The sequence below is a fragment of the Pseudomonas sp. FIP_A4 genome (assembly GCF_036701605.1).
GTDB classification, from domain to species: Bacteria; Pseudomonadota; Gammaproteobacteria; order Pseudomonadales; family Pseudomonadaceae; genus Stutzerimonas; species Stutzerimonas phenolilytica.
The window spans coordinates 446559-556154 of record NZ_JAYDXP010000121.1; the positions used below are offsets into that span (position 1 = coordinate 446559).

Sequence of the window (109596 nt, forward strand, 5' to 3'; positions counted from 1 at the left end):
AACTGCCAGCCATCCGGCTGATGTCCGCCATGCTTGCGCACCAGTCGATAGAGCCAGCGCTCGATGCCTCCTGTCAGCCGAAAGTAGGCCGGGTCGATGGTCAGCACGAGCGCGCGGTCCAGTACACCGGCATAGAACCAGTCCGGCAGGACAAGCTCGATCCCCAATGGCTTGCCGTCGTGCGCGGCAAGCTCCTTCCACTCGTTTATCCATGAGAAACGGTGCAGACGACGCCCCGTCGTCTCGCGTATCGAGGTGGCGACGCTTGTGGTCTGTAGTCGATCCAGCGCTGCCTTCAGGCGTACGTAGTCGCGCTGCGATGTGCCGCGGCCGATGAAGCGCAGGATCTCGTAGGGCGTGGCCCGGATCAGGCGGGACGTCCTGATGCCCGCATCGCGCGCTTCTACCAGCTGGCTTGCCGCCCAGATCAGCACATCGGCATCCCATATCGTCGCAATGCCATGCTCGAGCGTGCCCTCGACGCGCACCGTCACGGTCGACGAGCGAAAGTCGATGGGCGCCGTGCGGCGCGATTTGCCGAGCGAGAAGAATGGGTTCGCCATCAGGTCCTGGGCATCGCGCGGCGCCATGTCCCCGGGCAGGGCACGAAAAGGGGACAGTGGCCTGTCCCGGGCAGGCGGCTCGGGTAGGGCGTGCATCTTCGGCAATCGTCTCAACGGCCATGGCGCGTCGCTCCCTGGTGGCGCTGCAGATAGTCGGGATCGAACGTGGTTTCGAAGCTGCGGGCATCGGCCCATGCCTGCAGGTCCGTCAGCGCGTACATGACGCGACGACCAAACTTGCGAAACCGCGGCCCCCCGCCAATTACGCGTTGCTTTTCGAGTGTGCGCGGTGACAGGCGCAGGAACACGGCAGCCTCGGTATTGGTGAGGTATGACGGCGTGTCGGACGCCAATGTGTGCGACGGGCAGGGCGGATTTGCCGTACGGCGAGCGTGTGGCAGCGGGTCCGCTGTCGTGAGACGATGCGAAAGTGGCATGAGAGGGGCTCCCGTTTGATGGAGGCCTACCCTGTGCCGGTTAGGGGGTGCCGATCATGCCGGCTTGGGTCTTAAGCAAAGCGACTGAGCCACAAGAAACCTATTTCGGCGCGCTCGGTCAGGTTGCTGCGTTCGCAGGGTAAAACCAATCCGTTGCGGTTCGTGTGGATGGCCTGGGCGCCGCGTCGATGCGCCTTGCCGGCGTTTGGAACCCAGCGCGCCTATGGCAAGTTCAGTAAAAGCGCAAATCCGCCAAGACGTATTTGTCCAAACCCGCAACTGCGCTCAAACGTATTACGTGTATGTGGGTAAATACGTTTTTACTTTTTCGTCTGAATATAAGTGCTCGTCGCGTGTAACGTTCGACGCTGCGGGTTACTTCATTGTGTCCGGCCGAGCCCGATCTTCCATGCCCGACGCCGGGCCTATTCTGTTTGTGGTTTTCTAAAGAGGAATACGATGAGCAAGATCGCAGAATACAAGCGCCTTGAATCCCAACTTGCAGAACAACTTGCCGCCCTGGACAAGCTCAAGGCCGACAGTCAGTTGAAGCAGGAAATCGAGTTTGAAAATAGGCTCAAGGCGCTTCTAAAGGAATACGGGTTCAGCCTGCAGACGGTGCTGGATATCCTGGATCCACAACCGGCGGGCGCCATTCAGACGCGTAGCCGCCGTGCTCGCACGGTCAAGGTCTATACCAATCCGCATACGGGGGAGGTGGTGGAGACGAAGGGCGGCAACCACAGGGTGCTCAATGCCTGGAAGGCCGAATATGGCGCCCAGACTGTAAATGCCTGGTGCGCCTGACGTTCAGCAATCCTTCAGCTCGCCATCAACTGTTCCAGGCGCAGTCCAACCCGCTTGGCCTGCGCCGACAAGCCGGCAATCAACTCGATCAACCGGTCGAGTGCGATGAGGTCCGCCGCCGGCAGCCGGTCCTTCATGCCCAGCAGCTTGACCGTGGCTTCGTCACGACGCTGCCGTGACGAGTGCTCCACGTTGATCAACTCGCTGATCATCGTCTGGACCAGCACGGCCTCGTGACCACGGAAACGGCTTTCCAGAAGTTCGTCGAGCTTTCCCATGATGCGCATCAGGTGCCTCACCACCTCGACGGCTCGAAGCAGATGAATCCGTATTTCATCCTGAAGCGCCGCAGGGATAGCGAGGGTCGTCAATGAAATGAGGCGGGCAATCTCGCTGGCGTGTTGCGCCAGGTCGCATTGGGCGTGCAACAGGCTGAGGATGTCGCTGCGCGGGATCGGCATGAACAGCGAGTTCGGTAGATGCAGGCAGATGTCGCGCGCGACCCGCTCGCTTTCCTGGTTCAATTCGCGCACGTGCAACTCCGTGCTGGTTACGGTTGCCCAGTCTTCATCCAGTGCGCTACGCAGCACTGGCACGAGCAGTTGCACTGCTTGGTGAACCTGCGAGAACTGGTTGCGCAACTGCTTGAACGGGGAGCGGGCTATCAGCCCGCACAGCACGTTGTCTGGCACGCCGGCCTCCGCAATGAAACCTCATTGCCCAATTGAAGGCTGCGCAGTATTGCAATCGGATGACACAAGCCGGGTAGCAGATCGATAGATCCTGCGAGACCAATCGCCGTGCCCGGTGTGGCTTTATGCGCTAGTAGACGATGAACACGTGTACCTGCTCGAATCCCGTTTCGATGACCAGTACCTCGCCGCCGTATTCCAGGTCGCGTGCCATTGCGCTGTAGTCGATGTATCCGGCCAGGCTGTCGGGAATTGAGGTGGTCTGCTCTGTCAGCTCCTGCGCATAGTCGGCCAGCGACGCGTAGCAACCGCAGTAGGCTTCATCGGCTGCCTTGCGTGCCTGGTCCAGGTCGTTGAAGTGGGCAAGCAGGGCCGCGCCCATGTCGGGATGCTCTTCGATAAAGCAGGCAATCTGGCGCACCCTCTCCAGGCGCTCGTACTCACCGACTCGGTAGCTCCCGAAACCCTCGAAGTCGTGGATCGCGTATTCCTCGGCGCCTTCGACCGGCGAGGTCGCTAGCATGGCGTCGACCTGTTCCTGGATGCCGTCCATGTCCTGAGTGGCATCGACCCAGGCGCCATGGAGATGGCCTGCGTTATAGGCAGCCAGGTCGGCGACATAGATCCGGATGTCTGTGCTCATCGCGTTCGCTCCTCAATCTGGAAGGGGTTCTGCGCGTTTCGTTGCGCATGAACCCCTGCCGACTAGGGCGACTAAGGCGGTCGTGAAAAAATCAGGAAAAATCGCGGAGGCTCCGCCCAGCGCAGCGGCCGGGTGGAAACCGTCTATTTTTCTTGATTTTGAGGGGGCAAGAACCCCTGCCTTTGGCTTTGGATCGAGCGTGGCTGTGGCCTGTTTTCGCCGGTACATCGGAATGTGACCGGCTCCTTAAAGCGCCGATCGCATGCTTTGGAATTGCGGCGAATGCGCTAATGTCCAACCCCATCCTATCGAGCATGATCCCCCCGCAAGGAGCGCAAATGGGCAGGCTGGTGCTGACACGACGTGTGGACGAACAGTTACGGCTGACACTCAAGCCGGGCGCATCGATCGAGGATCTGGCGATCGCGCTTGAACAGGTTGGCATCTGGATTACCGTGATGGAGACCGACACCGGCAGGGCACGCCTGGCGATCGAGGCGCCGGAGCAGTTGCTGGTGCTTCGAGATGAACTGATTCCCTGCCATGAGTCGTTCATAAAACTCACGGCCGGCTTCGAACCGGCGTAGGCGCGGCATGCACCGCGCGGCTCAGTTGGCTGTCGTGGTTGGTGGCCTACTGTCTGGCTTCGCCTGGGCCGACTCATTGGCGTCGTTCGGTCTGCGCACGACGGATGAAAGCGGCTGCCATCTTACCGACGGGCGCGGCTTCGAGGCGCCAACGATCGTCCTGATGGCCGGCGCCTACGACAAACTGTCCGAGGAATCGGCACTCGCGCTCAAGGTTATCGATACGGCCATAGCGTCCGGTTGCGACATCGATGAGCCGGATGAGCTCGGCATGTCGCCGCTAAACGCCGCGATCCTCTACAACGAGCCCATCCTGGTTGAGCGCTTCCTGCAAGCCGGTGCCGATCCTCACAGGCCGATCTCCAGTCCCAGGCGGGCGCTCGATGGCTTGGACTCATTTGGATTCCTGCGGTTGCTGCAAACCAAGGCTCCAGGACAGGGCAGGCAGGAGATTGGCATGCTGCTGGACGCCCAGAGCAAGCACAGGTAAGGCCTTTATTGGTCGCTGCGCCTGTTGAGAGAGTAATCACGGGCACCGTGGACCGCGGTACGTTCTGCCCTGAGGCGACTGCCATGATGGGACCGAACCAAGCAGTGGAACTTCATTTTTCAGGCCATGCCGGGCGGCAGGTCGAGCGGCGCGCGTCTTAAAAAACGGTTGACAAGAACAATTATGCACATGACCGACGGTTCCATCGGGACTCGCCCGGCTTAGCGCTGCGACCCTTTGGCGCATTTATTAAGTGACTGATTTTAAACGGATATCTGGAGGTGAACAAAATCTCGCCGATCTGTTTCCAGTCCGCGCCAGGCGGGCGTTTGCGGCAACGATCCAAAATGTGTTCACAGTGTTATCCACAGCTTCTGTGGATAACGAACCAAACCCTAACAACAACGCGGCTTTGGGATACTTAGCTTGCCTGCCGTATCAGCATACGCCCGGATTGTTACCGTCATGTGGTTACGTCCCACGCCCATTTCGCGCCGAGCCAGGCGGTGGCGGTCACCCTCTTTTTCCGGTCTTGAACTCTCGAGTTCCGGGGCATCGGGCAAGGTCCACGGTGCCAACGTACCGGTTGCCGTGTCCCATGACGCAGGCGACGCGCTGGTTGCGGGCTTGCTCCCAGGGCTTGGGCGGGTAGGTCCTGCTCCATGCCGTGAAGAGCTGGCGGTCCTGCTTTGAAAGCCGCAGCTCGTAGCGCTCGGCCATGTAGAAATAGGTGCGCGCGATCATGCCGCGCACCTGCTGGCGCGGCATGGCCTTGCGCGCCTTGAAGTCGACGACCATGGGGCAAGCGCCATACTGCCCCGGCTTCTGCGGCAGCCAGGCAAAGCTGTAGTTGCTCCTGTCGCCGTTGAGTTCGCCGATGCTGGGCACCAGGTTGTGCAGGTCGGCCTCGGCGCGACGATAGATCTCATCGTTCCTGGAACAATTGCTGCGCCCGCCCTTTTGCCAGCACCGACGCTGGTGACCGATCACCCAGGCCGGCACGATGTGCTCCCATTCGATGCGCGCAGCCCGCAGGGCGTTCTTGCGGGGCACGTAGCCGCAGCTCTTCAGATCCACCTTGTTCCCCGAAAAGCGACAGCCACAATAGAACTCAGGATTGCCGGCATAGAGTGTCCAGGCAACCTTCTTGGCCTCGGCAAAGGTGCGGGGCGCCGCAGCCCAGGCGTTGGTAGCCAGCGCCAACGTGAGCAGCAACGAAAGGATAGCTAAGCGAGCCATTGTTCCATCCATGGCGAGCGAGTGGTGTATGAATATACAGTTGTTCTGCTTGTTCGCCAAATGAACCGGTTTCCCGTTCAGTAGCCCGGGAGGTCCTTATCGACAGCGGTGGCACGCTTCGCTGCGGTCGTCGCTCGGCGCCGGGCTTTTGGACCGTTCGTCGGACCAAAACCGGGACGGTGCTGCGATGCCTGCAGTCGCAGCCCTTCGGGCCGATAGCAAGGCAATGCCGTTGCCCGCGAGGTTTTCCCCGATGTTGTCCCGACTGTCCATCCAGCTCAGGCTGACTGCGCTTGCAGGTTTGTGCCTGCTGGCCATCGTCACGTTGTTGATCGGTGCCTCGCTGTATCAGTCGGCTAAGAGCGCGGTGGTGGTTCGGGACAAGAGCGCAAGCATGCTCGAAGCCTCTGCCAAGCTTCGCATGCAGGCGCTCGCGCAAGCCGAATCGCAGCGCATACGCACCGATTTCATGGAAAGCTATGCCTATGCCGTGGGGCTGTCGGAGCAGGTCACGCTCCTGCGCGACCAGTTCCAGCGTGGCGACCTGTCTGCCCAGACACTACGGGTTACGCTCGCATCGAGGCTAGGCGAGGCGCTGAAGGCACGCCCCCAATTGCTGGGCCTTTATATGACATTCGAGCCCGATCGACTTGATGGCCAGGACGCACGGTTCGTCGATGACTACGCTGCCGGTAGCAACGAGAAAGGCCGCTTCTCGCTCTACTGGTCGCAGATCGCCAAGGGGCAGTTCCAGTCCGAGCCAACTACCGAACAGGAGCTGGCCGATACGACGCCAGGCCCAAGTGGCGCGGCCTACAACAGCTGGTACACCTGTCCGCTGACGGCTTCGACCCCATGCTTGCTTGATCCCTACCTCGACGATGTGGATGGGCGCGCCGTGCTGATGACCAGCATTGCCGTACCGGTTCACGAGGGCGATAAGGTCATCGGCGTCATTGGCATCGATATCAGCCTCGCTTCGCTGCAGGGCGTGGTCGAGGCCGCCAACCGCGAGCTCTACGATGGGCTGGGTGACGTCGCAATCATCAGTCCGGCCGGACTGGTGGCCGGACATAGCCGGCAGGCCGCCTGGCTGGGCAAACCGCTGGCACAGGCCTATGCAAGCCAGGCCAGTGGTATCGATCGCCTCCTGAAGGGCGGCGAGGCTTCTGCACTGGATGACGGCGAGCTCGTAGGCGTGGTTGCGCCTATCGTGCCCATTCCCGAGGTACGTCCCTGGTCGATCGTCATTCGGGCACCTCGGCAGGTGGTGCTGGCCGGTGCACTCGAACTCGAGCACGCGCTGGACGAGTTACGTACGAACGATAGCGTTTTTTCGATCCTCGCCGGCCTGGCTGCCATAGCCGCTGGGCTGGTACTGGTCAGCCTGATGGCCCGTGGCATCACGCGACCGATCCTCAGGGTGGCTGCAAGGCTGGAAGATATCGCCAGCGGCGAGGGTGACCTGACCCGGCGCCTGGAGTATGCGCGGCGTGATGAACTGGGCCGTCTGGTAAGCGGCTTCAACCACTTCCTGGACAAGCTTCAGCCGGTCGTCGCCGAGGTCAAGCGCTCGGTCCAGGATGCGCGCGGTACCGCCGATCGGTCGGCGGACATTGCCACGAACACCAGTCAGGGCATGCAGGCGCAGCTCAGCGAGGTTGAGCAGGTGGCGACCGCATCCAACGAGATGAGCGCAACCGCACAGGGCGTAGCCCAGAACGCGGCCGAGGCGGCCGAGGCTGCACGATCGGCCGACCAGGCCTCCCAGGACGGCCTGGACGTGATCGAACAGACGACCCGTCGCATCGAGCGGCTAGCCGGCGACATGAGCGCGGCCATGCAACAGGTCGAAGCACTGGCCCGCAGCAGCCAGCAGATCGGCCTGGTGCTGGAGACCATTCGTGCCATAGCCGAGCAGACCAACCTGCTCGCGCTTAACGCGGCGATAGAAGCTGCCCGCGCGGGTGAGAATGGCCGAGGGTTTGCCGTGGTAGCCGATGAGGTCCGTCATTTGGCTCGGCGTACCCAGGAATCGATCGAAGACATTCGTTCCGTAATCGACGGGCTGCAACACGGCACCGAGGACGTGGTCCGCGCCATGCGCGATGGGCATGCTCAGGCCCAGGAAAACGTGGCTCACGTTGCCCAGGCCGAGCAGGCGCTGCAGCGCATCGGACTGTCGGTGTCAGTGATTACATCCATGACTATGCAGATCGCCAGTGCGGCCGAGGAGCAGAGCGCAGTGGCCGAGGAGATCAATCGCAACGTGCAGGGCATCCGCGAGGTAACCGAGTCGCTCACGGCGCAGGCTGACGAATCCGCACGAGTGAGCCAGTCGCTCAACGAACTGGCCAATCACCAGCAGCGTTTGATGGATCAGTTCCGCGTCTAGATGCCAGCCTCGATCAGGTTCGGGGCTGTGAAGCACGGGCGGCGGTTGATAGGAACTACCGATCCGCCAGCGCGAGGTTGGCGCCCAGGCCAGCGAACGATGCTGCAAATCCGCGGCGCAACCAGGCCTGGACCCGCTCCGATTCAATGACCGCCTTTCGAAACGCATGGGCCAGCAACCCATAGCCGACGAAGATGACGAAGGTCATCAGCATGAAGGTCGCGCTTAACCCGAGTAGTTGCGCGAGTTCGTCGCCGGCGGCCGGTCGAATGAACTGTGGCAGGAACGCCAGGAAGAAGATCGTCAGCTTCGGATTGAGGAGATTGACCAGCAGCGCCTTTGCAACCAGGCCTCCGGCGCTCAGCGGTGCGCCGTTGCCGTCCATCGCCAGGTCGGATCGATCACGCCAGGTGATGTAGGCCAGGTAGAAGAGGTAGGCGACGCCTGCGTATCGCAGAGCTTCGAAGACTAGCGCACTGGAATGAAGGATCGCCGCGATGCCGAAGATGGTTGCCAGCAGGTGAGGGACGATTCCCAGGGTGCATGCCAGGGCGGCCATGACGCCCGCGCGACGGCCGTGTACCAACGCCGTTGAAACGGTATAGATCACGCCGGCACCGGGTATCAGCACGACGACCAGGCAGGTAACGAGGTAGTCGAGACTGGGCATGCGAACTCCTTGGGCGTGTGGATGTTAGGCGGTCCAGCATAGAACATCGTTCGACACCGCACGAAACCGGCGTTGTCCGTAGCCGGTGCAAGGTCGCGCGCGAGATGGAGGCGAGCGTGGCGTTGCGTTAGGATTAGCGTGAATGGCGCCCCGAAGGTAGGGGCAGGGAAGACCAATGAGGAGAGGCATGGATGGCGTGTTCCGCCACTGGTGAAGCTCGGGTTGCCGTGCTTGTCGATTGCGACAACGTAACGCCCGAGATCCTCGAACATGCATTGCGTGTGGTTGCCCAATTCGGACGCGTCGTGTTGCGCCGCGGCTACGGCAATCACGGCACCCTTGCCAATCGCTGGCAGGAGGCACTGGTGCGCCTGGCCTTCACGCCGTGCCTTCAATACCAGTACGCCGCCGGCAAGAATACGGCCGACATTGCCCTTGCGCTCGACGCGCTGGAGGCGTTGTTCGATGAGCGCGCGGACACCTTCTGCTTGGTAACGAGCGACTCGGACTTTGCTTACCTCTGTCGCAAGCTTCGTGAGCGGGGCGCAACGGTCTGCATCGTCGGTGAGGCCAAGACCCCGGATGCGTTGAGAAACGCCAGCGACGAGTTCTTCGAGTGGGTTCGACCCGCGCCAGAGCCGGAGCCGGCGTGCGGATCACCTGAACACTCGCCCAAGACGGCTGCCTGCCCAACGAAAACCGAATCCAAGCCCGAACCGCCCAGACCGCCGGTTAAGCGGCGTCCCCGCTTCGTGGTCGACGCCGTCGCCCTCATGGTGGCCGGCACGAACGAGGGCAAGGTTTCTCTGAGCGCACTGGGCCAGTACCTCAAGCGCATGGATCCTTCGTTCTCACCTAGCGCGTATGGCCATTCCGGGTTGCTGAACATGGTCAAGACCTATGACCTGTTGCAAGCGATCGAGGAGGGAGGTGGCCCCTGGAGCGTGGGCCTGGCCAAGGAGCCGGGAGCGGACGATTCGGCTGCATTGCACTAAACGATGCGTCTACCTCGAGAAAGGGGTCGCTAAGCATGTACGGCATTACCGCCATTACGCATTACAACGGCGCGAGGGCGTGGCGCGTCACGCTTTATCGCGCCGGCGCCAAGCAGGTCGAGAAAGAGTTTCCCTTTCTCAAGCATGGCGGAGAGCAACAGGCCCTGGCCAAGGCCCAGGCGTTTCGGGACGAACAACTGCTGCGCCATCCACCGCAGCTCAGTCGCGAGGTGAGGCAGCGGCTGCGCCAGACCAACACGAGTGGCCATGCCGGTGTATCGCGCTACCGGATCGGCAAGCATTGGTACTGGGTCGCCCAGACCAAACGGCGCGATGGCAAGCCCCTTAAGAAGTCGTTTCGAATCGATCGCTACGGCGACGATCAGGCCAAGGCATTGGCGATAGAGGAGCGCAAGCGGCAGTTGCTCCTGATCGATCACGTCGTCCTGCGCAGTGCCGAGGCCCAGAACCAGTATGCTCGGCTGCTCACGGATGAGCGTCTCGACACCGACGACCTTGGCAAGTGCCCGCAGTCCCCAACCTGAAACTTTGAATCCGGTCGTATTTCTCGGACGTTTTCTCGCCAAACGTGAATTGGTTCGGCGCTGCGCAAGAATTCGCCAGTGCTTTGCCGATAGCCTCCGCGCCTGGAACGAATGCCGGGCTGGCGCTTCGCCGCCCGACGCAAGGAAGCAGAGGAAACAGGATGTTCTCATCGGCCAACCAGAAACAGTTCGCGCTCAAGATTCTCGGCATCAGCCATGACTTCCAAGTCCTGTCGTTCAAGGGGCGCGAAGGCATCAACAGCCCCTACGCATTCGATATCGAGCTGATCAGCGATCGTCCGGACTTCGACTACCCTGCGCTGCGCGACGTGCCCGCATTCCTGGAGATCGACTCGGACGGGACGGGGTTCCACGGGCTGCTCTATAGCGCGGCTCAGGGCGAATCCGGCAAGCGCATGACCCGGTATCGGGTCACACTCGTACCGCAACTGCAGTACCTGGCGCACCGCCACAACCAGCGCATCTTCCAGCACCAGAACGTACCGGACATCATTGCCGCGGTGTTCAAGGATCACGGCATTCTCTCGGATCAGTACCGATTTAACCTCTCGGTCGCATATGAGCCGCGCGAGTACTGCGTCCAGTACGACGAGAGCGATCTGCACTTCGTGAATCGCCTGTGCGAGGAAGAGGGGATCCATTACCACTTCGAGCACGCAGCGACCGAGCATGTGCTGGTGTTTGGCGACGACCAGACGAGCTTCGCCCGACTGCCCGATGCGTCCTACCAGCAGGACAGCGGGATGGTGGCCGACCACCGCGTGGTCCGCGCGTTCTCGGCCCAGTCCAACACCCGCACCTCGCGCGTCACGCGGCGAGACTACAACTTCGAAACGCCTCGCCTGCTGCTGGAGGCCGCCCACAAGGGCGACGCATCGCGCGATCTGGAGGATTACGACTATCCCGGTCGCTTTGTCGACCGCGCCCGTGGCAAGCACCTGAGTCACCGCGCCGTCGAGCGTCACCGCGCCGACCACCATGTGGCCGAGGGCCGGAGCGATATCACCAGCCTGGTCAGCGGCCACTTCATGCCCCTCACCGAACATCCTCGGGGCGACTGGAACGACCTCTGGCTGCTGACCGAGCTGGTTCATGAGGGCAGGCAGCCCCAGGTCCTGGAGGAGTCCATAACCTCGGCCGACGAGGGCGATCCCGATTTCCAGCAGGGCTACCGCAACTTTTTCGTCGCAACGCCCTGGAGCGTGAATTATCGCCCCGCGCTGCGCCATCCGAAGCGCGTTATCAGCGGCAGCCAGACCGCGGTCGTGACCGGTCCGCATGGCGAGGAGATCCACTGCGATCAGTACGGTCGGGTTCGTGTCCAGTTCCATTGGGATCGGGAGGGGCAGGGCGATGACAAGACCAGTTGCTGGTTGCGTGTGTCGAGCAACTGGGCCGGTGGGCGCTATGGCGGGATCGCCATTCCGCGGGTGGGCATGGAGGTGCTGGTCAGCTTCCTCGAAGGTGACCCGGACCAGCCCCTGGTCACCGGCTGTCTGTACCACGCGGTCAACGAGGTGCCGTATGAACTGCCGGCCCACAAGACGCGCACGGTGTTCAAGACGCTGAGTTCTCCAGGCGGTGGCGGCTATAACGAACTGCGCATCGAGGACCGCAAGGGCGAGGAGCAGATCTACATCCATGCCCAGCGTGACTGGGATGAAAACATCGAGCACGACCAGCACGTCCGCGTCGGGAATGAGCGGCACGATATGGTCGAAGCCAACAGCTACACGGAGCTGCGCAAGGAAGAGCACCGTACGACCTTCCTGGATCGCAGGGTCGAGCTCAAGGCCGACGACCACCTGACGGTGGCCAAGGCCCAGCACATCAGGATCGGTACCGGGCAGTACGTCAGCGTTGGCAAGGAGTTTCATCTCTCGACGGGACAGAAGGTCGTGATCGACGCCGGCGCGGAGCTGACGATCCAGGCAGGCGGCAGCTTCATCAAGCTCGATCCGGGCGGCGTCACCATTGTCGGCCCCCAGGTCAAGATCAACTCGGGCGGCGCCCCGGGGCGGGGGCCAGGTGCCCAGCCCGTCCGGCCGGACAACAGCGAGGCGGTCGACCCTGGCATCGGCCCCGGCACGACCGTCGATTTCTATCGCACCCAGTCGCTGGCCGGCCACCTGCTCGTCGAAAAGAACTGCAGCCTGTGCGCGCAGGGCACCTGCGAGGTACATCACTATGCGTGACGTCGCGCCGATCCGCTCGATCCCCATGCCGTTCGATGAGTCCGGGGCGCTTGCCGGCGCTCGTCGGTTCGCCATCCTCGACGGCGCGTTCGACGAGGATCTGGCCATGCAGGTCTACGTCAAGGCCAACGATGGCCTGCCGACGTGGCACCCATTGGTCATCGACACACCCTACGCCGACCTCTACAAGGCCAGCCCGTGCCTCGTCCTGTGCGAAGACCATCCGGCGCTGATCGACTATGCGTCGGCCATGCTGGGCCAGCTGGACGCCGGCTGTGTGCTGTGGCTGGAGGAGGGCGACCATCCCGACCAGGCGGCTGCGCACTGCCGCAGCCTGCTCAGCGCACGTGACGAGCGCAACCAGCAACGCATGTTTCGCTTCTATGAGCCGCGCTGGCTCGAGCCGCTGTTCTCGGTCATATCGCAAGATGAGGCGCACGATTTCCTGGGACCATTCTCGGCCATTGCCTGGCGCAACGAGCGCGGCTGGCGCCAAGTTTCCCGCGCGGGTACCTGGAGCGGCGAGATCAAGGAGCACGGCTGGTTCTGGCTCGACGGCGAGCGCCAGGCCCAACTCGGCCAGGCGCGCTTGCCGTTGATCGCCGCCCGGCTCGCAAGCGACTACCAGCCGTATCACCCCGCTGCCACCGAGGAGCGCGTGCTCGAGGCCCTGCTGAAGGCGAGCACGTGGGGATACGACGACCTGGCTTCCCAGGAACGATGGCTGAGACTGGAGCTTCAGGCGCCGGCCGGCACGCTTTCCTCGGACCGCGCCCAACAGATTCTTACCCGCTCGGACCTGGCCAAGGGCGAGAAGCTCGACGCGCTCGAGCGCACGATTGCATAAGGAACATGCACCATGACCACCACTAGCTACCTCGTCCGCGCGGGCGACACGCTCGGCTCGATTGCCAAGGCCCACGGCACGAGCCCGGCCGACATCCAGGCTACCAACCCCATCATCCAGGACCGGGATAAAATCCAGGCCGGGTGGAAGCTGAACATACCGGGCACGACGTCGACCACCGGCTCAGCAGTACCGCCGAGCCCCGCGAAGAACTCTCAACCGCAGTCCCAGGCGGCGGCCCGACCGACGCTGCCTCCGACCCAACACAGCGGTGACAGCAGCAGCGCAGCCGTCAAGGGTGCACCACCTTGCGCCGACGAACTTGTGGACGTGGTGCATTTCACCGCCGATACCGATCGCCTATTCGTCCTGACCGAGGTGCAGGCTCAGGAGCTCAAGACCGAAGTTGATCTGGTGCAGAAACTCATGGACGAGTTTCACGGTATCGTCAGTGCGGCCACCGCCGCCCCCTGTATGAAGACCGCTGCGCAGCCGGCTGCGGCGTGCAACTGCACCGCGTGCAAAAAGGCCGACTGGGCAAAGAAGGCCTGCGAGGTGGGACTGCTCCGACCGAATGACCGACCCAAGGCGGTGACGGCCGAGCCGGTTACGACCGAGGCCGACATCCAGGGAAGGATCGGTGAACTGCAGCAGGCCCGTGACTTCTTCCAGACCTACGACAGCTTCGTGGCGGCGCGCAGCGGCCACCTGCACAACGTGGTTGAGGGCAACTGGCGCAAACTGTGCGAGAAGAAGGTCGCCCAGCTGAACGCCGAGATCGCAGCGCTTCAGGGGCAGCTCAAGGCGCCGGGGCCGCAAAACGGCGAGACCTTCGCCGGGGGTGGCAAACCCGATCCCAATAGCCCCTATACGAACAAGCGCACTTTCGAGGCCGGCGCCGGCAAGCAGGTCAGCCACCATATTCAGGAAGTCATCATCCTCAGCCGTCCCGACCGCCGTTACTACGTGCGCGCGCAGTTCAAAACCCGGGTCGAGCGGATCTGGGCCTACAAGGCGAGCGCCCGCATCCTGCGCGAGAAGCCCTTCAGTCCGGCGATGGTCAAGGACCTGTTCGACGACATCAGAAAGGCCATCGGCGAGGGCGCCAAGGCCGGCCCACTGGGCAAGGTCGAAGCCAAACTGTGGACCATAAAGACAAAGGAAGACCATCCACTCAACGCGCTGCGTTGCGAACTGTACAAATTCGAATCGACCCAGGCCGACGATGACCGCTACGCCCTGTCGGCCGAGGCCCAGGCACTTCGCTTTGCCGCCAGCGCCAGCGCTGGCATCAAGAGCTTCAACCCGGCCAAGGGAGAGATCGACGTCGGCGTCAAATGCGAGGCGGCCTTTGCGCTGGCCGAGGGCAAGGTCACCACGACGACCTTCTTTCCCAACCGCGCCGGCAGCACCCTGCAAATCAGCTACCGCAATGCGGTCGGCAAGCCGGTGCGGCACTCGTTCGGCAGCTTCCGCCTGAATGGTAGTCTGGAGCTGTCATGCTTCGCCGGTGCCAAAGGCGGCCTCGAGGCGGGCGTCAAGTCAGGGAAAGGTGCTGTCGAAGGGCCGTCAGGTGCGCTGGTGTTGCTTGGCACGCCCTCGATCGATGCCAGCAAGGCTGGTGGACGGGTCGGCCTGAAAGCGGAAGCCTTTGCTGGGGCCGAGGCCGGTGGCGCGCTCAGCGGCGCCGTCGAATGGCTGCCGCCGGCCGACTACGGCAAGGGCTCGGGCAACCCCGGTGCTCTCACAAGCGGCAGCTCCGGATGGAACGCACTGGCGCAGGTTAAGGCTGAGGGAAATGTGGCCTTCGGAATTGGCGCTGAAGCGGATTTTGGCATCAGCATGACGAACAACGAGTTCGCCATTCATTGTAAAGCCAACTTGGTTTTCGGTCCCGGTGCCGGTGGTGGCTTTGGGACAGTAGTCGACCTTGAGAAATCTTGGGAGCTGATTGTGCTTGTCTGTGAAACGCTAAGTTCAGTCGATTACCGGTATCTCTTCAGTATCGATGAAGAAGCGTTCAGGTCTATCAGCCAGATACTGTACAAAGCCGCGCTTTCGCCCGGAAAAACTGTCGAAGAGTTACTCGGAAACACCGCGAGCGGGTTGAACCGTTGGTGGCTGACCAGGCAGGGGGGGATCGAAGAAGCTGCTCAGTTAACGAAAAACATTCTTCAGAATAGGTCTGTCAACCTCGGTGGGCAGATCGTTCCGATAGAAAAACTACCTCCCGAGACGCTCGGGCCCATCTTGTGGGTATTGACCGAGACCTACATCGGTGTGTCCAACCCGGCACAAGAAAAGGCGATCGTCGAAGTGCTTTCCCGCGTACGACGTTGGCGACACCTCATCGAGACGCTTGAGCACATGTCTAAATCGGCCATCAAGGTCAAAGCTACAGACAGCCTCAACCGTATCAACAGCTTCTTGGTCGATAAGCAGCAAGACGACTTTAGTCGCTACCTCGATGGGTTGGCGCTACATGGGGCCCCAACGACACCGCCCGCGCGGTATGCATGGGACGTTCGCGATTCGGTGATCTACAGTCAGGAGAAAGCTACGCTGCTGGCTTCAGCTTCTCGCCATGCCAGCACCAGACAGGCTTGAGCTTTAGGTGGGGGCGTCGCCCCACCTTTCGATACCATCACTTATAGCGGTTCTGGTTTCTGTACTGCGCAACGAAAACTGTCGGCTAGAGAATGCGTGCCAGGCTCTAGAAGCAGCTTCCTGCGAAGAACTGTATTCCCAGATATCCATGGGGTCTCGGACATGTTAGTTCCTCGGGCTACCTTAATGCTTCCAGACGATGGCCCTTGCGGATCTTTCTCTGGTGAGGCGCTGTAGTAGGTTTCCGAATACCAGTCGTTAACAGTCTCGTTCGCCCCCCCGGCCATCATGAAGAGGCCTAGAGGGTTCGGTGGGAACGCATCGACACGCACGGTCAGGGTTTGGTGTTGTTCGTCATAAGGATAGTTCTTCCCGAGCTTCAAGCTTCCGTCATTCGTGGGATACAAAACTTTTTCCCCCCCGCTTCGCGCTGCGTACTCCCACTGGGCTTCTGTCGGCAAGTCAACTGGGTAACTGCTGAGTTTCCCAAGCCACTGGCAGTAGTCTTTCGCTTCCTGCCAGCGCTCGAGCGGTGCTGCGTTCTTGGGGTCAAATAGGTATGCCAGATCACTCCGGCCACGCAGTTCACTGAGGACAATTGGCTGGCCGACCAGTGATCGATATAGATTGAAGTCTCCCATGGTCGTTTTTTTGGCTGCAAGGTGATAGCTCGACAACTCCACCTCGTGAGGAGGAGCATCACCCTTCAACGTGATGTTGCAGAGGTTGTCTTCCGGTGCTCCGCACGGCCATGTGCAGACCTCGGCGGGGTCGAAATCGCATTTCCAGCCGAAATCGCCCATTTCAAAGCTGCCACCCTTGATATAGACCATTTCGTCGAGCGAGCGGACCACCACGCGAAGCACTTCGTCCCGCTTGTCACGAGACAGGTTGGGATACTGCGCTTCGATGCGCGAGGCGATCTCGGCGACCTTGTCAGGCGAGAGCTTTTGACTTTCGGGTAGGTTGGCAGAACTGCAGGCCGCTGCCGCAGTGCAGCCGACAAGTAAGGCAAGGGTTCGGATTGAGCTCATGGTTCGTCCTTGAATCGAGGCATCGGAAGCGCCGTAGTCTACCAAGGGGGCGGTAGCGGAAGGGCCAGCATGCCTCGAAGTTGGAAGGGGCTCACACCTCGATCCAGATGCCAGCGAGCTGACGGGTTTATGCAGCGCCCACGGCTTCTATCGCGCGACCGTGACGTCGCTTCTCCCGCGCACAGACTGACGATGCCAAGAACGGTGGGCCCGCGTGAGTGCAGGATGGCGGACAACCACATGCCGAATCATTTTGTTCAAAATCCTGTCGCGACCGCCGAGCAAAATCTCACTGAGAGCCGTCCTGCTTGTCAGTGAGCTCTTGGGCAGGGGCTAACGATTTGCCTAATCTCCGTTCCACAACGATGGGTAGGGCCCTCCTGCGGCGTAGCCGTAGTCTTTCTTTCCCATCTCGTGGGTAATAGTCGCGCCTCGCCTATCAGGTAGGGCTGGTCGTTGGCTACTTCTGGACGGTGAAACCGGCGAAGCGCTTGTTGAAGCCGGCGATGCGGCCTTCGGTCGTGGTCTTGCGCTGCTTGCCGGTGTAGATCGGGTGCGAGGCGCTGGACACGTCGAGCGCAATGTACGGATAGGTCTTGCCGTCGGTGTGCCGATGGGTACGCGTCGTCTCGGCGGTCGAGCCAATCAGGAAATAGACGTCAGCGGCCGTGTCATGGAACAGCACGGGGCGGTAGTCGGGGTGGATGCCGGGCTTCATGTTGGGTTTCTCGAAATGACAATGTAAAGATGTTATATCATAACAATAAAAATGAGCAATGAACCGATGCAAGGCACCGATGTGGCGCACGCGGGCTATCCTCAAGCGCCTGCGGTTGATCGAGCAGGGCCAACTACCGGTGATCCCACAGGGGCGAGAGGGGCATGCCATGCAACCCGATGAACTGAAAGCCCTGTTTGACCAGCAGGCCAAGGGCTACGACCAGCAATGGTCGGGCATGGCCCCGATTCGGGACGCGCTCCACATGCTGCTCGGGTCGCTGTTTGCTGGTTTGCAGGCCGACGCCAGGATGCTGTGCGTGGGTGTCGGCACCGGTGCGGAACTGGGGTACCTGGCGGCGAGATTCCCTGGCTGGCAATTCACGGCGGTGGACCCGTCGGGTGCGATGCTCGAAAAGTGCCGTGAGCGGGCTGTGCAGGGCGGTTTCCTCTCGCGATGCACCTTCCATGAAGGCTACCTCGACACGTTGCCCTTGCAGCCAGCGCACGACGCGGCGACCTGTTTCCTGGTCTCCCAGTTCCTGCTCGAGCGCCAGGCGCGCGTGGATTTCTTCTGCGAGATCGCGCGAAGGCTCGAAGCCGGAGGATTGCTGGCAACGGCCGATCTTGCCTCGGACGTGCAATCACCGGCATACGAGACGCTGCTGCGCACCTGGATGACGCTGATGTCCTCGGCCGGCGTGCAACCGGAGATGCTGGCGCGTGCGCGGGAGGCCTATGCCAGGGACGTGGCGATCCTGTCGACAGAACAGGTCGGGCGCATCATCGAGCAAGCCGGATTCGAAACGCCCGTGCAGTTCTTCCAGGTCGGCTTGATGCACGGCTGGGTCTCGACGGTCAGGAGAGATGAATAAGCCTTGCAGGCCCCTCGCCGTTGCGCAACGGATGGATTCCTTGCGCTGGCGGAGCCAGCCGGTACGACGCACCTAGATGAATCACCCATGCCCTGGCTGCTCGTCAGTCAGCCACCGGCGCGGGCCGGTGCCGCCGGCTGCGGCCGCGTCGTTTGGATTCGCCAGCTTGCAGCGCTGTAGCGAGAGGCAACCGCAGCCGATGCAGTGATCCAGGTCCATGTCGAGTCGCTGCAATTCCATGATGCGCTGGGCGACCTGTTGTTTCCATCCGCGAGACAGGGCTTGCCAATCCTTGTCCGTCGGCAGCTTGCCGGTGGGCAGCCGCGCCAGCTGCTCGCCGATCTCCTGGAGCGAGTAGCCGATCTTTTGGGCGAAGATGATGAACGCCACCCGGCGTAGGGTCGAGCGTGGAAAGTAGCGGCGACTGGTTCCCTGGCGGGACGAGCTGATCAAGCCGAGCGATTCGTAGTAGCGCAGCGCCGATGCCGCAACGCCGCTACGCTTGGCGATCTCGCCGATGGGTAGCAGAGGATCCTTCTTGATTGTCTTTCCTGCCATTGGTAGCTCCCTTGAGTCGGACGCGATGAAGCTCGCTTCTGCTTCCGTCATGCGATGGCATTGGCGTTGCGCCGATGACAAGCCATCAGGACTCGTCTATCCAAGCAGGAGCGGGTGTAACGAAGCCACGAGCAGTAACGCCATCGATATGTTGAAGGCGCGCAGGTGGCGCGCATCGGTCAGCCAGCGCCGTAGCGTCGTGCCGAAGGTCACCCAGACCACCACGCTAGGCGCGTTGACGATCGCGAACAGCAGCGACAGCACCACGACCGCCTGCATGCCGCCACCGGCAGGCAGGTAGGCCGTGATGGCCCCGATGGCCATGATCCAGGCCTTCGGATTGACCCATTGGAAGCCCGCGGCTTTCCAGAATCCGAACGGACGCCCGGGCGCCGAGGCGTCCTCCATTGGGAGTGCCGTCGCGATCTGCCAGGCCAGATACAACAGGTAGACCGCGCCAACGATCCGCAGCAGGTCATATAGGGCAGGGTAGGTCTGGAACAAGCGCCCCAGCCCCGCGCCCACCCCCATGACCATCACCGCGAAGCCGATGCTGATGCCCAGGACATGCGGCAGGCTGCGGACAAAGCCGTGGTTCAAGCCCGAGGCCAGCAGCATGGTGTTGTTCGGCCCCGGGGTAATGGACGTCACGAAGGCATAGGTGATGAAGGCAAGCAGGGTTTCTGACGGCATGGTTCCCTCCGGAGTGGCCAGAGCCGGCAGTCTCGGTCTTCGCATGACCGTGATCCATGCACAGCGACCATCGAATCGCCCCGAACAGTGGCGCTGCGTGGGCAGTGCCTGCGATCTCAAGCGGCGCACAGCTGCTCGCGGCGCGTGATGAGGGTGTCATGGGGGCAGGCATCATGGCTGTCGCCGACACTCGGGGCCGTGCCAGGTCATGTGGATATGGGCTTGCGCATCGCGCGTCCTGACGAACCCGAGGCGCTCGTAGAAACGCCTGGCCATCACGTTCGTCCTGAACACGCTGAGCTCGATGGGCACGCCCCGCGCGGCCGCTTTCGCCTGGAGTTCCTCCACGAGCCAAGTCCCGATCCCCAGGCGTTGAAACGCCGGAAGCAGCGCGATGTTGCGCACGTGCATCCGCGCGGCCTGATCCTCGAACTGCAGGTAGCCGGCTATGCCCGAGTCGATCTCCACGACCCAGGTACAAGCGGTGGCCATATCATGGAGGAAATTGGCTCGCTGCCATCGTTCGTCCCAACCCCAGATCCGTGCAATGTGCGCCAGGAACGCGGTCCGGTGGATCTCGAACAAGGCCCGGTGATCCCGAGATGTGGCTCGCCGGAGGCCAAGGCGGTTCATGCGCCCGGGTGGCAGTGATGAGAATCCGGTATCCCGCGGGGTGTCCCTGAATTGGCACATCTGGTTGGGTCCTGGTTAGCGACAGGTAAGGGGCGAGGCAACTGTGTTGCCAGGCTCGACGCGAGGGACTCTAGGACTTCAAGTCAAGTTGAGGTCAAGGGAGGCGGGAAAGAGGATGGGAGATTGCAGCTTGGTGAAGGCATACACCGAGGCACAACCAGAGGCAGCACGTGCCTGGTGGGCGCTGCTAGCCTGGCATATCTGACAGCTATCTTTTGGAGGCGAGCCCCTTAGGCTTGTTGACGAGGCATTTCGCCTCGTTATCGAAAGTGAGGGGTATCGTTATGTTCAAGTTACTTCGCAAGCGCACTTCCGATCGCGATATTGGCGATCGCGCGGTCGTCATCACTAACGCCAAAGGCAAGATCAACGGCGTGCCGGGTGGCGCGATCGTCGAGGGTAGCTACGGCGTCTGGTCCCGTTGATGGACCCTGGGTGGCGGCTCTGCCGTCACCTAGTGCGTAGCCGCGTGATGACCATGATCTTCCAGGCCAACCAGGCATCGGGTTTACCGACACCAACCTGGATCGTGCCAGGCCTTCAAGCAGAGTTCCTTGGCAATACCTCGAGCCTTAGGAACGCCGGCCCGAATGTCTTCTATGTGCACGTCACATCCTCCGGCTTCAGCATCTGGACATCCCTGACAAGCCTGCTGCAGTCGAAGAAACCGGCCCTCAACCCTGATTTCCTGCGCCATCACTTGCGCTTCGGTGAGACCGCAACACACTCGACAGCATGGCGCGACATCTACCAACTGATCCCGGGGGCGATCCTGTCGCTTGGCGCTGGAGTCTGCTCCTGGCGTTTCGAGCCGTGGGCGAGGGAAGAGCGTGACAGCGAAACGGCCGGTCATCCCGGCACGCTCTTGGAGAATGTGCTCAGTGCTTCGCCAGGCGCCGTGGTTCTCGAACTGTCCGGTGGCGTTGACTCCACCGCCATCGCCTACTCCCTATCGGGCAGATCCGATGTGGAGGCCATCACCTGGGCCGATCCTGACGCCCCAGATGCCAGCGACGTCGGACATGCAAGGCGTATCGCCGGCAAGCTTGGTTTCGAGCACCGCGTTGCACCTGTTTCGCCGGAAGCGCTCTTCGTGATTCCCGAACAATTCGAACCGGACAGGCCCAGCGTGTCGCTTTTCATGATGGCCGAGCGCGACCGGTTCGTACGGGACGTGATAGGGAATCGCGCGGATGTCGTCGTGGTTAACGGCCATGGGGGAGATCACATCTTCCTCGATCCGCCGAGTCCGATCCCCATGCTGGACCTCCTGGCGTGCGGTCGTTTTCGCGAGGCCCTGCACTACTACCGGGCACTGGTCGAATTCCATGGCGCAGGAGTGCTTGCCCCCTTGCGCTATCGCCACGTAGGAAGAGGCATCGGGCGCGCATCGTTGAGCCTCGGCCCGGGAAAGCGCCTGCACAGGCGGTTGATCCGGCAGGCCTGCTACGAGAATGCGATCTGGAGCAGGCTCGGTACGCCGTACAAGGTCATCCATCCATTCACCTGTCCCTCGATGTTGAACTACGCGCTGTCGATCAAGCCGCATGAGTATGTCGGGAAGGGTACATCCCGGCTGCCGTTCCGAATGGCAATGAATGACTACCACGGTACCGAGGATCACAGCCGTGTTAGCAAAGGTCACCTCACCGGCGTCTTCCAAAAAGCCATCGGCCTGAAGCAGGGCATTCTGGCGGCCGTTCTGGAACAGGGCGTCGGAGCAAAATTCAGCATGTATCGTGTCGACGAGATGCAGCGCGCACTGAAAGCGGCAGCGTTCGGTTCGACCGATATCCATCCGCGTCTTATGAATGCCCTATCGCTGGAGCTATTTATCCAGCACTGGTCTCGTCTGTCTGGAATGCCTCGATGGCAGCTCGATACCTGAGCTTCGCCCCCTGGATACTCCACGTGGTGGCTGATGAAGAGCTGGTGCTGCTCGATGCCCGCTCGAACCGCTTCCTGCTTTTCGGGCGAGACACAACCGGGGAAATCGTTGCCGCCGTCGAAGGGCAACCGAAGAGCCCGCTGGTCGAAGCGCTACTGGCCGAAGGAGCGTTGCAGAGCGCTCCATCGATGATCAGTCTCAATAGAAGCCGCGCGGCCGGACTCGATGATTTCACTTGGAGCGAGTCGGTCCGCTACAAGACCCTCTACCATGCCTCTTGTCCGTCGACTCGCGAAGTGCTTGCTGCTGGCCTGAGCCTGGCGAAGGCATGCCTTCTGCTCAAGTGCGTTTCGCTTTGCCGGCTACTGCGGAGGGACCATTCAAGTCTTGCCAGCAGTGCACCAGCCAAGTCGATAGTCGACCTGGAGATCACCGCGCTACTTCGAGCAACGCGCTGGCTTCCATGCAAGATCGCCTGCCTCGAGTTTTCTCTCGCGCTACGTGAACGCCTTGCCCATCACGGCGTCAATGGAACCGTCGAGATTGGCGTGCAGAAGTACAGCTTCATGGCGCATGCCTGGCTGGAAGTAAACGGTCAGCCCCTAGGTGAGCCGGAACATGTCGCCCGATCTCTCCACCGCCTGCGGGGTACCCAATGACGCAAGCGCTGCAGCAATACCGCCGAGCCCTAACCCTGGCCCGTACCTACTACCCGAAGGCCTTTACCTACTTCGCGATCGCCTCTGCGATCCTGCTGGCGTTGGCGCTACTGAACGCCACCGTTCCGGTCCTGCTTCGCGAGGCAACCAACCGGCTTGCCGCGGGCGATGCCATGAGCATTATTCTGGTCACGGCGGCAGCCTATGCACTGTGCTGGACCGGTGCGCAGGTGCTGGAGTGGACCAAGAACATCCTCTCGGCCGCGGTGCTGGTGCGCTGCGATGCAGCGTTCTACCGCGCGTTCTTCGATCACCTGCTCAAGGTGCCACAGGCCGAGCTGCGCAAGCTCGACCAGGGCGTGCTGGTCGCCGATGCACAGCGTTCCAAGGGTGCCTTCAGTGCGCTGACCAGCACGCTGTTCTGGATCGTGCTGCCGACACTGATCGAGCTGCTGTTCGTATTCGCTGTGCTCGCCACGTTGATCAGCGTCGCCTTCGCGGCGTTCTTCATCATGGCCATCGTCGCGCTGGTTGGGCTTTCGGTGCTGCTGTCACGCAAGGCCAAGGGCATCCACCAGCGCATCATGGAATCGAACAATCAGGTGATGTCGCATTTCACCGAGCGGATGCGCCTGGTCGAGGAGATCAAGCTCAACAATGCCCAGCCGCTGGAGCAGCAGCGCTTCGGCTCGAAGGTGGGCGGCTTCATCGACAGCGTGACCGTGGGCAACCTGCGCATCGGCCTGCTCATGCTGCTGCAGGTCACGCTCGTTGGTGCGTTGCTCCTGGCCTCGACGCTCTATGTCGTCGGCGAGGTCGCGAAGGGCACGTACACCGTCGGTGACTTCATCATGATCAACGGCTACGTCATGCAGCTGACGATGCGCCTGGCACTACTGGCCAGCGTACTGATCGAGCTACGTAACCACCTGGTCCTGCTGGACAGGGGCTTTCATTACCTGGACCTGGAAACCGAGCCTCGGGGCCACACGATCCCCAACACCGACGCGGAGGTCATATTCGAGCTCGCGGGCGTGACCTACCGGGCGGAGGGTCGGACGATCCTCGACAGCGTCGACCTGCAGATCCACCAGGGCCATACCTACGCAATCACTGGCCCCTCGGGTGCCGGCAAGACGACGCTGCTGCGCCTGCTGGTGGGGCTGATCCAGCCGGAGGAGGGCACGGTCAGGGCGTTCGGCATGGACACGATCACCCTGGACCGAACCGCATTGCTCGACGCCGTCTCGGTCGTTACCCAACATCCGCTGCTCATCGCCGGCACCGTGGCCGACAACGTCCGCTACGGCGCGAAGGGAAACCTGAGCGACGACCGGCTCGACAGCCTGCTCGGCCTGCTCGGACTCGACGCCCATGCCAGCGACACCCCGACCACGGACAGACACGTGGGGTTCGATGCCGCTGCCGTGTCGGGCGGCGAGAAGCAGCGCATCGCAATCGCCCGGGCGTTGGCGCGGGGAACACCGACGATCCTCCTGGACGAGCCCACCTCCGCCCTTGATGTCGAGAGCGAGGAGCGCACCATCGATGTGCTCAAGGCCAACGCCCGGACACTGGTGATGATTACCCATCGCCCATCGGTCATCGCCAAGGCCGACTACGTCATCCGCCTCGCCGGAGACGGGACGGTGCGCATGAATTCGGTGTGCTCAGGTTAAATGCGCATACCTTCACCCGAAGAGGCTACCCAGGGGGGCGCGGTCGCCAATCACCGGGCTAACCGCGATGAAGTGCTGGTGTGCAGTCGGCGTGTGTATACGCTTGTGGCTCGGCGCAATTCCCGGCCCGCCTACACCTTTAGCTGGGTAGCTTCAGGTGTAGCAAAGGGAAGGGGCGGCCCTCGCCATCCAGCTGCGAACGTCCGGTTTGTACAAATCCGTAGTGCAGGTAAAACCCAACCGCTTCGGGGTTTTGCTCATTCACGTCAACGCTAATCCGATCGCGCGAACGGCGGGTGTGATCCAGCAGCGCACGACCAATGCCTTTTCCGCGCAGATCTGGCTCGATGAAGAGCATCTCCGCGTGGTTTTCAGCGATCCCGATAAAGCCGATCGGGCAATCCTCGGTATCTACCGCAACCCATAGTTCTACAGCGGGAAGGTAGATATCGCGGAGCCGGGGATACAACTCCTCGATATCGGACTCTTGCAGGAAATGGTGAGTGGCGCGAACGGAGCGCAGCCAGAGGTTTAGCAATTGCGGGTGATCGTCATGGGTAGCCTGACGAATGATCATAAAATCATCCTTAACACTTGATCGCAGAATGAGGCGCGCTACTGGGTAGCGACCGTATAAGTGCCGGCAGCTTGTATGACCGCTTCGCGAGTTAACGCCTGGGCGGTTCACGGCAGAGGAAGCCGGAAAGGAAGGGAGCAAGGACAATACTGAGGGCTTATCGCGGCGTCAAAAACCTGTTGATCGAATGGTCGACGCATAAGCGACGGATAGTCCTCGGGCTGGTGAGGAACTGGCATCGCGACGCCGCCGGACAGTTACGGCACCCGCGCAGACAAGAGAGGTCCCGACGATCCTCCTGGACGAGCCCAGCTCGGCCCTGGATGCCGAGAGCGAGGTGTCGATTGCGCAGGCGCCCATACGACTACCTGGTGTGATCGCCCGGCCGGCGCCACAAATGCCATGGCGGCGGCCATATCCAGGGGCGCCGGGCTGGCGAACGTTTGTACCGTACAGGCCCGAGACCATCTCGTTAAGCAAGACGGAGACCTGCAATGACCAGCAAGAACACGATCTGCCTGTGGTACGACGGTACCGCGCTCGAGGCGGCTACCTTCTATGCCGAGACCTTTCCGGACAGTGCCGTGGGCGCCGTGCATCGTGCACCAGGCGACTACCCTTCGGGCAAGCAGGGCGATGTCCTCACGGTCGAGTTCACGGTGATGGGGATTCCCTGCCTCGGGCTAAACGGGGGGCCGGCCTTCAAGCATTCCGAGGCGTTCTCGTTCCAGGTTGCCACCGACGACCAGGCCGAGACGGACCGCTTGTGGAGCGCGATAGTCGAGAACGGCGGCCAGGAAAGCGAATGCGGCTGGTGCAAGGACAAGTGGGGCCTGTCATGGCAAATCACGCCACGCGTTCTGACGGCCGCCTATACCAGCCCTGATCGGGCAGCGGCCAAGCGTGCGTTCGACGCGATGATGGGCATGCGCAAGATCGACATCGCTAAGATCGAAGCGGCATTGAGGGGCTAAACGGGCCTTCAATCCAGCAAGAGGCCGAAGCCAAACCGGCACTCTAGGCACCTGATGCCCCGAGGCAGTAGCGAGCTGACGCTTCAGTGCCCCGCGTGGTCTCCAATAAACTTGCTCAAAAACTGCCGCGTGCGTTCGTGCTGCGGTGCACTGAGCAGCTGCCTGGCGTCACCCTGTTCGACGATCACGCCGTCGTCGATGAAGATCGCCCTGTCGGCCACGTCGCGGGCAAAGCTCATCTCGTGGGTGACGATGACCATCGTGCGCTTCTCTTCGGCTAGGCCGCGAATGGTGGCGAGCACCTCGCCGACCAATTCCGGATCCAGCGCCGAGGTCGGCTCGTCAAACAGGATCACGTCCGGCTGCATGGCCAGCGCGCGGGCAATCGCCACGCGCTGTTGCTGGCCGCCGGAGAGGCGCCTGGGATACGCATCTTCCTTGCCCTCCAGGCCGACCTTGGCCAGCAGTGCCCGGCCGCGTTCGATGGCCTCGCGGCGTGGCTCCTTCTTCACCTGCACCGGGCCCTCGATGACGTTCTCGAGGGCGGTTCGATGTGGGAACAGGTTGAAGTTCTGGAACACGAAACCGACGTGCTGGCGTAGCTCGCGGATCAGCCCCTGCTGCGCCTTGAGCGGCCGGTCGGCGTCGATGTGGATCTCGCCCACGCTGATCTGTCCACCGCTGGGTTGCTCCAGCAGGTTGAGGCAGCGCAGCAGCGTGGTCTTGCCCGAACCGCTGGGGCCGATGATCGCCAGCACCTCGCCGGGGGCGATGTCCAGGTCGATGCCCTTGAGCACCGCCTGGCCGTTGAAGGATTTTCTCAGATTGCGCACGGTGATCATCAGGCGTCCTGCTCGTGGCGGTTGACCCGATGTTCCAGGCGCCCCTGGAAGTACGCCAGCACGCTGGCCAGCAACCAGTAGATCAGCGCAGCGGCCAGGTACATGGTGAAGATCTCGAAGGTGCGCGCGGTGATCAGCTGCGCCTGGCGAAACAGCTCCGGCACCTGGATGGTGGCAGCCAGGGCGGTGTCCTTGACCAGCGAGATGAAGCTGTTGCCCAGCGGGGGCAGGGCGGTGCGTGCGGCCTGCGGCAGGATCGCCCGGTACAGGGTCTGCGCACGGCCCATGCCGATGCTGGCTGCCGCCTCCCACTGGCCACGGTCGATGGAGGCGATGGCTGCGCGCAGGATCTCGGCGGTGTAGGCCGCCATGTTCAGCGAGAAACCGATCAGCGCTGCCGGCAGCGGGTCGAGCTGGATGCCTAGTTGCGGCAGGCCGTAATAGATCATGAACAGCTGCACCAGCAGCGGCGTGCCGCGGAAGAACGAGACATAGACCCGCGCCAGCCACTGCAACGGCCAGAACGCATACAGCCGCAACAGCGCCAGTCCAAAGCCCAGCAGCAGGCCAAAGAACATCCCACCCAGGCTCAGCACCACGGTCCACCACGCGCCCTTGAGCAGGAAGGGCAGGGAGTCCAGGACCAGCTGCAGGCTGCCCTCGATCATTGCGTGACGTCAGCCCCGAACCACTTCTCCGATAGCTCCTTGAGCGTGCCGTCGGCGCGCAGCTTGGCTATGGCTTCGTTAATGGCGGCTAGGAGCTGTGGGTTGCCCTTGCGCAGGGCAACGCCGGACTCCTGGCGGGAGAAGGCTTCACCGGCCACCGCCAGGCGATCGCCGGTTTTCTCGACCATCTCGAAGGCGGCCAGACGGTCGACCAGGATCACGTCGATGCGGCCGACGGCGAGGTCCTGAAACTTGGTCGGGTCGTCGTCGTAGGTGCGGATATCGGCCTGTGGCACGTTCTCCTTCAGCCACTGTTCGTAGTTGGTACCCAGACCCACACCGACCTTCTTGCCGGCGAGGTCGGCCGGACGCTTGATGCTGTCGGCTTCGGCCTTGCGGGTGAGCGCCTGGATGCCGGAGATCGTGTAGGGCGTGGAGAAGTCGTACTTCTGCTTGCGCTCCTCGGAGATGGTCACCTGGTTGATCACCACGTCCAGGCGCTTGGATTCCAGGGCGGCGAGAATGCCGTCCCACTTGGTCGGCTGGAACTCGGCCTTGACCCCCAGCTCCTTTGCCAGCGCATTGGCGAAGTCCACCTCGAAGCCGGTCAACTCACCGCTCTCGTCCTGGTAGTTGAAGGGCGGGTACGTGCCTTCCAGGCCAACCTTTAGGTTGCCGTTGGACTTGATTTCATCCAATAGATCGGCCGCGAACACGGGCGTGAACAGCGGCGAGCCGAGCAGCATGGTCAGGCTGCCGAGCAGCAGATGGCGACGCAGGATGGCAAACGTCATGGCAGGCCTCCGGGGAATGGGCAGGACACAACTCTAACGGCGGAGATTTATTCGATAAAATAATCAGAAGGCATCAGAGCCGAAGCTCAGGGAATAAGCCTTTTCGCATCCAGTGTCCATGGATAATAGGCAAACAATGCAGGGGCACCACCGGTGTGCAGGAACAGCAGCGGACCCTGGCCGGGGAAGGCGCCCCGGGCAATGCCGTCGAGCAGGCCGTCGAAGGCCTTGCCGGTGTACACCGGATCGAGCAGCACGCCTTCCTGTTCGGCCAGCAGGCGGATGGCGGCCAGGGTGTTGGCATTCGGTTCACCGTAGCGCGGCCCGAAATACTGGTCCCACAGCTCGACCTGCAACCCCGTCGGCACCTCGACGCCGAGCAGATCGGCGGTGCGTTGCAGCAGCCCCTCGACCTTTGGTCGCTGTGTCGCCTCTGGCCGCGATACGGTGACCCCGACCACTCGGCTGCCGGGGCGGGTATGCGCCATCGCCAGCGCCAGGCCGCTGTGCGTCCCGGCGCTGCCGGACGCGAGAACCACGGCCGCAAAGTCCTCGCCGGTGCCGTGCATCTGCTCGGCCAGCTCCAGCCCGGCGCGCACGTAGCCCAAGGCACCGAGCGCATTGGAGCCACCGATGGGCACCACGTAGGGCTTAAGCCCGGCGCTGCGCAGGTGCTCCGCGGCTGCCTGAAGCAACTCATCGGCGTTATCCAGGTTGCCGACCCATTCGGTCTGGCAGCCGAACAGGTCGAGCAACAGGCGGTTACCGTTGCCCAGGTAATTAGCTTCGTCGGTGCCCAGCGGATTCTCCAGCAGGGCCAGGCAGCCAAGGCCCAGCCTGGCTGCGAGCGCCGCGGTCTGCCGCACATGGTTGGACTGGATGGCACCGGCCGTGACCAGCACATCCGCGCCTAGCGCCAGGGCGTCGGCGCCGAGGTATTCGAGCTTGCGCGCCTTGTTGCCACCGAGGGCCAGCGGCGTGAGGTCGTCACGCTTGATCCAGATATCCCGACCCAGGTGACGTGACAGACGCGGCAATTGTTCCAGGGGCGTGGGGCCGGTAATCAGTTCAAGGCGAGGGAAGCGGGCAAGGGCATCGATGAGCATCGGGCAGGCTTCTGAACGGGGACGAATCATCACTGTAGAAGGCAATTCAAACGTACACCACGTCCATACCGGCGAAGCCCTCTACACCAACCCTAGCGAGACCGAGCCGGGCCGGCACGCGCGCAGCTTCCTGGGCTTGCGGCCACGAACTGTTCGTTTCCACCAAGAGAACGCCATGTGCAAGCTCGGTGCTCGCAACATTGCGTCGGCCGTGGCGATGGCGACACGGCGGTTCCGCGAAGCGACCGGCGCCACGTTCATCAAATGGCTCAATGCCGAGCGAGTAGCAAGGGCCCGGCAGCTGCTCGAAACGACGGCAATTTTCATCGAATGCGTCGCTTCGCAGGTGGGATTCGGCACTACGCTGTCGCTACGTCAGCAGTTCGCGGACCAGCTGGGCACGACGCCCACCGAATATCGACGTAATTTCCGTACAGTAGGTAGTTGAGCGACCAGGAAACCGAATGTCGCTGGTGCAAGATAAGTGACGCCTGCCGGGCCAATCACGCTTCGCGTACTGACCGCGGCATATGACAGCCCCATCGGGTAGCGGCCAAACGCGCTTTAGACGATGGTGGGCATGCACAAGATCGACATCGCTTGCTGCACCAGCCTTGAGCTTCGCCAGATGCTCTGGCGCTACCGTATCCAGCAGAGCATGAGCCGCCTCGGTAACTGCTGGACAACGCGATGGAGCGTTTTTTTCAGAAGCCTGAAAACGAAATGGATATCGGAACAGGGCTGCAGCAGCCAAGGTCAGGCTGAGGCTGATGTGCTGTGTTACCTGACGGACTACTACAACCAACGACCGTACAGCTACAACGGATACAGAACGCCAGCCAAAACGGAATCACTGGCCGGATAACCCTAAAGCGCTGTGCGACCTGTTGCATCCATCCGCGAGAGGGCTTACCAACCTTTGTTCGTCGTTAGCTTGCCGGTGGGCTGGCGCGCCAGCTGCTGGCCGATCTCCTAAGGTGAATAGTCGCTCCAGGGTTTGATAGGCACCGGAGAGCCGTCAAAAAGGTTATTCTATGCCGTTTTTGCGCACACATTAGAGACTAGAGGTCAACTGTGCTTCTCGACGCCACGCACCCTATTGCCAAGACCGGAACCAAGTCGCAAAAAGCGGCTCGTTCTGGCACCTTTACTGACAACATGAAGCTCCCAGTGCATCGTTGGTTCCGTTATTCCGCTGGCTTTTCCGCCGAATGGGCTGAGAGCCTAATTGTTGAGCATGGGGGCAAAGGTTGTGCAGTGCTTGACCCCTTTTCCGGATCTGGTACCACGCTTATAGCGGCTGAAAAATGCGGGGCGAAAGCTTACGGGTTTGAAAGTCATCCTTTCGTTCATCGCATTGCTGAAGCCAAGTTGGCCTGGGGCACCGAAGTAGATGCGTTCCTGACAGCCGCGAGGGTCGTCAGGGAACACTACGGCGATTGGGTGGGACTCATTACCGATGTTCAGGCGGCTCCCGCGCTCCTGCAAAGATGCTACTCAACCGAAGCGCTTGCTCAGCTATATGCTCTGCGCAATGGCTTCATGAACGACTCGCACACATTGGGTTCAGGACCGGCGCGCCTCGTATGGCTGGCGATCACAGGTATTCTCCGAGTGTGCAGTGGCGTCGGTACGGCCCAATGGCAATATGTATTGCCCAACAAGTCCAAAGCGAAGGTACTGGATCCACTGACTGCCTTCGATGCGAAGGTCGAGCAAATGGCACAAGACATGCGCACAGCCCAAAACCAGTGTTGGGACGGCTCGGCGCAGGTCTTTGCTCACGACTCACGCAACCCGCACATTCCGATCGAGCCGGGCTCCATCGATCTGGTGGTGACTTCACCCCCATACGCCAACAACTATGATTATGCCGATGCAACCCGGTTAGAAATGATGTTTTGGGGGGAGATTTCCGGTTGGGGTGATCTTCATAGCACGGTTCGTCAACATATTATTCGCTCATGCTCCCAACACGCCACGGCCGATCGTATTGTGATCGATGACTTACTGAAGCACCCTAGTCTTTCGGAAATTCGCAGCGAGATCGATAGTGTTTGCAATGAATTGGCGGAAGTTCGACTGGGTAAAGGTGGTAAGAAGGCCTATCATATGATGGTTGCAGCATATTTTTACGATATGGCTGCTACTTTTGCTTCGCTCCGTAAATCTTGTCGTGCGGGGGCGCGGATGTGCTTTGTCATCGGTGATTCCGCGCCTTACGGAGTATATGTTCCAGTAGACGATTGGCTGGGTCGACTTGCTATCGCTGCTGGGTTTGATTCTTATTCATTTGAAAAGCTTCGCGACCGAAATACAAAATGGAAGAATCGGAAGCACACCGTGCCTTTGCACGAAGGTCATCTATGGATTGAGGGTTAACAGTGGCGAAATCACCGGCGCATCGTTTTGGGCAGATTATTGGCGATCTTCTCGAAGAGATCATTCTCCCCCAGCTTCAATTGTATTGTGATGAGCGTGGTTTGTACCTGGATAAGAAAGGTAAGCGTGCCGCTCGCTCAGGGTCTAAGGTTAGCTGGCAAGACCGTTATGAGAACTTTCACGATCTGGATTTCGTAATTGAGTCAGGCGGCACTGATGATGATTTAGGTCGGCCAGTGGCGTTTATCGAGGCGGCGTGGAGGCGATATACGAAGCACTCACGCGCCAAGGCGCAGGAAATCCAGGGCGCGGTTATGCCCATTGCTGAAAAATATCATTGGGATAAACCGTTTCTAGGTGCGATTCTGGCAGGCGTATTTACAAAAGACTCGCTTGCCCAAATGCGAAGCTGTGGCTTTGAGACTATTCTCATGCCGTACAATTCGATTGTCGAAGCCTTTTCATCTGTCGGGATTGATGCTCTTTTTGATGAGAAAACTCCAGATGAGGAATTTGAGCGTGCAGTTCTTCAAATAGAATCACTCAAGCCTGAGAGCCGGGAAGCGCTAAAGGATCATCTGGTAAAAAATAATGAGAATCAACTTAAAGGATTCTTTGATAGCTTGAAAAAGGCCATCGATAGAATAATTTCTACTGTAATCGTGGTGGCGCTGCATGGCCAAGAAGAAGTTTTCGATAGAGTAGATGCAGCAACGCATTATCTTGAAAATCACGATCAGACTAAGGGCGAAGGCGGGATATTTCGCAAATACGAGATCATAGTAAGGTACTCCAACGGCGATCGCGTTGATGCCTCTTTTGAAGATAAGGCCGCCGCACTCGGTTTTCTTGCGTACATCAATGCTTCGACTCACTAGATGATGGCCGGGATACCTTTCGCTTGTACTATCAAGCGAAAGGTATCACGGGTTTAGTCAAGTCCATAGTCAGTCGCGGCATACGTACCATTGATGCTCGGGCCTTGTCGCACGACGCCACACGCTTTGGGCGGTGTCAGGCCCGATGCCGCGCCTGCCCATATCATCTTATCTCCCGACCAAGACGCAATTTTTACGGTACCAATGTAAACAACGGCGCGCCGCGCATGAAGCGGATCGATGCATTGGTAACTTGCGTGCGACACAACTGCTTCCAGCAGTCGTGATGGTTCGAGACGAGCAGGGGAGCCGTACCCGGCACGGTACCGCCCATCCGAACGATGACGTACTGCCCGATGCCCAGGCCCGAAAAGAACCTACCCAATACCGCCCGCAGATCATCCAGAGCGCCCGCGCCGCACAACTCATACACGGCACGTCAGATCAGCTCCAGCTCCACCGCAAGTCTCCGGGAGCAATCACCCAAGGCAAAAGCCAAGACGAAGTCAATCAGCCTTGCCAATGCGACAACAATCCGAAAGGCACCCAGGCGTAACAGCGCAAACGACGCAAACGACGCAAACTGTGCGACGAGCCAACACCGAGCGCCAAGAAGAAGATTAGAGCGGGCCGCCCAGGCGGACGGCCCACCGGCTCAGGCTTGCGCCGATTCCGCCCCGAATGCCCGTCGGTACAGCACGACCATCTCGTCGAGCAGTTCCTGGGCCGCATAGCCCAGCAGGCGCGCACGCAGATCGAGGGTCTGCACGCCCTCATCCTCGGTCAGCTGAAGCAAAAGCCCCCGGATCATCTCGACACGCATCTCCGCCTCGGCCAAAGGACCGGAAGAGGAAACGGCAGTCGAACAACGCAAGGGGGCAGTGGAAGGGAAGGTAAGGAGATTGGAAGGCAGCTCAGTCATGGCCCACCTCGCAGCGCGAAGTGCGAAGGCAATAGCCATATACAGACGAAACGACAGGGCGGGGCGCGGGCGTAAAAAGGAGGTAATGCATTCTGCTTGTGCTCCTCGGACTGGTTAAGGAGCCACGACCACCCGTTGTCACCCGGAGTGGAGGTGGACCGCACGGGGGTGACAAACCGGCGTCCGAGGGAACCGGCCAGGCCGAAGCCTGCCCCGCACGGCCCACCATAGAATGCGGCGGCCAGGCACAGTTAAGTGCTGACCACACGGCTATGGCGCTGCCGCGCCCTCGAACGGTTTCGGGTTGTCACACCCGGTCGTGGGACTTACCACGACCGGGACAGTCTAGCGCGGGGGATTGGGGAGGGCAAACAGGTTGGGGCTTAGCTAGGAGTAGCAGGCGTGAGAACTGCGAAGGGCTGCTACCGGCCAATAGCGGACGCTAACGTTTGGTTAAGGGGCCGGCTTTAGCCGGTCCCGAGTGAGCGAAGCGAACGACTTGAACCACTTTTTAGGCATTTCTCAGACTTCCTTTTCGCTTGAGTTTCACAAGCTCTTCAGCAGGCTTAGCCTGGAAGGGAGGTGGGCCTCCAAAGACGCAATGACGCGGCTTGTGATGCTTTTTGCATATGCCATTATCTCGTGTGCAACCTTCTTGACCATAAGCAAACCCTCCCTATTGATAGTTGATAGCTGAGCAATTATTTCTGAAATCAGGAAGCCTAACAAAAAACCTGTCGGTCCTAAAATTACATAAATAAAGCCTGCCATCATCAGTCTCAGGAGGCCACCTCTGAGAGACGCACAATCTGGATGTGCGTTTCGGCTTGTACGATATTGCCTAACGATTAAGCTAAGGGGCGGCGGCACGCCGTCCCAGCGAACGAAGTGAGCGACTTGAGCGCATAGTTAGAAGCCATATACGCAAGTTCCCAGTAAATCGCCAAATGCATTTGTTAAAGTTCCAATGGCTGTAACAACTATGCCCAATATAACGTTGTTGCCAATTTTTCGTTCTTCAAGATTTGTGGTTATTAGCGTGCCGTCAGTGTGGAGATCAGCAAAGCGGCCAGCACCGGACTGTGACTTATAGATGCCATTTGAGAATAGTGGGGACATTGTGAACAGCAGACCGACCACTATTACTACCGCCCCGAATCTATTGATCCATGACCAGTCTTTATGGATAACTGAAATGAAAATTCCTGCACAAATGGCAACCAGAGAAATAACAACCAAGAAAGCTCTAGACGCGAGCGGCTTTACTAAAGGGTCAAGTAGGTGGTTGTCGGGATTTCGGTTTTTGGCGAACACAGATCAATCCTTTGAATTCTAACGACGGAGGTCAGCGGCAGGTCGACAGCGCAGCAGGCGGACTGTCCGCTGGACCGGATTGTTATGCATCTGGGTATCCAAGGCCACCAAGAAACGAAGGGATTGCCCCGAGATCATTAATCCTCTCCACCTCACCCATCGTTAGATTGCGTGCAACGTTCGGGAACAACTGAAGCAGCATTTCCTTTTGTGCCTCAAAGGCTTCCGAGGAATATCGATAACCGCCATAGAGATGATTTAGCAAGCCGACGACCCATCGAATATAAATAGTCGGAATCCTAAGGTCATGGATGTCTTCCCATCCATCTACATATCCGGCCTCGCCGTATTTCCCCTTCAGTTCACGGTCACATTCGCCACGGCAACACCAGTAAAAATGCTTCACGTGACGCTCACGCTGACCGGCTTCGTTATCTCGAAATTTCTCCCAAGATACAACGATTCCTTTCCTTCCTTCTGTGATGTCGTCTCCACAGTTGACGCAGCGCAGGCCATCGGCATCGGAAAAGATCTGTGCCTTGGTTGGGTATTCCTTAGTCCAGAGGGCGTATGAATTTTGGAAATAACGTTCAGCAATTTTTCTGCCGTGTTTTGTAGAGAGCAGTATTTGCTCTATACGTGCTGAATCGAAAAACTGGTGATCAATCGAAAATATTGACTGCACCTTCTGAATTAGACCAGAGGATGGCAGGGTCGAATAGAAGCCAATAAAGCCTTGGCAACCATTGCTTTCTACCGAATCTTTAACTTCGGCCTCATCCGTTTTTAGCACAGCCGCACCAGAGTGAGCTTTGTGTTTACAACTTACGAGCCACTTTACATTCGTTGTCCCAGCGATCCCGGTTCGAGTCTCTTCAATAATGAGATCACATCCACCATCGGCGCCACGGCCTGGGCCTCGCACAATTTTGTAACCCATTGCCTCGAAGAAGTCTCGTGCCAAGAGTTCGAAAGTATCTTGCTGCCCGCCACCCTTGTGTGCTTCCGGGATTTCTTTAAAGTCAAGCAAAGCCATGGTGGTTCCTAAGATGCATAACGATTAACCTAACAGGCGAGCAAAAGCGTAGCTTTTGCGAGTCCAGTTCGCGAAGCGAACGGTGTTGAGCACATTGTTATACGCCCAAACCACGAATCAATGCCTCTGCTTCTTCGGCAGTTATGACCTTGTATGGCTGATTGTAGTGTGAGTACAAGAATGGCGTGCCGCCTTCTTTGCAGGTGATTTTGGCCTGAATTAAGAACCTAGTTCCTACCGGATAGCCTTTACGCATTTTTGAAGAGCATTCGACATTCATAGATGTGTCGAGCTTCTGACCGGGCAGCGGACGAGCCCGAACTCCATCACTAGACGTTGTGCCTCGACCTGAGTAGGTTTCGATAGCTACGGTTCGATAATTGCTCACTGACATACCTCCATGTGCAGAGTTTTATTGCCTTGGCGTATAATGTTTGGTTGAGGGGCGGGCTTTAGCCCGTCCCGGTGAGCGAAGCGAACGGTTTGAACCACTTGCTAGACGGTTTTTAGCAGTTCAGCGATTCTCTGTGCTTGCACGCTGGCAGCGAGCAGGATCGTAGCTGCCGCAATGGTTGCCTTCATTGGCCCCTCCTTGAACGCGGTCGTTGGCAAAGACCACCTTTCAAGAGCCGACAGTAGTAAATGGCCGTCATCTTGTCCAAGGCCGCATGTTCACGGCGAGAAGATCACCTGGCGCAATGACAGGCCACGGCCAGGAGCAGCCGCTCGTATGTGTTCTACGAACTTGGGGCGACTCACAATGCCCTAGTACCTTTGGCAAATATCCGACGCGTGATGAGCGCAAAAATATTGCGCCCTTGATCCTTCAAATGGAGCGGCTATAAGCCGCTCTATACGACCACTCTGGCTTGCAATCCGTGAAGCAATTACTGGATATTTTGCTTACGCCAGTTATCCACCGCAATTGACAGACGCTTGTCTTTGACGGGCTTTTGCCATTCATCCCAAAAATTTACCGTGCCGCTATTTGGCTTGTTTTTTGGCTCATCGATTCTGATTCTGCTTGGTAGCAAGCTGGCATCACCTACAACAAGGGCCTCGCCTGTATCGAGGGTCGGCAGGATGTCGCTAAACCCGCCGAGGCTATCGGGCAACAGTCGCTTGATAACACCCTGATCCTCGGCGTTGGTCAGCCTCATGGACACGAAGTTGCTGCATTGACTAAGCATTGTCTTATTCACTTCGGACGGACGCTGGCTTATCACCACAAGGCTGACACCGTATTTGCGGCCTTCCTTGGCGGTGCGCTCGAAAATATCCAGTGAGATATCGTCAGCGGATTCCGCCATGTTTCGTTGGGGCATGTAGAGATGCGCTTCGTCACACAGAAGTGCAATTGGATGGCGTAACTCGGATGGCGTCCACTGTTGGACGGAGAACGTAACCCGGGCGACCAGAGAAACGATTAGAGGGAGAACGTCCGATGGCACTTCGGAAAAATTGATGATCTTGATACCGGCTTTGCCATTTTCTCCAGAGCTGCCAAGCACGGCAGTGGTGAACTTTTCAAGCCAGGAGAAATCCAGAACGTCTCCGCCGCCATTGAACATAAAGCCAAGGCGTCGATCAGAAATTTTGTTCTCAAGGCGGGAGATCATGCGGGAAAGCTTTCCGTTGAAATCGCCTTGCTTTTCACCACGAGCGCTGGGAACCATCTCGACATTGATGTCATTCAACCTGCCCATGAGAAAATCGAGGCTGAAGGGGACTGGGCTGTCGACGGTGAAGTGCTTCAGTACGTCTGTCTGGCCGCCATCTTCTAAGTACTTTTGTTTTGCTTGGTTGATCTCACGCGCCATGATCATGGCCTGGTTGGGCGCATTCTGGTCGCTCCGATCAACGAACATGGACACGAGTGCTTCGTACGAAAGCAGCCAGTAAGGCAGGTAAAGCACGCCGTCATCAATGGTGTGTTTAGCCTCAACATCTGCAGGACCGGCCACCTTGAAGTGCTGAATGCCTGGGCCTACCAGCGGTGAGTATTCACCATGAAGATCAAAAACAATGGCGTTCGCCGTAGAGAGCCCTGACATCTGCTCAATGATCTTGGCTGTGGTCCAGGATTTTCCTGATCCGGTGCTGCCGCCGATAAAGGCATGGCGCTGGAAAAACTTGTTACCGTTGAGGTAGGCAACGGCATGTTCGTCCAAGGTGTATTTGCCCAGCGTCAGGGCGTTCCCATCGGCTGAGACGCTGGAGAGCGTACGCATAAAGTTGGTGAGGTTTTCGCCCTCCAGCGAAAAGCAATTTGCGTCGATTTCCGGAACGCTTTCTAGGGTGCGGCGGAAGACATTTTCTCTGCCGCCGTCACGATCCAGCATCGTGCCAATCAGGGCGATTTTGCACAGATTCAGTTCTGACGCCTGATCGCTGATGCCATCACCTGCGATGTCCTCGATGCCGCGTTTACGGGTCACCTGGGTGATGAGGCCGATGAGGTGCTGTCCGGGTCTGCTGCTTTGGAGGACTGCCAGATGGTTGACTTGCAACCGTTTGAGTTGGCCGACATTTTCTACGTCCACGATAACGTTTGTCGTGTCGACGGAGGCAACCTTCCCAAGCGCGTCTTCATCCTTAAAGTTAAAAATCGGCATCTCTTCTTCCTACATGATGAGTGACAGGTAACCCTCAAGACTCCAGATGTTTTTTTCAACGGTCACCGGGGTCTTAGCTAAAGAGGAGTAGACGATGGAATGGTCGTCTGTTGCTCCCCGTTCTATTGCCAGGAAATTCTGCGTCTTGCCGTCAAGGATGAGCTTCCTGGCAGCGTCTGAGAGCGTATAGGTAATGATCGTGATTGGGGTGTTCCGGCGCTGGCATTTAGACATGATATTCGGCTGAATATGCTCGTCGTTGAAGCCGTAGCCGATACACAGGAATGAGTTGGCAGCGGTAATGGCCAAATCGGCATTGTGGATAATTGAGCGGTATGGCTCTAAATGCGTCGTTTGATATTTCTGAGTGCCCGGAGTCACGATTTCCGGCTTGTAATTAGCAGGTATCCCTTGAATATTTGAAAGGGCTACGATGTCTTCAAGAGGCGATTTAAACCAGTCCAGAGAGCCGTGAACCTTCCAGATATTCACCCTGCGCGCAGACGTAATTTCACTCGGTTCCGCCCGCTGCCGAAAAAAACCGTGTGTGAAGCCCGTGTAATGATGGGCTCCCTCTTGATCGCAGGCATATTCTGCCAGCCTGTCATAATTCGTAGTGACGATATTAATTTTGCTGAGGCTGCTGTCGAACATATGGCGAAGCAGTCGACTCAGTGGAAACATCGATTGATTCTGAAGGCTCTGGTGGAATACTTGAATGTCTTCAGAGCTGATGAGCGACCAGGTTGCTTTGATAATTCTGGAAGTCAGCTCCTCGGTCGCTGCCACTTGGTACAGCGCCGACTCCAGGTCAACGCCGTCTTTTAAAACCTGGCAGAATTTCTCCCACGCCTCGATTTCGGCATCGGATAAACCTGAAGTGTCGGTATTTGCCACCAAGTGGGTCGCAAGCGCCCACATTCCAGACATGCCATGAGCAGCCGATGCACCGCTGCCCAAGATGATGAGAGGAGCCTTGCCGTAATAGTCCTGCGCTTGTTTTTCAAAATTCAGGTCTGACAAAATTCTATCCCTGCCGTTGTGCCGATCCTAAAGACTACGCTTGGTAGCCTATCAGGCTTCAAGGCTCTATACCTCTACGGTCACCCCCCCGGCAAAGCCGACCAACCCGACCGCATCTTCATGGTCGGTGGGTCTGCCTTTGTGGGGCTCGGTTTATGAATATGTTGAGCGGGTGTGGGTAGGGAAGTCCCTCGTCGGTTGATCTGCCACTTCTAACTCAGCACTTCCTCTTCCTCGACCGCTTCCAAAACTTCTTCCACCTCGATCTGATGACGCGTCCATTCCGCGGCGATTGCCGGATTGTCCCGGATCTGCTGCTCAATGCGCAGCGTTTCGCGGAACTCGTGGGCGAGGGCGCTCATGGTCCAGTGAGTCTCGACGCCGAGCGTTTCGAGTTCCTGGCGTATCTCTGCCAGCTCCAGCCGGAAGAACTCCTTGCGCGGGTTGACCTTGTTGATTTGCTGACGCAGGAAATGCCGGTGCAGCTGCTTCTCCAGTCCAGGTGCGTCATCACTGAAGATCATGGCGTGTACGTCGAACTCGAAGGGCACGCTCGCATCGCCCAGCTCGCGGATGCGATCGAGCGGTTCGAGCCGGCGCGTCATGCCGATCTTGAACACCTCTTCGCCGAAGGAGCCGATGTTGGAAATGACGTAGACGTGCCCAGCCCGCGTCTGCTGTGCCATGGAGAGGGCGCGCTGGTTCTTTTCCTCGGCGGCCTTGAGCTGCTCCTGTAACGCCGCCAGGCGCGCCTCGAATTGAGCCCGCTGAGCTTCGTTGGCCGCGGCAACCTGCTGCTGAGCCTTCTCCATCGCCTTGCGCAGGGTGCTCTCTTCCTTGGCTGCTTCCTTGATCGCGCGCTCGTACTCGCGCCGGGCCTTCTCTTCCTCGCGCATCTGCTCGCGCAGCTGACGCTGCTCCTCGCGCTCGCGTTCCTTCAGCGCACGTGCAGTCACCGCCCACTTCAGCTCCTCCAGCCGGGCCTTGAGGTATTCCTCGGTGATACGGGCATTACGGAACGGGGAGCCGTTGAGGTTAACCAGGGCAAAAGCATCACGGATCTCCTGTTCCAGCTTGCCGTGGTTGTCCGTCTTGGTTCGGGAGAGTATGGAGAGTATGGAGTCCACCTTGCCGTTGAATGCATCGGTGACGAAGCGAATGGCGATCTCGCGGCGGTTGGCTTCGACGTAGTCGCAGGTGGCCGAACGGCCGTGCCTGACCATCAGGCGGGAGGATTCCCTCGCCTGCTTCAGCTCCTTCCCGGCCTCGGTGAAACCGAATTCCTCGGCCAGGTCATCGAGCAGGTTGTAGGTCGGCACGATATAGGCGTCGCCGTACCCCTCGATGATGTTCTTCATCGCCTGAGCGGCTTCGGTCAGCTCCTTGGCCTTGCCCATCGCGGCGAAGGCATCGCCGGCGATCTCCTGCGCCCGTTCGTTGGCCATGGCCACGATCCGGTCGGCTTCCGCCACCGCGGACTGGAGTTTCTCCTCGGCCTTTTCGAGCCGATTGCGGGCACCTTGCACTAGGTCATCCCGTTGCGCCTCGGCTTCGATTCGAAGGCGCTTGGCTTCGGCTTCGACGTCCTGGATGGGCTTGAAGCGCTGCAGCTCCTGGAGCTGCGTCTGTAGATCTCCGCGCAGCCGCACTACCTCTCGCTCGAGATCCTCAATCTCGTTCTGGCGTGCCTTGAGGTTGAGCGTCAGCTCGGCAATGCGGCCCTTGGCCCTGGTGTGCTTGACCAGCAGTACGAACGCCGCGACTACGGCAATGACCAGCAAGAGTTCCATCTCGGCGTCCTTTCCCTTGATTGAGGGCAATGGTACACCGACGATGATGGCGTTAGGCTACTGCTCGCATGGGTAATTGACTAGGCTCAAGCGGCGGACTTACGCGACGGGGAGAGGTCGCTTTCGGCCAGAAGCGGACGACGGCGAACTCCTTGAGTTATATATGAGAGCGCGAACTTTATCTTCCTGGCATTCCTGTCCGATCTGTTTGCTCAAGCCTACGGTAGCGGGCTGGGGCTATCACCGTCTAGTGCAGTTCAGTTTGCATACAGGAATGCCAATCATATTATTCCATTATGCGGCGTGAGTGTTGTATAGGTCATAAATCATTATATAAGAGGCAGGCATGTCAGGCGCGACGGATAGCGAAAGAATAATTAAGAATCAATTTGAAGTGCTTAAGAGAATTGATACCTATATTGGTGCAACAAACACCAAATGCACAATTATCATGTCGTATTGCGCGGCAGCTACTGCATTCATTTTGGCGATTCTGGATAAGCTGGACTTGGCTGGCGCGAGTATGCAGTTGATGGTCGCAGTAGGGTTGTTCTCGGTCCTTGCGCTGGCTTTCTCGCTCTGGTGTATGGTATTGGCTGCGCTCATTATATTTCCCATTACATTCGGCAAGCCAAACACGCTCAGCGGAGAGTCGCTTATTTTCTACGGTGATATTGCTTCTTGCAAAACATCGGAAGAATACTCAAATAAAGTTCTAAAGAAAACTAATGATGATTTTCTAGAGGATCTTAACGGGCAGATTTACACGCTCGCAACAATTGCTTCCGGAAAATTTTCTCGCATTCAGTTTGCAACCATAATTTTAATGATTCATTTCGGGTGTGTGACTGCTGTGTTGATTGGTGCGGCTATCTTTCATTTGTGCTAAATGTACTCAGAAGGAGAATGGAAGCTATGTCTTCGTTGAAGGACGTGTATAAGTCATTCGATAATGTATTTGATAGGACCATCAAAAAAAGTATAGATGGTTCGAGCCTTGGGCTGGAATCGCTAAGTGAGAGTGTCCTTCGACGCGCGGTGGACAGCGGAGAGATGCTCGCAAGTTCAAATATTGCAGAGGCAGAGTTTGGCATCCAGGAAGCTATCCGTGGATTGTTTGGTAAAAGAAGGATAAATGCACATAGCATTGGAGGGCATCCGGATTTCCAGCATCTGAGTGATCCGGGAATGACCGAGTACGGTTTCAATGTCTCGCTATTCATGGATATTAAGGGGTCAACGAAATTAGGGCTGATTTATAGTCCGGAAGAAGTTTTTTTCATCAAGAACACAATCATACGATGCGCGATTGAAACCATCCGAGCCTTCGACGGCCACGTTCACAGAATCATGGGGGATGCTGTTCTGGCTTTCTTTCGGGCCGATGGTGAAACCGCTCGCGACGCCGCTATTGACGCAATCAACTGTGGTTGCTACCTCGTAGAGTTTATGCGGCAACTCGTAGCTCCGAAGCTACGGGACAGTAACGTCGCTGACGATGTCGGGATTCGAGTCGGTGTGGACTATGGCAAGCATAATGACGTCCTTTGGGGGATGTACGGCTTTCAGGGTTCCTCAGAAGTCACAGCAACATCATTTTTCGTTGATGTCGCAGCGAAGTTACAGCAGAGTGCTCCTCGCAATCGAGTCATGATCGGAGAGTCTATTCGGTCGCTTTTAGATCTGCATGAAGAGCTTGTTGAACTTAAACGTGTAAATAACGGAGCGGCCGTCGAACAGTATGTTATGCCAAATTACACTGGCGCCGATGGAAGGCCTGTAAACTATAGGAAGTATGTTCTTAAGCAGGAAAGGTACTTCGCATTGCTGCCCAAGCCCGAATGGCAGAATGCTCCAATAAAAATAAGTGCTTTGCTCAAGGCAAAGGAAAATTTCGTCTACTCGAATCCCGAAACCTATCATGCATGCTCTCGAGTGCTGCCGAAAGGGATTGGAATAGATTTTAAGGCTAGGTTTTATCTCCCGTACACCAGTGGAAAGGTTCAGGTTCGCTTTAGGGTGAAGAATCATGGGCAAGAAGCGGGGGGAGATCTCACATATGAAGTATATGTCGATGCTCAATATAATCGTGAGCGTGGAGAGTATTGGGCTAGTTATTGGAGGGGCACGGCTTATACTGGCCTTCATTACATGGCTATATCCGTCTTGGTCGACGGGCGAATTGAGCACAAGGAACAAGAGTTTGGTGTTTTTATTGGTGATCCCTCCTGATCAGTTGCGGCTCTATTATGATGGAATTGAATAAAAACGGAAAAGGGCCGGGCGGGAAAAGCAATGCAACAGGCTGAATCAAGGATGGTCGCGTCAACAGTGCGGTTTGCGCCTTGGGTCGGCGACGCCTATGCGTCCGGTTTCCAGGGTGTGCGCACACTGCTTGTTGGCGAGTCGCACTACGGTGCCAAGCGGTACGAGCGCCCAACAGTGACATCGGAGTTGATCAAGGCTTTGGCATTTGGTGAGCGCCATCCTCAATCAACCCGAAAGCTAAAGCGTCACCCTCACTACGCCAAAATTATGTGTGCGGTCATGGGCGTCAGTTCCAGTCGCGGTTCCTCTACGGCTCGACGGCGGCACTTCTGGAACCAGGTGGCCTACTATAATTTCATTCAGACCTTCCTTGAGAAACCGCGCCTGGCCCCATCGGCCCAGGCGTGGGCGCGGGGCGACCGCCCCTTCACTGAGGTGATGCGCTGCCTTGATCCGCAGATCGTTGTTTGCTTCAGCAAACGCAATGGGAAGAGGGTGCGGGCCTTAGCAGGTGATGTGCCGGTGGTGGTAATTAACCATCCTTCCTCTGGGTTTAGCTACGCGGAAAACAACCCTTTAATTGCGGCGTGCTATCAGGCTGTTCGGGGGGGAGGCACCCCCTGCACGTCATTTCAGGCGTGCGATACGTTTGAGCGGTGGCAAACCTTGTCCCGTCTTGCCTTGCCGGCACGTGGGAGATTTATTCCCGAAGCAGAGAAGCCTGAAGTCCTGGAGCAATGGCGACGGCTCATGGAGTCGCTAGATATCGAAGCTATCAATGCGAACGCGCCTTCTGGTTAGTCAGAGCGTATCGGACGGCCACCGATCTACCCGACGTGTACGTGCCAGTTTGGCAGCGTTAGATACGGAACACTGCTTTTCCTACGGCGAAACATAAGGCTGTTGCGCTCATATTGATTTTGCTAGTTTCAGAACTCCTACCGTAGGTGCTTTGGAGGTCGGCTTTTGAAATCCCGTAAGATTGTTCAGCTGCAGATGAACTCTGGCACACATGCTGCCTTGGTGGCGCTATGCGAAGACGGGTCAGTCTGGCAACGCAGCCTGGACGCTACGGAGCAGCCTTGGCTGATGCTGCCTGCTATCCCCGCGAACGCGCCGGCGACGCCTAAGGCAACGAGTCCATCGACGGGCCCTAAACCTGCCAATACTGGGCAGAGGTGGGAAGCTGAACATGATGAATACTTGAAAGTCCTCTGGCATCAGGAAAAGAAGCTGTGCTCAGAGATAGGAGAGCTGATGCAGCGAACCGAAGGCGCGATCGCCGCACGTCTAGCGCATCTGGAAATCTTTGCCGACCGTGAAGCAGCACGTGTAGCTGACCAGGCGCGGAGAGATGCCAGATCAGCACAGGGTAGAGGCAACTGGGACAAGCAGAACCTATAGCCTAGGCCCCAAGGCGAGCCAAGACACCAGTCGAAGAGCCTTGTTCTGCCCAGTCCGCCTTAGCAGGGGTGGTTATGGATCTACGATGCAGCTCGGATCGCTAGCCAGCCCTGCGCGAAGCACCAGCTATTTCACAAGGACGTCGCTTTGAAACTGCAAGCTGTAAAAAAAGAAAAACTCGAACGTGCTCTGCAGGTGTTCGACCAAGAGCTTCGCCACACTCGCCAATGGCAAGGGTGGACCGAGCACCAAGCACACCGATACGCAATCAGCGCTAATGGCCAGCTGTACCCGGCCAAGAAGATCGTCTCGCTCGCGACAGGTACCCCAGTAGGGCTTTTCTCAGGTGGCCAGCCGACCAACGGGTTCCTGAAACGCCACGGCTTCACGATTGTGGATTTGCCTCGCTCCTCTGAACCCGAGCTCCGCTTTGTAGTGGGCCAGGTATACGACCGCCAGACGGAAATACATGATTGGTTCGGTGGTAGCCGGCAAAGCGGTATTTCAGCCTCGGCAAAGGTGCCTGCGATCTTCATTTTCACCGGTGAATCCGGTGAACAATACGGATATGCCGATAAGCATGGTCTAGACGGTGTGCTCAGTTACACCGGTGAGGGACAGTCAAACGACATGACGCTCACGAAAGGCAACCGCGCCATTCTCGAGCATGCCAAGACAGGTCGGGCTATCCATGTCTTTGAGGCCTTGGGCAAGGGTCAGGGGCAACGCTACATCGGCGAGTATGCGTGCGCGAGTCATGAGTGGCGCGAAGGGCAGGACAAGCACGGAAACGTTCGGAAGGTAGTGGTGTTCAACCTCGTGCCTGTAGGACTTGAGCTCGAGCGACCGGAACTCGTCGAGGACGACGATGAGAGCGATCCTAGTCTCTCGCTAGCGCAGTTGCGAGAGCGTGCCCTAGCGGCCGCGGTAAGCTCTGGTCCAGGCAGTAAAAGCGAGGCCTTAAGGACGAACTACCGGCGCAGCAAACGTATCTCAGATTACGTTCTAAAAAGAGCCGATGGTAAGTGCGAGAGCTGTAAAAAACCGGCCCCATTCATTAAGAGAAACGGCTCGCCTTACCTTGAACCACACCACGTAAACCGTCTCTCCGATGGCGGACTGGATCACCCACGTTTTATCGGGGCGGTGTGTCCAGACTGTCATAGGGAAATACATCATGGTATTCAGGGGCACGTCAAAAACGACCGGCTAAAGGCTTACGTGGCTGAGCTCGAGCAACAGCTGACGACACCTTGAGAGGGCGTGGGGTTGGAACGGCTGGTGGCTGCGATCGAAGTCCAGAATGTTGATGGCATCGCTCGCCTTGGGTGCGTGCCGTGACCCTTCGGGGCAGCCACTGTGTTTCGCATTGTTCACCCATCCGGCCGTTCTTAACAGGCACGAACTCGGCCGCATGAGAGTTCTAGATAGTAGTTTCAGCAAGGCTGATTAGTTTTTTATTCGGCTTAAGGATAAGCAAAGTGAATAATCGAAGCGTGATGACCGATGTGGAATTCTGTAGTGCGCTGGTGCCAGACGCCGGCGAGCACTACGGCCGCGCCTTGGATGTTATGTCCGCCTATCCGGACTATGCGAGCGCGCAGTTTCGAATAGTGATTGAGCATCTGGTCATCATGCTGATCAAGCGTTTTCGTCTAGATGTAGAGGGGGCTAGCCTCTACGAAATGATAAACGAGCTTTTCTCGCGTCGCGTTATTGACTATGACTTACGGTCGGAGCTGCATGCTATTCGCATCGCAGGGAATGCAGTGGTTCACTCAGGGATGCGCCATTCAAATGGTGCCGAGGGCACAACCATCCGAGAGACTCCTGGCACAACTGCAGCTGGGGACAGGCAAAGCGCAGTTGAGGCGAGGAAAACTTTAATACAGGTGTTTCAGCGCGTTTTTGGTTTGCTCAATAGGGGCATCGACGTCCCAGTCATACACACTGTCGAAGTGGGTGACTTCACCAGCCAGCAGATTCTCTGGAAAGCGGTTACCACAATGGACTTCGAAGCCAAAATGGCTGCGGGCCTGATTCTTGAAGCCCAGTCGATGGGCCCTATAAATACTAATGCCATAGTCATAGGTTATGGCGAGGACGCGCATCGAAAAACTACGCTGCGAATGGCTGCTGAGTTGTATTGGGCAGCCTGTGAGCTAAGTGCAAAGTTGGACAGGTTTGCACTCGGGGAAATCGAGTCGAAAGGCGGGAAAGAGAAATGCCTGTTTAAGCTCGCGAATACCGAGGCCTTGTATCGCTATGCGATGCTAACCGTTGATGCGAACGAGGGTGAAGAGAGTCACCGACTGGGTGTAAAGGCGCTTGAGGTTGCGGCGAAGCGAAACTATCCCCCGGCCTGTGTGCAGTATGCTGACCTGTTGCGCCAGGAGGGGAAATACCAAGAGGCATTGCGCATGCTCGAGACGGCATTGGCGAACGGGGAACTCAGTGCGCACGCCGGTCTTGCGTTTCTTTACCTAGAACAAGACTCATCGCTCTATTCGCCAGAGAGCGCAGAAAAATGCCTCCAGGACGCTATCGATAGAGGCTGCAACCACAGTGAGTATTTGCTTGGTCGATGGCTCTACGAAGGAGAGAGGTTAGTAGCAGACAAAGAGAGAGGTCTCCAGCTTCTAGAGCGGGCGGCCGAAGCCGGGCATGCGCAGGCAAACTTCTATACCCAACATATCGTGGGTGACAAGTTGGCGAAAAGGATGCAGCTGGAGTTTCTCAACTTGCTTTCTGCTCTTGGTCCCGCAGCCGACGCGCCAACACAGAATCGAAACGAGAGCTGCCTGTGCGGCTCGGGGAAGAAGTACAAGAAGTGCTGCTATCTGAAACGTAAAATCGCCACCACTCCCTCGCGTCAGCGATGAGCGCCCGCTAGGGTCGAGACGGCCCCGGCCGGCTTGATGCGAAGCACGCCAGCGCGACCCGACCCAGTCGGGTGACGCCTAATCTTTGCCCTTTTGCTCTTTCCGTTGCTCTAACCCACACCCGTCGGAACCCCCCCAACCACACCCCACCGCGACCTCACGCACCTACCTACACCGGGCATTTGCCGCTACAGTGCCAGCAGCCCCGTAGTCTGTTGCAAGGATCGCCGTCCGGATGGCTTCACCGTCTCAACCCAAAAGCCTGATATTCGATCTGGAAGTCACCCCCGGCAAAGCCAACCAACCCGACCGCATCTTCATGGTCGGTGGGTCTGCTTTTGTAGGGCTCGTTTCATGATTATGTTAAGCGGGTGAGGGTAGGGCAGTCCCTAGTTGTTTGTTCTGCCACTTCTAACTCAGCACTTCCTCTTCCTCGACCGCTTCCAAAACTTCTTCCGCCTCGATCTGATGACGCGTCCATTCCGCCGCGATTGCCGGGTTGTCCCGGATCTGCTGCTCGATGCGTAGCGTTTCGCGGAACTCGTGGGCGAGGGCGCTCATGGTCCAGTGCGTCTCGACGCCGAGCGTCTCGAGTTCCTGGCGAATCTCTGCCAGCTCAAGCCGGAAAAACTCCTTGCGCGGATTGACCTTGTTGATCTGCTGGCGCAGGAAATGCCGGTGCAGCTGCTTCTCCAGTCCGGGGGCATCGTCGCTGAAGATCATGGCGTGCACATCGAACTCGAAGGGCACGCTCGCATCGCCCAGCTCGCGGATGCGGTCGAGCGGCTCGAGCCGGCGCGTCATGCCGATCTTGAAGACCTCTTCACCGAACGAGCCGATGTTTGAAATGACGTAGACGTGGCCGGCCCGGGTCTGCTGCGCCATGGAGAGGGCGCGCTGGTTCTTTTCCTCGGCGGCCTTTAGTTGCTCCTGCAGCGCCGCCAGGCGCGCCTCGAACTCCGCCCGCTGGGCTTCATTGGCCGCAGCGACCTGCTGCTGCGCTTTCTCCATCGCCTTGCGCAAGGTGCTCTCTTCCTTGGCCGCATCCTTGATGGCACGCTCGTACTCGCGGCGAGCCTTCTCTTCCTCGCGCATCTGCTCGCGCAGCTGGCGCTGCTCCTCGCGCTCGCGTTCCTTCAAGGCGCGCGCGGTCACCGCCCACTTCAGCTCTTCAAGTCGGGCCTTGAGGTATTCCTCCGTGATACGGGCATTACGGAACGGGGAGCCGTTGAGATTCACAAGGGCAAAGGCGTCGCGGATCTCCTGCTCCAGCTTGCCGTGGTTGTCGGTCTTGGTTCGCGAGAGGATGGAGTCGACCTTGCCGTTGAAGGCATCGGTGACGAAGCGAATGGCGATCTCGCGGCGATTGGCCTCGACGTAGTCGCAGGTGGCCGAACGGCCCAGCTTGACCATCAGGCGGGAGGATTCCCGCGCCTGCTTGAGTTCCTTCCCGGCCTGGGTGAAACCGAACTCCTCGGCCAGATCATCGAGCAGGTTGTAGGTCGGCACGATATAGGCGTCGCCATACCCCTCGATGAGATTCTTCATCGCTTGAGCGGCTTCGGTCAGCTCCTTGGCCTTGCCCATCGCGGCATAGGCATCGCCTGCGATCTCCTGCGCCCGTTCGTTGGCCATGGCCACGATCCGGTCGGCTTCCGCTATCGCGGACTGGAGTTTTTCCTCGGCCTTTTCGAGCCGATTGCGGGCACCCTGCACCAGGTCGTCCCGCTGCGCCTCCGCTTCGACGCGAAGGCGCTTGGCTTCAACTTCGACATCCTGGATGGGCTTGAATCGCTGCAGCGCCTGGAGCTGCACCTGTAGATCACCGCGCAGGCGCACCACCTCTCGCTCGAGATCCGCGATCTCGTTCTGTCGAGCCTTGAGGCTGAGCGTCAGCTCGGAAATGCGGCCCTTGGCCTTGGTGTGCTTGACCAGCAGTACGAATGCCGCGACTACGGCAATGACCAGTAAGAGTTCCATCTAGCCGTCCTTTCCCTTGATTGAGGGCAATGGTACACCGGCCGTGATGGCGTTACGCTACTGCTCACATGGGTAATTGACTTGGCTCAAGCGGCGGACTTGCGCGACGGGGGAGAGGCCGCTTTCGGCCAAAAGCTGACGTTCGGGCCGTTCCACTTTGTGCAAGAAGCAATGTTGATTACTCTTGAATTCGCTTCAATTTCTACGCGTTGCCTACCATGTTGCCGCCCCGCCTGGACGAAAAATTAATTGCCGCCCAAGCGAGGGATTATTTCCATCTGGATGCCTCAGCTTATCGAGCAGCTTACATAAGTCGGCCACTCCCCACTTTGCTGCATCTGAGCAGATGAAAGTTTTTCGACCATCTGCAACGCCTGTTCATGAGGGGATGCATTGAAGTCGAAGCCCATCTGATCCCTGTACGGCATCCGGCCACGCCAGTAGCCCATGCCCTGATCCAGCAGGATCTTGCTGATCTTGCCCGACATCCAGTTCACCGTGATGACCCTGCAGTGCAGCAGATCGCGGGGGCTGTTCATGACGCTGATGTTCGGAGCGATATCGAACTGGCTCTTCAGCCAGAGCTCGAGAATCGCCTCCTGATCGTCTACGCGCATCCAGTCATGGCTGAGCAGATAGCTTGGCTGGCTACCGCTCGGCGCCAGAGTCTGCACGGCTAGCGACTGCAGTTGATCATTCCGGAAAAGGTCCAGGAAGCTGCTCAGGAGCATCAGCGACCAGGGCGACTTCAGGTAGCGATCCGAGTAGCTGACGGAGACGGCCTGATCATTGGCAAGCAAAGAAGCCAACTCCGGCATCTGGTCGTCGATTAACGCGGCGATGCGTTTTTTCAGAGTTTTGACGGGGCCGTCGAGCTGAGAGGTGACTTCGACGATGCGTGCGCCTTGCGGAGGCTGGCTCCAGCCGCTGCAGTCGATGCTGTTGCCCGCAACAGCTGGCATCAGTTTGCTGGTAGCCCAGACCACATCGGCATGTCCTTGTAGCCAATCGGCTCCGGGCACTCCGACGTTGTTCATGTTGCTGTAAAGGCTCCGGGCGCCAGCCTGGGATGACAGTTGGGCAACCAGATAGGGAGCTTGCAACGTTCCGGTTTGCAGCTCGACTAGCTCAACGCCCAGACGGGCAAGCAGTGCCAGGGTTTCCTTTTGCTCAGCGTTCAACAGCGCCGGATCAGCAATGCCGAGGCGGACCTTGAGTCGTTCGGCAATGGCCCAGGTCAGCACCTGTTCCCGGAAGCGAGGATGGTCGAGATCCCAATCCGCACAGTCGCCGTGGAGGCACAGCAGAATCGCTGCTGTCGGATCTCGGCGATCTAGCGAGTTGATGGCGGCACTCAGTTCGCGCAGCGGGCCAACCGAGCAATAGCGCGCGCCATGCAGGCCAGCAAATGTATCGGGCAAACCCAGATGCTCAATCAGCCGGGATTCGTTCAGCCACCGCAGTGCCAGCTTGCGATCCAGCTCTTCACGCTCGACACGGCTGTCCTGGCTGGCCAGGCAGTGCGAGCAGACATTCTCGCAGTTGGCCGGGCACTGCAGCCGATCCAGAGCCTTGCCCAGCAGCAATGCGATATCGCTCAGGCCGGCCAGCACGAAGCCGGCGCCCCCGCTGACTTCATCGAACAGCTGGATGACCGAACGGCCTTGTCGGGTGTGACGGTCGCGGTCTAGACGATGGCTGAAGCCCATTTCGCTACTGGCGATACCGAGCCGGTCGGCGATCACGTCGCGCATGGCAACGCCGAGCGTTGTCGCAATCAGACGGCCCTCGGGAGTGTCGGGAAGCCATTCACCTGTGAGTGGACTCCTGAGGAAGACCTCCAGCACATCGGTACGGATCTGGTAGCCCAGATGCAGATTGGCCTTGACCGCTTCGCCCGAACAGTCGCGCTCCTTGCGGCTGCCGGCCAGTCCGCCAACCGGGCGGTGCGCTTTATCGGGTTGCAGATCCTTGGGCATTTCGCCCGAGGCGAGCATGGATTCCGCGCGTCCACAGGTCATGCAGACGGCATAACCCTTTTCATGTTCGCCGGACGAATGATGGAAGACGCTGCCGTCATGGCCGAAGCGCACGAAGCCGCAATGCTGGTCGGGTAGGGCGATGCTTTCGCCATTTAGCTGGATGCGCGGTCGCTCGACGCGGATGAACTTCTGCGAAGTGACGTCGTTGGTGGTTTCTTCGTAGAAGTCGGTCACGAAGCCACCCGGACGCAGCACCATGCGGCGCTCGCTGGGTGGAATCGGGGTCGTGCAATGCGAGCAGCACAGTCCCTCGTTATTGGCATAGGCGTTTTCGATCACGCCCGTGTTGCCGCATTCAGGGCAGCGCCAGGCGATGTCGAATTTCTGAGCTTCGTTGACCTGCCCGTCGGTATGCCACTGCAGGCTGACACCGGCAGAACGGTAGACGCGGCCATCGATCACCACCTGAGCGCCGGGAGCATATTCGCGAATGGCGATGTTCAGGCTGCGCGACGGCATTTCCTTGTTGTTGAAGATGCTGTCCTCGCGACTGGCATCGCTTTTCCGCTGCTGATGCAGGAAGTCCTCGACGTTGTAGGTCTTGAGGCTCACCACGTCAGTCGGGAAGCCATAGCCCGGCAGGAATGCAGACGACGCCAGATAGCGGAGCAAGTACTCGTTTTCGTGGCGCTGCTTCTCCAGCGCCAGGGCCTTCTTGTATGGCCCGTCGCTGGCGGCCTGCAGCTTATGGTTGATATTGCGAGACTCGCCCAGCCAGCGCTCCTCGAGGTCGCGCAATGCCAGCCGGGTTTCGCCGGTGATCGAACTGAGCGAGCGACCTTCCAGACAGGTGCCGCGCACCAGCTGCTTCACGGCACGGTCAAATTCATCGGGGCTTGCCGTGAGCCAGGCTACGAACTGCTGACCGGGTGAGTCGTCTGGAGCGAAGAACCAGTGCAGGGTCAGCTTGGTACGGTCGCCATCATTGCTGCTGTGCATGCGCAGGAATAGCGCCAGCAACAGCGAGTTGACGTGCCGCTGCACGATCCGCGCGGAGCTGAGGGTGATGCTCGGTGCCGGAATGGCAGTCACGAACGGCCATTTGGGATTGGCGAAGGCGCGCTGGTTATGCGGATCGGCCTTGCACAGCGTATAGGTGATGGCCCGAGCCTCGCTGCGTCGCCCGGCTCGGCCGGCGCGCTGCAGATAGTTGGCCGGATGCGGTGGCAGGTTGTTCATCACCACGGCGGAGATGCCGCCGATATCCACGCCCATCTCCATGGTGGTGGAGCAGTTCAGCACGTTGATGTCGCCGCGCTTGAACTCCTCGACATAGTCATCCAGCCGTTTTGCCGACTGCTGCGCCGAGTGTTCTGCGGTTCGGTAGTAGAAGCCACCCTCGACCGTGCGGTCGCTGATATCCGACCACAGACTTTCCTGGCGCAGCTGGGCAATGACGGGATCTCTCGCGACCAGCTGACGGATCTGCACTTGCTTGGGTACCGGGGAGCCGTCCGGCATCAGGCTGCTCAGGGCGGGAAGCTGGATCTTCTGGCAGCGGTAGTCCTGGCTCAGCAGTTTTTGCGGCAGATAGGGTGTCAGACCACGGAAGGTGGTATCGAATATGCGCCGGGTCAACGGACAGACCCAGCCCTCGGTAGGCAGCGAGAAGGTGAGGGTTTCCAGGCGCAAACGATGGCCGGTATCGGAAGACTCAAGAATGCTGGCATTGACCAGCGCCAGCCACGCCGCTTCGAGCCAGCTGTTGATCTTGTCGGCATCCGCATTCATGGTGCGATTCAGGCCGGTTGCCAGTTCGAGTAGCTTGATCAGGCGGTGGGGCGTGCCCGGCTTGATCTGCGGCCACTTCCTGATGGTGCTGCTTTCCTGCACGTCGCTCTTGGGCGAGTAAAGCGCCTTGGGACTGAAGCGGCTGCCCATCCAGCGGCGCATCTTGTTTTCCATCGGGATGAAGGTGTTCTCCCGGACGTAGAAGTCGAGTGCCACCTTGAGGAAGTCGTGCCAGTCGTCCAGCGTCAGAGCGCTTCTGGGATCATTTGCAGCGCCCAGGGCGGGAATGGCGCGGGTATCGACCCACAGCGGTGGAGTCGTCGTCACCTTCTCCAGCCCCTGGTAGCCGACCTTGATCAGTCCCAGCGTTTCCGTGCTGTTCTGGCTCTTGGGGCGCCGGGAGAACTCGCGGGCCAGCAGCAGGCGCGCCATGGTCAGACCGCCTTCACTGCCATCGAACAGCGCCGGATTGGCATAGCGGTTGTAGCGCAGGATGAACTGGTCGATATCCCTAGCTGCCGCGATGGTGTCGGCCATCTGCGGCCAAGGAATGGTCTCGGCCTGATTGGCAGGTGCGGCGCCGCTCTGCAAAAGTTCAGCTTGCTTGCGCAGTTCTGCCGCCATGCCAGCCATGCCTATTTTTTCCAGGTTTTCTGCCTGGGCCAGAAGCTCGGCAGGATTGCCGCTGGGGGTGTCCTTGGGGGCGGCATCGGCCTTGGCCTGCGCATTCCTCAGTGTTTCAAACACCAGCCCGCGTAGCCGGGAGCGCTCCGCTTCCTGCTGCATCCTCACCGCCATGCGCGCGGTGCCCTGGCGGCTGTCGGTGAAGGTGATCAACTTGCGTCCGCGCCCCGGTAGCTCTTCGGGTGAACGGCCTTCGCAATCCATCTTGTCAGGGTCGGGACAGAACTCCAGGACGGTCGGTACGGCGTTGGCAATGTAGAACGGCGCACCGAGGTAGGCTTTTCTCAGGAAGTCGCTGGTGCCAAGCGATGAGTGGTCGCAGTGGCTGCAGCAGCCATCCTTTTCCTCGGTAAGCACAATGCCGATGTTGCGAGTAGCGCTCACTGCTCCCAGCTTCTGGCTATCCAGATCGAGAGTGATTGGGAAGTAGGGCTCATGCGCTGCCGGCAGTCCGGCAATGATCAGACGTGTGCTGGCGGCATTCGCCGTCAACAGTTCGGCTGGCGCATCCTCGCCACCGTTTTCGTGATTGAGGGCAAACTCATCGCCGGCGTAAGGGCTGGGCTGGTGCAGTCCGCCATTGCGATCTTCTGCCAGCAGGTGCGGCGTTTTGCAGTCGTCGCAGAAGCCCAGCTCGTACACCGGCGCATGGCACTCGCAGCGCGCCCGCTGGGTCACATAGATATCGCCGAAGGGCCAGTCTTGCAGATGGCTGGATTTGGCGCTGCACTGCGGGTCGACGCAGGCCCAGAGGCCATGCAGCATGCGCTGGAACAGGTGGATGCGGAGCTTGAGGAACGGCGGCTGGCCTTCGGCCGGATGCGTGCCGGTCATGGTGTCGAGCCAGTCGAGCACCTTCTGCTGCTGTTCGAGGGAGCTGCCACCCTGCAACTGCTCGGAAACTGTACCAATCAGGTCATGCAGGTCGAGGGGCTTGTCGGAGCTGACCACCGCATGGCGCAGGCTCCTGGCGATGGTGCTGTCGCACAGGGCCTGGAAGCGTGCGGCGGATACTGCCGTTTCCGGTTCGATATCCCGGATGGCCTGCAGGCCGATATCGTTGCCTGCAGAGTCGAATGCCAGATCGGGCCAGACGCGCGAGCCGCCAATCACTTCGACCTGGTCGAGCGGAACGCCCGCCAGGTCGGCTAGGTAGTGTTTCAGTCGCTCCTGCGCATCGGCGCCGGCGATGGTGGCCGAGGTGGCGATGAAGCGGATCTGCTCGGACTGCCTGCCAAAGGCCTGGACCACCCGGCGCAGCAACAGGGACATTTCTGCCGCCTGGGAGCCCACATAGGTGTGTGCCTCATCGAGGACGATCCAGCGCAACGATTTTTGCTGCCTGGAAATCTCCAAGATCGGGTTGTCGACCTGACGCACCAACATGTACTCCAGCATGGTGGCGTTGGTCATCAGGATCGGCGCCGGTTCCTTGCGCAACAGTTCCCGCGACAGGATCTGGTTGGGCTTCTGTTGCTGTTCCTTGCGGACCTTGTCGGCGCGTTCTTCGGTCTTGCCGTTGTACAGGCAGAAGCGGATGTTGCTGCTGTACTTGCGGGTCCATGCGTCAAGGCGCTCCTGCTGCGAGTTGATCAGGGCATTGAGCGGGTAGAGGAACAGGGCGCGGACACCCACCAGTGCTGCCTCGCTGCGCTCATGCTCGCGGATCAGATCCTCGAGGATCGGCACCATGAAGCATTCGGTCTTGCCCGAACCGGTGCCGGTGGTGATGACCGCCGAGCGGGGTGTTTCGTCGAGCAGGGTGCGCCAGGCCTGCAACTGATGGACATAGGGGTGTGCCGTTTTCGGGAATCGGTAGGCTGGCGCACTGGCCAGCGTGTCGAGCAGGCTGGGCGACAGCAAGCCCTCCGACGGAAGATCCTGCAGGCGCAGTTCGGACTCCCGCCAGCCAAAGGTATGCTCGAATACCGGCGGGGCCAGGAAGCAGCCCTCGGCCCCCAATGTGTTCACCATGCTTTCGCTCAGGTGACGACGCAGGCCCGGATGATTGATGCCCAGGACACCGAGCGTTGCCTCACGGGTACGCTCAAGGCTTTGCTCGATCAGGTTCCTGAAAAAGCGCATTGCAACTCCTTATGCCTCATCCTGCGAGGCGAGCAGATAGGACACCATCAGGGCATGCACCGGTACGAACCAGCCCTGACGGTCAAAGTCGGAAACCAGGCGAATGGCAAATTTCAGATAGGCAGGTGTCGCCGGGAGGTCAGTGATTCTGGCTTTGCCGGCGGTGACGAAGGCCATGAAGATCGGCAGGTAGGCCACGGCATCGGTGAACTCCACCAGCGAAAGGGCTTTCACCAGAGGGGGTAGCCGCTGCCTGTCGACCCACCTGGAAAGCTCGCTGCCGAGTAGGGTGGGCCAGTTCCGATTGGACTCGTGAAGACGACGCAGATCCTGGTACCAGATAGGCAGAACACTTGCCGGTGGCAGCCTGGTCAGCGCACTGCGATTGCCGGTGCTCAGATAGTCTCCCAAGTAGTCGAACCCGGAAACGATGCAACGCAGCACGTTGGCCCGGTTCGAGACGAGATTGTTGACCAGCGCTTCGGGAAGACCGGTCAGGCGCATGCAGTCGTGGAATAGCCGGTAGGCCTGTACCCATAGCGGAAGCGGGACAGCTTCCCAGATGACAGCAAGCTCGTCGCGTATGCGTGCGCAGAACGATTCGTCCATTTCCAGCCGGAATACCGCGAAGCTCAGTGCTTCCTGATTGCGCGACAGGGCTTTCCAGGTTTCGAAGGACGACAGCGGCAAGTGGCGGTAGTGCTGCTTCAGGTCGGCCAGATACTGCCAGCCACTGTGGTTGAAGTCGGCCGCCATGGCGGCAATCTGCTGCTCGATGACATGCGGATTGTGCTGGGGGTGGAAAAGCTCAGCGGCGCGATGCAGCGAGCACACCTCGGACTCGGAGTCGAGGGTGTTGTCCGGCGTTATATACAGGCCCGGACGGAAGCGAACGCTCGATTGTTCGCCCGGATAGATCAGCCATGGCCCCTGAGACTGCATTTTCTGCGGAATCTCGAAGCATCCGGTGCCCACCGTCTCGCTGGTTTTCTCGGTCAGCCTCAGCGGAGTGCGCTTGGGGTCTGACAGGAGCATCGCCTCGGCCTGAATGCCCTCGAGTATCGCAGCATTGGAGGTGTTGCAGATATAGAAGGCATGCCGCCCCTCCCACTGGAGTTGACCGCCATAGCGGCGAATATCGAGTTTCAGCAGTAGGTGTTCGGTTTCCAGGGAAAGCCTGATATAGGCATCCTGTTCGTCAACTGCGCCAAGCATGTTCTGCATGTCGCTTAGGTAGCTGAACAGGTTGAGCATGATAGGCGCCGTGCCTACCCGGATGCTGAAGGCGCGTTTCGGGTGCGGTTGCTCCGTACAGATCAGCTCCAGCTCCATGTGGAACGTCTGGCCCTGCGGAAGACCGGAGGTCAGCGCGATGCGGTAGCCGATCAGCTCGGCCAGTGTCAGCTCGCGGGTTCGCGACGGATTGCCGTACTGGTCCAGAAGACGAGCCCCCTGGTAGGGGTAGGGTAGACGTAGCTGAATGGGAGGCAGGCCCTGGCCGGCCTCCAGAATGAAGGTCGTGGGGGGATTCTCCCCCTGGTGGCGCAAGTGCAGAGCATGTTCGGATTGCTCTGCTGCCAGGGTATCGCTGACGACCTGCAAATCAAGCAGGTGTGTGCCTTTGGGTAGGAGGCGGGCGGGCTGCTGTCCGAGCCCAGGAAACAGGGAAAGGCTGAACTCCCTGGGCAGGACGCCGAAGCGGCGCTGCAGCAGCGTTTTACCCGAGCGGTTGCGCAGAGTGTAGCGGGCGAGGCCGTAGCTGCTATTGCGCTGGCGGTCCAGCAACTCTCCGTTGACGAACTCGAGCAGCTCATCCCGGGGGTGGGGATAGTCGTCGGGTAGCTCAAGGCGTGGCCAGCCCAGGAAGACGATCGAGGGGGAGCTTTCGTAGAGTGCAAAAACGCCCGACAGGGTAGGTTTGCGCTCGTCGCCGCCAGCCTGATTCAGCTCGATCTGGTAGTGGTCGGCCCCCTTGGCCAGAGACAGGTCCGAGTGTATCTCTACCCAGCGACCATGCTCCGCATCCTGCGCCAGGGTGTCTGGAGCTGCACCTTCACAGGTTATGAAAAAGTCCTGGGGGATGCGAAGCCGAGCCAGTCCGGACGCCACCGAGCAACTGGAGGTGGCCACCAGTTGCCAGCGCTCGGAGCGATTCTCGAAAACCAGGGGAGCCTCCCGGTAATCGAGTGCGCTGTCGTCGAAGAACAGGCAATGTACCGTGCGCCCGTTATCCAGCAGGCGCAGGCTCAGCGGCTCGTCGAGCGTGCGCCGCTCCACCGTGACCTGAGGGTTGGCGAAGCGGACCCTGATGCCCTCTGCGGTGAGCTGGCCATAAACGGCACCACCACGGGCCAGCAGCCGCTCACCTTCGTAGTAGGCCAGTTCCAGGCGGGTGCTGCCCAGAGTCGTCGGGTCTATCGCAAAGGTTGCTTCAGGGGGCAGGATCAGGTCGGTGCGTATCGACCATTGGGGCGGCGTGCCATGCAGAAAGTGGTCGCAGGTGAACGCCCGGGTTTTCTCGAGTGCCTCCTTGCGCTCCTGACGTTTCTGGCCGGCATCGCGTAGCCAGTCATTGAGCAGCGTGCGGGCATTGCTTTCATCCAGCGGGATTGGGAAAGCATCCGTCCAGCCTGGAGCCTGCTGATCGAGGTGGCTGGCTGGATCCTGCAGATCCTTGAGGGGGTAGTGCTCGACCAGATACATGAGCTGGTCGACGATGCCTGCCAGCAGCCGGCGCGTCTCCAGATTGCGGAAAGCGGCCGGAAGGCCCTCCTCGAAGTCGGCCATCAGGTCAGCCGTGGTTCTCCGGTTGCCTTCGGTCCGGTAGAAGTGCTTGATGCCCCGGCGTACAGCCCGCCCGAAACCATGTGACTCGCTTTGCACCAGCGGCCAGGGCAAGCCGCCCTCGGTGAACAGCGAGCCCAGCCAGTCGCGGCCACTGTCCCGGAAACGTATCGGCCTCTTCCAATAGGCCAGCCCATCGTTGGTCAGCGCCGCATGCTGTTGCGGGGTCAGAGAAATCCCCAGTTCCGCCTCTGCTCCGGACCAGGACCAGGAGCTGTTGTAGTTGCGGCGATATTGTTCACTGACGAAAAGGCAGAAGCAGGCCCCTAGGTGCATGGCATGCAAGGGGTTGTCCGATCTTCTGAGTTGCTGTTTCAGCAGCTCAAGGAGTGATTTGTACTCCTCCTCGGACACCTGATAGCTATAGAGGGGTTTGCCATGCGGGCCTTTAAAAAGCTCGCGATTGAGCAGGAATTCGCTGAGCCAGGCTTTCAGTGGGTTGGGTGCATTCGACGATTTTTTTATAAGCATCAAGAAAGTCCTTTTGATGATCAGTGAGTCCAGAAGGACTCATTGGATCACTTTGTCCGAAAGCGGTGACCTGATATTTCCCTCTGGTTAGGGATGAGCGACCGTGCCCCTTCGACGTTTTCCGTTGCGACGTGAGGGCTGCTCTGATTAAAACTCCCGAGATACGGCAAAATGCCAGCATACAATTAGAGGCGTCGCATTTTCACCATACGAATGCTTTCCCTGCCATGGCTGATCGGGCAGGAAGAGCTCATCCGACCCGCTCCAGCCGCACCCACCAGCCGGCGTGTTGCGTGCGCAGGGCTACATTACCGACCAACCGGACGCGGCTGTAGATTGGTGGTTAATGCAGCCGCTCCAGCTGGATATGCAAGTTGTAAAAACAGTATTCCAGCGGTAAAGGGTGGTATGCGCCTATACGCCAGAACCAGCATGTATGTGGAGGTTGACCAGTGCGGCCAATGGACGCCGAAATAGCCCTGATGCGACTGCTCGCTTCTGGCCGTTTTGAGCATGTCGCAGCCTGCAATCGGCTAAAATCCGCCTGATTCACAAAAAAATTAGCACACCCTCCTTCGGGTCATCGGCTAGCTTGGAAGCATTCCAACTGTCTGAGACATCCAAGTGGCAAGCAACCGGGGCATCCCAGCCTGGCTTGGCTCGAAATACTGCCAGGAGCGCGGTATCACTGAGGCGACGGTTGCGCCGATTATTCAGCAGGCCATCTCGATGGGGCAGTAACACAGTTGCATCTTCGTCGGGCAGGACATAACCTGAAAGCAGGTTCTGGAAGCCCCTGCCCTTCCCCAGCGCAACTTGCGCCACGGTGAATGCCTTCCTTTCTCCGCGTCAGCGGATCGCGTCAAACCATACATTGGGTCAATCCTACGATCTTTGAATCGTCTGGAACGGGGGAGCAGATGCAAACCAGATCTGAGGAAGCCCCGTATGTCCCTATCTCGCAAGCAAGTCCTTGAACTAGCCAAAATCCTGCATTCAACGGCCAAAGCCCTTGGTCAAAGCAGCAAGCTATCTGCACATCAAGAGAAACTCAGCCATTTGCTGGGCTTCGGTCATTGGAATGCGGCAAGTGCTGGCCTTCCAGAGACGATCCCTGAGGAAACTGCGGCAGCGATCGCCTTGGTGGAGATTCCTGGGCGAACACCAATGACGTTTCTGGCACATGGGCGTGCCGCGCCTTGGAATATGCCATTGGTGGTTCGTGATTACCTGATTGCCCAATCCTTAAACCCCGATGGGTTTGGGGTAACCAGCTACACCAGGCCTGCCCCTGTGGTGGCTCAGAAGCCTAGATTCCTCACCATTGGCTTTAGCAGCGCTTTCGGCGAGTACACCGAGCACAGAGAGCCGCTAGACCCCGATGACATCAGTTACTGCCATCAGAACCACACCCCTATCGTGGTGACCTTCGCTGATCAGGCAGGAAATTTTTCCTTCAAGCTGACTCTCTGGCTTGTCACTTTCTACGCCCTGAGTGATTCACCGATTTACTTCAACGGTGCCTCGCACAAGCCTATGTACAACAGCATTGTTGAGACGATTACTGGGGTAGAACCCGTCAATCGCAAGGGCTATTGCTTGGTTAATAGTGATGATGCGCGGAATCCACATGCCCTTATTAAGTGCGATGAGCAGGGTAGAGAAATTGAGCACATCAGAAACCTCCCGCCCCTACCCGAGAGTGAGCTTTGGGCCGAACTCAAGGCCTACAATGACCAGCTGAACCTATCCCTCACGGACGCGGCAGAGATAACGCAGACTACGGTGTACAAGTACGCCGAGTATGCTGGAGGAGAAACCTTCGACTGAGGGTGATAGAAGTGAAAAGCCGCCTCCGGGGGCGGTTTTTTGTGTCCCGCGGAAGTCAGACCAGGCGGGTGAGCCCCTAGAATATGGCCACGGTCATGCCCCGGTTAGAGGGTGTCCGATTGGTTGTGTACTCATTCCATGTAGACACTGCCGTTGCTCACACTCTGCCGTTAGCCACTGGCTGCTTTTGGCCGAAATCCGCCATCGATACTGCTCCCCACGTCAGCGATGAGCGCCCTTCATGGGTGGAGACGGCCCCGTCCGGCTCGATGCGCAGCACGCCAGCGCGACCCGGCCCAGCCGGGTGACGCCCAATCTTTTTTTCTTTTTTCTTTTTTCTTTTTTCTTTTGCTCTTTCCATTGCTCTACCTCACACCCGTCGGAACCCCCCGCAACCACACCCCACCGCGACCTCACGCACCTACCTACGCCGGGCATTTGCCGCTACAGTGCCGATAGCCCCGTAGTCTGTTGCAAGGATCGCCGTCCGGATGGCTTCACCGTCTCAACCCAAAAGCCTGATCTTCGATCTGGAAGTCGCCCCCGGCAAAGCCGACCAACCCGACCGCATCTTTATGGTCGGTGCCCTGCGCCCCGGCGTAGCGCTTCGGCTCGACGAAATTGCAATCGCCTTCCCGCAGGCACGGGGGAGGGCCTGAGATGCGAGCCATCAGCGACAAGGTCCGTCATTATCGAAAGACGTTTCGTCCCCCTGTTTTCTATGCGCTCGGATCGTTAGCGTTCCGGCTGACCGTTCTATTGGCTTCGTTGATCGTGGGTTTGATCCTCTCGGACCTGTACCTTCGGTTATTCCATGCTGTGGAGCTGTTAGACGGGCGAGACCAACTCATCCTGCTGCTGTTTGAGATTCCAATGTTGTTCGGGATGCTCCAGGTTTATTTCATGGGGGCCGAGCGGCGATACCGCCAGCTGCATCCTGGCGCGGGACGAGTGACCTTGCGGACCCCCTATGTGTATCTGGTCGGCGAGAAGCGCGCCTATCTCAGTGCGACGTTTTCCAATGAGGGCAATCTGCGTGAACTGGCCAGGGCGCTAGTGGATGAATGGGAGTGGCGGCGTGAAATCCGCAACCGTACTCAAGAGCCGTTGTGGAGGCGAGCGGTCAGCTTCTTCGGCCTTCCATCGGCCGCCAATTTCGCCGCCTACCTGACCGGCCTGCTGGCCGTCTTCGCGGGCATTGTCATCGCGACGATGTCGGCGGAAACGGTATTCGGATCTCTCGAACAGCTTGTCAAGGACGCTTGGAAGCTGATCTGGCTATTGTGGCTATCCATCGCCTGGCCTATTGCGCTCTGCGTGTTGCCCGGGACTGCTATTGTCTCGGCAATCAAGAACCTGGGCGAGTCCCTGGTTGAGTGGCTAAACGACCAGTACCTAAGTGATACGGCGTTCTATCGGTTCATATCAGAAATCCTGGAGCTTGATGATCGAGGAGAGCGCCTGTTACTGAGCAGGACAAGCTCGACGCTGTACTGGATGGCGCGGCTGATCATGGCGCCAATTCAAGACATCCCAAAGGTGTGGAATCGCATCAGGCGAGCAAGGCGCCTCGGTAAACGAATGGCCCTCACGATGACGCCGCCCACTGTTCCGTGATCCCCAGCGTTGAACTGTGGGCATTTCGACTAGAGCAGGGGGGACGAGGACACTACGCACACATTTCACACCGAGTTATATTGCTTATGTACATGCCCGGTTCACGGTGGACGTCCATGATGCGCTCAGGGTGGTAGTGATCCTTGATGCAGCCAGCCGGAACATCCCCATGGATTACGTAGCAGGGAGGCGAGTCCATGCCGAGGTGCTTACCTGTCACGTTCTGCCCCCACGCGGACAAAATCATGTTCGCGACTTCAGTTCTCTGCCTTGGGCGGATAAAGGCAAAGGGAATGTCCACTTCAAAAACGGTGGGCACGCCAATCTCGCGTAGCCTCCAGCGATAATCCTCTCCATATCGGTCAAAGCGGGTCAGCCTGGTTGCCAGCGACAATAGGTATTCGCTGCCATTGATGGAGTAGTGTCCGAAGTCATCAAGCATTTTGCGATCGTCCCCGGTCAGCCAGATTTTCCCTTTCTCACTGGTGCTCCGGCTGCCCAGCTCATCGATTGCTTTCTGGAGTTGATTGGGGTCGACGTCGTGGAACAGCTCTCGAAATCGAGCCTGGATTCGGTCTGGCTGATGTCCTTGAAGGCCATGCTCGTAGTAGGAGCGGAGGTTCTCAGGGCGGCAGCCATGAAACGCTTTCGCATAGCTGTAATAGCTCGCCAGCAGCTCACAGAAGGCGGGTACGAGTTCTTCGTGGTTCGGTAGCCAAGACAGATCATCTGACCAGCATTTCGGCCGTTTGCGCTCAAGGTGTCGGCGCATGGCAGGATCTAACAGCTCACCTGCGTAGAAACGAATCGAGCCGAGCCAACTGCGGCGATTACGCCAGTCAAGTGTCCGTTGTCTCATCTGCTTTCCTTTGGGTAAGGCCAGAGCTTTGGGGGAGCGCGTTACAGGCGATCCGGGGCGCCGAGGGTAGGGCAATCGCGCTTTAATGCAGCGAAGAACAACGTAGAGCTGTGACTGACTAATAGCCCAAACACCGTGCTCGAAAGTGGATTCCAGGAAGCAGCGTAAGGCGCCTTTAGCGTAGCGCCTTCGCCGTCGTAGGTAAGATCAGCTGAGTGTACTCAACCCCCCCCCCCGATTTCTGGACGCATCTGATTGGCTCGTTTGGCCGGTAGCTGCCGATTAAAACTAGCTGCTATCCGCCAATAGCTGACACTAACGCTTGGTTAAGGGGCGGGCTTTAGCCCGTCCCAGTGAGCGAGGCGAACGGTTTGAACCAGTTGTTTTATTAACTAATCACGGTTAAATATGTGATCTGAGCAATATTCGCAAATGTACTCATCGTACTCATCATTCCAAGAAGAAGCTTGATCTTCGCGGAATCGATCTTCACATCGAAAGCATTGGTAGAGGTGGTCAATGGCATTGCATAGTTGACAAACTATTTCATGGCCTATGTATGCGCCAACTCCCAATTCACCACAGCCAGAGCAATCGTAGGTTTCGCCATTTTCAGTTAGTCCTTTAGCCGCAATTCGAGCATTGGCCAGACTGGCTTTGTACTCGTCAACAAGCTCTTGATAGATTTTTAAATGGGTGCCGCCGAGGTGCTTGGCGACGTCGAGCAGTCCATGATGTTCATTAAACTCTTCTGTAGCCCTTATTATCCTGCCAAGAGTTCTTCGAACTTCAAGAATGTCTAGCTCAAATGTATGGTGTTCTATGTCGTTTCTGAGCGCCTTTAGCCACTCAAGGTCTTTATTGAAGTCGACGGAAAATTCAGCGCCTTCATTTTTTAAAAACTGAATTGCATCCCATAAGGTGATTGTGTTTTCTTTGGCAATATTTTTTGAAAATGGATTTTTGTAAATTAATAGCGGGTGAGATTGGGATACATGGTATTTGAAAAGCAACTCAAGAAAGTGAGATAGGTGAAGTACGGAGAATTTGTATGCGCGGATCTTTTGCTCAGAGCCCTGCTCGTATTTCTCCAATGCCTCGCGAAGACTATCAATCGCGTTTGATAGAAGATCGAGCTTAAGTTCCATGCGGATTTTCCTTGTGGATATAGCGTTTGGTAAGGGGGGGCTTTAGCCCGTCCCAGTAAGCGAAGCAAACGGTTTGAACCACTTGTTAGCCATTGCTGAGGATTATATGGAGATTAAGCTGTTCATGGTTGCCGTGCTCTTCAAGCTCCGGCTCGACCGGAAAAGAAAACTTTTTACCGCGAGAAATAACCTCCAGCTGCCACGATGAAAATTTTTTCTTGTGTGACGTTACGTGCTCACCAAAACCTTTAATGACAGTTGAGTCATCAATGCTTACAGATACTAATTGATCGGTATGAAAGTATTCTTCATCGGAACGTTGATTGCTGTCGACTGGCTTTAATGTCAGCCGAAGAATAGCTTTGTCGTCAGCGATCTCTGATTCGTATTTTTCAGCTCCAATGCTATGCCCAGTGCTTGGGTGCTGGATATAAATGCTTGAACGACCTTTCCGAAGGCTACGAATCATTGAGGCTCCATGTGAGGGCTAGCGACGCGTTAAGCGGCCGCGGGCGCGAGGTGTGTCAGGAAACACGATAGATTCACCCCGCGGTCCGCTTGAACGCATAGTTAGATGAGTGTACGGAATGCAATTTGTGAGAATGCCTGCGCGCTGAATGGAACACACGAGAGCAGTACCCCTCTACCCATACCTCCGCGTGGCAGGCAATCTAGCATCCCTTGCCATACTGAGTATGGCAGGCGAGCAAGCGAGCGAGAATATTGAAGCCGAACTCCGCTAGCTCGGCGTCCGACAGCGCTTCAAGCTCCGCCGCTCCGGCAGAGTAGGCTTTTCTAGTGAAGAACGCTTTGTGGCGCCAAACCATCGGCGTGCCTTCTTCAGCACGCTCGACGTCGTCGAGGGTAATGCGCACGCTTCCGTCCTCCACTTCGACGAGGCTGCATACTACGCCAGCTCTTCCACGCTCTTGGGTCACCCGAAGATCTCCATCACACACCTAACGTTCCCTGTCCCTGCGTAAACCCTTGATCCCATTAAGTTGAACGTCTGAAACGTGACAATGAATCATGGAGCAGAAGCGACAAGACCTGCTCCGAGGCTATGTAATCTTTGGGTAGTGTGTCTATGGTCGGGTATGGATTAAGCGCTTCAACCTGGGAGCGTCCGATTTTGGCCGAAATCCGCCATCGATACTGCTCCCCGCGTCAGCGATGAGCGCCCCCTGGGTCGAGACGGCTCTGCCGGCTCGATGCGCAGCACGCCAGCGCGACCCGGCCCAGCCGGGTGACGCCCAATCCTTTGCTCTTTTGCTCTTTTGCTCTTTTGCTCTTTCGCTCTTTTGCTCTTTTGCTCTTTTGCTCTTTCTCTTCCGCTCTCCGTTCCAGTCTTAGGGGTTATCGACACCCGTCGGAAACCCCCTCAACCACCCCGCACCGCGCCCCCACGCACCTACCTACACCGGGCATTTGCCGCTACAGTGCAGGCAGCCCCGTAGTCTGTTGCAAGGATTGCCGTCCGGATGGCTTCACCGTCTCAACCCAAAAGCCTGATCTTCGATCTGGAAGTCGCCCCCGGCAAAGCCGACCAACCCGACCGCATCTTCATGGTCGGTGCCCTGCGCCCCGACACGGGCGAGGAACTCGAACGCAAGGTCGACAAGGACCTACCCAGCGTTCTCGACGCCTTGGACAGCCTGGGGCAGGGCGCAAGCTTCGTGCTCGGCCACAACGTCATCGACCATGACCTGCCGATCCTCAAACAACAGGCCCCAGACCTTGCCCTGCACCAGCTCCCGGTGATCGACACCCTGCGCCTGTCACCCCTGGCCTTTCCGCAAAACCCGTATCACCGCCTGGTCAAGGACTACAAACTCATTCGTGACAGCCTCAACTCACCGCTGTCGGACTGCCGTTCCACGCTCACCCTGTTCAACGACCAGCGCATGGCCTTCGCCGAGCTCAACACGAGCCACCAGGCCGAGCTCCTGTGCTACCAGACGCTTCTCGCTCCAACACTCAAAAGTGACCTGGGCTCGTTTTTCGCCTCGCTCAGCGGCAAAAGCCCCAAACCGGTCACCGAACTGCGCAGCCTCATCCCCGAGCTCCTCAAAGAAACCGATCCGACCCTGACCCGTACCCTCAAGGTCTGCAGCACCCGCCTGGAGCAGTTGCTGGAAACCGACCTGCTGGACGAGTCCCTGCACTGGCCCCTGGCCTATGCCCTGGCCTGGCTGCGCGTCTCGGGCGGCAACTCGGTGCTGGCGCCCTGGGTGCGTCACCAGTTTCCAGAAGTCGGGCGGCTAATTGCCGAGCTGCGCGACACGCCCTGTGGTCAGGCGTACTGCGGTTACTGCAGCACTACCCACGACCCGCGCCACGAGCTCAAGCGTTACTTCGGCTTCGACGATTTTCGTACCGAACCTGACGGCCGCACTTTGCAGCACGACGTGGTGCTGGCGGGCATGCAAAGCAAGCACGTGCTGGCCATTCTCGCGACGGGAGGGGGCAAATCGCTGTGCTACCAGCTCCCGGCCCTGAACCGCTTTCATCGCAACGGCAGTCTCACGGTGATCATCTCGCCGCTGCAGTCCTTGATGAAGGATCAGGTCGATGGCCTGCTGGCCCGCAACGTCCAATGCGCCGCCACCCTCAATGGCCTCCTGACCATGCCCGAGCGGGCCGAGGTGCTGGAGAAGATTCAGCTGGGGGACGTAGGCATCTTGTTGGTCTCGCCCGAGCAATTTCGCAACAAGGCCTTCCGCCGGGCCATTGCCCAGCGCCAGGTCGGCGCCTGGATCTTCGATGAGGCCCACTGCCTGTCCAAGTGGGGCGCAGACTTTCGCCCGGACTACCTCTACGTCTCGCGCTTCATCCAGCAGTTCACCGGTGACGGCGCGCTGGCCGCCATCGGCTGCTTCACGGCCACGGCCAAGCCCGATGTGCTGGAAGACATCGAACAGCACTTCAAGGATCAGCTCGACATCACCTTCGAACGCTTCATCGGGACCCACGAGCGCACCAACCTGCACTTCGAAGTACTGCCTTGCGCCCGAGCCGAGAAGCGCCACCACACCCAGGCGCTGCTCGAAGACGAACTGGGCCGCCACGAGGGCGGGGCGGTGGTCTTCGTCTCCAGCCGCAAGGGCGCCGAGGAACTGGCGGACTTTCTGATCGGCCATGGCTGGGCCTGCAAGTACTTTCATGCCGGGCTCGAGCCCCACGAGAAAAAGGATATTCAGGACGCATTCAAGAGCGGCGAACTCAAGATCATCGTGGCTACCAACGCCTTTGGCATGGGCGTGGACAAGTCCGACATTCGCCTGGTGGTGCACGCCGACATTCCAGGCTCCCTGGAAAACTACCTGCAGGAAGCCGGCCGAGCGGGGCGCGACCAGGGCCAGGCGCGCTGCGTGCTGCTGTACGACGCGCAGGACATCGAAAACCAGTTCGGCATGTGCGAGGGCTCGAAACTGACCCTGCGCGACATTCAGCAGATCCTGCGCAAACTGCGCAAGGAGAGCGAGCGGCGCAAGGGCGGCAAAGTCGTCATCACCGCCGGCGAAGTGCTGATGGACGAGCAGGTCGAGACCAGCTTCGAGGCCGGTGAGCGCGACGCCGAAACGAAGGTCGTCACCGCCGTGGCCTGGCTCGAGCGCGGGCAGTTTCTGAAACGCGAGGAGAACCAAACCCAAATCTTTCCGGCGAGCCTGAAGCTCTCGAAAGAAGAGGCCGACAAACGCCTGGCCAACGCCAAGCTACCGGCCCGTAGGCTGGAAGAGTTCAAGGCCATTCTGAGCTTTCTCTACGACGCGAGTGCGGATGAGCGCATCAACACCGACGCGCTGATGGCGCTCACCAGCCTCACGTCCGAAGAGGTCACCGCGACCCTGCGGCAGATGGAAGATCTGGGCCTGCTGGTCAACGACTCCAAGCTCACCCTCTACGTGCGCCACGGTGTGGTGGGACCGTCCACACAACGTCTGCAAGCCACGCTGGGACTGGAGTCGGCGCTGTTCGATCTCTTGCAGGAGCAGGCGCCTGAGGCCGAAAGCGGCGATTGGCAGGATCTGAACGTGCCGCTGCTGACCGCGGCGCTCAAGACGGCGACCGGAAACAAGGATCTGATACCGCTGCACGTGCTGCGTCTACTCCGGAGCCTGGCTCAGGATCACGACAGCGAAACGCAACTGCGCAGCAGCTTCGAGTTACGTCAGATCAGCCAGGACTTTCTCAAGCTGCGCATCCGCGGTGGGTATAACTGGCGGGGCATTCAAGGACTGGGGGAGCGCCGTCGTGCCCTCGCCGCGGTGGTGCTTCCGTTTCTGATCGGCAAGCTGCCGCCAGGCTCGCGCAGCAAAGATCTGTTGGTCGACACCACGTTCGGTGAACTCATGGACCTGATCGATCAGGACCTGGACCTGCGCAGCCGCATCCCGGAATCCCAGCGCCGCAAAGCCATCGAGCACGTACTGCTCTATCTGCACAAACAGGACGTACTGACCCTCAACCACGGCATGACGGTGATGCGTCGCGCCATGACCATCGAAGTCGAGCCGGACAAACGCACCGGGTACCTCAAAGACGACTATCAGCGCCTGGACGAGCACTACCGCGAGAAGCGCATTCAGGTGCACGTGATGCGCGAGTATGCCGAGGTAGCACTGGGCTCGATGCGCGAAGCCCGCGACCTGGTCAGGCACTACTTCACCCTGGCCAAACAGGAGTTTATCCGACGCTACTTCGCTGGCCGCGAGGAGGTGCTCAAGCTTGCCACCAGCGAAGAGTCCTGGCGCAGCATCGTCGAAAAACTGAGCGCGGCCCAGCGAGTCATCGTCTCCGATGACGATGATGTCAACCGCCTGGTGCTGGCAGGCCCGGGCTCGGGCAAGACACGCGTCATCGTTCACCGCATCGCCTACCTGCTGCGCGTACGCCGGGTCCCTGCACGCTGCATCGTCGCGCTGACCTTCAACCGGCATGCCGCGAATGAGATCAAGCAGCGCCTGCTGAAGCTGGTCGGACCCGATGCGTTCGGGGTCAACGTCATGACCTATCACCGCATGGCCATGCGCCTAACGGGTACGCGCTTCGAACGCGGCGAGACCGTCGAGGAGGGGCGGCTCGCCCAGGTGATGAGCGAGGCCGTCGAGCTGCTCGAAGGCAAGCGTCAGGTCGAGGGCGAGGATGACTTGCGCGAACAGTTGATGCGGGGGTACCGCTACATCCTGGTCGACGAGTACCAGGACATCGACGACCTGCAATACCGCCTGGTCAGTGCGCTGGCAGGGCGCAAGGCCGACGAAGAAGGGCGCCTGTGCATCTTGGCGGTTGGCGACGACGACCAGAACATCTATGCCTGGCGCGACACCAACAACCGCTACATCGAGCGCTTTCGCGAAGACTACTCGGCGTCAACGAGCTATCTGGTCGACAACTACCGCTCCAGTGCCCGCATCATCGAAGCCGCCAACAGCGTCATTGGCCGTAACCCGGATCGCCTGAAACAGGATCACCCCATTCAGATCGACACGGCCCGTCGTGAGCGACCCAAAGGTGGCGACTGGGAGAGCCTGGATCCGGAGCGGGCAGGGCGGGTGCTGCGTTTGAGGATCGACGCCGAAGACGATGCTCGCGCAAACGTTCAGGCCCAAGCGGCGATGGCCGAGCTGCAACGGCTGCTCACACTGGACACCGAGGATTGGCAGGGCTGCGCCGTACTGGCGCGCACCCATCAGTACCTGCTCCCGGTTCAAGCCTGGTGTGAGGCGCACGGCGTGCCGTACTGCCTGGCCGCTGACAAGGAAAGTGCATTGCCACTTACGGCCCAGCGGGGCTTCGTGCGTGCGGTCGAAGGGCTACGCGCGATCACCGAACCGGTCACGGCGTCCGAAGCATGGACACGTCTGAGCGAGACGGCCCTTGCCCCGGATTGGTACGGCTTCTTCATGACCGCGTTCGATCAACTCACGGCCGAGTTCGGGCAATGCCCGCTCGCTGCCCACTCGCTGATCGACTGGCTATACGACTACGCACGCGAGCTGCGCCAACAACCAAAGCAAGGGCTGTACCTGGGCACGGTGCACTCGGCCAAGGGGCTGGAGTTTCGGCACGTGGTAGTGCTGGACGGTGGCTGGTCCTCGCAGTCCGACACCTTGAGCGACGAGCGCCGACTCTATTACGTGGGCATGACCCGCGCCGAGCAGACGCTGACTCTGTGCGAATTTCCAGGTGGCAACCCCTTCGCACGTAACCTAACCGACGCGGTGATGGGACAGCGCTTCGCTGGCGAAATCATGCCCGAACTCGACAAGCGCTACCTGCAATTGTCGCTCAAAGAAATCGATCTGGATTTCGCTGGCCGCCAGCCACCGAGTTCAGCGGTCCACAAGACGCTTGCCAGCCTGGAGCCGGGCGATCCGCTCACGCTCAAGGCACAGGACGACCGCTACCTGTTCCTGGACGCCAACGATCGAATCGTCGGCCGCACCGCCAGGTCCTTCGAGCTCGACCTCCACGTCGAGCACTGCGAGGTAGCGGCGGTTCTGGTTCGCCACACCAATCGGTGCGAAGAGCAGTACCGAGCGTGGCACAAGTGCGAGCAGTGGGAGCTGGTGGTGCCGAGGGTGGTGGGATTGGACGGTCAGAAGGTAATCGGAGGGTAAACGAGTGAATATGCTTAAAGGAAAGGCTCAGTGAGTCAGTACAGCCCAGAAGCTACTAATTTCCTACGCTCCGCTCAGCCGGCGATCGCTGTTATCGGGTTGCTCAATAAATGCGAGAAAAAGAAAATACGTAAAACGAGCGCCGAAGAGCGTGCGAAACGAATATCAGAGTGGCTGATATTATCATCTCTTATACTTCTTATTATTTCAGCAGTAGTCGCCGGGCTTTACGACGTGAGGCCTGTGCCCGACCACATAAAATACACAGTGTTAGCAATGTGCACGCTTGCTATGGGCTTGGCCTTGGCATCTTTACTCGTTCCTATCGTACTGTCGATTTGGCTGCTTTCACGATGGAAGCGATTATCCTATGAAAGCCTCTGCGGCGATATCAACCACGAATATAGGCAATGCGCGCAGCTAGTGGCATTCAGCGCTTCGGATCTATTGGAAGCCCAGTTTTGGCTGCAGCGAAAGGTTCAAAGAATCACCGCACGTGCAACTCGATTTTTTGGGGAAAAGACAGCGGCGGTTGGATTGATTGCAGCTGCCTATTCATATGTAGGGAAATTTGGGGGATTCGATTGGGTTGCCACGACCTTGGCCAAGGGGATGACGATCGAAAATCTGGGAAACACCGTGTTGTTGCTTATAGGCGCAGCGCTCGTAGGTGTCTCGATCGGCACGATATTGCTCGAACATATTGCCTCGCGCTATCGGTATCAACTAGAGCTTTTGGAGCTGGTGCTTCGCTACAAAGCTAATCGTCAAACAGCGGAGTAGTCCAGCCGTTGCCCATTCGATGGCCCCTCTATGCCTAGTGAGGAGCGTCGGTTACGTTCGTTGCAGCTTAGCGGGTTCCGGGAGGCTTAGCACGTCGGCCGACCGTAGAGAGGGCACGATGGAAGCCCGAAGGGGCGAGACAGCCCCGGCTCGCTTCACGACAGCGCGGCCCGGCAACGCCGGCGACACCCCGGTCTCAACTGGCCCCTAGAGGCCCAGCTGCCAATCCAACCCTGAAGTACTCAGCCGTCTCCGCATCCGTGCAGTACAGGTAGCAGCCCTTCATCCCACGGGTCATGAGCGTGCGGTAGGTGTTCTTGATGATCAGGTCGGTCTCCTGTCTCGCCAGGTCCGGATGCGTCTTCATGAGCTTCTTGTACCCGCGGATGGAACGGTCCTGCTTGTCTCGCCGGTCGGGCGAAGTCACGACCCTGCCGTTGCGCACGATCAGGTCCGGCCCGATGATAACGCCGATGTAGTCGACCTCCAGGCCCTGGCAGGTATGGATGCAGCCGACCTGGTCGATGGATTCCTCGGCGATGATCCAGAGGCTGCCGTCCTGGCTGAGGTTCCACTGCCGGCGGTAGTCACCGATCACGATGTCATCGGCCAATGGATCCTTCTTGCTGCGCCAAGGCCAGCAGTAACCAGCCACAACACGCGCCTTGTTCTGGTGGTTGCGTGCCTCGATCGCCGCATGCAATGCCTCGGGCGTATCGAATACCCGGAAGTCATACTCACCGGCCTCGAGCTGGTGATTGGCGGTCGGGCGGATATCGAGCACGTTGTCGAGCCACGCGAGGTAGCCATCCGACCCGCTGCAACGAAACTGGGAGGCCAGGTCGTATTCCTCGACGAGGGCACCCTTGGCCTCGGCGAACTGCCGGATCGCTTGCTTGCTGCCCACGTCGCTGAGGGTGACGCGCTGGTCCTCGTCGATGAAGAAGACCGTGCACTTCGAGGCCCCGATCAGCTCCTTGACCTGGTGCTCACCGAGGTTGGCATACAGGCCGCTCTTCTCGTTGAGGCGATGGGCCTCATCGACGATGAGCACGTCGAAGACATTGGGCTCGGCATCGACGAAAGAGCCGGACCCGGTGAACATGTGCGAGAACCGTGAGCGGGTAATCGACCCGACCAGCTTGGTCTCGTAGACCTTTCGGGGCGCGGCATTCTTCGACACGTACTTGCCCACCAACCCCTGCGAGGTGAGCTGCACCAGCAGGTTGATGGCCAGCACCGTCTTTCCGGTACCGGGGCCACCTTCAACGATGACGACCCGGGGCTGATCGGACGAGGCCGCCTTCGCCGCTGCAAGCGCGGCCTCGTAGACCTCCTTCTGGTCGTCGATCAGGACGAACTCAGGGTTGCCCTTCAGCAGGCCCGACAACGAATCGGCGAGCGCCTTGGACGGACGGATCCGACCGCTGGCCAGCTCGTACAGGACGGCCTTGTCGTCACCGGATTTGATGTATTTCCGGATAAAGGCGCGAAGCTGCTCAAGCTCGTCCTTGCCCTTGAGAAAGAGCGGGGCCTTCTCGATGTAGGGCTGGTAATGCGAGGCGTCGATGACCCCGTCACGTATGTAGTTATGAAGGTAGGCGCAGGGCCGGACGGCGATGCTCTGGTCGTAGACCGCCTCGTTGAAGCCCTCCAGGAGCGAGGCGTAGGACCAGGCCTGGTACGAGGGATGCACCGTTTCCCTCAATCCCTTGCCGAGGGCGGTCACCACGATCGCATCCTTGGTCGTGGCCTTCGCCGTGCTCCACTGCTTGAGCTCGACGAGCACGGCGTTCTTGCCGCCCAGCTCGTCACGGCCGGTGAGCGTGAAGTCGATGCGCTTGGAGGACTGCGGGATATGGAGCTCGATGGCGAGTCCCGTGTCAGCCGGCAATGCCTCGTCGCGTAGGACCTTGGCCATGTAGCCGAGTGACCCTTTCCACGACTCGATCTCCGATCGCCCGACTCGCTTGCCGGTGCGGGCGGTAAAGTGGGCGAGGATCACCTCCTCGATGTCGTCGTTGTCGGTGTCCCTGAGGAATTGCTGCTTGGTAGCTTCGTAGACGATCACGCGGTCTTCCTTGGCCGGCTTTTAAAGTTGGTCGTACTTCTTGCTCGTGTTGCGCGCCTTGTCGACGGGATACTTCTGCCCGTTAAGCCGAAGCTTGTGTTGCACGGCCTCGTCGAGGTCCACGCCCAGGACATTGGCCAGCCGCACCAGGTACATCATCACGTCGGCCAGCTCGTCGCGCACTGCCTGGGCTGTTTCGGGGCGCTGCGCCGCGGTGATGGATTGTTCCTCGGTCATCCATTGGAAGATCTCGAGGAGTTCGCCCGTCTCGCCCGCCAGGGCCATGGCCAGGTTCTTTGGCGAGTGGAATTGCGCCCAGTTGCGCGCCTCGGCGAACTGTTCGAGCGCTTCGGCCAGTGGCGCTACATCAACGAGCGAGGAGGGCGGCGAGGCATCGATCGGCACGAGCTTGTCCTTGGTGGCGGCAGGGATTGCCGATCATACTTGAGCGCAAGGCCGATGTAAGTGCGGCACCGGCCCGCAACCATCGGGCCAGGGCCTGCGAAGCGACTGATGCGTTCTGCGGCTTTAAGGTTCCCGCCATTACCCAACATAAGGACGTGGTCGTTTATGTCCCAGCTTTCCCAGCTCCGCAGCCCCGCCGCCGTGCAAGCTGCCATCGACGAGTTCGTGCAGCTCGGCCGTACCAAGTTCCTGGAACGCTATGGCTTCGGCAAGTCGCGCGACTTTCTCGTGCGCGACCCGAAGACCGGTACCGACTGCGATTCGAAGGCCATCGCGGGCGTCGCCTATGGCAAGCAGTTCCCTAGCCAAGGCCCGCTGACAGCCGATAGCTTCTCGGGCGGCGAGGCGACCGTGGTCCCAGCACTGACGAACCTCGGGTTCACGATCATTCGCATCGGCGAGGACTGGTCGGAAGCCGAGGTCGAGGCCACGGTACGCGACTACTTCGAGATGCTCCGTGCCGAGGCGGCTGGCGCGGCATATAACAAGTCCGAGCACAACCAGGCCCTGCGGCGCGAGCTAAATGGCCGTAGCAAGTCCTCGGTCGAGCTCAAGCACCAGAACATCAGTGCCGTGCTCGATGCGCTGGGACTGCCCTACATCAATGGCTACAAGCCCCGGGGCAACAGCCAACTGCTGCTACGTAAATCCGTACAAGCGTATGTCCTGAAGCACCAGCAGGCGGTCGGCGCCATCGTCGATGCCCTGGAGGAAGTAAAGCTCCCGAGCGAGAAGACTTACCTGGCAGCGCTCGTCGAAGCACCCAAGCGCGAGGCGTTTGTCCCAAGCCCCGCCAAGGTGCGAGACCGCATGCCGCGCAAGTTCGACTTTGCCGCGCGGGACGAGGCCAACCGCAAGCTGGGCCGGGCAGGGGAGCAGTGGGTGATCGAGTTCGAGCAACAGCGCTTGACCGCAGCGGGCCAACCGGAGCTCTTTCAACGTCTGGAGTGGGTATCGGACACCCAGGGCGACGGCGCAGGCTTCGACATCCTGTCGTTCGAGGACGAAGCGCAGCACCGCTTCATAGAGGTGAAGACCACCAACGGTGGAGTAGGCTCATCCTTTCTCGTCAGCCACAATGAACTCGAGTTTTCAAAGGAGGCAGGCGAGCAGTTCTACCTGTACCGGGTCTTCCAGTTCAGGCAGGGGCCGCGCCTGTTCACCCTCATGGGCGACCTGGCCCAGCATGTCCACCTCAAGCCCACCGACTACAGGGCGAGCTTCAGGGGCATGGTGGGGTGAAGCAGAAGGTCTGCTGTCGGCCCAAAGCGGCCGCTCAAAAGTGTTAGGGAGGCTAGAGCGATTCACGCGGTCTCCTGATGCTCAGCTTGGGCATGCAATGCTTTCTAGCCAGCCAGCAGTCCGCGTCAACCCTGGCACGGACTGCTAACGGCGCGGCCTTTTGCAGAAAGCGAGGCTCCGTCCTTTGGGTGATCCTCGCTCCTGAAGGACGAACACCGAGCTAAAAGCGCAATCATAGGTGGAAATCGCCCACCGCCTCTGGCTGGTAAAGCACTTTCCTGATTGCAATCCGGCAGGCGCGATCAGAAATTCGCCAGTCGATAACGTCCCCCTCCCGATAGCCCAGGATGGCAGCGCTGATGTCGGAGCACACGGAATGCTTTCCGGCGCTGGTGTCTGCGTCTTCCGGGTAGACCAAAGCCACTTCGATCTCTTCCTCGTCCAGCCGCAGCAAGGCCTTAGAGTTCATAGTGACCAACATTACACGTCACCTGCTGCGGCTTGGCGATAATGGCTCGTTCAAGCTCATGCTCGATTTCAACAACGACCGGGCCTTGCTCGATCGCAATCAGACTCTCGAGCCTGGCTTTGTCGATTTCGGTGATATAGATCCTGGTGGAGTCGCCAACGCCACCTGCGCGTAATAACTGAAGATAGCGCCCCAGAGGCATGGAAAAACATTTCAATGCAGGCGTTTCGCTCTCGAGCAGAAAGCCGCTGCGCACGAAGGCTTTTACCGAGCGCACATTGTCCGGGTGGATCTTGGCAATGAGCTTTTCGGCGCGCATATCGAGAAAAGCCAGTTTCATGCCTTCGCGGATCGTACTGGCGCCGAGGTTCCGGCCCCATTTGTCGCTGTCTCCGATGACCAGAACTATTTCGCAATCTGTGCCGGTCTTGATGAGACGGACGAAACCCACCGGAGCGTCATGCCGGTCATAGGCCATGAAGAAGCGGCCGCCCCGGTTGAACAGATTGGGTCAGGATCGGTAACTGAGTACGATCGATGGCTTGCTCGATGAAGCGGGAGGTATGACGCGAATCGCTCAGGTAGCAGGTAACACGCTCATCATCCAACCAGTCCATCAGCATCAGCGCGTGTGCCCGAGTAATCTCAGGGCACAGCGAAATGAAAGGCTTATTCATCTTCACCACACGTGTCTGTAAAGAATGAAAGCCCTTCATGGCTATAGCCATGACGGTTCTTTCGGCAGGCGACCATCTTAAGACATAACGCGGGTGGTGCCGAACAGCCTGGATAGTTGGGGCGCTACCAAGAGGTACGAATTTTACCGCGAGCTGAAGCGGACCGGTAAATGTGCCAGTCCGATGTCTTCCGAGCCTTAGAGCTGAGCGGCAGGCGTCAAGATTCACACGTTGCCGTCGATAGACTTCGAAAGTCACTACAAAATAGGTGGCATAATGCCATCAATTGTGTAATATCGACGCTAATTTGGCGCAAGTTGCAGTTCGTCATTTGAGATGTAGAACAAGGTTGTCATCATGTCACAAGCGAAGGATACGCTGCTCAGGCTATTCGCATTACTGCGCCTGATTCCCACAGAGCCGCAGCGTATTGCAACTCCGACTCTGCTCGATAAGCTTCGCGATAGAGGTTTTTCCGTGACACTTCGCTCGGTTCAGCGTGATTTGAACCGGTTGTCGACGCCATTCTCGTTGCAATGCGTCGATAGCGAAATCCCTTTCCGCTGGAGTTTCACACCGGACGCGCCACTGAAGTTGGAGGATATGGATGCATCCACAGCGCTGGCCTTGTATCTGTCGGAAAGCCATCTGAATACCGTGTTGCCACAGACGGTTCTGAACCAGCTCGCTCCGCAATTTCGACGCGCACGTAATTTCCTAGGCAAGCTTGGCCACAATGGATTGGCCGATTGGGCGCGACGAGTTCGTGCCATTCCCAATGGGAAAACCTTGCTACCCGCTGCGGTCAATACCGTAGCCATCAGCTACCTGCTGGCCTCCGTGGACGGATACGGTATTTTGCGCCAGTTCGCCCTGCATCGTATCCAGCAGATTCGGATACTTGATGAGCCGTCCGTCTTACATGACATCTTCGATGTAGACGATTACATCGACAGCGGCATTTTCAGCCAGCGGGAAAACAACCTCTCGGTGGAACTGGTTGTCGACGTTCATCCGCAGATTGCTGTCCTGCTCAGCGAGACCCCGCTGCGCCATGAGCAAACCTTGAGCGATATCCCCTCACATACCTGGAAACGCCTGCGCGCTCAAGTTCCGCTTGATCGTGAAACGCTGTGGTGGATCTTTGGCCTGAACGACAACATCCGAGTTTACGGACCGCAGGTTTGGGTCGATGAAATAAGCGACAGGTTGAACAGTATGCAAAACCTCTACACCTCAACCGACCGCGACATGAGCTGTCGCATTGCCGTGGAAAACTACGGGTAATCAACCACCAATGGACAAACACTTGCTGGGTGACCTGGGCACCGAGCAATAGGGACAGAAGCTGATGACGCGCTCCACCGTTACGTCTGCAAAACCCCGAAAATCCGCGCGCTCAGCGCCCGCTGCCAATGCCACGTTCGATGTCTTGGTGTTGGCCACAATGAGTGCAGGCAAAACGTCGTTCATCAACGCACTGATTGGCCAGGAACTGCTGCATACCGCGAATGAGGCCACCACTGCCTGCGTGACCCGTGTCGAGCATCGCCAAGGGACCAGACGATTCAGCGGTGCGTGCTATTGCTATAACGACACCGAATTGGCCTCCGAGCGTTCACCGTCAGTAGCGTTGCTGCGGGACTGGAACGCCGATGCCGAGGTCAAGCGCATCAGCCTTGCTGGAACTTTCAAAGTCTTGCCGCGCCCGGCGCCCGGCCTCGTGCTCCACGACACGCCAGGGCCGAACAACAGCCAGGATGAACGTCACGCCAGGCTGACGCTGGAGGCTATCCGTAATGTGTCGTTCAAGGCGCTTTGCTATGTGCTCAACGCCAGCCAGCTGGGGACCCGTGACGACCGGTTGCTGCTCGAGCAGTTGCGCGAAGAGCTTGTCACCAAGCCTGCCCAGCCCATTTATTTCATCCTCAACAAAGTGGATTTGCTCGATCCGGAAAAGGGCGAAAGCGTTGAAGGCTATGTGCACACGGCCCAGTGCTATTTGCGTGACATCGGTTTTGAGCAGCCAATCATCATTCCGACAATGGCCAGTGCAGCGTTGTACGCGCGCAAGGCGCTGAGTGCCGACACACTGACACGGGCCCAGCGGTCCCAATTGCGCCAGGCTCTCGATGTCATGGACTCCAACAAGCGTGCCTTGCTCAATGCCACTGTCGCGCCCGACCTGATCAAACGCCGCGTCGGCAAGGCGCTCGACAGCCTTGAGCGTAAACAGCAGGCCAATCAATCTGATCCCCGGGCCAGCGACAAAAACAAATTGCGCCAACTAGTCACCATTAGCGGGCTTAAAACCATTGAAGTCCTCATCAATCATCAACGCCGCTTAGATGAGCAACCATGAATACTATTGAAATCATCCACAACCCATTCATCGTCGAGACCCAGTTCCTGATCAGAGGCCAGCCTCCAGCTGAAGGTTGCAAGCTGTCGAGCTACAAGGAGTCGCGGCTGCAAGTGTGGGTCGAGAAGCTGTTTGATGAATTGAGTCAGTTGTTCAACGGCGACAATAACTTTGATGTCACTTTTAGGGGGGTTGAGTCGGATTACCTGGACGTGGTCGACGCCGCGAAGGTCGCGACGGATAAAGGCATGCAGGTCACTCTGAACTTTATTGAAGCGGATCCGACGGAAGAGCGCCTGACCCGCATTCGTGAGTTGATGGAAGAAGCCAAGCTTCATCCTGATTTTGAGCATTTTATCCGTGACAACGACGACGTCAGTCAGTCCTTTGAAGAAGCATTCAACAAGGATTTCGACGTGTACGTGGTCGCGACCATGTCGTCGGGCAAGTCTACGCTGATCAACGCCATGCTTGGCCAGGACCTGCTGCCCGCGGCTAACGAAGCCACGACCGCGACCATTGCGCGGATCACCGACAACGCATCAATGGGCCAACGCTTCGCCGCACAACGGGTGACCAATGATCACCGTATTGCGGAAAACAGCGATGACGTGAGCCTAGAAGTGCTGCAGGCCTGGAACAGCCTGCCCGATACGATGCGCATCGATATCGAGGGCAAGATTCATGCAATTCAAGACCGTGACAGCGTTCGCCTGGTATTGACCGACACTCCGGGTCCAAACAACAGCCAGGATGAAAAGCACCAGCTCAAGACCATGAGCTTCATTCAAGACTCGCAGCGCAATCCGCTGATTCTGTATGTACTGAATGCTAGCCAGTTGGGTACCAACGACGACAAAAATCTATTGAGACTGGTCGCCGAAACCATGCGTAAGGGCGGCAAGCAGAGCAAGGATCGGTTCATTTTCGTCATCAACAAAATGGATGTGTTTGACCCAGAGAAAGGCGAGGACCTGCCGTCGGTGCTGGCCCGCGTCAAAAACTACCTGGTCGAAAATGGAATCTTCAATCCGCTGATCTATCCGGTGTCGGCCAACCTGACGCGGCTGTTGCGCAAACCCCAGCACTTGCATTCGCGGAAGGAGCGCGGCGAGTTGAACTCTATGATGGACATGTTCGGCGAAGAGCCAAGCATGAACTTGCTGCAATACATGCCGATTACCGAGCGGGTAAAACGTAACCTGCAAGACAAGCGTCTTCCCGAAATCGTGCTGAGCAGCGGCTTGCCGGCAGTCGAGGCGATGATTGACGAGTACATCGACAAGTACAACTTCCCGCATCGGGTCAAACGCGCCTACGACGCGTTGACCAAGGCCATTGCGGTCGGACTTAACGAAACACAACTGATTGAGCAACTGGATCAGGATGAGAAGACGCTGGCCCATATCAATGAAGAGATCCAGGCGTTGGAGTATCGGCAGGAGAAGGGCTTCGATACACAGGCGTATAAGGACAGGATTGCGCGTGAAGGTAAGGCGTTGCCACGGGCCACTGAAGATGAGCTCTCGGTCCTGGAAAAATCTTCGAGCAAAAATATCAGAAAGGTCAGTGCTCGTTTCACTGGGACGGCTGACCCGCGCATTGCTGAACTTCTAGTCAAGGAAGTTGAAGCGGAACTCCAGTTCGAGTACCGAAAACTCATCAACGCGTATGAGGCCGTATTCATCACTAGCCAGCAAGTCATTCGTGACGATCTGGAGTTGGAGTACCAGAGCTACATCGTTGATCTGTTTAAGGACTGCCAACATTTGAAGCTGCCCATTCTGGAAAGTCTTCAGAAAGCGACGGGCGATATTTCCTTCAATCTCACCATCAAGAGTCATGAAGTCAAGACTACAGAAGTGGTGGTGGATAGCTACGAAGTCAGTGACAGTAAGTGGTACAACCCCTTCTCATGGGGGTCTACGCGTACGGTTTATAAATATGGTGAAGAAAAATCAGTCGACCTTCAGGAGCTCTGGAAGGACCGTCATACCCGTATCGAGGACGAGTTCGCTCGATTAGTCGTAGCCGCCCGTACTGAAATCGACAATGGCAAGACCGTTCTGATTGATCAGTTCATGGCGTTCATGGGGCGTGAGTTCGACACCAAGTTCAATGAGTTGATTGATTCGCTTAAAGAAAAAATGACGGACCGCGACGTGCGTCAACGCGCCCTTGAAGAGGCCCGTGAGCTACAAACGTGGATCAATCAATTCAAAGCAAAACTCGACGAAACCCTCGCCGTTTGACTCCGGAGCTTTTATGACGACTAACGCCTCGATGATTACAAAAGTCCGCGAGCAGTTTTTAGCAGCGCTCAATGACACACAGGTCAGCACCGAGTTATTGAAGCAAATGATACGAGTTGCTGAGAAAACTCCGGGAGTGATGGACGCTCATGAGGTGTATGTCGGCTATAACGCCATCGATGCAGATCCAGTGAGTTGGCATCCGGACTATTTCAGTCGGCAAAGCTTTTTAGCATCCCGCAACTTTTCCAAGGAAAGGCTGGAACACCTGATCAGCGTTCGTGACGTGTTTCGTCAACGAAATGAAAAGGGCTTTACGCCCACCACTGCCTCAACGACGAGAAAGGTTCAGATGAACACGGCATCTGTCGACTACCATCCTTCCATCAACCTCAAGAAGTTCGTCGATGAAGGCGATTTGTTGACGACGCGAACCGCACTGCGCCTGGAACTGAATGATCGTCGTCTGGATGGCATCGAGTTGCACGCAGCACTTGCCTGGATCAAGGGTTGCGTTCCCGATATCTTCGAGGCCTATTCAGAAGGAGCATTCGCACGCGAACTTGCATCAGATCAGAACAAATGGACCGAGGACTATTACGATCTGCAGGTAACTTACTTAAAAACCAACTTCTCGGAAAAACGCTTTTTACACCTGATCGAGGTGCGCGAGTTATTGCGCACCAGCGCAGTTGAGGGTTTCACTTCGACCAAGACGAAAGCCTCTACCCCACATTCCGCTTCCCTTGCAGCACAAGCTCCACGCACCAACTCTCGTCAGCCCACTCCCGACAACACATCAGAGCGCAACCCTGCCTTCAAGGCTGCCCTCTTGATCGGCGGCGCGATTGCCGCCGTGGTGGTTTTCCTCGTGGCATTGGCCCGGTGAGCGCATGACAACTTCCATGCTGACCCGCACCGCTGTCCAGGACATTCGTGAAAACGCCGGCCTGACCCTTGAGGCCGGGCGTGCCCTGATCAACCGCAGCTATCTGTCGGAACTGGAACACTATCCGGTCCACGCGTTTGCAGAACAAGGGCTGCGGTTCAATGCCGCCAGTGACGTGCGGATTTTTCGCGTGGAGCGTATCGTCCAGGACAATAAGCAATCCGTCCTGGAAAGCACCACGGCCGCGTATACCGCGCTGGGCGCGGCAGGGTACTCGGTATTTTTAATATTGCGCTCCAACGGCATCGAAACCGACCTGTACATCGGTACTCGCGGCGAGCCTGGCAAAACCCTCGGGCACAGTTCCGGCGTGTTGCTGCAGGAAACCTTCAAGGGGCACTTCTCGGGCAGCTCACTGGTACCGCTGCAACAACAGGATGCCGATACCTTGCTGGAGGCGGTCCAAGCCGAAAAGGCCAACCCGTCGGCGAGCATTACCGCGGTGACGGGCGTGCCGGCACTGTCGACGGAAAACCGCGAGCACTTCATGCAAGGGCTCGAGCGTTTTATCGACGCTGCGGAGCGTCGGGTGTATCACGCGATCATCCTCGCCGAGCCGGTTTCATCGCAAAACCTCGACCTGATACGCGCGGGATACGAACAGGTCGCGACTCAACTGTCGCCATTGCTCAAGCAACAGTTGTCTTTTGGTGAGCAGGACAGCGATTCGGTCGGGCTGAGCATCAGCCAGGGGTTGAGTAACTCCCTTGGTCATAGTCTTGGTTTGACCGAAACCAAGGGTACCTCGAGCACCCTGGGCACCTCGACCACTGAAACCGTAGGCACCAGCGAATCGTTCAGCGCGCAGACTGGGACCTCGAAAACGGTTGCCCTCGGTGGCACCCTGTTGGGTATGGCGGGCGGCGCGGCATTTGGGCCGATCGGTGCGATGCTCGGCAGCCAGATTGGCTCGGCCGCCGCTGTATTGTTCAACGAACAACGCACCACAGGCACCAGCCATTCGACCTCCACCGGTCGCAACGAAAGCCACGGTACCTCCTACAGTGAGGCGGCATCGAAGACCACATCAACCACACACACCACCAGCAGCACTGACACCCAGTCGTTGAACAAAACCACGGGCTCTAATCGACAGATTTCGATTGAGACCGTGGACAAGACCATCGAGCAGTTGCTGAGCAAAATCGATCACCACCTCGAGCGCATCGACGAGGCCAAGACGTACGGCGGCTGGAACTCGGCGGCGTACTTCATCGGTGATAGCACTGCGTCGTCCGAGTCGTTGGCGAGCATCTTTCTCGGCCTGGTGCGCGGCAGTAAGTCCAGCCATGAAGACTTCGCCCTGACCACTTGGAAATCCGCCAACAAGTCTGCTGTGCTGGACTGGCTCAGCGCCTTCTGCCATCCGCAACTGAAACCGGGCTTCTCGAAAAAGATTCCGATCAGCTACCTCACGCCAGCCACGCTGGTGTCGGGTAAGGAAATGGCGATCCAACTGAGCCTGCCCCGTCGTTCCACCTCTACGGTGGCCGTGCTGGAAACCCAGGCGTTTGGCCGTAAAGTGCAGCGCCTGGATGGTCACAGCAGTGAGCTGGGCAAGGGCAAGACCCTGACCTTGGGCAACATCCGCCACTTGTGGGAAAACTTGCCACAAAAAATCGAGTTGAGCCTCGATCAGTTGGCCAGCCACGTATTCGTCAGTGGTTCGACCGGCGCCGGTAAAAGCAACACGCTGTATGAAATGCTCAGCCAGATCAGCGCCGCCGGCGTGCCATTCCTGGTGATCGAGCCGGCCAAGGGCGAGTACAAGCACGTCTTCGGTCATCGCGATGATGTGAATGTATTCGGTACGCATCCGGCCCATAGTGAGTTGTTGCGCATCAATCCGTTCCGCTTCCCGTTGGCCATTCATGTGCTGGAGCACGTTGATCGGCTCGTGGAAATCTTCAACGTCTGCTGGCCGATGTATGCCGCCATGCCCGCCGTACTCAAAGAGGCGATTCTGCAGGCGTATCAGCAATGTGGCTGGGACCTGGACCTGTCGACCAACCGCTACAGCGATGCGTTGTTTCCGACGTTCAGTGATCTGCTCAGTACCTTGCAGAGCGTAATTGAGGCGTCGGCGTACTCCCAAGAACTCAAGGGTAACTACATCGGTTCGCTGTCCACACGGATCAAATCCCTGACCAATGGCTTGAACGGGCAGATCTTCACCGCCAACGAAATCGAAGGCGCAGAGCTGTTCGATCAGAGTGCAGTCGTTGACCTCAGCCGCATCGGTTCATCCGAAACCAAGGCCCTGATCATGGGGATCCTGGTGATGCGTCTGAGTGAGCACCGCATGGCCGGTGGAGGCATGAATCAGCCGCTGCGTCACGTCACGGTGCTTGAGGAAGCGCATAACATCCTCAAGCGCAGCCCGTCCGAAGGCGGCGCCGAAGGTTCGAGTGTGGTTGGCAAATCTGTTGAGATGCTGACCAACGCCATCGCAGAAATGCGCACCTATGGCGAAGGTTTCATCATCGCTGACCAGTCGCCCCATGCGGTGGATATCGCCGCGATTCGTAACACCAACACCAAGATCATCATGCGTCTGCCGGATGAAATGGACCGTCGTTTAATCGGGAAATCGGTGGCGTTGCGTGATGACCAGCTCGAGGAAATTGCCAAATTACCTAAGGGCGTGGCCATCGTTTATCAGAACGACTGGTTGGAGCCGGTGCTATGCCAGGTGAAGAAGTTCGCAGGTCCCGAGACGCCGTATGTCTACAAGGCCAGTGACACGCGCACAGTGCGTAGCCAGGATTTCAACCTGCAGGTGCTCCGCCTGCTCCTGAGCAACCGGGTACGCACGCCGATCACCCCGGACCTGGCGTTGCTTGAAAACGGGTTGTGTGAATTGCCGTTGCTGGCACACAGCAAAATCGCGCTGTTCGAAGTGCTCAACGCCTACGAGAAAGAGCAGCCAGCGGCGTTGTGCATGCCTGAGGCATTTGCCCACGCGGCACAGTTGGTGGTCGATGTGCTCGGCTGTCGGCAGCAGGTTCAGCAGATCATCCAATCGGCGACCGACTACAGCGATCTCAGCAACCTGCTTGACGTGCTATTGCACGAGCGAGCGACAGGCTTGAGCGCTGAGCTGGCCCTGGCGACCCAGCAGTGCCTGATGAAGGACTACAGCCTGCAGCATGAAAGCCATATCGACATCTATTCAGCATGGCGTGCGCGCCTCGAAACAGGAAGCGTCCTGTGAACTTTGAAAACTTCTTTACTGCAAAGGCCGAGGTTCCGTCCAACCTGGCGCTACTGGCCCGTGAAATGCCAGATCGCTGCGTGATCATTGCCGAACTTGACCGACCTATCGTGCTTACCCAGGAAACCCGCGTGGAACTGCCGGAGATGTCCCCGGAAACACGTGAGCGACTGGAGCGACTGGGCGTTCCAAAAGAGGTCCTGGATGCGATCGGCAGCGAAGCCGAGGCGAAGATCTATGAAGATGCCAACCTGGAGCCCGCCGAAGTCAACGGCAAGGATGCACTGATTCGCACCGACATCGATTACGATCAAAAAGATGCCATGGGCACCACCAACCTGGACCGTATGAAGTCGGGAAGGGCGCCACTGGACGCCACTGGAAAGCCGATCGAGTTGCACCACATCGGCCAGAAACAGGACTCGCCGTTGGCCGAGCTGACCAGTGCCGAGCACCGAGGCAATGGCAACGACAACGTGCTGCACAACAAGCAGAAGGAGTCTGAAATCAATCGCGAAGACTTCGACAAAGAGCGAAAAGACTACTGGAAGGCGCGAGCCGAACAGATCGAGAATCAGCGCTGAGAGCGAAACTCATGAAGAAACTTGAACAACTCGTTGATCTCCACCAGGCCAATACCCGGCCTGTAGATGCCGGCAGCATCCAGAGTCTTGAGCAAAAATTGGGATTTGCACTGTCCGACGAATACAAGGACTACCTGTCTACGTTTGGCGTCATCGTCTTCGACGCATACGAAACATACGGCCTCGGCGTTCCTGAAGATTATTACCTGAATGTCCTGGCCGCGTTCTCGGACCTGAGCCGCGACCCGAACTACCCGAAAAATACTGTGCCACTGCTGGAGATTGGTGATGGGCAGTTCTATCTATACGACAACCAAGCACGGAAAGTTCTGGTTTGGGCTACACCGAATGGTGGCATAGTGCGTGCCGTGGAGGACGGGCTGGAGGCCTTTTTGATCAAGCATGTCTTCGCGGGCTAGCTAACAACAGTTTGAGGCGGGAGGGTTTGGCGTCTCTCTTGCTGTGAATAGCCCCGGCTTTTCTAGAGACCGTCCTGCCTCAGAAAATAACGTCGCTCGAACTCTATCGGCGACAGCTTCTCGGCGAAACCATGTCGCCGCTTGGGGTTGTAAAACATCTCGATGTAATCGAACACATCGCTTCGCGCCTCGTCCCGATTGCCATAGATCCTACGTTTGATCCGCTCACGCTTGAGCAGTTGGAAGAAGCTTTCAGCGACCGCGTTGTCATGACAGTTGCCACGGCGACTCATGCTGCCAACAAGATTGTTGGCTCTGAGAAAACTCTGCCAATCCGAGCTGCTGAACTGACTACCTTGGTCAGAGTGGATCATTACTTCCTGCTTCGGTTTGCGTCGCCAGACGGCCATCAGCAGCGCATCAATGGCCAGGTCGCTGCTCATGCGAGATTTCATCGACCAGCCAATGACCTGCCGAGAGAACAGATCGAGCACCACCGCCAAATACAGCCAGCCCTCATAGGTGCGGATGTAGGTGATGTCGGTGACCCAGACCTTGTTAGGCTCGCTGACGTTGAATTGGCGCTCCAGTCTGTTCGGCGCAGGTGTGGGTGGCTTGCCACCATAACGGCCAGGCCGCCGGCGATAACCTGTCTGCGAGCGCAGTCCCTCCGCACGCATCAGCCTGGCCACACGATGTCGCCCACAGCATTCCTCCAGCTCGCGCAGATCTGCATGGATCTTTCGATAGCCATAGACCCCGCCGCTCTCCAGCCAGGAATGCTTGATCAAACCTAGCAGGCGCTGATCATCCTTGGCACGGGCCGACCTGGGCTCAGCGCACCAAGCGTAGTAGCCACTGGGGTGCACTTTCAGAACCTGGCAGAGACGTTGAATCGAGTAGTTCGCCGCCAGCTGGCGGATGAAGGCGTACCTCAGCCGGACTCCCTGGCAAAGTACGCGGCGGCCTTTTTTAGGATGTCTCGCTCTTCAGTGACGCGTTTGAGTTCGGCACGCAGGCGACGCAGCTCTGCTTGCTGGTCGTCTTCATGCTTACGCTGGGCCTCAGGCTTGCTGTAGCGCTTGATCCACGCATACAGGCTATGTGCCGACATGCCTAAACGAGCCGCTACGTCGGCAACGGGTAGGCCACGCTCGGTCACTTGCTTGACCGCTTCGACCTTAAATTCTTCGGGGTAACGCTGGTTGCTCATGGCACCTCCTGCTGGGTCTCATTATGAGGCTTGGAGGTGTCTACGAAACTAGGGGCGATTCAGACCACCCCTGAAGACATTGGACGACTGACCGCGCGCATCGTGGCCGAGCCGGTGGGCGACCCGATTATCTTCTGCGCAGGCGATACTGTTACTTACGGGCAACTCGCCGACACTGTCGAAAACCTCGTAGGACGTCCCATGCGGCGTGAGCAGTGGTCAGTGTCTTACCTAACAGCTGAGCTTGCCAACAACCCAAGTGATGCAATGCGCAAATACCGAGCCGTATTCGCAGAGGGCAGGGGCGTGGCTTGGAAAAAGGAGCACACCTACAACGCAGTCCACGGCATTCACACATCGACGATCACGCAATGGGCTCAGCAAAACCTTTAGTCACGCCCATGCAGCGCTGAGTCTCTTTTTCGGCATTGAGCGGTCAGCTTCTAGCCGAGTGCATTCCGCCATGAAGGGCAGCTATTGGCCGGGGGCTGCAGTCGCTAAAGGGATGCAGTCAGCCAGAAGCGGACAGTGAACGCCTTAGTTCGCTAGGTGCAAGTCCTGTCCAGCGCTTGAACGAGCGGCGGAAGTTGGTGGTGTCGTTGAACTGCAGGTAGGCGGCGACCTCCTCGTTGCCATAGCCGCGCACCTGGTACAGGTACAGTGCGACGTGCTTGCGCGCTTGGTCCAGCTGTTCCTGGAAGTGCGTGTCGTGCTTTTGCAGCTTGCGCTTGAGGGTCGAGGGGCTCATGTCAAGGGCGTGGGCCACGCGCTCCAGCTGCAGCGGTTCGCGAATATGCGCCAGCAGGAAGTCATACAGGCGATCAAGCAGGCCTGCGCGAAAACCTAGGCTGTCGAGCTGCGCCAGGCCCTGTTGCTGGGCGGCGCGGCCGGCGGTGAGCGCGGCGTTGGGCCAGGGCTGGTGCAGGTACTCACGCGGCAGGCGCATCAGGTCCAGCGGCGCGCCGAAGCGCACCGTCTCGCCCAGGTGTACCCAGTACTGTTCCACATAGCGTGGCTGCGCGTGGCTGAAGCTGCATTGCCAGGGCAGCGCCTGGCCGGCCAGCCAGCGGCTCATGGCTACCAGTGAGGTGCACGAGGCCTCCAGCAGGAAGCACCGTTGGGCCCCGGCGCCACAGCTGTCCAGCCAGTACAGGTACAGGTACTGCTCGTCGAGCACCAGGCGCGGGCTGAGCAGCGGGCTGAGCAGGGCGCGTTGCTCGCAGAGCACATCCAGCGCCTGGCAAAGATCGGCAGCCTGTTGCAGGGCGTGACTGGCCGGGCCGTAGTGCCCCGGCAGCAGGCGCTGGCCGAACAGGAAGCTGCTGTCATCGGCATCCAACAGGCGCCGCGTGTTGGCGATCAGGCAAAGGAGCTGCTGCGGGCTGAGGCGCGCCTGGCCGCTTAGGATGTCCTCGTGGAACAGGCCGCTGCCGCGCAACAAGCGATGGCTGTCGACACCGCGCGCCAGCGCCAGGTCGAGCAGCACGGCCGGCTGCCAGTGGCCGGGGATAAAGCGGCTGTCGCACTCGTACCAATCGGTCGGCAGGGTCATGGCGACGACCTCAGGCGCTGTGCGCGTATGGCGGCTGCTTGGCCTTGGCGAGCGCCAGGTTGAGGCGTTGCAGCAGGCCGTCGGCATCGTCTTGCAGGGCCATCACAGCGGCCGTGCTCGCCTGCAGCTGCAGGCGCTCGCCATGCGCGCGGGCCTTGTACGCCAGGTGCGCCACAGCCAGGCGCAGTTCCTCGGCCAGCTGCTGTGCCTCGCGCGCGCCGGTATTGGGGAGCAGCACCACGAAACGATCGCCGGCCAATCGGCAGAGCAGGTCGCGGTGGCGCAGGTTGAGCACCAGTATCTGGGTCAACGCCTGCAGCACGCGGTCGCCCTCGGCGTGGCCATGCAGGCGGTTGATCTGGCTGAAGTCGTCGAGGTCGAGGATCACCAGCGACAGCGGCTGCTGCTCGGCGCGGGCCTCGGCCAGGCTCTGCTGTAGCTGCCTACGCAGGTAGTCGGCGGTGTTCAGCGGGGTCAGCTTGTCGAACAGCAGGTGCTCGCGGAATAGCCGCTCGCGTTTCTCCATCTGTGCGCTGATGGCCAACTGCTCGCGGTGCCAGTGGTAGATACCGAGGGTCAGCAAGACCAGGCCGAGCGGCATGGGCGCCGACTCCATCCAGTGGTCCCAGCTGATGGCATCCGGCAGCAGGATGAATTCGTCGAGGGCGTCCACCCACCAGGAGAGGAATACCAGACCCAGGCCCAGGGCGAGGAAGTTGGTCACCCGCCCGGTGGGCCGGCTCTTCAGTACCAGGCCGAGCCAGACCAGGCAGAGCAGGGCCGAGCCGCCCTCGCCGAGGATATCCAGCCACACCCAGTCGCCGGCTGGTTTCAGGTCGCCGGCGCCCAGGTGCAGCAGCAGGGCGGCGTTGGCGGCTAGCAGCAGGGCGGCCAGTTTCAGGCGATGCAGACCGAACGGGGTGGGCATGGCGGGCTCCGCACAAGAGGTTCGTTCATCAGCAGAGCAGAGCCATATGACCGAATGGTTGCAGTGAGGGAGGTCGAATCGGCTCAGGGCAGATGCCAATTATTTTTCTCGGCGCATGGGAAGGACGTATGAGGCCCGCGCCGATTCGAACTCGCGGATTGCTCCCGCCCTGTCGGAGGAGCCTTGCGCCTGGGTCAATTCGGCTCAAATCGGCCAGCAAATCCCGGTAAATCGGGCCGGCGCCGAGGCCCTGTCACAGAAGCGTCATCCCCGACTCCTAGCTTGCGCCCCACGTCGCCGGGCACTGGTTCGGCCGCAACGCATACTGGGGATGTCAGCATGTACAAACGCCAACTCAATGCCCGCCGTGCGGGCTTTACCGTCAGCGTCCTGGCGCTGGCCATCGCCGCCACGCCGCTGTGGGCCGCCGACGAGCATGTCGAAGTGGTCGGCCAGGCCGTCAGCATCGACCAGGCGCTCAAGGAGCAGCGTCGCTCCGACAGCGTGCAGAGCACCGTGCACGCCGACGGCGTGGCCCAACTGCCGGACCAAAACGTCGCCGAGGCTACCCAGCGCCTGCCGGGTGTGAGCGTGGAGCGCGACCAGGGTGAGGGCCGCTTCGTCAGCGTGCGGGGCCTGGGCCCGGACCTCAACAGTGTCAGCATCAACGGCACGCTGATCCCCTCGCCGGAGGCTGATCGTCGCGCCGTGGCCCTCGACGTGCTGCCTGCCGAGCTTGTGCAGTCATTGTCGGTGGTCAAGACCCTGACCCCGGACATGGATGCCAGCTCACTCGGCGGCACTATCGAAGTGGAGAGCCTGTCGGCCTTCGACCACAAGGGCCTGTTCTACACCGGCAGCGCCGAGGGCAGTTACGACGACAACACCCAGCAGTCCAGCCCGAAATTCTCCGGTGCAATCAGCGACCGTTTCAGCCTCGGTGACGGCACCGACAACTTCGGCGTGGCCGCCGCGCTGAGCTGGCAGCAGCGCGACTTCGGCTCGGACAACGTCGAGACCGGGGGCGATTGGGACTTCGAGGACCGCGCCCGACTGGCACAGTTCGAGCAGCGCGACTACGACATCCGTCGCGAGCGCAGCGGCCTGGGCCTGAACTTCGATTACCGCCCCGACGACTTCAGCAGCTACTACCTGCGTACTCTGTACAGCCGCTACAAGGACACCGAGACGCGCAACGCCGCCGGCGTCGAGTTCGCCGATGCCCAGCAGCCCGGCGAGGCGGGCGATGCCGAAGGCTGGCGCGAGCTGAAGGATCGCGAGGAGACCCAGGAGATCCAGTCCTTCGTGCTGGGCGGCGAGCACCTGGTGGGCCAGTGGACCTTCAACGGCCAGGTCGGCCACAGCCAGTCCAGCGAGGAAACGCCCGGGCACATCGGCGGTGCGCTGTTCGAGGGCGACGACGACTTCGCCGATGCGGGTTTCTCTGGCACTCGCAAGCCGCGCCTGAACATCGGCGACGACTTCTACGACCCGGCCCGCTTCAGCCTGAGCGAGGTCGAGTGGGCCGAGGAGAACACCGAGGACACCGAGAAGAACATCAAGCTCGACGCCGCCCGCGACTACGAGCTTGCCGGCCACGCCGCCCAGGTCAAGTTCGGGGGCAAGCTCAGCCGCCGCGACAAGCACAACGACACCGACATCTGGACTTACGAGGACCTCGGCGACTTCGGCTTCAGCGACGAGCAGCTGGGCATGGACCAGTTCACCAAGGGCTCGGTCGACTACAGCCTGGACCGCTACGGCCCAGGACTGTCGGCGGACCGCATCGAGGACCTGATCGGCGGCCTGGACCGCAGCGAGTTCTTCAACGAGGAGGAGTCGCGGGTCAACGACTTCGACATGAGCGAGGACATCAGCGCGGCCTACCTGATGCACACCCTAGACATGGACGGCCTGCGCATCATCGCCGGCCTGCGCTACGAGGGTACCGAGTTCCAGGCCAAGGGCACAGGCATGCGCGATGGCGACTACGAGAGCATCGAGGCCAGCAACGACTACCACCACTGGTTGCCGGGCCTGCATGCGCGCTACCAGCTGGACAAGGACACGCAGGTGCGCGCCGCCATCACCCACAGCGTGGTGCGGCCGACGTTCGGCCAGCTGGCGCCGGGCTTCGTCATCGACGGCGACGAGGCCAGCTTCGGCAATCCGGGGTTAGACCCGCTGGAGTCGCGCAACTACGACCTCGGCATCGAGCACTACCTGGGCCGCGCCGGCGTGGTGTCCGCCTTCCTGTTCTACAAGGACATCGAGAACTTCGTCTACAACGCCGACCTGGCCGGCACCGGCGAGTGGGCAGGCTTCGCCGAGGCCAACACCTTCGCCAACGGCGACGACGCCGACCTGTGGGGGCTGGAGCTGGCCTACTCGCAGAAGTTCGACTGGCTGCCGGCCCCCTGGAACGGCCTGCTGCTGGGCGCCAACGCCACCTTTAGCCGCTCCGACGCGAGCATCAGTGGCTTCGATCCTGGCAGTGGACGCGAGCTTTCGCGTGACATCGACCTGCCGTTCCAGTCCGACACCGTCGGCAACCTGATGCTCGGCTGGGAGAACGACAAGCTCAGCCTGCGCCTGTCGGCCAACTACAAGTCCGACTACCTCTACGAAGTCGCCGCTATCGACGACAAGCAGCACGACCTGCACGTCGATGACCAGGTATTCGTCGACTTCAGCGCCGGCTATTTCCTGACCAAGGAGCTGCAGGTCAAGTTCGAGGCGCAGAACGTCACTGATGAGCGCTACTACGTCTTCACCGGACGCAACGCCTACAACGCCCAGTACGAGGAATATGGCCCGACCTACAAGCTCGGCCTGACCTTCACCCACTTCTAGGACCTGTGCGCCCGGCCCCTTCTCCCGCTGCGGGCGAGAGGGCTGCGCCAGCCAGGAAGGCATCATCACAAGGATTACCCACGCAATGAACCGGTCGTTCACCCTTTTCTTGCTGTTTGCCGGCCTGTTGCTGGCCGGTTGTGCCCCGCTGTATTCGTCCATACCGAAGTTAAGCCTGAGCCACTGGGGGGGGGCCAGCCAGTCCAAGGCCGAGGAACTGCGCATCGCCGGCGAGCAGCGTCTGGCCGCCAGCGAGCAGCGTGGCCTGCTGTTGCTCGATGCCCAAGGCGGCGAGCTGGCGCGCCTGCCCGGACGCTTCTCCGGCCTTGACAGTCGAGAGCTGGACGGCCAGCTGCTGGTCGCCAGCCTGGATGCCGCCAGCCAGCGCCCGACCCTGGTGCTGCTCGACCCGGGCACGCGTCAGTGGGGCCGCAGCCTGGCCCTGCCCGCACGCGACTACGCTGTCTCCGGCCTGTGCCTGTATCGCGACGAGGCGGCCAACCTCTACCTGTTCCTGGTCGGCGAGGAAGGCCGTGGTGAGCAGTGGCTGGTCGGCGCCGGCCGTTCGCTGCGCGACGAGGCGCTGCGCGTGCGCGGCCTACCGTTGCCGCCGCAGGCCGAGTTCTGCCAGGTCGACGATATGGCCCACCAACTGCTGGTGAACGAAGAAGGCGTCGGCCTGTGGGCCTACCCGGCGCATCCGGAGGCCGAGGCCAGCCGAGTCCCGGTGGACATGGTGGCGCCCTTCGGCGGCCTGGAGCAAGGCGTGGGCGCCATGGCCAGCGTGCCGGGCGGCGTGCTGGCACTGGATGCCGGTGCCGGCAAGCTGCACCTGTACCAGCGCCACGGCGAAACCTGGCAGGCCGCCGGCAAGCTCGACCTGCCCGGCCTTGAGGAGCCCGAGCGCCTGGCCGTGCGGCCGGGCGCCAAGGGTCTCGACCTGCTGCTACGGGACGACGGCAGCGGCAGTTTCTACGAGGGTGAGCTGGCCTGGCAGCCACGGGCAGTGGCCGCGGCCGAGGCGCTGGTGAACGTGCCCGCACTGCGCCAGAGCGAACCGGTCGGTCGCCACGGTGATGCCGCCGATGATCCGGCGATCTGGGTCGATCCGGTCAACCCGGCGCGTTCGCGCGTGCTCGGCACCAACAAGAAGCAGGGCCTGCTGGTCTACGACCTGGACGGCACGCTGCTGCAAGAGCTGCCGGTGGGCCGCCTGAACAACGTCGATGTCAGCGCCAATTTCAGTCTCGGTGGCGTGCGGGTCGACCTGGCCGTGGCCAGCAACCGTGACCGCGACAGCATCGCCGTGTTCGCCATCGACCGCGCCAGCGGCGAGCTGCGCGAGGCCGGCGAGATTCGCACGCCGCTCAAGGAAATCTACGGCATCTGCCTGTTCCAACCGGCCAGCGGCGAGCTGTATGCCTTCGCCAACGGCAAGGACGGCAGCTTCCTACAGTATCGCCTGGGCGACAGCGGTGGCGAGGTCGCGGGCGAGCTGGTGCGGCGTTTCGCCGTGGCCAGCCAGCCCGAGGGCTGCGTGGCCGACGACCAGCGCCAGCGCCTGTTCATCGGCGAGGAGGACACAGGCGTATGGGCGGTGGATGCCCGTGCCGACGGCCCCACCGAGCTGCACGAGGTGATGAAGGTTGGCGGCGCGCTGCACGCCGATGTCGAGGGTCTGGCTCTGTACCAGTCACAAGAGCGCGACTACCTGGTGGTGTCCAGCCAGGGCAACGACAGTTACCTGTTGCTCGACGCCGAGCCGCCATATGCCCTGCGCGGCGCCTTCCGCATCGGCCTCAACGCCGCCCTGGGCATCGATGGCGCGTCCGAGACCGATGGGCTGGAGGTGACCTCGGCCAACCTCGGCGGGGCCTGGAGCCAGGGCCTGCTGGTGGTGCAGGACGGGCGCAAGCGCATGCCCGAAAGCACACAGAACTTCAAGCTGGTGCCCTGGGCCGACGTCGCCCGCGCCCTCGGCCTCGAATAACCCTGTCATCAGGCAGTAACCGCCGCGTAATCGAATAGCACCGCTGCCATTGCATACGGCGGCTACATTCGCCAAGGAGTCACACCATGCACGCTACCCTGGAACAGATGACCGTCTGGAGCCTGATCAACGACGCCAGCCTGCTGGTCAAGCTGGTCATGCTGAGCCTGTTCGCCGCTTCGCTGGCCAGCTGGTACCTGATCGTCCAGCGCAGCCTGCTGCTGGGCCGCAGCGAGCGCCTGGCGCGCGATTTCCTGCGCCGCTTCCGCGAGACCGGCGATCTCGCCACCCTGTACCGCGAGGGCGCCGAGCGCGGCGACGCGGACGCCGCGCTGGAACAGTTGTTCCGCGCCGGCTATGGCGAGTACGTGCAGCTGCGCCGTGATCCGCAGGTCGAGCGCGAGACGCTGATCGATGGCGTCGAACGCAGCCTGCTGGTGTCCATCGCCGAGCAGGAGGCGCGCCTGGAGAAGGGCTTGGCGCTGCTCGCTACCATCGGCTCGGTCAGTCCCTATGTCGGCCTGTTCGGCACGGTATGGGGAATCATGAATTCCTTCATCGGCCTGTCGCAGGTGCAGCAGGCGACACTGTCCACCGTCGCGCCGGGCATCGCCGAGGCGCTTATCGCCACCGCCATCGGCCTGTTCGCCGCTATCCCTGCGGTGGTCGCCTATAACCGCTTCTCTGCTCGCGTGGCGGCCCTGAGCACCCGCCTGTATGCCTTCGGCAACGAGCTGCAGGGTCGCCTTCAACGGCGCCTGCCGGCATCCGGCCTGGCCCAGGCGGCCTGAGGAGCAGTGTGATGCGCAAGCCGCAATGCAAGCACGGCCCCAAGGCCGAGATGAACGTGGTGCCCTATATCGACGTGATGCTGGTGCTGCTGGTGATTTTCATGGTGACTGCACCCATGTTGACCCAGGGCGTGAAGATCGAACTGCCCAAGGTCGCCGCCGAGGCGCTGCCGACCGACAGCCGACAGCAGGTGCTGACCCTCTCGGTGCAGGCCGACGGCGGCTACTACTGGAACCTCGGCAGCGAGCTGGACACCGAGCGCCGCACCGATAGCGCCGTGAGCCTGGAGGAGATGACTGCCAAGGTCGGTGCGCTGATCGCCGCGCGCGGCGACACCCAGGTGTACATCCGCGCGGACGGCCACGCCGAGTACGCCACGGTGCTGGCCGGCATGGCTGCGTTGCAGCAGGGCGGGGTGAGCAACATCGGCCTGATCACCGAGGCACCGCAGTGAGCATGCTGACCCTGTCTCGGCCGTCATCCTTCGTGCTCGTACCGCCGTCCGGCAACGGCTGGCGCAGCTTTGTCGCGGCCGGCACGGCGGTGGGCCTGCACGCCCTGGTGCTCGGCCTGCTGCTCAGCCATTGGCAGGCCGACACGCCACCGGCTGCGCAGGTGCGGACGCTGACCACGCGCCTGGTCACCCTGGCGCCGCCCGCTCCGGCGCAGCCCGAGGCCGTACTGCCGCCCGCCGTGATCCCCGAGCCCGAGCCGGCCAAGCCGGTGGAGGCGCCAAGGGCCGATCCCCGTGTCGAGCAGCGGAAGCTGGAGCAGGCTGCGCTGGCGCGCAAGCGCGTGGAGCAGCAGCGCGATCGTCAGCGGCTTGAGCACGAGCGCGCGGAACGCCAGCGCATCGAACATGAACGCCGCGAGGCCGAGGAGCTGGCTCGCCAGCAGGCGCAGCTAGCTCGGGCACGCGCCGCTGCCGAGGCTGCCGAACGTGCCCGCCAGGCCGAGGCCGCGGCCGCTGCCAGTCGCCAGTACTTGCCGATCTCCAAGGACGCGCCGGACTACCCCGAACGCGCTCTGGACAAGGGCATCGAAGGCGACTGCACGGTGAGCTACCGGGTCAACCCGCAGGGCCGTGTCGAAGACCCACAGGTAGTGGGCGACTGTCATCCGCTGTTTATACGTCCGTCACTGAACGCCGCTAAAGGCTTTCGCTACCAGCCGCGCCTGGTCGATGGCCGCGCGGTTTCGGTTGAGGGAGTGAGGAACACCTTTCACTACCGCATTGAATGACCCGTAAGGGCCACCCACCTCGATTTTCCCTCTCCTTGATGGGAGAGCCCGGGGAGAGGGCTGCAGGCCGTAGCCCGGACGCCATCCAAGAAACCTCCATAAAGAATCCCGAGAGATCCTCGATGAACGATCACAGCCGTTTCCACGCCCGCCTGGAAGCCCACGACGACACTGCCATCAACCCCAGCACCAACCCGCCGCTGGCCGAGCTGATCAACCCGGCTCGGCGCAATGTGCTCAAGGGCGGCCTGACCCTGGCCGCGCTCGGCTTCTTCAGCGGCGGCCTGGCGGCCTGCTCTAAGGCCAGTGCCAGTCCGCTGCTGGGCTTCAAGGGCGTGCCGGTGCAGCTCGACCCGCAGTTCGACCGCGTGCTGGTGGCCGAGGGCTACCGCGCCGTGCCGTTCTTTTGCTGGGGTGATCCGGTGGAGGCCGGCGCGCCGGCTTGGAACCCGGATGCCAGCGACGACTGGCAAGCCCAGTTGAAGCAGGCTGGCGACAATCACGACGGCATGAACTTCTTCCCGTTCGAAGGCGAGACAGAACGCGGCCTGCTGGTGATGAACCACGAGTACGTCAACCCGCCGCTGCACCCGTCCGGCAAGATCGACCAGAGCAGGCCGCGTCCGTTGGCCGAGGTGCGCAAGGAGCAGGCCGCCCACGGGGTGTCGGTGATCGAGGTGAGGAAGGGCGCCGATGGCCAGTGGCAACGGGTGATGGATTCCCCCTACAACCGCCGCATCAGCATGCTGACGCCGATGCGCATCGCCGGCCCTCTGGCCGGTCACGCGGTGATGAAGACCGCCAGCGATCCGGTGGGGCTGGAGGTGCTCGGAACCCTCAACAACTGCGCCACCGGCGTCACCCCCTGGGGCACCTTCCTCACCTGCGAGGAGAATTGGCCCAACTACTTTATCAACCGCGATAAAGAGGATTACGAGGCCCGGGTTTCGCACAAGCGCTACGGACTGGCCAAGGAAGGCACCAGCAAGAACTACGCGTGGGAGACCGCCGATCCGCGCTTTGACGCCACGCCCTACGCCGACCAGCCCCACGGCGGCCACGTCAACGAGCCGCACCGCTTCGGCTGGGTGGTCGAGATCGACCCCTTCGACCCCAAGGCGCAGCCGATCAAGCGCACCGCCTTCGGCCGCTTCAGCCGCGAGTGCGCGGCGCTGAGCCTGGGCAAGGACGGGCGCATGGCGTTCTACTCCGGCGACGATGCCAAGGGCGAGTACATCTACAAGTTCGTTCCCGCCGGCCGCTTTGATGCCGCCAACCCCAAGGCCGCACGCAACCTGCTCGACGAGGGCACCCTGTATGTTGCGCGCCTCAATGACGATGGCTCCGGCCAGTGGCTGGCGCTGGTGCACGGGCAGAACGGCCTGACCGCCGAGAACGGCTTCGACAGCCAGGAGGAGGTGCTGCTCAACGCGCGCGCCGCCGCCGACCGTGCCGGCGCCACGCCGATGGACCGTCCCGAGTGGGCCGCCGTCCACCCCACTACCGGCGAGGTCTACGTGACCCTGACCAACAACGACGGGCGCGGCGACAAGCAACCCACCGACAAGGCCAATCCGCGTCCGCACAACCTGCACGGGCAGATCCTGCGCTTCAACGAGCAGGGCGCCGACCCGACTGCCAGGGCCTTCGCCTGGGAACTGTTTCTGCTCGCCGGCGAGGCGCGCGGTGCCAGGGACAAGGAGGGCAGGGCGGTGCCGGCCAACCTGACCGGCACCATCAACGGCGACCTGTTCTCCTCGCCGGACGGCCTAGCATTCGACGTCGCAGGGCGCCTGTGGATCCAGACCGACTACGACGACATCGAGCCGGTCATGCACAACATGGGCTGCAACCAGCTGCTCTGCGCCGACCCCGCCACCCGTGAGGTGCGCCGTTTTCTGGTCGGCCCGCGCGGCTGCGAGATCACCGGCCTGGCCTGGAGCCCGGACGGCAAGGCGATGTGGGCCAACATCCAGCACCCAGGCCTCAGCTTCCCGGCCAGCGACGGCAAGACACGCCCGCGCTCGACCACGCTGCTGATAACGCGAGACGATGGAGGTCTAATCGGCGGACAATAGGAACAGTACGAGGCTTGGCCTCAGCCAGCCCGCTGTCACAGGCGCAGTACGGCGTCGGGTTTGTTCTGCCTACGCCCTGTCGCCATTTGCTTTGGCATCAACAATACTCTTATAGGCGGCGGGCCTCGTCCCGTACGGCGCACCAGCGGTTAGCATGGTTTGCGCTCCTCCCGGTGCCACGCGGCAGCCGATGATGGCTCGTCCGTTAGTTCCGTGTTTGGGCCTTGAGGAAGTCGACGAACGCTCGCAGCGGCGACGGCATATGGCGACGCCCGTGGTAATACAGATAAGGGCCTTCGAACGCCTGCCACCAGTCCTCAAGGATGGGCACCAGGTTACCTTCTGCCAGTTGGTCGCGTATGAACTCTTCGAACGTATAGACGATACCGAGCCCCGCGACCGCGCCGGCGATCCTGAGGTCGTGGCAGGAGGTCAGCAACTGACCGCGCGGCGGTATTCGGAATGTACGACCGTCCTTCTCGAACTCGAATGTGCCGACCTTGCCGCTTTCGAACCGATGCCCCAGCAGGTCGTGGCCTTCCAGTTCGGCGGGATGCTGCGGTGTGCCTCGACTCTCCAGGTAATCCGGCGAGGCGGCAGCAACGAAGCGCTGGCGCCGCGGGCCGATCGGCACGGCGATCATGTCCCTGGCCAGGCTCTCTTCGTAGCGCACCCCGGCGTCGTAACCCGCGGCGATGACGTCGATGAAGGTGTTCTCCATCGTCACCTCGACGTTGACGCCGGGATAGAGCCTCAAAAAACGCGCGAGCAGATCCGGCAGCATGTAGCGCGCCACGGGTACCGGGACATTTAGCCTGAGCGTGCCCACCGGGCGATGCGCATCATCGTCAAGGTCGTTGAAGGCGGCTGCGATTTCCTGCAGGGCGGGGCGCACACGCTCCAGCAGGCGCTCTCCGGCGGCGGTAGGGGTCACGCTGCGCGTCGTGCGATTGAGCAGTCGTACGCCCACATCGGCTTCCAGGCGGCGCACGCAGTCGCTCAGAGAAGAGGCCGACAGCCCTTTCGACTGCGCGGCGGAGCGGAAGCCGCCGGCTTGTACGACGGCGGCGAACAGGGCGACATCGCTCAGGCTGGGCTCGCGCATAGGGCCTCCTCTCGGCTGGCAACAACTGTACGCCTTGCCGTACGAGGCATCCAGAATCGGGTGACTTATCGCTTGGCACTCGTACGCAAATACTCCTCTCTCCCCGGCATTGCCGGATAAACCGCGAAGAGAGGACTAAGCCATGTGGATCCGTTCAACGATTCGTACGAGGAGCACCAGCCGATTCGTGGCGCTAGCCCGAGCCCTCGCCGGTGCCGCGCTCATCGGCGCTGCGAGTGCTGAAGGCTCATCCCGTGAGGCACCCAAGCCCGACTGGTCAGTGAGCGACATGCCCTCCCAGGAAGGCCGCACCGTTCTGATCACCGGCGGCACGAGCGGCATGGGCTACGAGGATGCCTTGGCACTCTCGCGTGCCGGCGCACGGGTCATCATCGCGGCGCGCAACGCCGAGCGCGGCGAGCAGGCGATCGCCCGCATCCGCGAGTCAGTGCCTGATGCCAAGCTGGAATTCGAGGCCCTTGACCTGGCCGACCTGGCGTCGGTGCACAGCCTGGCTCGGCGTCTCAACGAGAGGCTGCCGCGCCTGGATGTGCTGATCAACAACGCCGCCATCATGGCCCCGCCAGAACGCGGGGTGTCCGCGGATGGCTTCGAGCTGCAGCTGGCGACCAATTACCTGGGGCATTTCGCCTTGACTGGTCTGCTGGTTCCCTTGCTGCGCGAGAGCCCGGATGCGCGCGTGGTCAGCCTTTCGAGCATCGCGGCGGCGCGCGGTGCGCTGGACTTCGACGACCTGCAGGCCGAGCGAGAGTACGAACCCTACGCCACCTATGCCCAGTCGAAGCTCGCCGTCCTTCACTGGGCGCGTGCGCTGCAACGGCGCAGCGACGCGGCGGGTTGGGGCATTCGAAGCATTGCCGCGCATCCTGGCGTCGCCGTGACCGAGCTGATCGCACGCGGTCCCGGTCTGGACAGTGCGTTCGGACAACGCTGGGCGAAGGATCGGGACGAGTACCACTCCGCCGCGCAGGGTGCGCTGTCCACCCTTTATGCGGCTACCGCTCATGAGGCCGTGGGTGGTGCGTACTACGGGCCAACCGGTGACGATGAAAAACGTGGCCCGCTGGGCTTTGCGGAGGTACCGCCTGCGCTTAGTGACTTGGTACAGGCCGAAAGACTCTGGACACTTTCCGAACAGCTCACTGGCGTCACCTACCCGTGACCGGGTTCTCCGGGACGGGAAAACCGTCCCTTTTTCTCGTCACATCGAAAGGATCCATCATGCGCATGTCTTCCAACCTGCACCGGCTGAGTCTGGCCCTCAACGCCCGTGAACATGAGCTGCGTCCGGCCGTTTGCGGGTTCCTATTGTTTCTGTGCCTGTTCGCCGGGTACTTCATGCTGCGCCCCATTCGCGAGTCGATGGGGATCGCGGCAGGCGTGGATAATCTCCAATGGCTGTTCACGGTGACGTTCCTGGTCATGCTCGTGGCCGTCCCCTTGTTTGCCTGGCTCAGTTCACATGTACAGCGCCGGTACTTCGTCGATTGGGTGTACGGGTTTTTTGCAGCGAATCTTCTGGGGTTCGTTGCGCTGTTTCAGCTGTGGCCCGAGGGACCCTGGCTGGCCCGGGTGTTCTATGTCTGGATATCGGTCTTCAATCTGTTCGTCGTCTCCGTGGCGTGGAGCCTGATGACGGACGTGTTCGACGGTGAGCAGGCCAAACGTCTGTTCGCATTCATCGCGGCGGGCGCCAGCGTTGGCGGCCTGGTGGGGCCGGCCTTGAGTACGCTGCTGATCGGCTTGATCGGAACGTCCGGCCTGATGCTGCTGGCGGCCCTGTTGCTCGGATCCACGCTCATCCTGAAACACTCGCTGATGCAATGGCGCGAGGAGGGCGGCGCCGGGCGCCCTGGCGCCGCTCCGACACAGAGCCCTCGGCATCCATTGCCCGGCAATCCATTCAGCGGGCTGATGGCGGTTCTCGGGTCACCCTATTTGCTCGGCATTGCCGGTTTCGTGGTGCTGTTGGCGACCGTGACGACCTTCCTTTACTTCGAGCAGGCCCGCCTGGTGGCTGAACAATTTCCAGGGCGTGAGGCCCAGGTTCGTGTCTTCGGCACCATCGATCTCATTGTTCAGGTGGGGGCGCTGTTGGCCCAGTTGTTCCTCACCGGCCGCATCGCGCAGACCATGGGGGTGCGTGTGCTGCTGGCCATCGTGCCGCTGTTGATGTGCGCGGGTTTCGTCGGGCTCGCGCTTGCGCCGGGATTCGTGCTGCTCGCCACATTGATGATCGTTCGGCGGATCGGTGAGTACGCCTTCGTCAGGCCGGGACGGGAAATGCTGTTTGCTCCCTTGGACCCCGAGAGCAAGTACAAGGCCAAGAACTTTATCGACACCGTGGTCTATCGTGCCGGGGATGCCGCCAGCAGCTGGGTCAAGAGCCTGCTGGACATGCTCGGGCAGGGCGCCGGCCTGGCTGCATTGATCGGAGCACTCTGCGCGTTGCTGTGGGGCGGGCTGGGATGGCAGCTCGGACGACAGGCTGATCGTCAGCAAAATCAAGCAGGCGCTGCCGCGAGTCTCGTTGAGGTATAGACGGCCGGCCGCTCCGTTCGAGCAGCTCGCGCTGGTTCGGTTGCGCCCCGATTGTTTGCCCTGCGAAGCAGAGGTCCGTCCGCATGTGGCGAGTATGTTTACCTTGGGGTAATGTAAACGTTACCTTTTAAGCACGATGTTCGGTAAACATGACATGGATTACTCAATCCTGTTGACTCGCCTAGGCAAAAACCTTCGACAGCGACGCTTGCATCGCGGATTGACCCAGGCGCAGCTTGCTTCCATGGCGGCCCTCACCAGGCAGAAGATCATCGCGATCGAGAAGGGGGATGCGTCGGTAGCTGTTGGCGCATATGCGCGTGCTATCGCCGCGCTGGGTTGCGACCTGGCAATCGTGCAGGCGGCCATGCCGACCCTCGACGAAATTCAGGGAGTATTCGACTGATGACCGTCAACGCGGTGCTCAAGGTTGCTACGCCCGAAGGCGAGAGCGGAAGGATCGTCCGTGGCGATCAGGATTACCTGTTTCGCTACGGCGAAGGTGCCGACCTGCGGTCGGCAATCAGCCTGCTGATGCCTGTGCGGCTAGAGGATTACCGCCACCGTGAGCTGCATCCAATCTTCCAGATGAACTTGCCCGAAGGCTATGTCTTGGAGCAGCTGCGCAACCGCCTCGCCAAAATCGCAACCGTCGATCCGATGCTATTGCTGGCGCTCTCGGGAAGCAGCTCACCCATTGGGCGCGTAACCGTAGCCTCGCAGGAGATTGATGCACTGTTGGCACGACAACAACGCTCACGGGGTGAGCGTCTCGAGGAGATCCTGGCATGGGATGGTGCCGAGGACCTCTTTGCCGATCTGGTGGATCGCTACATCCTGCGGGCGGGTATCTCTGGCGTGCAACCAAAGGTACTGGTCCCTGAACTCGACGAAACGCTCCCGCACCGTTTCACCTCCAAGACATCCGACCTGATCATCAAGAGCGGTCGTGAGGAATTTCCGGGGCTGGCGATCAACGAGTATCTATGCATGTCCGTTGCGCGGGAGGCGGGCGTCCCTGTACCGCCGTTCTACCTCTCCGACAATGCCAGGCTTTTCGTGATGCGCCGATTCGACCGGGACGCCGATCTGAACCCGCTCGGCTTCGAGGACATGACGGCGCTGATGGGGCTGTCTGCAGAACAAAAATATTCCAAGAGCTATTCGGCGATCGCCAAGGCCATTCGCCTGTTCTGCCCTCCCGAGCACGTGCAATCTTCGTTGGCGCAACTCTTTTCAATCGTCGCCCTGAGCTGCATCGTCGGCAATGGCGATGCCCACCTGAAGAATTTCGGGTTGCTGTATTCCGATCCAACGCAGCGCGACGCACGCCTCGCGCCGGCCTACGATATCGTCAACACCACGGTGTACATCCCCGAGGATGTCCTGGCATTGGACTTGATCGGCAACCGATCACTGTTTGCTTCCCGGCAGGGGCTGCTGGAGTTCGCCAGGGTCTGCGATGTCGACCACCCCAAGGACATAATAAGGCGGCAACTGGGTGCGCTCGAGCTGGTCCTGGAGCAGCATGTCGATCTATGTCGACAGGCGCCGGCGGTTGCCGATGCGATTAGGCGCTCTGCTGCACCGTTTATCCAGACGTTCGGCTGAGGTTGGCTACAGGTTCCTAGACGCGATCATGCCATCGGACAGTGAATGTGAAAGGGGGCCGGGCCCCCTTGGGCTATACGAGCCCGCCTTCGGCCATCGAGATCGTTGTCCGGCCGGCTACGATGACGTGGTCCAACGTGCGGACGTCGACCAGCTCCAAAGCCTGTTTCAAGCGCCTGGTCAACGTCTTGTCCGCTTCACTCGGCTCGGGATGCCCGCTCGGGTGGTTGTGAGCGAAGATCACCGCCGCTGCATTGAGCTTCAGTGCTTCCTTGACGACCTCCCGCGGATATACCGAAGCACTGTCGATGGTCCCTCGAAACAGCTCGACGTATTCAAGCAATCGATGGCGATTGTCCAGGAACAGGGCTGCAAACACCTCGTGTTCGTATCCCGCCAGCTTGGCGCCCAGATACTCCCTGACGACGCCAGGCGAGGTAAATGCAGCGCCGCGGCGTATCTTCAGGTCGATGACTCGGCGAGCCTCGCTCAGGATCTGCTCGGCCGTGGCTGGCACGTAGCGACCCGCTTTGTCGTGGACCAAAAGAGATGATGTAAAGGAGGAAGTCGACATGTCGGTGCTCCGGTTGCTCGGGCGGAATTGCCCGGAACCGGTCCGGCACGGCGCAGCGCAAGCAGTCAGGGGGCGCAGCCGGCGTCAGCCGCGAATGCGCATCGCGTATGGAGCCCTTGACAGCGAGCACGCCGTGACAGGGTGAAGGGAAACAGCAAGACCGCCCCCACACCGTGTTATCAGGCACGAGCGGCAAGCGCAGCGCGCAGGCCTGTGTAAAAACAACCTTAGCCAAGGGGGTGATTGACCCGGTGCGGCGTCTATCGGGTCGATCACTCCTTGGGCCTCTGGTCGGTGCGCTGGCACCCCACTCAGGATGGCGTGACCGCAGCGGACCTCCAACCGAAGCAGAGGCCCGTCCGCACGAATTCTTTGCCAGGCGCCAAAGGTGCTGAGTCGGCTTGACTGCTGTCATTTCCATGCCGTTGGCGTTGCGCTAGGCGCTCCGGAAAAAGTTTCTGATCCGCTTTTATTGGCCTTATCTGGCCCTGTTTTCAGTGCAGATGAACGCCGATGATCTCGCTATTGAAGCAGTGGCGAGATGAGCGTTCCTCATGCACGAGCAACCTGGCCTTTGTTACCGCGACCACCGACCTCGTCGAATCGAGGGCGTCATAAGTCCGGGACGAAACATTCATCTGGACGGCTTGAGCCATCCCCTTGCTGCAATCAGTTGACGACAGCGTAGCTCGTGCGCAGCGCATGCCGCGGCTTCCTTTGCGAACCGCCCAGGTAGCGTACGGCACTCGATTGCCGACCGCGTGCTTTCACCAAAGGGGTGGCCTCGATCGCCCCTGGCTGGCCCAGTTCGGCTACATGACTCCCGCTAATCCCAGAGCCATTCATGTTGGCCGGCCCGAATTTCATCCCAAGGAGTAGAGCATGAGCGACAAGACCAAAGGCGATACCGAAGCACTGGGAAAAAGCGGCTTGAGCCGCCGCGGCTTCCTCGGCGCAACCGCCATGACCGGGGCCGCCGCGGCTGCCACCGCATTGGGTGGCGCGGTAATGACGCGTGAAAGCTGGGCGGCGGCAGCCAAGGACTCCAAGTCCAAGATCCACGTCGGACCCGGCGAGCTCGATACCTACTACGGCTTCTGGAGCGGTGGCCACCAGGGCGAGGTACGCGTACTGGGCGTGCCTTCCATGCGCGAGATCATGCGCATCCCGGTATTCAACCTTGACCCCGCGACGGGTTATGGCCTCACCAACGAGAGCAAACGCGTGCTGGGTGCCAGTGGCAAATGGATGATCGGTGACTGCCACCACCCGCACCTGTCGCTGACCGATGGCAAGCATGACGGCAAGTACCTGTTCATCAACGACAAGGCCTGCAGCCGCGTCGCCCGTATCCGTCTGGATATCATGATGACCGACAAGATCGTCACCGTTCCCAATGCGCAGGCGGTGCACGGCCTGCGGTTGCAGAAGGTACCGTATACCAAGTACGTGTTCTGCAACGCCGAATTCATCATTCCGCACCCGAATGACGGCCTCAACATCGCGTTGGATGCCGAAGACAGCTTCACGGTGTTCAACGCCATCGATGCCGAATCCATGGAGGTGGCGTTCCAGGTCATCGTCGACGGCAACCTGGACAACTGCGATGCCGACTACACCGGCAAGTACGCCGCGTCCACCTGCTACAACTCGGAGAAGGCGCTGGACCTGGGCGGCAGCATGCGCAACGAGCGCGACTGGGTCGTCGTCTACAACATCCCGGCGATCGAGAAAGCCATCAAGGACGGCAAGTTCGTCACCCTGGGTAATAGCAAGGTGCCCGTTGTCGACGGACGCAAGGCCAAGATCGGCGACACCAATGTCACCCGTTACATCCCGGTGCCGAAAAACCCGCACGGCTGCAACATGTCGCCCGATGGCAAGTACTTCATCGCGGCCGGCAAGTTGTCGCCAACCTGCACCATCATCTCCACGGCGCTGCTTGACGAACTGTTCGCCGGCAAGTTGAAGGACGAACGTGACGTCGTGGTCGGCGAGCCGGAACTAGGCCTCGGCCCGCTGCATACCACCTTCGACGGTCGCGGCAACGCCTATACGACGCTGTTCATCGACAGCCAGGTGGTCAAGTGGAACATCGATGACGCCATCCGTGCCTACAAGGGCGAGAAGGTCAACTACATCAAGCAGAAGCTCGATGTGCATTACCAGCCAGGGCACAACCATGCCTCGCTGACCGAGTCCCGCGAGGCCGACGGTCAGTGGCTGGTGGTGCTGAGCAAGTTCTCCAAGGATCGTTTCCTGCCGGTTGGCCCTATGCACCCCGAGAACGACCAACTGATCGATATTTCCGGTGATGAGATGAAGCTCGTGCACGACGGTCCGGCTTTTGCCGAACCGCATGACTGCACGATGGCCCGTCGCGACCAGATTCGTACCAAGAAGGTCTGGGACCGCAACGACCCGTACTTTGCCGAAACCGTGAAGATGGCCGAGAAGGACGGCATCAACCTGGAGACCGATAACAAGGTCATCCGCGACGGCAACAAGGTCAGGGTCTACATGGTGTCGATGGCGCCCAGTTATGGGATCAATGAGTTCACCGTCAAAGAGGGCGATGAAGTCACCATCACCATCACCAACATCGACAAGATCGAGGACCTGACCCATGGCTTCTGCATCGTCAACCAGGGCGTAACCATGGCCATCGGCCCGCAGCAGACGTCGTCCATTACCTTCAAGCCCGAGGGCGTCGGCGTGTTCTGGTACTACTGCAACTTCTTCTGCCATGCCCTGCACATGGAAATGAACGGGAGGATGATCGTCGAGCCGGCGTGATGTGGCGCCTGAATCGGGCCACTCGCAATTCGCTCTCCCCGGCGTGGCCGGGGAGATGTTCCAGTGAAACAGGCTGTCTGGATCATATGAGGCATACATGAAAGCTCCGTCGATCAGGCGGCATTACTATCCGTTGACTTGGGCGCTGCTCATTCTTTGCGGTGCTGCCAGCGCGGCACCGCAACCCATTACCTCGCTGCCGCTACTGGCGCAGGGTGAGAATCGCTGGAAGTTGCCCACCGGGGAATACAGCGGACAATTTCTTATCGACCAGACACTGACGCTGAGCTGCGAGCCCGGCGCGGTGATCGATGGTGGCGATCATGGCAACGTCCTCACGGTGCGTGCCCCTCATGTCGTTATCGAGGGCTGCGCGCTGCGCGGTTCGGGCAGCGACCTGAGCGAAATGAACGCGGCGATCTTTCTCGAGCCCCGCGCCAGCGACGCGGTGGTGCGTGACAACTATCTGCAGGGGCGCGGATTCGGCATCTGGTCCGAGCGCAATCTGAACGTACTGATCGAGAACAACCGCGTTGAAGGCGATGCTCGGATGCGTTCGCAGGACCGTGGTAACGGCATCCACCTGTTCTCGGTGAAGGGCGCACGGGTGATCGGCAACCACGTGCGCAACACCCGCGACGGCATCTACATCGACAACTCCAATGGCAACAGCATCGAGCGCAACCTCTTCGAGGACCTGCGCTACGGCGTGCATTACATGTTCTCCCACGAGAACCGGGTAGTCGGCAATATCACGCGCCGCACCCGTACCGGCTTCGCGCTGATGCAGAGCCGCAAGCTGGTGGTGATCGGCAACCGCTCCGAACAGGATCAGAACTACGGCATCCTGATGAACTACATCACCTACTCGACGCTGAAGAACAACTTCGTCAGC

General features: G+C 59.7%; 88 protein-coding genes, 1 other RNA gene and 4 pseudogenes (1 of these 93 cut by a window edge). 52 read left to right on the forward strand and 41 right to left on the reverse strand.

The window, feature by feature from the left end; all coding sequences use genetic code 11:
* Positions 1–659: the 5' portion of a replication initiator protein A gene (locus tag U8L64_RS09470; protein ID WP_077683104.1), read on the reverse strand. 181 nt of this gene lie to the left of the window's left edge; 659 of the gene's 840 nt are visible here — the first part of the coding sequence; its start codon is at positions 657–659; its stop codon lies beyond the left edge, outside the window.
* 14 nt (positions 660–673) lie between these two features.
* Positions 674–1000, reverse strand: coding sequence for a helix-turn-helix domain-containing protein (locus tag U8L64_RS09475; protein WP_156113668.1), 327 nt, complete (start codon positions 998–1000; stop codon positions 674–676).
* A gap of 459 nt (positions 1001–1459) precedes the next feature.
* On the opposite strand from U8L64_RS09475, the gene U8L64_RS09480 reads away from it, so the two are divergent.
* On the forward strand, positions 1460–1807 hold the full coding sequence (locus U8L64_RS09480) for a histone-like nucleoid-structuring protein, MvaT/MvaU family (RefSeq protein ID WP_043296927.1): 348 nt from the start codon (positions 1460–1462) through the stop codon (positions 1805–1807).
* Between the two features lie 14 nt (positions 1808–1821).
* On the opposite strand, the gene U8L64_RS09485 is transcribed toward U8L64_RS09480, so the two are convergent.
* Together U8L64_RS09485 and U8L64_RS09490 are read right to left on the reverse strand one after the other, a co-directional pair.
* Complete coding sequence (locus tag U8L64_RS09485; protein ID WP_189328006.1) at positions 1822–2499, reverse strand: DUF47 family protein; 678 nt, start codon at positions 2497–2499, stop codon at positions 1822–1824.
* 130 nt (positions 2500–2629) lie between these two features.
* The gene (locus U8L64_RS09490; protein ID WP_333396515.1) at positions 2630–3142 is read right to left on the reverse strand and encodes an antirestriction protein ArdA; all 513 of its coding nucleotides are present in this window, start codon (positions 3140–3142) and stop codon (positions 2630–2632) included.
* 338 nt (positions 3143–3480) lie between these two features.
* Between U8L64_RS09490 and U8L64_RS09495 the strand changes: the two genes are divergently transcribed.
* Positions 3481–3729 (forward strand): carbon storage regulator, encoded by a 249-nt coding sequence (locus U8L64_RS09495; protein ID WP_213663577.1) that lies wholly within the window; start codon positions 3481–3483, stop codon positions 3727–3729.
* 7 nt (positions 3730–3736) lie between these two features.
* The gene (locus U8L64_RS09500; protein WP_333396518.1) at positions 3737–4219 is read left to right on the forward strand and encodes a hypothetical protein; all 483 of its coding nucleotides are present in this window, start codon (positions 3737–3739) and stop codon (positions 4217–4219) included.
* Positions 4220–4732: 513 nt separating this feature from the next.
* Here the strand turns inward: U8L64_RS09500 and U8L64_RS09505 are convergent.
* The gene (locus tag U8L64_RS09505; RefSeq protein WP_052079020.1) at positions 4733–5458 is read right to left on the reverse strand and encodes an endonuclease; all 726 of its coding nucleotides are present in this window, start codon (positions 5456–5458) and stop codon (positions 4733–4735) included.
* Positions 5459–5927: 469 nt separating this feature from the next.
* Here U8L64_RS09505 and U8L64_RS20350 point away from each other — a divergent pair.
* Together U8L64_RS20350 and U8L64_RS20355 are read left to right on the forward strand one after the other, a co-directional pair.
* A pseudogene (locus tag U8L64_RS20350) lies at positions 5928–6995 on the forward strand (HAMP domain-containing protein); the annotation flags it as partial.
* Positions 6996–7097: 102 nt separating this feature from the next.
* A complete protein-coding gene (locus U8L64_RS20355) occupies positions 7098–7853 on the forward strand; it encodes a methyl-accepting chemotaxis protein (RefSeq protein WP_442965283.1) in 756 nt (251 codons plus the stop codon).
* Positions 7854–7908: 55 nt separating this feature from the next.
* Here U8L64_RS20355 and U8L64_RS09515 read toward each other — a convergent pair whose 3' ends face one another.
* Positions 7909–8523, reverse strand: coding sequence for a LysE family translocator (locus U8L64_RS09515; RefSeq protein ID WP_043296919.1), 615 nt, complete (start codon positions 8521–8523; stop codon positions 7909–7911).
* 191 nt (positions 8524–8714) lie between these two features.
* Between U8L64_RS09515 and U8L64_RS09520 the strand changes: the two genes are divergently transcribed.
* The 5 genes from U8L64_RS09520 (at position 8715) to U8L64_RS09540 (ending at position 15733) form a co-directional block, all read left to right on the forward strand.
* Positions 8715–9518, forward strand: a complete 804-nt coding sequence (locus tag U8L64_RS09520) for an NYN domain-containing protein (RefSeq protein ID WP_043296918.1) — start codon at positions 8715–8717, stop codon at positions 9516–9518.
* Between the two features lie 35 nt (positions 9519–9553).
* Positions 9554–10063, forward strand: coding sequence for an AP2 domain-containing protein (locus tag U8L64_RS09525; RefSeq protein WP_077683110.1), 510 nt, complete (start codon positions 9554–9556; stop codon positions 10061–10063).
* Positions 10064–10224: 161 nt separating this feature from the next.
* On the forward strand, positions 10225–12279 hold the full coding sequence (gene tssI, locus U8L64_RS09530) for a type VI secretion system Vgr family protein (RefSeq protein WP_333396766.1): 2055 nt from the start codon (positions 10225–10227) through the stop codon (positions 12277–12279).
* Complete coding sequence (locus tag U8L64_RS09535; protein WP_333396527.1) at positions 12272–13126, forward strand: DUF4123 domain-containing protein; 855 nt, start codon at positions 12272–12274, stop codon at positions 13124–13126. The genes tssI and U8L64_RS09535 overlap by 8 nt, the downstream gene beginning before the upstream one ends.
* A 12-nt stretch (positions 13127–13138) precedes the next feature.
* Entirely contained in the window at positions 13139–15733 is a 2595-nt protein-coding gene (locus U8L64_RS09540; protein ID WP_333396530.1) for a LysM peptidoglycan-binding domain-containing protein, read from the forward strand.
* 41 nt (positions 15734–15774) lie between these two features.
* Here the strand turns inward: U8L64_RS09540 and U8L64_RS09545 are convergent, their stop codons facing one another.
* Both U8L64_RS09545 and U8L64_RS09550 read right to left on the reverse strand, forming a co-directional pair.
* A complete protein-coding gene (locus U8L64_RS09545; protein ID WP_213663568.1) occupies positions 15775–16767 on the reverse strand; it encodes a formylglycine-generating enzyme family protein in 993 nt (330 codons plus the stop codon).
* 460 nt (positions 16768–17227) lie between these two features.
* On the reverse strand, positions 17228–17485 hold the full coding sequence (locus U8L64_RS09550; RefSeq protein ID WP_213663567.1) for a type B 50S ribosomal protein L31: 258 nt from the start codon (positions 17483–17485) through the stop codon (positions 17228–17230).
* A 169-nt stretch (positions 17486–17654) separates the two neighbouring features.
* Between U8L64_RS09550 and U8L64_RS09555 the strand changes: the two genes are divergently transcribed.
* Entirely contained in the window at positions 17655–18359 is a 705-nt protein-coding gene (locus U8L64_RS09555; protein WP_333396538.1) for a class I SAM-dependent methyltransferase, read from the forward strand.
* Between the two features lie 81 nt (positions 18360–18440).
* Here U8L64_RS09555 and soxR read toward each other — a convergent pair whose 3' ends face one another.
* The 3 genes from soxR to U8L64_RS09570 all read right to left on the reverse strand — a co-directional run bounded on the left by soxR (position 18441) and on the right by U8L64_RS09570 (position 20243).
* Positions 18441–18917 carry a redox-sensitive transcriptional activator SoxR gene (gene soxR, locus U8L64_RS09560; protein ID WP_333396769.1) on the reverse strand — a complete coding sequence of 159 codons (477 nt, stop codon included), beginning with the start codon at positions 18915–18917 and terminating at the stop codon, positions 18441–18443.
* 96 nt (positions 18918–19013) lie between these two features.
* Positions 19014–19610, reverse strand: a complete 597-nt coding sequence (locus U8L64_RS09565; RefSeq protein ID WP_213663565.1) for a LysE family translocator — start codon at positions 19608–19610, stop codon at positions 19014–19016.
* Positions 19611–19781: 171 nt separating this feature from the next.
* Positions 19782–20243: a GNAT family N-acetyltransferase gene (locus tag U8L64_RS09570; RefSeq protein WP_333396541.1), complete on the reverse strand. Its 462-nt coding sequence runs from the start codon at positions 20241–20243 to the stop codon at positions 19782–19784.
* Between the two features lie 344 nt (positions 20244–20587).
* Between U8L64_RS09570 and U8L64_RS09575 the strand changes: the two genes are divergently transcribed.
* The 4 genes from U8L64_RS09575 to U8L64_RS09590 are packed head-to-tail and all read left to right on the forward strand — an operon-like array spanning position 20588 to position 24529.
* On the forward strand, positions 20588–20728 hold the full coding sequence (locus U8L64_RS09575) for a hypothetical protein (protein WP_213663563.1): 141 nt from the start codon (positions 20588–20590) through the stop codon (positions 20726–20728).
* A gap of 47 nt (positions 20729–20775) precedes the next feature.
* A complete protein-coding gene (locus U8L64_RS09580) occupies positions 20776–22191 on the forward strand; it encodes an asparagine synthase C-terminal domain-containing protein (protein ID WP_333396546.1) in 1416 nt (471 codons plus the stop codon).
* Positions 22173–22850, forward strand: a complete 678-nt coding sequence (locus U8L64_RS09585; protein ID WP_333396550.1) for a lasso peptide biosynthesis B2 protein — start codon at positions 22173–22175, stop codon at positions 22848–22850. The genes U8L64_RS09580 and U8L64_RS09585 overlap by 19 nt, the downstream gene beginning before the upstream one ends.
* Positions 22847–24529, forward strand: coding sequence for an ABC transporter ATP-binding protein (locus U8L64_RS09590; RefSeq protein WP_333396553.1), 1683 nt, complete (start codon positions 22847–22849; stop codon positions 24527–24529). Before U8L64_RS09585 ends, U8L64_RS09590 begins: the two co-directional genes overlap by 4 nt.
* 139 nt (positions 24530–24668) lie before the next feature.
* Here U8L64_RS09590 and U8L64_RS09595 read toward each other — a convergent pair whose 3' ends face one another.
* A complete protein-coding gene (locus U8L64_RS09595; protein ID WP_333396556.1) occupies positions 24669–25106 on the reverse strand; it encodes an acetyltransferase in 438 nt (145 codons plus the stop codon).
* A 494-nt stretch (positions 25107–25600) separates the two neighbouring features.
* Between U8L64_RS09595 and U8L64_RS09600 the strand changes: the two genes are divergently transcribed.
* Positions 25601–26080, forward strand: coding sequence for a VOC family protein (locus tag U8L64_RS09600; protein WP_333396559.1), 480 nt, complete (start codon positions 25601–25603; stop codon positions 26078–26080).
* A gap of 83 nt (positions 26081–26163) precedes the next feature.
* Here the strand turns inward: U8L64_RS09600 and tcyN are convergent, their stop codons facing one another.
* The 4 genes from tcyN to U8L64_RS09620 form a co-directional block, all read right to left on the reverse strand.
* Positions 26164–26922: an L-cystine ABC transporter ATP-binding protein TcyN gene (tcyN, locus tag U8L64_RS09605; RefSeq protein WP_333396561.1), complete on the reverse strand. Its 759-nt coding sequence runs from the start codon at positions 26920–26922 to the stop codon at positions 26164–26166.
* A complete protein-coding gene (gene tcyL, locus U8L64_RS09610) occupies positions 26922–27590 on the reverse strand; it encodes a cystine ABC transporter permease (RefSeq protein ID WP_014596854.1) in 669 nt (222 codons plus the stop codon). Before tcyL ends, tcyN begins: the two co-directional genes overlap by 1 nt.
* Positions 27587–28384: a cystine ABC transporter substrate-binding protein gene (tcyJ, locus tag U8L64_RS09615; protein ID WP_333396574.1), complete on the reverse strand. Its 798-nt coding sequence runs from the start codon at positions 28382–28384 to the stop codon at positions 27587–27589. Before tcyJ ends, tcyL begins: the two co-directional genes overlap by 4 nt.
* A gap of 86 nt (positions 28385–28470) precedes the next feature.
* A complete protein-coding gene (locus U8L64_RS09620) occupies positions 28471–29490 on the reverse strand; it encodes a D-cysteine desulfhydrase (RefSeq protein ID WP_333396577.1) in 1020 nt (339 codons plus the stop codon).
* Here U8L64_RS09620 and U8L64_RS09625 point away from each other — a divergent pair.
* From U8L64_RS09625 to U8L64_RS09645, 5 genes and pseudogenes are all read left to right on the forward strand, one after another.
* Positions 29483–29701, forward strand: a pseudogene (locus U8L64_RS09625) (hypothetical protein); the annotation flags it as partial. The gene U8L64_RS09620 and the pseudogene U8L64_RS09625 overlap by 8 nt on opposite strands.
* A gap of 12 nt (positions 29702–29713) precedes the next feature.
* Positions 29714–29938 (forward strand): annotated as a pseudogene (locus U8L64_RS09630) (helix-turn-helix domain-containing protein); the annotation flags it as partial.
* Positions 29939–30070: 132 nt separating this feature from the next.
* A complete protein-coding gene (locus tag U8L64_RS09635; protein ID WP_333396580.1) occupies positions 30071–30355 on the forward strand; it encodes a hypothetical protein in 285 nt (94 codons plus the stop codon).
* Positions 30356–30564: 209 nt separating this feature from the next.
* Positions 30565–31872: a DNA methyltransferase gene (locus tag U8L64_RS09640; RefSeq protein ID WP_333396582.1), complete on the forward strand. Its 1308-nt coding sequence runs from the start codon at positions 30565–30567 to the stop codon at positions 31870–31872.
* A 2-nt stretch (positions 31873–31874) separates the two neighbouring features.
* Complete coding sequence (locus U8L64_RS09645) at positions 31875–32750, forward strand: DNA methylase (protein ID WP_333396585.1); 876 nt, start codon at positions 31875–31877, stop codon at positions 32748–32750.
* Between the two features lie 655 nt (positions 32751–33405).
* Here the strand turns inward: U8L64_RS09645 and U8L64_RS09650 are convergent.
* From U8L64_RS09650 to U8L64_RS09685, 8 genes are all read right to left on the reverse strand, one after another.
* A complete protein-coding gene (locus U8L64_RS09650) occupies positions 33406–33672 on the reverse strand; it encodes a hypothetical protein (protein ID WP_333396587.1) in 267 nt (88 codons plus the stop codon).
* Between the two features lie 758 nt (positions 33673–34430).
* Positions 34431–34500: hammerhead ribozyme type II (locus U8L64_RS09655), an RNA gene on the reverse strand.
* 81 nt (positions 34501–34581) lie between these two features.
* Positions 34582–34986: a hypothetical protein gene (locus tag U8L64_RS09660; protein ID WP_333396590.1), complete on the reverse strand. Its 405-nt coding sequence runs from the start codon at positions 34984–34986 to the stop codon at positions 34582–34584.
* Positions 34987–35068: 82 nt separating this feature from the next.
* Positions 35069–36022 (reverse strand): restriction endonuclease, encoded by a 954-nt coding sequence (locus tag U8L64_RS09665; protein WP_333396593.1) that lies wholly within the window; start codon positions 36020–36022, stop codon positions 35069–35071.
* A gap of 97 nt (positions 36023–36119) precedes the next feature.
* Complete coding sequence (locus tag U8L64_RS09670; RefSeq protein ID WP_333396596.1) at positions 36120–36410, reverse strand: hypothetical protein; 291 nt, start codon at positions 36408–36410, stop codon at positions 36120–36122.
* A gap of 499 nt (positions 36411–36909) precedes the next feature.
* Positions 36910–38637, reverse strand: a complete 1728-nt coding sequence (locus tag U8L64_RS09675; RefSeq protein WP_333396599.1) for an ATP-binding protein — start codon at positions 38635–38637, stop codon at positions 36910–36912.
* A gap of 9 nt (positions 38638–38646) precedes the next feature.
* Entirely contained in the window at positions 38647–39660 is a 1014-nt protein-coding gene (locus U8L64_RS09680; RefSeq protein WP_333396602.1) for an SIR2 family protein, read from the reverse strand.
* A gap of 212 nt (positions 39661–39872) precedes the next feature.
* Complete coding sequence (locus U8L64_RS09685; protein ID WP_333396604.1) at positions 39873–41450, reverse strand: DUF4041 domain-containing protein; 1578 nt, start codon at positions 41448–41450, stop codon at positions 39873–39875.
* Positions 41451–41796: 346 nt separating this feature from the next.
* On the opposite strand from U8L64_RS09685, the gene U8L64_RS09690 reads away from it, so the two are divergent.
* From U8L64_RS09690 to U8L64_RS09710, 5 genes are all read left to right on the forward strand, one after another.
* Positions 41797–42339, forward strand: a complete 543-nt coding sequence (locus tag U8L64_RS09690; RefSeq protein ID WP_333396607.1) for a Pycsar system effector family protein — start codon at positions 41797–41799, stop codon at positions 42337–42339.
* Between the two features lie 26 nt (positions 42340–42365).
* The gene (locus U8L64_RS09695; protein WP_333396610.1) at positions 42366–43682 is read left to right on the forward strand and encodes a nucleotide-binding domain-containing protein; all 1317 of its coding nucleotides are present in this window, start codon (positions 42366–42368) and stop codon (positions 43680–43682) included.
* Between the two features lie 63 nt (positions 43683–43745).
* Complete coding sequence (locus U8L64_RS09700) at positions 43746–44519, forward strand: hypothetical protein (protein ID WP_333396613.1); 774 nt, start codon at positions 43746–43748, stop codon at positions 44517–44519.
* 750 nt (positions 44520–45269) lie between these two features.
* Positions 45270–46379, forward strand: coding sequence for an HNH endonuclease (locus U8L64_RS09705; RefSeq protein ID WP_333396616.1), 1110 nt, complete (start codon positions 45270–45272; stop codon positions 46377–46379).
* A 224-nt stretch (positions 46380–46603) separates the two neighbouring features.
* A complete protein-coding gene (locus U8L64_RS09710) occupies positions 46604–48004 on the forward strand; it encodes an SEC-C metal-binding domain-containing protein (protein ID WP_333396619.1) in 1401 nt (466 codons plus the stop codon).
* Between the two features lie 411 nt (positions 48005–48415).
* On the opposite strand, the gene U8L64_RS09715 is transcribed toward U8L64_RS09710, so the two are convergent.
* The 4 genes from U8L64_RS09715 to U8L64_RS09730 all read right to left on the reverse strand — a co-directional run bounded on the left by U8L64_RS09715 (position 48416) and on the right by U8L64_RS09730 (position 60666).
* Positions 48416–49984, reverse strand: coding sequence for a DUF4041 domain-containing protein (locus tag U8L64_RS09715; protein ID WP_333396622.1), 1569 nt, complete (start codon positions 49982–49984; stop codon positions 48416–48418).
* 287 nt (positions 49985–50271) lie between these two features.
* Positions 50272–56526 (reverse strand): DEAD/DEAH box helicase, encoded by a 6255-nt coding sequence (locus U8L64_RS09720; RefSeq protein ID WP_333396624.1) that lies wholly within the window; start codon positions 56524–56526, stop codon positions 50272–50274.
* A gap of 9 nt (positions 56527–56535) precedes the next feature.
* Complete coding sequence (locus tag U8L64_RS09725) at positions 56536–59841, reverse strand: STY4851/ECs_5259 family protein (RefSeq protein WP_333396626.1); 3306 nt, start codon at positions 59839–59841, stop codon at positions 56536–56538.
* Between the two features lie 549 nt (positions 59842–60390).
* On the reverse strand, positions 60391–60666 hold the full coding sequence (locus U8L64_RS09730; RefSeq protein WP_333396628.1) for a hypothetical protein: 276 nt from the start codon (positions 60664–60666) through the stop codon (positions 60391–60393).
* 123 nt (positions 60667–60789) lie between these two features.
* Here U8L64_RS09730 and U8L64_RS09735 point away from each other — a divergent pair, with 123 nt between their 5' ends.
* On the forward strand, positions 60790–61671 hold the full coding sequence (locus tag U8L64_RS09735; protein ID WP_108241680.1) for a hypothetical protein: 882 nt from the start codon (positions 60790–60792) through the stop codon (positions 61669–61671).
* A gap of 157 nt (positions 61672–61828) precedes the next feature.
* On the opposite strand, the gene U8L64_RS09740 is transcribed toward U8L64_RS09735, so the two are convergent.
* Complete coding sequence (locus U8L64_RS09740) at positions 61829–62032, reverse strand: hypothetical protein (protein ID WP_333396634.1); 204 nt, start codon at positions 62030–62032, stop codon at positions 61829–61831.
* Positions 62033–62162: 130 nt separating this feature from the next.
* Between U8L64_RS09740 and U8L64_RS09745 the strand changes: the two genes are divergently transcribed.
* Both U8L64_RS09745 and U8L64_RS09750 read left to right on the forward strand, forming a co-directional pair.
* Entirely contained in the window at positions 62163–62330 is a 168-nt protein-coding gene (locus tag U8L64_RS09745; RefSeq protein ID WP_333396637.1) for a hypothetical protein, read from the forward strand.
* Between the two features lies 1 nt (position 62331).
* Positions 62332–63288 carry a hypothetical protein gene (locus U8L64_RS09750; protein ID WP_333396640.1) on the forward strand — a complete coding sequence of 319 codons (957 nt, stop codon included), beginning with the start codon at positions 62332–62334 and terminating at the stop codon, positions 63286–63288.
* Between the two features lie 52 nt (positions 63289–63340).
* Here U8L64_RS09750 and U8L64_RS09755 read toward each other — a convergent pair whose 3' ends face one another.
* The 4 genes from U8L64_RS09755 to U8L64_RS09770 all read right to left on the reverse strand — a co-directional run bounded on the left by U8L64_RS09755 (position 63341) and on the right by U8L64_RS09770 (position 66170).
* Complete coding sequence (locus U8L64_RS09755) at positions 63341–64147, reverse strand: hypothetical protein (RefSeq protein ID WP_333396643.1); 807 nt, start codon at positions 64145–64147, stop codon at positions 63341–63343.
* Positions 64148–64539: 392 nt separating this feature from the next.
* Positions 64540–65295 carry a hypothetical protein gene (locus U8L64_RS09760; RefSeq protein ID WP_333396646.1) on the reverse strand — a complete coding sequence of 252 codons (756 nt, stop codon included), beginning with the start codon at positions 65293–65295 and terminating at the stop codon, positions 64540–64542.
* A gap of 85 nt (positions 65296–65380) precedes the next feature.
* Positions 65381–65764, reverse strand: coding sequence for a hypothetical protein (locus tag U8L64_RS09765; RefSeq protein WP_333396649.1), 384 nt, complete (start codon positions 65762–65764; stop codon positions 65381–65383).
* A 202-nt stretch (positions 65765–65966) separates the two neighbouring features.
* Positions 65967–66170 (reverse strand): hypothetical protein, encoded by a 204-nt coding sequence (locus U8L64_RS09770; RefSeq protein ID WP_333396651.1) that lies wholly within the window; start codon positions 66168–66170, stop codon positions 65967–65969.
* A gap of 606 nt (positions 66171–66776) precedes the next feature.
* Here U8L64_RS09770 and U8L64_RS09775 point away from each other — a divergent pair.
* Together U8L64_RS09775 and U8L64_RS09780 are read left to right on the forward strand one after the other, a co-directional pair.
* Positions 66777–71918 (forward strand): RecQ family ATP-dependent DNA helicase, encoded by a 5142-nt coding sequence (locus U8L64_RS09775; protein ID WP_333396654.1) that lies wholly within the window; start codon positions 66777–66779, stop codon positions 71916–71918.
* 30 nt (positions 71919–71948) lie between these two features.
* Positions 71949–72701, forward strand: coding sequence for a hypothetical protein (locus U8L64_RS09780; RefSeq protein WP_333396657.1), 753 nt, complete (start codon positions 71949–71951; stop codon positions 72699–72701).
* Between the two features lie 196 nt (positions 72702–72897).
* Here the strand turns inward: U8L64_RS09780 and U8L64_RS09785 are convergent, their stop codons facing one another.
* Complete coding sequence (locus U8L64_RS09785; RefSeq protein WP_333396659.1) at positions 72898–74772, reverse strand: DUF2075 domain-containing protein; 1875 nt, start codon at positions 74770–74772, stop codon at positions 72898–72900.
* Between the two features lie 21 nt (positions 74773–74793).
* Complete coding sequence (locus U8L64_RS09790; protein ID WP_442965277.1) at positions 74794–75177, reverse strand: nucleotide pyrophosphohydrolase; 384 nt, start codon at positions 75175–75177, stop codon at positions 74794–74796.
* Between the two features lie 165 nt (positions 75178–75342).
* Between U8L64_RS09790 and U8L64_RS09795 the strand changes: the two genes are divergently transcribed.
* Positions 75343–76479, forward strand: a complete 1137-nt coding sequence (locus U8L64_RS09795) for a DUF3883 domain-containing protein (RefSeq protein WP_333396662.1) — start codon at positions 75343–75345, stop codon at positions 76477–76479.
* Positions 76480–76711: 232 nt separating this feature from the next.
* Here U8L64_RS09795 and U8L64_RS09800 read toward each other — a convergent pair.
* Positions 76712–77676 (reverse strand): annotated as a pseudogene (locus tag U8L64_RS09800) (GNAT family N-acetyltransferase).
* A gap of 306 nt (positions 77677–77982) precedes the next feature.
* On the opposite strand from U8L64_RS09800, the gene U8L64_RS09805 reads away from it, so the two are divergent.
* From U8L64_RS09805 to U8L64_RS09835, 7 genes are all read left to right on the forward strand, one after another.
* A complete protein-coding gene (locus U8L64_RS09805) occupies positions 77983–78912 on the forward strand; it encodes a helix-turn-helix transcriptional regulator (protein ID WP_333396664.1) in 930 nt (309 codons plus the stop codon).
* A gap of 64 nt (positions 78913–78976) precedes the next feature.
* The gene (locus U8L64_RS09810) at positions 78977–79987 is read left to right on the forward strand and encodes a dynamin family protein (protein ID WP_333396667.1); all 1011 of its coding nucleotides are present in this window, start codon (positions 78977–78979) and stop codon (positions 79985–79987) included.
* On the forward strand, positions 79984–82239 hold the full coding sequence (locus tag U8L64_RS09815; protein WP_077683144.1) for a dynamin family protein: 2256 nt from the start codon (positions 79984–79986) through the stop codon (positions 82237–82239). The genes U8L64_RS09810 and U8L64_RS09815 overlap by 4 nt, the downstream gene beginning before the upstream one ends.
* Positions 82240–82252: 13 nt before the next feature.
* On the forward strand, positions 82253–83128 hold the full coding sequence (locus U8L64_RS09820) for a hypothetical protein (RefSeq protein WP_223250016.1): 876 nt from the start codon (positions 82253–82255) through the stop codon (positions 83126–83128).
* Between the two features lie 16 nt (positions 83129–83144).
* On the forward strand, positions 83145–86402 hold the full coding sequence (locus tag U8L64_RS09825) for an ATP-binding protein (RefSeq protein WP_333396673.1): 3258 nt from the start codon (positions 83145–83147) through the stop codon (positions 86400–86402).
* Positions 86399–86986, forward strand: coding sequence for an HNH/ENDO VII family nuclease (locus U8L64_RS09830; RefSeq protein WP_333396675.1), 588 nt, complete (start codon positions 86399–86401; stop codon positions 86984–86986). Before U8L64_RS09825 ends, U8L64_RS09830 begins: the two co-directional genes overlap by 4 nt.
* Before the next feature lie 11 nt (positions 86987–86997).
* On the forward strand, positions 86998–87405 hold the full coding sequence (locus tag U8L64_RS09835; protein ID WP_077683147.1) for an SMI1/KNR4 family protein: 408 nt from the start codon (positions 86998–87000) through the stop codon (positions 87403–87405).
* Positions 87406–87467: 62 nt separating this feature from the next.
* On the opposite strand, the gene U8L64_RS09840 is transcribed toward U8L64_RS09835, so the two are convergent.
* Positions 87468–88618, reverse strand: a protein-coding gene (locus U8L64_RS09840) for an IS3 family transposase (RefSeq protein WP_139346439.1) whose coding sequence is annotated in 2 segments (ribosomal slippage) — positions 87468–88375 and positions 88375–88618 — 1152 coding nt in all. Because the reading frame shifts where the segments join, the coding sequence is not laid out codon by codon here.
* Between the two features lie 36 nt (positions 88619–88654).
* Here U8L64_RS09840 and U8L64_RS09845 point away from each other — a divergent pair.
* Complete coding sequence (locus U8L64_RS09845) at positions 88655–89011, forward strand: hypothetical protein (protein WP_333396680.1); 357 nt, start codon at positions 88655–88657, stop codon at positions 89009–89011.
* Positions 89012–89129: 118 nt separating this feature from the next.
* Here the strand turns inward: U8L64_RS09845 and U8L64_RS09850 are convergent, their stop codons facing one another.
* Complete coding sequence (locus U8L64_RS09850; protein WP_043296850.1) at positions 89130–90170, reverse strand: AraC family transcriptional regulator; 1041 nt, start codon at positions 90168–90170, stop codon at positions 89130–89132.
* Between the two features lie 10 nt (positions 90171–90180).
* Positions 90181–91098 carry a GGDEF domain-containing protein gene (locus tag U8L64_RS09855; RefSeq protein ID WP_043296848.1) on the reverse strand — a complete coding sequence of 306 codons (918 nt, stop codon included), beginning with the start codon at positions 91096–91098 and terminating at the stop codon, positions 90181–90183.
* A gap of 339 nt (positions 91099–91437) precedes the next feature.
* On the opposite strand from U8L64_RS09855, the gene U8L64_RS09860 reads away from it, so the two are divergent.
* The 6 genes from U8L64_RS09860 to U8L64_RS09885 all read left to right on the forward strand — a co-directional run bounded on the left by U8L64_RS09860 (position 91438) and on the right by U8L64_RS09885 (position 100053).
* Complete coding sequence (locus U8L64_RS09860; protein ID WP_333396685.1) at positions 91438–93951, forward strand: TonB-dependent receptor; 2514 nt, start codon at positions 91438–91440, stop codon at positions 93949–93951.
* 85 nt (positions 93952–94036) lie between these two features.
* The gene (locus tag U8L64_RS09865) at positions 94037–95941 is read left to right on the forward strand and encodes a phytase (protein WP_333396689.1); all 1905 of its coding nucleotides are present in this window, start codon (positions 94037–94039) and stop codon (positions 95939–95941) included.
* An 86-nt stretch (positions 95942–96027) separates the two neighbouring features.
* Positions 96028–96732, forward strand: coding sequence for a protein TolQ (gene tolQ / locus U8L64_RS09870; RefSeq protein ID WP_043296844.1), 705 nt, complete (start codon positions 96028–96030; stop codon positions 96730–96732).
* An 11-nt stretch (positions 96733–96743) separates the two neighbouring features.
* A complete protein-coding gene (gene tolR / locus U8L64_RS09875; protein ID WP_043296842.1) occupies positions 96744–97187 on the forward strand; it encodes a protein TolR in 444 nt (147 codons plus the stop codon).
* A 2-nt stretch (positions 97188–97189) separates the two neighbouring features.
* Positions 97190–97975: an energy transducer TonB gene (locus U8L64_RS09880; protein ID WP_333396694.1), complete on the forward strand. Its 786-nt coding sequence runs from the start codon at positions 97190–97192 to the stop codon at positions 97973–97975.
* Between the two features lie 122 nt (positions 97976–98097).
* Positions 98098–100053, forward strand: a complete 1956-nt coding sequence (locus U8L64_RS09885; protein ID WP_333396697.1) for a PhoX family protein — start codon at positions 98098–98100, stop codon at positions 100051–100053.
* A gap of 205 nt (positions 100054–100258) precedes the next feature.
* On the opposite strand, the gene U8L64_RS09890 is transcribed toward U8L64_RS09885, so the two are convergent.
* Positions 100259–101158, reverse strand: a complete 900-nt coding sequence (locus tag U8L64_RS09890) for a LysR family transcriptional regulator (RefSeq protein WP_333396700.1) — start codon at positions 101156–101158, stop codon at positions 100259–100261.
* Positions 101159–101300: 142 nt separating this feature from the next.
* On the opposite strand from U8L64_RS09890, the gene U8L64_RS09895 reads away from it, so the two are divergent.
* From U8L64_RS09895 to U8L64_RS09910, 4 genes are all read left to right on the forward strand, one after another.
* Complete coding sequence (locus tag U8L64_RS09895; protein ID WP_333396701.1) at positions 101301–102341, forward strand: SDR family oxidoreductase; 1041 nt, start codon at positions 101301–101303, stop codon at positions 102339–102341.
* Positions 102342–102400: 59 nt separating this feature from the next.
* Positions 102401–103720, forward strand: coding sequence for an NTP/NDP exchange transporter (locus tag U8L64_RS09900; RefSeq protein ID WP_333396704.1), 1320 nt, complete (start codon positions 102401–102403; stop codon positions 103718–103720).
* 154 nt (positions 103721–103874) lie between these two features.
* On the forward strand, positions 103875–104126 hold the full coding sequence (locus U8L64_RS09905; RefSeq protein WP_138300014.1) for a helix-turn-helix transcriptional regulator: 252 nt from the start codon (positions 103875–103877) through the stop codon (positions 104124–104126).
* Positions 104126–105331 carry a type II toxin-antitoxin system HipA family toxin gene (locus tag U8L64_RS09910; RefSeq protein ID WP_333396708.1) on the forward strand — a complete coding sequence of 402 codons (1206 nt, stop codon included), beginning with the start codon at positions 104126–104128 and terminating at the stop codon, positions 105329–105331. The genes U8L64_RS09905 and U8L64_RS09910 overlap by 1 nt, the downstream gene beginning before the upstream one ends.
* A gap of 73 nt (positions 105332–105404) precedes the next feature.
* On the opposite strand, the gene radC is transcribed toward U8L64_RS09910, so the two are convergent.
* The gene (gene radC, locus U8L64_RS09915) at positions 105405–105905 is read right to left on the reverse strand and encodes a RadC family protein (protein ID WP_077683175.1); all 501 of its coding nucleotides are present in this window, start codon (positions 105903–105905) and stop codon (positions 105405–105407) included.
* Between the two features lie 882 nt (positions 105906–106787).
* Between radC and nosZ the strand changes: the two genes are divergently transcribed.
* Together nosZ and U8L64_RS09925 are read left to right on the forward strand one after the other, a co-directional pair.
* Positions 106788–108701, forward strand: a complete 1914-nt coding sequence (nosZ, locus tag U8L64_RS09920) for a TAT-dependent nitrous-oxide reductase (RefSeq protein ID WP_333396712.1) — start codon at positions 106788–106790, stop codon at positions 108699–108701.
* A gap of 97 nt (positions 108702–108798) precedes the next feature.
* The coding region (locus tag U8L64_RS09925; RefSeq protein ID WP_333396715.1) for a NosD domain-containing protein at positions 108799–109596 on the forward strand (798 nt) is incomplete at its 3' end.

Excerpts from the sequence above, each read along its gene's own strand:
- U8L64_RS09885 (WP_333396697.1), top strand. The coding sequence starts at position 98,098 with ATGAACGATCACAGCCGTTTCCACGCCCGCCTGGAAGCCCACGACGAC.
- U8L64_RS09620 (WP_333396577.1), bottom strand. The coding sequence starts at position 29,490 with ATGCTCATCGATGCCCTTGCCCGCTTCCCTCGCCTTGAACTGATTACC.
- U8L64_RS09535 (WP_333396527.1), top strand. The coding sequence starts at position 12,272 with ATGCGTGACGTCGCGCCGATCCGCTCGATCCCCATGCCGTTCGATGAG.
- nosZ (WP_333396712.1), top strand. The coding sequence starts at position 106,788 with ATGAGCGACAAGACCAAAGGCGATACCGAAGCACTGGGAAAAAGCGGC.
- U8L64_RS09585 (WP_333396550.1), top strand. The coding sequence starts at position 22,173 with ATGGCAGCTCGATACCTGAGCTTCGCCCCCTGGATACTCCACGTGGTG.
- U8L64_RS09905 (WP_138300014.1), top strand. The coding sequence starts at position 103,875 with ATGGATTACTCAATCCTGTTGACTCGCCTAGGCAAAAACCTTCGACAG.
- U8L64_RS09900 (WP_333396704.1), top strand. The coding sequence starts at position 102,401 with ATGCGCATGTCTTCCAACCTGCACCGGCTGAGTCTGGCCCTCAACGCC.
- U8L64_RS09740 (WP_333396634.1), bottom strand. The coding sequence starts at position 62,032 with ATGGAAAGAGCAAAAGAAAAAAGAAAAAAGAAAAAAGAAAAAAAGATT.
- U8L64_RS09760 (WP_333396646.1), bottom strand. The coding sequence starts at position 65,295 with ATGGAACTTAAGCTCGATCTTCTATCAAACGCGATTGATAGTCTTCGC.
- U8L64_RS09685 (WP_333396604.1), bottom strand. The coding sequence starts at position 41,450 with ATGGAACTCTTGCTGGTCATTGCCGTAGTCGCGGCGTTCGTACTGCTG.
- U8L64_RS09600 (WP_333396559.1), top strand. The coding sequence starts at position 25,601 with ATGACCAGCAAGAACACGATCTGCCTGTGGTACGACGGTACCGCGCTC.
- U8L64_RS09690 (WP_333396607.1), top strand. The coding sequence starts at position 41,797 with ATGTCAGGCGCGACGGATAGCGAAAGAATAATTAAGAATCAATTTGAA.
- U8L64_RS09715 (WP_333396622.1), bottom strand. The coding sequence starts at position 49,984 with ATGGAACTCTTACTGGTCATTGCCGTAGTCGCGGCATTCGTACTGCTG.
- U8L64_RS09765 (WP_333396649.1), bottom strand. The coding sequence starts at position 65,764 with ATGATTCGTAGCCTTCGGAAAGGTCGTTCAAGCATTTATATCCAGCAC.
- U8L64_RS09860 (WP_333396685.1), top strand. The coding sequence starts at position 91,438 with ATGTACAAACGCCAACTCAATGCCCGCCGTGCGGGCTTTACCGTCAGC.
- U8L64_RS09650 (WP_333396587.1), bottom strand. The coding sequence starts at position 33,672 with ATGACTGAGCTGCCTTCCAATCTCCTTACCTTCCCTTCCACTGCCCCC.
- U8L64_RS09745 (WP_333396637.1), top strand. The coding sequence starts at position 62,163 with ATGGCTTCACCGTCTCAACCCAAAAGCCTGATCTTCGATCTGGAAGTC.
- U8L64_RS09515 (WP_043296919.1), bottom strand. The coding sequence starts at position 8,523 with ATGCCCAGTCTCGACTACCTCGTTACCTGCCTGGTCGTCGTGCTGATA.
- U8L64_RS09890 (WP_333396700.1), bottom strand. The coding sequence starts at position 101,158 with ATGCGCGAGCCCAGCCTGAGCGATGTCGCCCTGTTCGCCGCCGTCGTA.
- tolQ (WP_043296844.1), top strand. The coding sequence starts at position 96,028 with ATGCACGCTACCCTGGAACAGATGACCGTCTGGAGCCTGATCAACGAC.
- U8L64_RS20355 (WP_442965283.1), top strand. The coding sequence starts at position 7,098 with ATGCAGGCGCAGCTCAGCGAGGTTGAGCAGGTGGCGACCGCATCCAAC.
- U8L64_RS09835 (WP_077683147.1), top strand. The coding sequence starts at position 86,998 with ATGAAGAAACTTGAACAACTCGTTGATCTCCACCAGGCCAATACCCGG.
- U8L64_RS09595 (WP_333396556.1), bottom strand. The coding sequence starts at position 25,106 with ATGATCATTCGTCAGGCTACCCATGACGATCACCCGCAATTGCTAAAC.
- U8L64_RS09810 (WP_333396667.1), top strand. The coding sequence starts at position 78,977 with ATGACGCGCTCCACCGTTACGTCTGCAAAACCCCGAAAATCCGCGCGC.
- U8L64_RS09545 (WP_213663568.1), bottom strand. The coding sequence starts at position 16,767 with ATGAGCTCAATCCGAACCCTTGCCTTACTTGTCGGCTGCACTGCGGCA.
- U8L64_RS09665 (WP_333396593.1), bottom strand. The coding sequence starts at position 36,022 with ATGGCTTTGCTTGACTTTAAAGAAATCCCGGAAGCACACAAGGGTGGC.
- U8L64_RS09695 (WP_333396610.1), top strand. The coding sequence starts at position 42,366 with ATGTCTTCGTTGAAGGACGTGTATAAGTCATTCGATAATGTATTTGAT.
- U8L64_RS09910 (WP_333396708.1), top strand. The coding sequence starts at position 104,126 with ATGACCGTCAACGCGGTGCTCAAGGTTGCTACGCCCGAAGGCGAGAGC.
- tcyN (WP_333396561.1), bottom strand. The coding sequence starts at position 26,922 with ATGATCACCGTGCGCAATCTGAGAAAATCCTTCAACGGCCAGGCGGTG.
- tcyL (WP_014596854.1), bottom strand. The coding sequence starts at position 27,590 with ATGATCGAGGGCAGCCTGCAGCTGGTCCTGGACTCCCTGCCCTTCCTG.
- U8L64_RS09895 (WP_333396701.1), top strand. The coding sequence starts at position 101,301 with ATGTGGATCCGTTCAACGATTCGTACGAGGAGCACCAGCCGATTCGTG.
- U8L64_RS09580 (WP_333396546.1), top strand. The coding sequence starts at position 20,776 with ATGACCATGATCTTCCAGGCCAACCAGGCATCGGGTTTACCGACACCA.
- U8L64_RS09505 (WP_052079020.1), bottom strand. The coding sequence starts at position 5,458 with ATGGCTCGCTTAGCTATCCTTTCGTTGCTGCTCACGTTGGCGCTGGCT.
- U8L64_RS09880 (WP_333396694.1), top strand. The coding sequence starts at position 97,190 with ATGCTGACCCTGTCTCGGCCGTCATCCTTCGTGCTCGTACCGCCGTCC.
- U8L64_RS09495 (WP_213663577.1), top strand. The coding sequence starts at position 3,481 with ATGGGCAGGCTGGTGCTGACACGACGTGTGGACGAACAGTTACGGCTG.
- U8L64_RS09675 (WP_333396599.1), bottom strand. The coding sequence starts at position 38,637 with ATGCCGATTTTTAACTTTAAGGATGAAGACGCGCTTGGGAAGGTTGCC.
- U8L64_RS09490 (WP_333396515.1), bottom strand. The coding sequence starts at position 3,142 with ATGAGCACAGACATCCGGATCTATGTCGCCGACCTGGCTGCCTATAAC.
- soxR (WP_333396769.1), bottom strand. The coding sequence starts at position 18,917 with ATGGCAGGAAAGACAATCAAGAAGGATCCTCTGCTACCCATCGGCGAG.
- U8L64_RS09520 (WP_043296918.1), top strand. The coding sequence starts at position 8,715 with ATGGCGTGTTCCGCCACTGGTGAAGCTCGGGTTGCCGTGCTTGTCGAT.
- U8L64_RS09820 (WP_223250016.1), top strand. The coding sequence starts at position 82,253 with ATGACGACTAACGCCTCGATGATTACAAAAGTCCGCGAGCAGTTTTTA.
- U8L64_RS09550 (WP_213663567.1), bottom strand. The coding sequence starts at position 17,485 with ATGAAGCCCGGCATCCACCCCGACTACCGCCCCGTGCTGTTCCATGAC.
- U8L64_RS09815 (WP_077683144.1), top strand. The coding sequence starts at position 79,984 with ATGAATACTATTGAAATCATCCACAACCCATTCATCGTCGAGACCCAG.
- U8L64_RS09795 (WP_333396662.1), top strand. The coding sequence starts at position 75,343 with ATGTCCCAGCTTTCCCAGCTCCGCAGCCCCGCCGCCGTGCAAGCTGCC.
- U8L64_RS09855 (WP_043296848.1), bottom strand. The coding sequence starts at position 91,098 with ATGCCCACCCCGTTCGGTCTGCATCGCCTGAAACTGGCCGCCCTGCTG.
- U8L64_RS09540 (WP_333396530.1), top strand. The coding sequence starts at position 13,139 with ATGACCACCACTAGCTACCTCGTCCGCGCGGGCGACACGCTCGGCTCG.
- U8L64_RS09735 (WP_108241680.1), top strand. The coding sequence starts at position 60,790 with ATGTCCCTATCTCGCAAGCAAGTCCTTGAACTAGCCAAAATCCTGCAT.
- U8L64_RS09725 (WP_333396626.1), bottom strand. The coding sequence starts at position 59,841 with ATGCTTATAAAAAAATCGTCGAATGCACCCAACCCACTGAAAGCCTGG.
- tolR (WP_043296842.1), top strand. The coding sequence starts at position 96,744 with ATGCGCAAGCCGCAATGCAAGCACGGCCCCAAGGCCGAGATGAACGTG.
- U8L64_RS09850 (WP_043296850.1), bottom strand. The coding sequence starts at position 90,170 with ATGACCCTGCCGACCGATTGGTACGAGTGCGACAGCCGCTTTATCCCC.
- U8L64_RS09635 (WP_333396580.1), top strand. The coding sequence starts at position 30,071 with ATGCACAAGATCGACATCGCTTGCTGCACCAGCCTTGAGCTTCGCCAG.
- U8L64_RS09500 (WP_333396518.1), top strand. The coding sequence starts at position 3,737 with ATGCACCGCGCGGCTCAGTTGGCTGTCGTGGTTGGTGGCCTACTGTCT.
- U8L64_RS09480 (WP_043296927.1), top strand. The coding sequence starts at position 1,460 with ATGAGCAAGATCGCAGAATACAAGCGCCTTGAATCCCAACTTGCAGAA.
- U8L64_RS09700 (WP_333396613.1), top strand. The coding sequence starts at position 43,746 with ATGCAACAGGCTGAATCAAGGATGGTCGCGTCAACAGTGCGGTTTGCG.
- U8L64_RS09590 (WP_333396553.1), top strand. The coding sequence starts at position 22,847 with ATGACGCAAGCGCTGCAGCAATACCGCCGAGCCCTAACCCTGGCCCGT.
- U8L64_RS09720 (WP_333396624.1), bottom strand. The coding sequence starts at position 56,526 with ATGCGCTTTTTCAGGAACCTGATCGAGCAAAGCCTTGAGCGTACCCGT.
- U8L64_RS09825 (WP_333396673.1), top strand. The coding sequence starts at position 83,145 with ATGCTGACCCGCACCGCTGTCCAGGACATTCGTGAAAACGCCGGCCTG.
- U8L64_RS09865 (WP_333396689.1), top strand. The coding sequence starts at position 94,037 with ATGAACCGGTCGTTCACCCTTTTCTTGCTGTTTGCCGGCCTGTTGCTG.
- tssI (WP_333396766.1), top strand. The coding sequence starts at position 10,225 with ATGTTCTCATCGGCCAACCAGAAACAGTTCGCGCTCAAGATTCTCGGC.
- U8L64_RS09755 (WP_333396643.1), bottom strand. The coding sequence starts at position 64,147 with ATGAGACAACGGACACTTGACTGGCGTAATCGCCGCAGTTGGCTCGGC.
- U8L64_RS09775 (WP_333396654.1), top strand. The coding sequence starts at position 66,777 with ATGGCTTCACCGTCTCAACCCAAAAGCCTGATCTTCGATCTGGAAGTC.
- radC (WP_077683175.1), bottom strand. The coding sequence starts at position 105,905 with ATGTCGACTTCCTCCTTTACATCATCTCTTTTGGTCCACGACAAAGCG.
- tcyJ (WP_333396574.1), bottom strand. The coding sequence starts at position 28,384 with ATGACGTTTGCCATCCTGCGTCGCCATCTGCTGCTCGGCAGCCTGACC.
- U8L64_RS09525 (WP_077683110.1), top strand. The coding sequence starts at position 9,554 with ATGTACGGCATTACCGCCATTACGCATTACAACGGCGCGAGGGCGTGG.
- U8L64_RS09555 (WP_333396538.1), top strand. The coding sequence starts at position 17,655 with ATGCAACCCGATGAACTGAAAGCCCTGTTTGACCAGCAGGCCAAGGGC.
- U8L64_RS09805 (WP_333396664.1), top strand. The coding sequence starts at position 77,983 with ATGTCACAAGCGAAGGATACGCTGCTCAGGCTATTCGCATTACTGCGC.
- U8L64_RS09575 (WP_213663563.1), top strand. The coding sequence starts at position 20,588 with ATGTTCAAGTTACTTCGCAAGCGCACTTCCGATCGCGATATTGGCGAT.
- U8L64_RS09565 (WP_213663565.1), bottom strand. The coding sequence starts at position 19,610 with ATGCCGTCAGAAACCCTGCTTGCCTTCATCACCTATGCCTTCGTGACG.
- U8L64_RS09750 (WP_333396640.1), top strand. The coding sequence starts at position 62,332 with ATGCGAGCCATCAGCGACAAGGTCCGTCATTATCGAAAGACGTTTCGT.
- U8L64_RS09570 (WP_333396541.1), bottom strand. The coding sequence starts at position 20,243 with ATGAACCGCCTTGGCCTCCGGCGAGCCACATCTCGGGATCACCGGGCC.
- U8L64_RS09475 (WP_156113668.1), bottom strand. The coding sequence starts at position 1,000 with ATGCCACTTTCGCATCGTCTCACGACAGCGGACCCGCTGCCACACGCT.